This window comes from Actinomadura kijaniata (assembly GCF_014138665.1).
Lineage (GTDB): Bacteria > Actinomycetota > Actinomycetes > Streptosporangiales > Streptosporangiaceae > Spirillospora > Spirillospora kijaniata.
The window spans coordinates 452,753-567,472 of the sequence record NZ_JACJIA010000004.1; the positions used below are offsets into that span (position 1 = coordinate 452,753).

Annotated in this window: 94 protein-coding genes and 1 pseudogene (2 of these 95 only partly in view); 38 read left to right on the plus strand and 57 right to left on the minus strand. The window is 73.6% G+C overall.

Going from position 1 to position 114,720, the window contains the following annotated elements; translation table 11 throughout:
- On the plus strand, positions 1-481 hold the 3' end of the coding sequence (gene xylA / locus HNR61_RS18155) for a xylose isomerase (protein ID WP_182844319.1). Its footprint begins 683 nt before the window's first position; only the last 481 of its 1,164 coding nucleotides appear in the window; the start codon falls outside the window, past its left edge; it ends in the stop codon at positions 479-481.
- A 59-nt stretch (positions 482-540) separates the two neighbouring features.
- Here xylA and HNR61_RS49230 read toward each other — a convergent pair whose 3' ends face one another.
- Entirely contained in the window at positions 541-675 is a 135-nt protein-coding gene (locus HNR61_RS49230; protein WP_281400486.1) for a hypothetical protein, read from the minus strand.
- A gap of 62 nt (positions 676-737) precedes the next feature.
- On the opposite strand from HNR61_RS49230, the gene HNR61_RS18160 reads away from it, so the two are divergent.
- The 11 genes from HNR61_RS18160 (at position 738) to HNR61_RS18210 (ending at position 18,438) form a co-directional block, all read left to right on the plus strand.
- A complete protein-coding gene (locus tag HNR61_RS18160) occupies positions 738-2,072 on the plus strand; it encodes a protein kinase domain-containing protein (RefSeq protein ID WP_182844320.1) in 1,335 nt (444 codons plus the stop codon).
- A gap of 190 nt (positions 2,073-2,262) precedes the next feature.
- Positions 2,263-3,546, plus strand: coding sequence for an ABC transporter substrate-binding protein (locus HNR61_RS18165; RefSeq protein ID WP_182844321.1), 1,284 nt, complete (start codon positions 2,263-2,265; stop codon positions 3,544-3,546).
- Positions 3,543-4,463, plus strand: coding sequence for a carbohydrate ABC transporter permease (locus HNR61_RS18170; RefSeq protein WP_312897953.1), 921 nt, complete (start codon positions 3,543-3,545; stop codon positions 4,461-4,463). The genes HNR61_RS18165 and HNR61_RS18170 overlap by 4 nt, the downstream gene beginning before the upstream one ends.
- Positions 4,460-5,359: a carbohydrate ABC transporter permease gene (locus HNR61_RS18175; RefSeq protein WP_312897954.1), complete on the plus strand. Its 900-nt coding sequence runs from the start codon at positions 4,460-4,462 to the stop codon at positions 5,357-5,359. Before HNR61_RS18170 ends, HNR61_RS18175 begins: the two co-directional genes overlap by 4 nt.
- Positions 5,359-7,617 (plus strand): alpha-xylosidase, encoded by a 2,259-nt coding sequence (gene yicI / locus HNR61_RS18180; protein ID WP_182844322.1) that lies wholly within the window; start codon positions 5,359-5,361, stop codon positions 7,615-7,617. The genes HNR61_RS18175 and yicI overlap by 1 nt, the downstream gene beginning before the upstream one ends.
- Positions 7,614-8,996, plus strand: a complete 1,383-nt coding sequence (locus HNR61_RS18185; RefSeq protein WP_182844323.1) for a GH1 family beta-glucosidase — start codon at positions 7,614-7,616, stop codon at positions 8,994-8,996. Before yicI ends, HNR61_RS18185 begins: the two co-directional genes overlap by 4 nt.
- Positions 8,993-10,213, plus strand: a complete 1,221-nt coding sequence (locus HNR61_RS18190) for an MFS transporter (protein WP_182844324.1) — start codon at positions 8,993-8,995, stop codon at positions 10,211-10,213. The genes HNR61_RS18185 and HNR61_RS18190 overlap by 4 nt, the downstream gene beginning before the upstream one ends.
- On the plus strand, positions 10,197-11,207 hold the full coding sequence (locus tag HNR61_RS18195; RefSeq protein ID WP_182844325.1) for a LacI family DNA-binding transcriptional regulator: 1,011 nt from the start codon (positions 10,197-10,199) through the stop codon (positions 11,205-11,207). Before HNR61_RS18190 ends, HNR61_RS18195 begins: the two co-directional genes overlap by 17 nt.
- 176 nt (positions 11,208-11,383) lie before the next feature.
- The gene (locus HNR61_RS18200) at positions 11,384-14,356 is read left to right on the plus strand and encodes a glycoside hydrolase family 3 C-terminal domain-containing protein (RefSeq protein ID WP_312897955.1); all 2,973 of its coding nucleotides are present in this window, start codon (positions 11,384-11,386) and stop codon (positions 14,354-14,356) included.
- Between the two features lie 95 nt (positions 14,357-14,451).
- A complete protein-coding gene (locus HNR61_RS18205) occupies positions 14,452-17,292 on the plus strand; it encodes a beta-galactosidase (RefSeq protein WP_182844326.1) in 2,841 nt (946 codons plus the stop codon).
- A gap of 129 nt (positions 17,293-17,421) precedes the next feature.
- Complete coding sequence (locus HNR61_RS18210; protein WP_246442997.1) at positions 17,422-18,438, plus strand: zinc-binding dehydrogenase; 1,017 nt, start codon at positions 17,422-17,424, stop codon at positions 18,436-18,438.
- A gap of 157 nt (positions 18,439-18,595) precedes the next feature.
- Here HNR61_RS18210 and HNR61_RS18215 read toward each other — a convergent pair whose 3' ends face one another.
- Together HNR61_RS18215 and HNR61_RS18220 are read right to left on the minus strand one after the other, a co-directional pair.
- Positions 18,596-20,308: a glycoside hydrolase family 6 protein gene (locus HNR61_RS18215; protein ID WP_182844327.1), complete on the minus strand. Its 1,713-nt coding sequence runs from the start codon at positions 20,306-20,308 to the stop codon at positions 18,596-18,598.
- 15 nt (positions 20,309-20,323) lie between these two features.
- The gene (locus tag HNR61_RS18220; protein WP_182844328.1) at positions 20,324-21,829 is read right to left on the minus strand and encodes a cellulase family glycosylhydrolase; all 1,506 of its coding nucleotides are present in this window, start codon (positions 21,827-21,829) and stop codon (positions 20,324-20,326) included.
- Between the two features lie 262 nt (positions 21,830-22,091).
- Between HNR61_RS18220 and HNR61_RS18225 the strand changes: the two genes are divergently transcribed.
- Positions 22,092-23,147 (plus strand): LacI family DNA-binding transcriptional regulator, encoded by a 1,056-nt coding sequence (locus HNR61_RS18225; protein ID WP_182844329.1) that lies wholly within the window; start codon positions 22,092-22,094, stop codon positions 23,145-23,147.
- Between the two features lie 55 nt (positions 23,148-23,202).
- Here HNR61_RS18225 and HNR61_RS18230 read toward each other — a convergent pair whose 3' ends face one another.
- The 4 genes from HNR61_RS18230 to pdhA all read right to left on the minus strand — a co-directional run bounded on the left by HNR61_RS18230 (position 23,203) and on the right by pdhA (position 29,578).
- The gene (locus HNR61_RS18230; protein WP_182844330.1) at positions 23,203-25,857 is read right to left on the minus strand and encodes a cellulose binding domain-containing protein; all 2,655 of its coding nucleotides are present in this window, start codon (positions 25,855-25,857) and stop codon (positions 23,203-23,205) included.
- 204 nt (positions 25,858-26,061) lie between these two features.
- The gene (locus tag HNR61_RS18235) at positions 26,062-27,399 is read right to left on the minus strand and encodes a dihydrolipoamide acetyltransferase family protein (protein ID WP_182844331.1); all 1,338 of its coding nucleotides are present in this window, start codon (positions 27,397-27,399) and stop codon (positions 26,062-26,064) included.
- Complete coding sequence (locus HNR61_RS18240) at positions 27,396-28,412, minus strand: alpha-ketoacid dehydrogenase subunit beta (RefSeq protein WP_182844332.1); 1,017 nt, start codon at positions 28,410-28,412, stop codon at positions 27,396-27,398. Before HNR61_RS18240 ends, HNR61_RS18235 begins: the two co-directional genes overlap by 4 nt.
- 11 nt (positions 28,413-28,423) lie before the next feature.
- A complete protein-coding gene (gene pdhA / locus HNR61_RS18245; RefSeq protein ID WP_182844333.1) occupies positions 28,424-29,578 on the minus strand; it encodes a pyruvate dehydrogenase (acetyl-transferring) E1 component subunit alpha in 1,155 nt (384 codons plus the stop codon).
- 140 nt (positions 29,579-29,718) lie between these two features.
- Between pdhA and HNR61_RS18250 the strand changes: the two genes are divergently transcribed.
- The gene (locus tag HNR61_RS18250) at positions 29,719-30,438 is read left to right on the plus strand and encodes a GntR family transcriptional regulator (protein WP_312897957.1); all 720 of its coding nucleotides are present in this window, start codon (positions 29,719-29,721) and stop codon (positions 30,436-30,438) included.
- On the opposite strand, the gene HNR61_RS18255 is transcribed toward HNR61_RS18250, so the two are convergent.
- Positions 30,410-30,826, minus strand: coding sequence for a pyridoxamine 5'-phosphate oxidase family protein (locus tag HNR61_RS18255; protein ID WP_182844335.1), 417 nt, complete (start codon positions 30,824-30,826; stop codon positions 30,410-30,412). The two genes, HNR61_RS18250 and HNR61_RS18255, sit on opposite strands and share 29 nt — an antisense overlap.
- A gap of 81 nt (positions 30,827-30,907) precedes the next feature.
- A complete protein-coding gene (locus HNR61_RS18260) occupies positions 30,908-31,603 on the minus strand; it encodes a GntR family transcriptional regulator (protein ID WP_182844336.1) in 696 nt (231 codons plus the stop codon).
- A 131-nt stretch (positions 31,604-31,734) separates the two neighbouring features.
- Between HNR61_RS18260 and HNR61_RS18265 the strand changes: the two genes are divergently transcribed.
- From HNR61_RS18265 to HNR61_RS18275, 4 genes and pseudogenes are all read left to right on the plus strand, one after another.
- Positions 31,735-32,964 carry an NRAMP family divalent metal transporter gene (locus HNR61_RS18265; RefSeq protein WP_182844337.1) on the plus strand — a complete coding sequence of 410 codons (1,230 nt, stop codon included), beginning with the start codon at positions 31,735-31,737 and terminating at the stop codon, positions 32,962-32,964.
- A 13-nt stretch (positions 32,965-32,977) separates the two neighbouring features.
- Positions 32,978-33,535: pseudogene (locus HNR61_RS47850) on the plus strand (5-oxoprolinase subunit B family protein); the annotation flags it as partial.
- Between the two features lie 210 nt (positions 33,536-33,745).
- Complete coding sequence (locus tag HNR61_RS18270) at positions 33,746-34,666, plus strand: 5-oxoprolinase subunit C family protein (RefSeq protein ID WP_312897987.1); 921 nt, start codon at positions 33,746-33,748, stop codon at positions 34,664-34,666.
- Positions 34,666-35,457, plus strand: a complete 792-nt coding sequence (locus tag HNR61_RS18275) for a putative hydro-lyase (RefSeq protein ID WP_182844339.1) — start codon at positions 34,666-34,668, stop codon at positions 35,455-35,457. The genes HNR61_RS18270 and HNR61_RS18275 overlap by 1 nt, the downstream gene beginning before the upstream one ends.
- On the opposite strand, the gene HNR61_RS18280 is transcribed toward HNR61_RS18275, so the two are convergent.
- From HNR61_RS18280 to HNR61_RS18345, 14 genes are all read right to left on the minus strand, one after another.
- Entirely contained in the window at positions 35,447-38,506 is a 3,060-nt protein-coding gene (locus HNR61_RS18280) for an alpha-L-rhamnosidase (RefSeq protein WP_220509465.1), read from the minus strand. The genes HNR61_RS18275 and HNR61_RS18280 overlap by 11 nt on opposite strands.
- 58 nt (positions 38,507-38,564) lie before the next feature.
- Positions 38,565-39,068: a nucleoside deaminase gene (locus HNR61_RS18285; RefSeq protein ID WP_182844340.1), complete on the minus strand. Its 504-nt coding sequence runs from the start codon at positions 39,066-39,068 to the stop codon at positions 38,565-38,567.
- 45 nt (positions 39,069-39,113) lie between these two features.
- On the minus strand, positions 39,114-39,842 hold the full coding sequence (locus HNR61_RS18290; RefSeq protein WP_220509466.1) for a class I SAM-dependent methyltransferase: 729 nt from the start codon (positions 39,840-39,842) through the stop codon (positions 39,114-39,116).
- Positions 39,843-39,977: 135 nt separating this feature from the next.
- Complete coding sequence (locus tag HNR61_RS18295) at positions 39,978-41,009, minus strand: S1 family peptidase (protein ID WP_182844342.1); 1,032 nt, start codon at positions 41,007-41,009, stop codon at positions 39,978-39,980.
- Between the two features lie 209 nt (positions 41,010-41,218).
- Positions 41,219-42,223, minus strand: coding sequence for a LacI family DNA-binding transcriptional regulator (locus HNR61_RS18300; protein ID WP_182844343.1), 1,005 nt, complete (start codon positions 42,221-42,223; stop codon positions 41,219-41,221).
- Positions 42,224-42,245: 22 nt separating this feature from the next.
- A complete protein-coding gene (locus HNR61_RS18305; protein WP_182844344.1) occupies positions 42,246-43,646 on the minus strand; it encodes a GH1 family beta-glucosidase in 1,401 nt (466 codons plus the stop codon).
- 97 nt (positions 43,647-43,743) lie between these two features.
- The gene (locus HNR61_RS18310; RefSeq protein ID WP_067818359.1) at positions 43,744-44,622 is read right to left on the minus strand and encodes a carbohydrate ABC transporter permease; all 879 of its coding nucleotides are present in this window, start codon (positions 44,620-44,622) and stop codon (positions 43,744-43,746) included.
- Positions 44,619-45,599, minus strand: coding sequence for a carbohydrate ABC transporter permease (locus HNR61_RS18315; protein WP_182844345.1), 981 nt, complete (start codon positions 45,597-45,599; stop codon positions 44,619-44,621). The genes HNR61_RS18310 and HNR61_RS18315 overlap by 4 nt, the downstream gene beginning before the upstream one ends.
- Before the next feature lie 99 nt (positions 45,600-45,698).
- On the minus strand, positions 45,699-47,081 hold the full coding sequence (locus HNR61_RS18320) for an ABC transporter substrate-binding protein (protein ID WP_182844346.1): 1,383 nt from the start codon (positions 47,079-47,081) through the stop codon (positions 45,699-45,701).
- A gap of 148 nt (positions 47,082-47,229) precedes the next feature.
- Positions 47,230-48,273, minus strand: a complete 1,044-nt coding sequence (locus HNR61_RS18325) for a LacI family DNA-binding transcriptional regulator (protein ID WP_182844347.1) — start codon at positions 48,271-48,273, stop codon at positions 47,230-47,232.
- A gap of 5 nt (positions 48,274-48,278) precedes the next feature.
- A complete protein-coding gene (locus HNR61_RS18330; protein WP_182844348.1) occupies positions 48,279-49,895 on the minus strand; it encodes a glycoside hydrolase family 13 protein in 1,617 nt (538 codons plus the stop codon).
- Between the two features lie 37 nt (positions 49,896-49,932).
- Entirely contained in the window at positions 49,933-50,784 is an 852-nt protein-coding gene (locus HNR61_RS18335; protein ID WP_182844349.1) for a sugar ABC transporter permease, read from the minus strand.
- Complete coding sequence (locus HNR61_RS18340; protein WP_182844350.1) at positions 50,784-51,779, minus strand: carbohydrate ABC transporter permease; 996 nt, start codon at positions 51,777-51,779, stop codon at positions 50,784-50,786. The genes HNR61_RS18335 and HNR61_RS18340 overlap by 1 nt, the downstream gene beginning before the upstream one ends.
- Positions 51,779-53,059: an extracellular solute-binding protein gene (locus tag HNR61_RS18345; RefSeq protein WP_182844351.1), complete on the minus strand. Its 1,281-nt coding sequence runs from the start codon at positions 53,057-53,059 to the stop codon at positions 51,779-51,781. The genes HNR61_RS18340 and HNR61_RS18345 overlap by 1 nt, the downstream gene beginning before the upstream one ends.
- Positions 53,060-53,265: 206 nt before the next feature.
- Here HNR61_RS18345 and HNR61_RS18350 point away from each other — a divergent pair, with 206 nt between their 5' ends.
- From HNR61_RS18350 to HNR61_RS18360, 3 genes are read left to right on the plus strand one after another with little or no spacing between them, the layout of a single operon-like run.
- Positions 53,266-53,952 (plus strand): nucleotidyltransferase domain-containing protein, encoded by a 687-nt coding sequence (locus HNR61_RS18350; RefSeq protein WP_182844352.1) that lies wholly within the window; start codon positions 53,266-53,268, stop codon positions 53,950-53,952.
- Complete coding sequence (locus tag HNR61_RS18355; RefSeq protein WP_182844353.1) at positions 53,949-54,707, plus strand: nucleotidyltransferase domain-containing protein; 759 nt, start codon at positions 53,949-53,951, stop codon at positions 54,705-54,707. Before HNR61_RS18350 ends, HNR61_RS18355 begins: the two co-directional genes overlap by 4 nt.
- On the plus strand, positions 54,704-55,294 hold the full coding sequence (locus HNR61_RS18360; protein ID WP_182844354.1) for a DUF1349 domain-containing protein: 591 nt from the start codon (positions 54,704-54,706) through the stop codon (positions 55,292-55,294). Before HNR61_RS18355 ends, HNR61_RS18360 begins: the two co-directional genes overlap by 4 nt.
- Positions 55,295-55,297: 3 nt before the next feature.
- On the opposite strand, the gene HNR61_RS18365 is transcribed toward HNR61_RS18360, so the two are convergent.
- The 3 genes from HNR61_RS18365 to HNR61_RS18375 form a co-directional block, all read right to left on the minus strand.
- Positions 55,298-56,122: an SDR family oxidoreductase gene (locus HNR61_RS18365; RefSeq protein WP_182844355.1), complete on the minus strand. Its 825-nt coding sequence runs from the start codon at positions 56,120-56,122 to the stop codon at positions 55,298-55,300.
- Between the two features lie 68 nt (positions 56,123-56,190).
- Positions 56,191-56,991 carry a phosphatase PAP2 family protein gene (locus tag HNR61_RS18370; RefSeq protein WP_182844356.1) on the minus strand — a complete coding sequence of 267 codons (801 nt, stop codon included), beginning with the start codon at positions 56,989-56,991 and terminating at the stop codon, positions 56,191-56,193.
- A gap of 692 nt (positions 56,992-57,683) precedes the next feature.
- A complete protein-coding gene (locus tag HNR61_RS18375; RefSeq protein ID WP_312897958.1) occupies positions 57,684-58,778 on the minus strand; it encodes an ROK family transcriptional regulator in 1,095 nt (364 codons plus the stop codon).
- Positions 58,779-58,969: 191 nt separating this feature from the next.
- Here HNR61_RS18375 and edd point away from each other — a divergent pair, with 191 nt between their 5' ends.
- The 4 genes from edd to HNR61_RS18395 are packed head-to-tail and all read left to right on the plus strand — an operon-like array spanning position 58,970 to position 62,762.
- The gene (gene edd, locus HNR61_RS18380; protein WP_182844358.1) at positions 58,970-60,790 is read left to right on the plus strand and encodes a phosphogluconate dehydratase; all 1,821 of its coding nucleotides are present in this window, start codon (positions 58,970-58,972) and stop codon (positions 60,788-60,790) included.
- Positions 60,790-61,755, plus strand: coding sequence for a glucokinase (gene glk / locus HNR61_RS18385; protein WP_182844359.1), 966 nt, complete (start codon positions 60,790-60,792; stop codon positions 61,753-61,755). The genes edd and glk overlap by 1 nt, the downstream gene beginning before the upstream one ends.
- A complete protein-coding gene (gene eda / locus HNR61_RS18390; protein ID WP_182844360.1) occupies positions 61,752-62,390 on the plus strand; it encodes a bifunctional 4-hydroxy-2-oxoglutarate aldolase/2-dehydro-3-deoxy-phosphogluconate aldolase in 639 nt (212 codons plus the stop codon). Before glk ends, eda begins: the two co-directional genes overlap by 4 nt.
- A gap of 21 nt (positions 62,391-62,411) precedes the next feature.
- Positions 62,412-62,762 (plus strand): (2Fe-2S) ferredoxin domain-containing protein, encoded by a 351-nt coding sequence (locus HNR61_RS18395; RefSeq protein WP_182844361.1) that lies wholly within the window; start codon positions 62,412-62,414, stop codon positions 62,760-62,762.
- A gap of 13 nt (positions 62,763-62,775) precedes the next feature.
- Here the strand turns inward: HNR61_RS18395 and HNR61_RS18400 are convergent, their stop codons facing one another.
- Together HNR61_RS18400 and HNR61_RS18405 are read right to left on the minus strand one after the other, a co-directional pair.
- Positions 62,776-63,306 carry a hypothetical protein gene (locus HNR61_RS18400; protein WP_182844362.1) on the minus strand — a complete coding sequence of 177 codons (531 nt, stop codon included), beginning with the start codon at positions 63,304-63,306 and terminating at the stop codon, positions 62,776-62,778.
- A gap of 136 nt (positions 63,307-63,442) precedes the next feature.
- Positions 63,443-64,345 (minus strand): M48 family metallopeptidase, encoded by a 903-nt coding sequence (locus HNR61_RS18405; RefSeq protein WP_182844363.1) that lies wholly within the window; start codon positions 64,343-64,345, stop codon positions 63,443-63,445.
- Between the two features lie 132 nt (positions 64,346-64,477).
- Between HNR61_RS18405 and HNR61_RS18410 the strand changes: the two genes are divergently transcribed.
- On the plus strand, positions 64,478-64,918 hold the full coding sequence (locus HNR61_RS18410; RefSeq protein ID WP_182844364.1) for a hypothetical protein: 441 nt from the start codon (positions 64,478-64,480) through the stop codon (positions 64,916-64,918).
- Positions 64,919-65,169: 251 nt separating this feature from the next.
- On the opposite strand, the gene HNR61_RS18415 is transcribed toward HNR61_RS18410, so the two are convergent.
- The 3 genes from HNR61_RS18415 to HNR61_RS18425 are packed head-to-tail and all read right to left on the minus strand — an operon-like array spanning position 65,170 to position 67,382.
- Positions 65,170-66,201, minus strand: coding sequence for a peptidase M28 (locus HNR61_RS18415; RefSeq protein WP_182844365.1), 1,032 nt, complete (start codon positions 66,199-66,201; stop codon positions 65,170-65,172).
- 60 nt (positions 66,202-66,261) lie between these two features.
- Positions 66,262-66,702 carry a DUF1707 SHOCT-like domain-containing protein gene (locus HNR61_RS18420; RefSeq protein ID WP_182844366.1) on the minus strand — a complete coding sequence of 147 codons (441 nt, stop codon included), beginning with the start codon at positions 66,700-66,702 and terminating at the stop codon, positions 66,262-66,264.
- Positions 66,703-66,704: 2 nt separating this feature from the next.
- On the minus strand, positions 66,705-67,382 hold the full coding sequence (locus HNR61_RS18425) for a PadR family transcriptional regulator (RefSeq protein WP_182844367.1): 678 nt from the start codon (positions 67,380-67,382) through the stop codon (positions 66,705-66,707).
- A gap of 176 nt (positions 67,383-67,558) precedes the next feature.
- Between HNR61_RS18425 and HNR61_RS18430 the strand changes: the two genes are divergently transcribed.
- Both HNR61_RS18430 and acnA read left to right on the plus strand, forming a co-directional pair.
- Entirely contained in the window at positions 67,559-69,004 is a 1,446-nt protein-coding gene (locus tag HNR61_RS18430; protein ID WP_182844368.1) for a hypothetical protein, read from the plus strand.
- A 242-nt stretch (positions 69,005-69,246) separates the two neighbouring features.
- Positions 69,247-72,057 carry an aconitate hydratase AcnA gene (acnA, locus tag HNR61_RS18435; RefSeq protein ID WP_182844369.1) on the plus strand — a complete coding sequence of 937 codons (2,811 nt, stop codon included), beginning with the start codon at positions 69,247-69,249 and terminating at the stop codon, positions 72,055-72,057.
- A gap of 90 nt (positions 72,058-72,147) precedes the next feature.
- Here the strand turns inward: acnA and HNR61_RS18440 are convergent, their stop codons facing one another.
- The 7 genes from HNR61_RS18440 to HNR61_RS18470 form a co-directional block, all read right to left on the minus strand.
- A complete protein-coding gene (locus tag HNR61_RS18440; RefSeq protein ID WP_182844370.1) occupies positions 72,148-72,435 on the minus strand; it encodes a hypothetical protein in 288 nt (95 codons plus the stop codon).
- A gap of 94 nt (positions 72,436-72,529) precedes the next feature.
- The gene (locus HNR61_RS18445) at positions 72,530-73,144 is read right to left on the minus strand and encodes a hypothetical protein (RefSeq protein ID WP_182844371.1); all 615 of its coding nucleotides are present in this window, start codon (positions 73,142-73,144) and stop codon (positions 72,530-72,532) included.
- A gap of 129 nt (positions 73,145-73,273) precedes the next feature.
- Positions 73,274-74,368, minus strand: a complete 1,095-nt coding sequence (locus HNR61_RS18450) for a terpene synthase family protein (RefSeq protein ID WP_220509467.1) — start codon at positions 74,366-74,368, stop codon at positions 73,274-73,276.
- Between the two features lie 101 nt (positions 74,369-74,469).
- Positions 74,470-74,640: a hypothetical protein gene (locus tag HNR61_RS18455; RefSeq protein WP_157420627.1), complete on the minus strand. Its 171-nt coding sequence runs from the start codon at positions 74,638-74,640 to the stop codon at positions 74,470-74,472.
- 77 nt (positions 74,641-74,717) lie between these two features.
- Entirely contained in the window at positions 74,718-75,761 is a 1,044-nt protein-coding gene (locus tag HNR61_RS18460; protein ID WP_182844372.1) for a polyprenyl synthetase family protein, read from the minus strand.
- Between the two features lie 461 nt (positions 75,762-76,222).
- Positions 76,223-78,895: an MMPL family transporter gene (locus HNR61_RS49235; RefSeq protein ID WP_182844373.1), complete on the minus strand. Its 2,673-nt coding sequence runs from the start codon at positions 78,893-78,895 to the stop codon at positions 76,223-76,225.
- Between the two features lie 239 nt (positions 78,896-79,134).
- The gene (locus HNR61_RS18470) at positions 79,135-79,758 is read right to left on the minus strand and encodes a LysE family translocator (RefSeq protein ID WP_182844374.1); all 624 of its coding nucleotides are present in this window, start codon (positions 79,756-79,758) and stop codon (positions 79,135-79,137) included.
- Positions 79,759-80,052: 294 nt separating this feature from the next.
- Between HNR61_RS18470 and HNR61_RS18475 the strand changes: the two genes are divergently transcribed.
- Entirely contained in the window at positions 80,053-80,772 is a 720-nt protein-coding gene (locus HNR61_RS18475; RefSeq protein WP_182844375.1) for a sulfite exporter TauE/SafE family protein, read from the plus strand.
- A complete protein-coding gene (gene mug, locus HNR61_RS18480) occupies positions 80,772-81,320 on the plus strand; it encodes a G/U mismatch-specific DNA glycosylase (RefSeq protein ID WP_182844376.1) in 549 nt (182 codons plus the stop codon). The genes HNR61_RS18475 and mug overlap by 1 nt, the downstream gene beginning before the upstream one ends.
- Positions 81,321-81,475: 155 nt before the next feature.
- Here the strand turns inward: mug and HNR61_RS18485 are convergent, their stop codons facing one another.
- From HNR61_RS18485 to idi, 7 genes are all read right to left on the minus strand, one after another.
- Positions 81,476-81,937, minus strand: coding sequence for an ASCH domain-containing protein (locus HNR61_RS18485; RefSeq protein WP_220509468.1), 462 nt, complete (start codon positions 81,935-81,937; stop codon positions 81,476-81,478).
- Positions 81,938-82,040: 103 nt separating this feature from the next.
- On the minus strand, positions 82,041-82,652 hold the full coding sequence (locus tag HNR61_RS18490; protein WP_182844377.1) for a class F sortase: 612 nt from the start codon (positions 82,650-82,652) through the stop codon (positions 82,041-82,043).
- Positions 82,652-83,566, minus strand: a complete 915-nt coding sequence (locus HNR61_RS18495) for a hypothetical protein (RefSeq protein ID WP_182844378.1) — start codon at positions 83,564-83,566, stop codon at positions 82,652-82,654. Before HNR61_RS18495 ends, HNR61_RS18490 begins: the two co-directional genes overlap by 1 nt.
- 224 nt (positions 83,567-83,790) lie before the next feature.
- Entirely contained in the window at positions 83,791-84,618 is an 828-nt protein-coding gene (locus tag HNR61_RS18500; RefSeq protein WP_312897960.1) for a carbohydrate ABC transporter permease, read from the minus strand.
- Between the two features lie 144 nt (positions 84,619-84,762).
- Positions 84,763-85,686, minus strand: a complete 924-nt coding sequence (locus tag HNR61_RS18505) for a carbohydrate ABC transporter permease (protein WP_182844380.1) — start codon at positions 85,684-85,686, stop codon at positions 84,763-84,765.
- The gene (locus HNR61_RS18510) at positions 85,686-87,002 is read right to left on the minus strand and encodes an ABC transporter substrate-binding protein (RefSeq protein WP_182844381.1); all 1,317 of its coding nucleotides are present in this window, start codon (positions 87,000-87,002) and stop codon (positions 85,686-85,688) included. The genes HNR61_RS18505 and HNR61_RS18510 overlap by 1 nt, the downstream gene beginning before the upstream one ends.
- Before the next feature lie 152 nt (positions 87,003-87,154).
- Positions 87,155-87,730 carry an isopentenyl-diphosphate Delta-isomerase gene (gene idi / locus HNR61_RS18515; RefSeq protein WP_182844382.1) on the minus strand — a complete coding sequence of 192 codons (576 nt, stop codon included), beginning with the start codon at positions 87,728-87,730 and terminating at the stop codon, positions 87,155-87,157.
- A 171-nt stretch (positions 87,731-87,901) separates the two neighbouring features.
- On the opposite strand from idi, the gene dxs reads away from it, so the two are divergent.
- The gene (gene dxs / locus HNR61_RS18520) at positions 87,902-89,815 is read left to right on the plus strand and encodes a 1-deoxy-D-xylulose-5-phosphate synthase (protein ID WP_182844383.1); all 1,914 of its coding nucleotides are present in this window, start codon (positions 87,902-87,904) and stop codon (positions 89,813-89,815) included.
- 36 nt (positions 89,816-89,851) lie between these two features.
- On the opposite strand, the gene HNR61_RS18525 is transcribed toward dxs, so the two are convergent.
- The 5 genes from HNR61_RS18525 to HNR61_RS18545 form a co-directional block, all read right to left on the minus strand.
- Positions 89,852-90,217 (minus strand): hypothetical protein, encoded by a 366-nt coding sequence (locus tag HNR61_RS18525; RefSeq protein ID WP_182844384.1) that lies wholly within the window; start codon positions 90,215-90,217, stop codon positions 89,852-89,854.
- A gap of 175 nt (positions 90,218-90,392) precedes the next feature.
- Positions 90,393-91,742 (minus strand): FAD-dependent oxidoreductase, encoded by a 1,350-nt coding sequence (locus tag HNR61_RS18530; RefSeq protein ID WP_182844385.1) that lies wholly within the window; start codon positions 91,740-91,742, stop codon positions 90,393-90,395.
- A gap of 87 nt (positions 91,743-91,829) precedes the next feature.
- A complete protein-coding gene (locus tag HNR61_RS18535) occupies positions 91,830-93,326 on the minus strand; it encodes an amino acid permease (RefSeq protein ID WP_182844386.1) in 1,497 nt (498 codons plus the stop codon).
- Positions 93,327-93,600: 274 nt separating this feature from the next.
- Positions 93,601-95,691: a 3-hydroxyacyl-CoA dehydrogenase NAD-binding domain-containing protein gene (locus HNR61_RS18540; RefSeq protein WP_182844387.1), complete on the minus strand. Its 2,091-nt coding sequence runs from the start codon at positions 95,689-95,691 to the stop codon at positions 93,601-93,603.
- Positions 95,688-96,890, minus strand: coding sequence for a thiolase family protein (locus HNR61_RS18545; RefSeq protein WP_182844388.1), 1,203 nt, complete (start codon positions 96,888-96,890; stop codon positions 95,688-95,690). The genes HNR61_RS18540 and HNR61_RS18545 overlap by 4 nt, the downstream gene beginning before the upstream one ends.
- 224 nt (positions 96,891-97,114) lie before the next feature.
- Here HNR61_RS18545 and HNR61_RS18550 point away from each other — a divergent pair, with 224 nt between their 5' ends.
- The gene (locus HNR61_RS18550; protein WP_182844389.1) at positions 97,115-98,761 is read left to right on the plus strand and encodes an AMP-binding protein; all 1,647 of its coding nucleotides are present in this window, start codon (positions 97,115-97,117) and stop codon (positions 98,759-98,761) included.
- On the opposite strand, the gene HNR61_RS18555 is transcribed toward HNR61_RS18550, so the two are convergent.
- The 4 genes from HNR61_RS18555 to HNR61_RS18570 form a co-directional block, all read right to left on the minus strand.
- Complete coding sequence (locus HNR61_RS18555; RefSeq protein WP_312897961.1) at positions 98,736-99,896, minus strand: sensor histidine kinase; 1,161 nt, start codon at positions 99,894-99,896, stop codon at positions 98,736-98,738. The two genes, HNR61_RS18550 and HNR61_RS18555, sit on opposite strands and share 26 nt — an antisense overlap.
- Positions 99,893-100,546 (minus strand): response regulator transcription factor, encoded by a 654-nt coding sequence (locus HNR61_RS18560; protein WP_182844637.1) that lies wholly within the window; start codon positions 100,544-100,546, stop codon positions 99,893-99,895. The genes HNR61_RS18555 and HNR61_RS18560 overlap by 4 nt, the downstream gene beginning before the upstream one ends.
- Positions 100,547-100,676: 130 nt before the next feature.
- Positions 100,677-101,624, minus strand: a complete 948-nt coding sequence (locus tag HNR61_RS18565; RefSeq protein WP_182844390.1) for an RNA polymerase sigma factor — start codon at positions 101,622-101,624, stop codon at positions 100,677-100,679.
- 108 nt (positions 101,625-101,732) lie between these two features.
- Positions 101,733-102,635 carry a CE1 family esterase gene (locus tag HNR61_RS18570; protein ID WP_182844391.1) on the minus strand — a complete coding sequence of 301 codons (903 nt, stop codon included), beginning with the start codon at positions 102,633-102,635 and terminating at the stop codon, positions 101,733-101,735.
- 238 nt (positions 102,636-102,873) lie between these two features.
- Here HNR61_RS18570 and HNR61_RS18575 point away from each other — a divergent pair, with 238 nt between their 5' ends.
- The 6 genes from HNR61_RS18575 (at position 102,874) to HNR61_RS18600 (ending at position 108,698) form a co-directional block, all read left to right on the plus strand.
- Positions 102,874-103,599 (plus strand): PCRF domain-containing protein, encoded by a 726-nt coding sequence (locus HNR61_RS18575; RefSeq protein WP_220509546.1) that lies wholly within the window; start codon positions 102,874-102,876, stop codon positions 103,597-103,599.
- A 10-nt stretch (positions 103,600-103,609) separates the two neighbouring features.
- Positions 103,610-103,999, plus strand: a complete 390-nt coding sequence (locus tag HNR61_RS18580; RefSeq protein WP_182844393.1) for a hypothetical protein — start codon at positions 103,610-103,612, stop codon at positions 103,997-103,999.
- A gap of 82 nt (positions 104,000-104,081) precedes the next feature.
- Positions 104,082-104,684, plus strand: coding sequence for a TetR/AcrR family transcriptional regulator (locus tag HNR61_RS18585; RefSeq protein ID WP_182844394.1), 603 nt, complete (start codon positions 104,082-104,084; stop codon positions 104,682-104,684).
- Positions 104,681-106,039 (plus strand): MFS transporter, encoded by a 1,359-nt coding sequence (locus tag HNR61_RS18590; RefSeq protein ID WP_182844395.1) that lies wholly within the window; start codon positions 104,681-104,683, stop codon positions 106,037-106,039. Before HNR61_RS18585 ends, HNR61_RS18590 begins: the two co-directional genes overlap by 4 nt.
- The gene (locus HNR61_RS18595) at positions 106,029-107,477 is read left to right on the plus strand and encodes a pyridoxal phosphate-dependent decarboxylase family protein (RefSeq protein ID WP_182844396.1); all 1,449 of its coding nucleotides are present in this window, start codon (positions 106,029-106,031) and stop codon (positions 107,475-107,477) included. The genes HNR61_RS18590 and HNR61_RS18595 overlap by 11 nt, the downstream gene beginning before the upstream one ends.
- A gap of 147 nt (positions 107,478-107,624) precedes the next feature.
- Positions 107,625-108,698: a glycerophosphodiester phosphodiesterase family protein gene (locus tag HNR61_RS18600; protein ID WP_182844397.1), complete on the plus strand. Its 1,074-nt coding sequence runs from the start codon at positions 107,625-107,627 to the stop codon at positions 108,696-108,698.
- 115 nt (positions 108,699-108,813) lie between these two features.
- Here HNR61_RS18600 and HNR61_RS18605 read toward each other — a convergent pair whose 3' ends face one another.
- The 3 genes in view from HNR61_RS18605 to HNR61_RS18615 are tightly spaced (at most 35 nt apart) and all read right to left on the minus strand, a layout consistent with a single transcriptional unit that may run on beyond the window.
- Positions 108,814-111,372, minus strand: a complete 2,559-nt coding sequence (locus HNR61_RS18605; RefSeq protein WP_182844398.1) for a glycosyl hydrolase family 18 protein — start codon at positions 111,370-111,372, stop codon at positions 108,814-108,816.
- A 35-nt stretch (positions 111,373-111,407) separates the two neighbouring features.
- Positions 111,408-113,168 carry a chitinase gene (locus tag HNR61_RS18610; RefSeq protein WP_182844399.1) on the minus strand — a complete coding sequence of 587 codons (1,761 nt, stop codon included), beginning with the start codon at positions 113,166-113,168 and terminating at the stop codon, positions 111,408-111,410.
- 11 nt (positions 113,169-113,179) lie between these two features.
- Positions 113,180-114,720 carry the 3' portion of a chitinase gene (locus HNR61_RS18615; protein ID WP_220509470.1) on the minus strand. It continues 16 nt past the right edge of the window, so 1,541 of the gene's 1,557 nt are visible here — the last part of the coding sequence; its start codon lies off the right edge, out of view — the gene reads right to left on this strand; its stop codon occupies positions 113,180-113,182.

Genomic DNA, 114,720 nt, shown 5'->3' on the forward strand with positions numbered 1-114,720 from the left:
GCTCAACTACGCGCACGGCCTCGCCCAGGCGCTGTGGCACGGCAAGCTGTACCACATCGACCTCAACGGCCAGCACGGTCCCCGCTACGACCAGGACCTGCGGTTCGGCGCGGGCAACGCGCGCGGCGCGTTCTGGGTCGTGGACCTGGTCGACGGCAGCGACTACGACGGCCCGATCCACTTCGACTACAAGCCGCCGCGGACCGAGGACGACGCCGGCGTCTGGGAGTCGGCGCGGGCCTGCATGCGCAACTGGCTGATCCTGCGGGAGAAGGTCCGCGCCTTCCGCGCCGACCCCGAGGTCCAGGAGGCGCTGCGGGCCGCCCGCGTGGACGAGCTGGCGCAGTCCACCCTCGCCGAGGGCGAGAGCTGGCGCGACGTGCGGGACTTCACCCCCGACATCGACGCGCTGGCGGCGCGCGGGGCGGCGTTCGAACGCCTGGACCAGCTCGCCCTGGAGCACCTCTACGGCGTCCGCTGAGGGGGACGGCACCGCCGCCGGGGCTCCCATGCTTTCTCCGGCGGCGGTGACGACCCGGTCTACCGGTAGGCGACGCCGGAGGCGCCGAGGACCACGTTCCTCAGCACCGCGCCGTCGGCCGGCTCGAAGACCGGCTTCCGCCCCTCGAAGAACCGGTGGAACTCGGCGTGCGACGCCTCGTCCTCAGGGCTCACCGGCCACGCTCCCCTTCCCCGCGGCCGCACCGGAGCGGCGGCGGGTCTGCCACACTGCCCGCATGAGCGCTCCTCCCGAGCCGGAGCCGGGGACCGTGCTCGACGGGCGTTACCGGCTGGACGAGATCCTGGACAACGGCGGCATGGCCACCGTGTGGCGCGCCGCCGACCTGGTGCTGGAGCGCGCCGTCGCGGTCAAGGTCCCGCGCGGCTCCACCGGCGGGCTGCGGCGGGAGGCCAAGGCCGCCGCCGCGCTCACCCACCCGCACATCACCGCCGTGTACGACTACGGCGAGGCCGTCGTCGCGGACGTGGGACGCGTGCCCTACGTCGTCATGGAACTGCTGCGCGGCGAGACCCTGGCCGCCCGGCTCGCCCGGGGCCCGCTGCCGTGGAGGGAGGCGGCGGCGGTCGGCGCGCGGCTCGCCGACGCGCTGGCGGCGGCGCACGCGGCCGGGGTGGTGCACCGCGACGTCAAACCCGCCAACGTGTTCCTCACCCCCGGCGGCGTCAAGGTCCTGGACTTCGGCATCGCCTTCACCCGGCGCGGCCCCGAGAGCGGACCGGTGTGGGGGACCCCCGCCTACGTCGCGCCCGAGGCGGTGGAGGGGGCCGAGCCCGCGCCGTCGGCCGACGTGTACTCGCTCGGCGTGGTGCTGCGGGAGGCCCTGACCGACCCGGACGCGCCCGGGGAGCTCCTCGCGCTGTGCGACCGCTGCACCGACCGGCGGCCCGCGACCCGCCCCGACGCGGTCCGGGTCGCGGAGGCGCTGGGGCGCGCGGCGGGCGTTCCGGTCGGCGTCGCGGCCGTCCACCAGCCGTCCGCGCCCGGCCCGGGAGGGGCGGCCCCGCCCCGGAACCTGACCCGGATCCTGCTGGAGGACCCCGCCCGCGAGTCCGGCCGCCGCCGCGCGTGGCTGGTCGCCGGGGCCTTCGTCGCCGGGGCCGCGCTGCTGGCCGCGTTGCTGCTGTGGCGGGCCGCCGACCCGCCCCGACGTCCGGCCGCCGCGCCCACCGCGCCCACCGCGCCCACCGCGCCCACCGCGTCCGCCACGTCCACCGCCCCGTCCCCTCCGCCGGGGGAGTGCCTGGTCGAGTACCGCGTCACCAACCGGTGGCCGGACGGCTTCCAGGCCGAGGTCGCCGTCGTCAACCTCGGCGACGCGCCGGTCGACGGCTGGCGGCTGTCGTGGGAGTTCGGCCGGGGCGAGCAGATCACCCAGTTGTGGGAGGGCGCCCACCGGCAGCGGGGGCGGGCGGTGACGGTGGACGCGCCCGGGTACGACCCGCGCATCCCGCCCGGCGACGCGGCGCGGTTCGGGTTCCTCGGCCGGGGCGAGGCCGCCGACCGGCCGGAGGCGTTCACGCTCAACGGGAGCGGCTGCCGCGCCGGGTGATCGGGCCGATCGCCGGGCCCACCAGGCCCTTGATCATGCGGGATCGCTCCCACCGTTTTTCGGTCGCCCTATTGTGTCGCCCGTCACGCAGCATTAACATCCCGGTCAATCGAAGCGCTTCGACACGGCGCCTCGACAGGTCCGACCGGCCGAGATGTCAGGCGGGTCCGGTACCCACCCCGGAGGAAAAATGATCAGAGCACGGAGGGGCGCGGCACTGCTGGCCGCCCTCGCCACGGCGTCGCTGACCCTGTCCGCCTGCGGCGGCGACGACGGCGGGGCCGCCGGCAGGGAACTGCGGCTGTGGCACTACGAGGCCCCCGACAGCGCCATGGGCGTGGCGTGGAACCAGGCGATCGAGGAGTTCAAGTCGACCCACCCGGGCGTGAAGGTCACGTTCGAGGAGAAGGGCTTCGAGCAGATCCAGAAGACCGCCCAGATGGTGCTCAACTCCAAGGACGCCCCCGACGTCATGGAGTACAACAAGGGCAACGCCACCACCGGCCTGCTGTCCAGGCAGGGGCTGCTGGAGGACCTCACCCCCGAGGTCACCAAGCGCGGCTGGGACAAGATGATCGCGCCGGGCGTGCAGGTCACCGCCAAGTACGACGCCAAGGGCACGATGGGCGGCGACAAGTGGTTCGGCGTCCCCAACTACGCCGAGTACCTGCAGGTCTACTACAACAAGGACCTGTTCGAGAAGCACGGGGTGAAGGTCCCGACGACCTACGACGAGCTGGTCTCGGCGATGGACGCGTTCGTCGGCAAGGGCGTCACGCCGTTCACCAACGCGGGCTCCGAGTACATGGCGCACCAGTTCGTCTACCAGCTCGCCCTGGACAAGGCCGACCGCCCCTGGGTGGACGCCTACCAGCGCTACACCACCAAGGCCAATCTCACCGACCAGGCGTGGACGGCGGGCGCCACGACGTTCGCCGACTGGGTGCGGAAGGGCTACGTCGCCAAGAACTCGGTCGGGCTGAAGGCCGAGGACGCGGGCGTGGCGTTCATCAGCGGCAAGTTCCCGATGATGTTCTCCGGTAGCTGGTGGTTCGGGCGCGTGGCCAAGAACGCCAAGTTCCAGTGGGAGACCGCGCCGTGGCCGGGCGCCAAGCTCACCCTCGGCTCCGGCGGCAACCACTGGGTCGTGCCCAAGGGCTCCAAGAACAAGCAGCTCGCCTACGACTTCATCGACATCACGATGAAGAAGAAGGCCCAGAACGCCCTGGGCAACGGGGGCGGCGTCCCCGTCGCCGCCGACGCCTCGGCCGTCACCGACGCCAAGGCCAAGAAGCTCATCTCCGACTTCGACGCCCTCGCCAAGAGCGACGGGCTGGCCTACTACCCCGACTGGCCGGTGCCGGGCCTCTACGACAAGTGGGTGGCCGCCGGACAGAAGCTGATGAACGGCACCGCCCCCGCCGAGGTCCTCGGCGGCCTCCAGAAGGACTACGACGGCGGCGCGCCCAAGTGAGCACGGACGACCTCCGCAGGACGGCGGCCCGGGACCGGCTGGGCTACCTGCCCTACCTGGTCCCGGGGCTGCTGCTGTTCACCGGCGTGATCGGCGTGCCGTTCCTGATGAACGTCGGCACCAGCCTCACCCGCTGGTCCGGGGTCGGCACGCCGGAGTGGATCGGCCTCGGCAACTACCGGAAGCTGGCCGGGGACGGCGAGTTCTGGGCGTCCTTCGGGCACAACGCGCTGGTCATCGTGGGCATGGCGCTCGTGCCGACCGCGATCGGGCTGGTGCTGGCCGCCCTGCTCACCGACCTGATCGACCGGCACTTCGGCCCGCGCGTCGCCAGCGTGCTGCGCGCCTGCCTGTACCTGCCGCAGGTGCTGCCGATCGTGATCGCGGGCGTGGTGTGGAGCTGGCTGCTGGCCCCCGAGAACGGCGCGGTCAACGAGCTGCTGACGGCCGTCGGCCTGGACTCGCTGGCCCACGACTGGCTGGGCGACCCCGCGACCGCGCTGTGGAGCGTGCTGGCGGTCATGGTCTGGATCCAGATCGGCTTCCCGCTGGTGGTGTTCATGTCCGGCCTCCAGCGCGTGGAGCCCTCGCTGTACGAGGCCGCCGAGATCGACGGGGCGTCGTGGTTCCGCCGGTTCTGGCACGTGACCATCCCGCAGATCCGCCCGGAGATCTTCGTGGTGCTGCTGTGGACGACGATCGCGGCGCTGAAGGCGTTCGCCCCGATCTACGTGCTCACCAAGGGCGGCCCCGGAGGCGCGACCAACGTGCCGTCCTACTACTCGTACCAGAACTTCTTCGACAAGACCGAGGTCGGCTACGGCTCGGCGGTCGCGACCGTGCTCACCCTGATCATCATCGCGCTGACGATCGTCTTCCTCCGCGTGCAGGCCCGTGACCAGGGGGAGGAGCGGTGACCGTGACACTGACCGACAAGCAGGCCAAGAGCCCGGCCCGGCGTACCGCGCGCACCCGCGACCGCCGTCGCCGCCGCCGCGGCCCGGCCGCCTACGCCGTGCTGCTCGCGCTGGCCGCGCTGGCCGGGATCGTGCTGATCCCGTTCGTCGTGGTCGTCCTCAACGCGCTCAAGACGCCCGCCGAGTACTCCGAGAAGGGCCCGCTGGCGATCCCCGACAGCCCCAGCTTCGAGGCGCTCGGCCAGTTCTGGGACCGCGTCGGCTTCGGCGGCGTCCTGGTCAACAGCTTCCTGATCAGCGGCTCGGTCGCGGTCCTCGCGGTCCTGCTGTCGGTGCTGAACGCCTACGCCCTCGGCATCGGCCGCATCCGGGGCCGCACCTCGATCCTGGTCCTGCTGCTGATGGCCAACACGCTGCCGCAGGAGGCCCTGGTCTACCCGCTGTACTACCTGGCCAAGCAGGTCGGGCTGTACGACACCCGGCTCGCGGTCGTCATCGTGTTCACCGTCATCCAGAGCGCGTTCGGCACCTACCTGCTGTCGTCGGTGCTGAGCACCTTCCCCCGCCCGCTGCTGGAGGCCGCCCGCATCGACGGCGCGTCCCGCTGGCAGATCCTGTGGCGGGTCGTCTTCCCGATGCTGCGGCCGACGATGTCGGTGCTGATGGTGTTCTTCTTCATCTGGACCTGGAACGAGTTCCTGATCCCGCTCGTGTTCCTGGTCTCCAACGACAACCAGACGGTCTCGGTCGCGCTCGGCGTGCTCCAGGGCCAGCGCCTCATGGACGCCACCATGTCCAGCGCCGCCGCGCTGCTCGGCCTGATCCCGACCGTCCTGTTCTTCCTGATCTTCCAGCGCACCCTGTCGCGCGGATTGACTGCGGGGGCAATCAAATAATGAAGTTCACCGACGGCTACTGGCTGATGCGCGAGGGGGTGCACGCCCAGTATCCCGTGCACGTCCTGGACGTCGCCGAGGACGGGCCCGGCACGCTCACCGTGCAGGCGCCCGTGCAGCGCGTCCGCCACCGGGGCGATCTGCTCAAGGGCCCGGTCGTCACCGTCCGGCTCAGCTCGCCCATGCCCGGCGTCATCGGGGTGTCGATCACGCATTTCGCGGGGGAGGAGCCGCGGCGGCCCGAGTTCCGGCTGTGCCACGACGCCGCCGACGTGGCGGTCGAGGTCACCGACGAGGCCGCGACGCTCACCTCCGGGACGCTCACCGCGCGGATCACCCGTGACCCGTGGGCGCTGGAGTTCCTCGCCGACGGGCGGCGGCTGACCGGCAGCGGCGCCAAGGCGATGGCGATCGTCGACACCGGCGACGGGCGTCACTACGTCCGCGAGCAGCTCGACCTCGGCGTGGACCACCACGTCTACGGGCTGGGCGAGCGGTTCGGGCCGCTGGTGAAGAACGGCCAGTCGGTGGACATCTGGAACGCCGACGGCGGTACCGCCAGCGAGCAGGCCTACAAGAACGTCCCGTTCTACCTGACGGACGCGGGCTACGGCGTGTTCGTCAACCACCCCGGGCGCGTCTCGTTCGAGGTCGGCTCCGAGGCGGTGGCGCGCACGCAGTTCAGCGTCGAGGGCCAGTCGATGGAGTACTTCGTCGTCCACGGCCCGACGCCCAAGGAGATCCTGCGCCGCTACACCGCGCTGACCGGCCGTCCGGCGCGGCTGCCGGACTGGTCCTACGGGCTGTGGCTGTCGACGTCGTTCACCACCGACTACGACGAGGCGACCGTCACCTCGTTCATCGACGGGATGGCCGAGCGCGACCTGCCGCTCAGCGTGTTCCACTTCGACTGCTTCTGGATGCGCGAGTTCCAGTGGTGCGACTTCGAGTGGGATCCGCGCGTGTTCCCCGACCCGGAGGGGATGCTGCGCCGCCTCAAGGAGCGCGGGCTGCGGATCTGCGTGTGGATCAACCCCTACATCGGGCAGCGGTCCCCGCTGTTCGAGGAGGGCAGGGCCAGGGGGTACCTGCTGCGGCGTCCCGACGGCGACGTGTGGCAGTGGGACCTGTGGCAGCCCGGCTGCGCGGTGGTCGACTTCACCAACCCCGAGGCCCGCGAGTGGTACGCCGCCAAGCTGGAGGCGCTGCTCGACATGGGCGTGGACTGCTTCAAGACCGACTTCGGCGAGCGCATCCCCACCGACGTCGTCTACCACGACGGCTCCGACCCCGAGCGCGCCCACAACTACTACACCCAGATCTACAACCAGACCGTCTTCGAGCTGCTGCGCAAGAAGCGCGGTGAGGGCGAGGCGGTGGTGTTCGCGCGGTCGGCCACGGCGGGCGGCCAGCAGTACCCGGTCCACTGGGGCGGCGACTGCGAGTCCACGTTCGAGGCGATGGGGGAGAGCCTGCGCGGCGGCCTGTCGCTCGGGATGTCGGGGTTCGGGTACTGGAGCCACGACATCGGCGGCTTCGAGGGCACCCCGGACGCGGGCCTGTTCAAGCGGTGGATCGCGTTCGGGCTGCTGTCGTCGCACAGCCGCCTGCACGGCAGCCACTCCTACCGGGTGCCGTGGGCGTTCGACGAGGAGTCGGTGGAGGTCCTGCGGCGCTTCACCAGGCTGAAGATGCGGCTGATGCCGTACCTGGCCGGGGCCGCGCGGCAGGCGTACGACGGCGGCGTGCCGATGATGCGGGCGATGGTCGTGGAGTTCCCCGGCGATCCGGCCTGCACGCACCTGGAACGCCAGTACATGCTGGGCGACGACCTGCTGGTGGCGCCGGTGTTCTCCGCCGACGGCGAGGTGTCCTACTACGTGCCCGAGGGCGTGTGGACGCACTACCTGACCGGCGAGCGGGTGACCGGCGGCCGCTGGGTCCGCGAACGCCACGGCTACGGCAGCGTCCCCCTGCTGGTGCGGCCCGGCGCGGTGATCCCCGAGGGCGCGGTGGAGGACCGGCCCGACTACGACCACGCCGACGGCGTCACCCTGCGCCTGTACGAGATCCCCGACGGCGCGCACGTCGTGACCGAGATCCCCGGCACCGGGGCCTCGTTCACCACGACCCGCGAGGGCGCGACGGTCCGCGTCACCGCCGCCCACGACGGGACCTGGAGCGCGGCGCTGCCGGGCCGCGACCCGGTCCGCGCCACCGGCCGCGAGGTCGTCCTGACCCTGGAGGAGGAACGGTGAACGGCTTCCCTGACGACTTCCTGTGGGGCGCGGCCACGGCCGCGTACCAGATCGAGGGCGCGGCGGGCGAGGACGGCCGCGCGCCCTCGATCTGGGACACCTTCAGCCGCACCCCCGGCCGCGTCCGCGACGGCGACACCGGCGACGTCGCCTGCGACCACTACCACCGGTGGCGGGAGGACGTGGCGCACCTGGCGGAGCTGGGCGTGAACGCCTACCGCTTCTCGGTCTCCTGGCCGAGGGTGTTCCCCGGCGGCGTCCTCAACCGCGAGGGCGTGGACTTCTACTCCCGCCTGGTGGACGCGCTGCTGGAGCGGGGCATCGCGCCGGTCGCGACCCTCTACCACTGGGACCTGCCCCAGGACGTGGAGGACGCCGGGGGCTGGCCCGCCCGCGACACCGCCTTCCGCTTCGCCGAGTACGCCGAGGCGATCGGCGAGGAACTGGGCGACCGGATCCACACCTGGACCACGCTGAACGAGCCGTGGTGCTCGGCGTTCCTCGGCTACGCCTCCGGCGTCCACGCGCCCGGCCGTTCCGACCCGGCCGCCGCGCTCGCCGCCGCCCACCACCTCAACCTCGCGCACGGCCTGGCCAACGGCGCGCTGCGCGCCGTGGTCGCGCCCACCGCGCGGCACTCGGTCACCCTCAACCTGCACCACCTGCGCGGCGACCCCGAGGCGGTGCGCCGGGTCGACGCGGTCTCCAACCGGGTCTTCCTCGACCCGATGCTCGGCCGCGGCTACCCCGCCGACCTGCTGGCCGACACCGCCGCGATCACCGACTGGGGGTTCGTCCGCGACGGCGACCAGACCGTGATCGCCGCGCCGCTGGACGCGCTCGGCGTCAACTACTACAACCCCACCCTCGCCCGGGACGGGGACGGCTCGCCCGCGCCCGACTCCGACCACGGCCACGCCGACGGCGCGGCGACGCCGTTCGTGGGCTGCGACGACGTGGCGTTCCCCCGGCAGCCCGGCCCGTACACGGAGATGGGCTGGCCGGTCGACGCCACCGGGCTGACCGAGCTGCTGCTGCGGCTGCGCCGCGAGTACCCGGACACGCCCCTGCTGATCACCGAGAACGGGGCGGCGTTCGACGACCGGGTGACCGCCGACGCCTCCGGCGGGCGCCGCGTCCACGACGACCGCCGCGTCGCCTACCTGCGCGACCACATCGAGGCGGTGCGGCTGGCCCGCGAGGCCGGGGCGGACGTGCGCGGCTACTTCGCCTGGTCGCTGCTCGACAACTTCGAATGGTCGCACGGCTATTCCAAGCGCTTCGGCCTGCTGCACGTCGACTACGCCACCGGCGCCCGCACCTGGAAGGACAGCGCCCACTGGTACCGCGCCCACCTGGCGGAGGTGGCGCGACGATGAACCGCGCCACGGCGGCCGTCGGCGCGCTGGCCCTGGCGGCGTTCTGCTTCGGCACCGCCGAGAGCCTGCCGATCGGGCTGCTCGGCCTGATCGCCGAGGGCCTGGACACCGACCCGACGCGCGTCGGGCTGCTGGTGACCGGGTACGGGCTGACGGTCGCCGTGGTGTCGGTCCCGCTGGTGAGGCTGGCCGGGCGGATGCCGCGCCGCACCCTGCTGGTCGGTGTGCTGGCGGCGTTCGCGCTGGCCACCGTCTGGTCGGCGGTCGCCACCGGCTACTGGACGCTGCTGGGCGCGCGGCTGCTGACCGCACTTGCGCACGCGGTGTTCTGGCCGGTGGCGGTGGTGGCCGCCGCCGGGCTGGTCGCGCCCGGACGGCGCGGCCGGGCCGCCGCGTTCGTGTTCGGCGGCGGGTCGCTGGCCGTGGTGCTGGGCGTCCCGGCGGGCACCTGGCTCGGGCAGCAGGCGGGCTGGCGCGCGGCGTTCGCGGTGCTGAGCGTGCTCGGCGCGGTGGCGCTGGCGGCGGTGGTGGCGCTGCTGCGGCCCGGCGCCACCGGGCCCGGGGACGTCGCCTGCGGCACCGAGCCCAGCCGCCGCGGCTACCTGCTGCTGGTGACGGTCACCGCGCTCGGCGTCGGCGGGGTGTTCAGCCTGTTCACCTACGTCACCGACCTGCTGACCCGCGACAGCGGCTACCCCGACGCCGCGCTCGGGCCGCTGCTGGCGCTCAACGGCGCCGCCGACATCGCCGGGCTGGTCTTCGCCGGCGCGGTGGTGGACCGGGGGCCGCGCGCCCTGCTGGGCGGCTCGCTGGCGCTGCTGTCGGCGGCGCTGCTGGGCATGGCGGCGTTCGGGACGGACCCGGTCGCGGCGGCCGTGCTGCTGGCGCTGCTGGGGTTCGGGCTGCCCGGCCTGGCCACCGCCATGCAGGCGCGGGCCATGCAGACCGCGCCCGGCGACACCGCGGTCGCCTCGGCGGGCGCCTCGGCGGCGTTCAACGTCGGCATCGGCGGCGGCGCGCTGGTCGGCGGGCTGGTGCTGCCGGTCGCCGGGGCGCGCGGAGCGGCACTGGCCGGAGGGTTGCTCGCGGTCGCGGCTTCGGCCATGGTGGTCGGCGAGCAGGCGCTCGGGAGACGCGGCGTCGCGGCGCGGCGGGCCGCCGTAGGATCAGGTATCGAATCGGTTCGACAGGGGACGGTCCGTGGTCAAGATCAGTGACGTGGCGCGGCACGCGGGGGTGTCGCCGAGCACGGTCTCCTACGTGCTGAGCGGCAAACGCTCGATCTCGGCGGAGACCCGCGAGCGGGTGCTGGCCAGCATCCGCCAGCTCGGCTACCGGCCGCACGCCGGGGCCCGCGCCCTGGCCAGCAGCCGGTCCAACGTGCTGGCGCTGATGCTGCCGCTGCGCACCGGCATCCACGTCCCGGTGGTGATGCGGTTCGCGACCGCGGTGGTCACCACGGCCCGGTCGTTCGACCACGACGTGCTGCTGCTCACCCAGGAGGAGGGCGAGGAGGGGCTGCGCCGGGTCGCCGACAGCGCCCTGGTGGACGCGCTCATCGTGATGGACGTGCAGCTGGACGACCCCCGGCTGCCGCTGCTGCGGTCGCTGGGCCGTCCCTCGGTGCTGATCGGGTTCCCCGCCGACGCGACCGACCTGACCTGCATCGACCTGGACTTCCGCGCCGCCGCCGAGGCGTGCCTGACGCACCTGGCCGAGCTGGGGCACCGCGACGTCGCGCTGGTCGGCTCGCCCCCGGAGGTCTACGCCCGCCGCACCGGCTTCGCCGAGCGCGTCGCCGAGGGCTTCACCGCGACCGCCGAGCGGCTCGGGCTGGACGCCGGGTTCTACCCGTGCGAGGCCACCGTCGAGGAGGCCCGCGGGCTGGTCGCCCGGCTGCTGGCCGAGCGGCCCGGCCTCACCGGCGTCGTCGTCCACAACGAGCCGATCGCCGAGCCGCTGGTGCGGGCGTTCCAGTCCGCGGGGCGGCGCGTCCCCGGCGACCTGTCGGTGGTCGCGATCTGCCCGGACGAGGTCGCCGAGCAGGCCGAGCCGCCGCTGACGTCGGTGGCGATCCCCGCCGAGGAGGTGGGCCGCCGCGCCGTGGAGCTGCTGATGGGCAAGCTCGACGGCGAGTCCGTGCCCGCCGCCACCCTGCTGCCGCCCGCCCTGACCGCGCGCGCCAGCAGCGCCGCCCCGGCGGCCGACTGAGAGGAGTCCACCGTTCCGGGCCCGCGCGGCCCATCGTCGAAGCGCTTCGACAGGCGGGGCGCTCGACGGCACGAGTTCTCGGGGGAGCAGTTTCCGGCACATTCGAATCGCTTCGACCAAAAGGAGAGTCGGTGCGCACCACCCTTCGAAGGGCCCGCCCGCCTAGGAGCAGAGCGGTGAGGACCAGGACGACGGCCCTGCTGCTGGCCCCGGCCCTGGCGGTGACCGCCCTCGCGGCCGTTCCGGCGCAGGCGCGGCAGTCCTACCCGTTCCAGAACCCCCGGCTGTCGGTGGACGCCCGGGTGAACGACCTGGCCGGCCGCCTCACCCTCGACGAGAAGATCTCCCTGCTGCACCAGTACCAGCCCGCGATCCCGCGGCTCGGGATCAAGCGCTTCAAGACCGGCACCGAGGCGCTGCACGGCCTGGCCTGGTCCACCGACGTCAACGCGGGCGGCGCCGTCCGCACCGCGAGCGCCACCGTCTTCCCGCAGTCGGTCGGCCTCGGCGCGACCTGGAACCCCGACCTGCTCAAGAAGGTCGGCTCGGCGGTCGGCGACGAGGCGCGCGGCTACAACAAGGAGAACTCCGACGTCTGGGGCCTCCAGTTGTGGGCCCCGGTCGTCAACCTGCTGCGCGACCCGCGCTGGGGCCGCAACGAGGAGGGCTACTCCGAGGACCCGCTGCTGTCGGGGCTGCTCGGCACCGCCTACGGCAAGGGCATGCAGGGCGACCACCCCAAGTACCTCAAGGCGGCCCCGGTGGTGAAGCACTACCTGGCCAACAACAACGAGGTCCGCCGCGACACCACCTCCTCCAGCCTGCGCCCGCGGGTGAAGAAGGAGTACGACGAGGTCCCGTTCAAGCTGCCGCTGTCGGCCGACGCCGCCACCGGCGTCATGACGGCCTACAACCTCATCAACGGCCGTCCCGCCACCGCCCACGCCGACGCCAACGACCTGGTGCGCGCCTGGGCGTCCAAGACGCTGTTCAACGTCACCGACGCGGGCGGCCCCAACAACCTGGTCAACTCGCAGAAGTACTACGGCAGCCTCGCCGAGGCCGACGCGGCCACGATCAAGGCGGGCGTGGACAGCTTCACCACCGACGACACCAACTCCGCCAAGACCATCGCCGCCGTCAAGGAGGCGCTGGACAAGAAGTACCTGGCCGAGCGCGACGTCGACACCGCCGTGCGGCACATCCTCAGCATCCGGGTGCGCCTCGGCGAGTTCGACCCCGACGGCGGCCCCTACGCCAAGATCACCAAGAGCGTGGTCAACAGCCCGGCGCACCAGCGCCTGGCCCGGCAGGCCGCCACCGAGCAGACCGTCCTGCTGAAGAACCAGAACGGGGCGCTGCCGCTGGACGCGGCCAAGAACAGGAAGGTCGCGGTCGTCGGCCCGCTCGCCGACACCCTCTACACCGACTGGTACTCCGGCGCGCTGCCCTACAAGGTCACCCCGCTCGCCGGGATCCGCGACCGGCTCGGCTCCGCCGGGACCGTCACCGGCAGCGAGGGCGCGGACCGCATCGCCCTCAAGGACGCCGGCAGCGGGAGGTACGTCACCGCCGGGACCGGCGCGGCGGGCGCGCCGCTGAAGCTGTCCGCCGAGAAGCCGGGCGCGGCCGAGCAGTTCGACGTGTTCGACTGGGGCCAGGGCGTGGTCACCCTGCGCAGCGTCGCCAACGGCAAGACCGTCGGCCGCTTCAACTGGGGCGACACGATGGTCAACGACCAGGACCAGCCCAACGGCTGGTTCGTCCAGCAGATGTTCAAGCTGGAGCGCGACGGCGACGGCGTCCTGCTGCGCTACGCCGGGTACGAGAAGGCCTACGACTGGGCCGAGCCCGCCAAGACCTACCTGAAGGCGGGCGACGACGGCACCCTCGTCCTCGCGCCCAAGGGCGATGCCACCCGCTTCACCCGCGAGGTCGTGCGCGACGGCGTGGACGAGGCGGTCAAGGTCGCGACCGGCGCCGACACCGCCGTCGTCGTGGTCGGCTCGATGCCGTTCATCAACGGCCGCGAGGACCACGACCGCACCACCATGGCGCTGGCCGAACGCCAGTCCGAGCTGATCAAGGCGGTGCGCAAGGCCAACCCCAACACCGTCGTCATCGTGGAGAACAGCTACCCGACCACCCTCACCTGGGAGCAGGACAACGTCCCGGCGCTGCTGTGGACCAGCCACGCCGGAGCCGAGACCGGCAACGCGCTGGCGAGCGTCCTGTTCGGCGACGCCAGCCCGTCGGGCCGCCTGCCGCAGACCTGGTACCGCTCCGAGAACGACCTGCCCGACATCCTCGAATACGACATCATCAAGACCGACCGCACCTACCTGTACTTCAAGGGCAAGCCGCTGTACCCGTTCGGGCACGGGCTGTCCTACGGCTCGTTCCGGTACGGCAAGCCGCGCCTGAGCAGCCGTTCCACCGCGGCCAACGGCACCGTCACCGTCCAGGTGCCGGTCACCAACACCTCCCGGACCGCCGCCGACGAGGTCGTGCAGCTCTACACCCACCAGCGGACCTCGCGGGTGAAGCAGCCGGTCAAGCAGCTGCGCGCGTTCCAGAAGGTCCACCTGAAGGCCGGGCAGACCCGCGCCGTCACGCTGAAGCTGCGGGCCGCCGACCTGGCCCACTGGGACGTCACCCGCAACCGCTGGACCGTGGAGAAGTCCACCCACGACCTCCTGATCGGCTCCTCCTCCGCCGACATCCGCCAGCGCGCCACGCTGGCGGTGCGCGGCGAGAGGATCCCCGCCCGCGACCTGACGAAGCCGACCCGCGCCGCCGACTTCGACGACCAGCAGAACGCCCTGCTGGTCGACGAGTCCAAGGTCCGCGGCGACGCGGTGGGCGCGGACTCCGGCGGATGGATCAAGTTCGCCGGCGCCGACCTCGGCAGGGGCGTCACCGGGATCAAGGCCAGGGCGGCGCGCGAGGCCGAGGGCGGCACGACCGTCCAGGTCCGCCTGGACCGCCCCGACGGCCCGCTCGCCGGAACGCTGACGATCCCCTCCACCGGGGACCGCTACGCCTACCGGGAGGCCACGGCCGCGCTGACCGGCGCGACCGGACGCCGCGACGTCTACCTGGTGTTCGGCGGCGACGCGCGGCTGAGCTCCTTCGCCCTGACCCGCTGATCCCGACCCGCTGATTCCGCATTCCGGACCGGCGTCCCGCCCGCGCTCCACACACCCCCGCGCGGGCGGGACGTCTCCCGAAAGGAACACCAGCCATGCGCCGAACAGCAGCCCTCCTGTCCGCGCTCCTCGTCTCCCTCTCCCTGCTGGCCGCCCCCGCCACCGCCCAGCCCCCCGCCCAGCCCCCCGCCCAGGCCTCCGCCCAGACCTCCGCTCCCTCCCCCCGCGTGACCTACGACCGCCACTCGGTGTCGGTCGACGGCCGCCGCGTCCTGCTGTGGGCGGGCGAGTTCCACTACTTCCGCCTGCCGAGCCCCGAGCTGTGGCGCGACGTGCTGGAGAAGATCAAGGCCGCCGGGTTCAACGGCGTCTCCCTCTACTTCCACTGGGGCTACCACTCGCCCGCCCCCGGCCGGTACGACTTCACCGGCGTCCGCGACGTGGACCGGCTGCTGCGCCTGACCAAGGAGCTCGGCCTGCACGTGGTGGCGCGCCCCGGCCCCTACATCAACGCCGAGACCACCGGCGGCGGCCTGCCCGCCTGGCTGAAGAACGTCCCCGGCCGGGCCCGCTCCAGCGACCCCGGCTACACCCGCGCCTACCGCGAGTGGCTGGACCGCATCAACCCGGTCATCGCCCGGCACCAGCACACCCGGGGCGGCTCGGTGATCCTCTACAACGCCGAGAACGAGTACGCCGCCAACACCGACCCCGCCTACATGGAGGACATCAAGAAACGGGCCCGCGCCGCCGGGATCGACGTCCCCATCACCCACAACCAGTGCTGCGACGCGTCCTGGACGCCCAAGTGGGCCGAGGGCGAGGGCGCGGTGGACATCCCCGGCGTCGACGACTACCCGCAGGGCTTCAACTGCCGCGAGACCGACGTGTGGGGCGTGTGGGGACCCGGCCTCACCGAACGCCTCAGCGAGAAGGCCCCCGCCTACGCCGCCGAGTACCAGGCGGGCGCGATCGACCAGCAGAACGCGGGCTACGACAAGTGCCGCGAGCTGACCGGCCCGGCGTTCATGAAGGTCTACTACAAGTCGAACCTGGTCGCCTCCGGCGCGACGATGTTCGGCTACTACATGGCGTTCGGCGGCACCAACTGGGGGCGCCTCGCCCAGCCCAACGACGTCTACACCTCCTACGACTACGGCGCGCCCATCACCGAGAACCGGCAGCTCACCGCCAAGTACGACGAGTTCAGGCGGCAGGGGTACCTGGCGACCACCGTCGCGCCGCTGACCCGCACCGACCCGGCCACCGCGCCCGCCTCCGACGACGCGGCCGTGCACACCGAGTCCCGCGCCAACCCCGACGACGGCACGCGGATCACGCTGGTGCGCCACCCCGACCGCACCACGAACGCCGACGCGTCGGCGAACGTCACCTGGAAGACCGCCACCGGCACCCACACGCTGCCGGTCCGGCTCAAGGGCCGCGACGCCAAGCTGCTGCTGTCCGACTACGCCATGGGCGGCCAGCGCCTGGCCGTCTCGACCTCCGAGCTGCTCACCCACACCCGGCCCGGCGGCCGGGACGTCGCCGTCCTGTACGGCACCGAGGGGGTCCCCGGAACGACGATCCTGCGCTACGCCTCCGCGCCCACCGTCAAGGTGCTGGAGGGCGAGGCCCGCGCCTCCTACGCGGGCGGCGACCTGCGGCTGGACTACACCCACCGCGGACTGACCCGCGTCCGGATCACCGGCGGCGGGCGGCCCCCGCTGCTGCTGATGCTCGGCACCGAGGCGGAGGCGGCGAGGTTCTGGCGGGTGGACGGCACGCTGGTGCGAGGCACGGACCTGGTGCGGTCGGCCCGCACCGCCGGGACCACGGCCGACCTGCGCGCCGACACGGCCAAGGCCGGTCCGGTCGAGGTGTTCGCCCCGGTCCGCCGCCTGCGGCTGAACGGCCGGACGCTGCCCGCCCGCGCCACCCCCAGCGGCTCGCTGCTGGCGACGGCGCCGGGCCCGCGCCCGGTGCGCCTGCCCGGCCTGAAGGGCTGGCGGATGGCCGCGGGCGCCCCCGAGGCGGACCCGGCGTTCGACGACTCCGGCTGGACCGTCGCCGACCGGACCACCACCGTCAGCCCGCACAAGCCGAAGACCCTGCCGGTGCTGTACGCCGACGACTACGGCTACCACCACGGCCACGTCTGGTACCGGGGCCGCTTCACCGCCACCGGCGACGAGACGACGGTGAAGCTCAACGCGATCACCGGCCGGGGCGGTGTCTACCAGGTGTGGCTGAACGGCCGCCCGCTCGGCTCGGCGGCGGGCGGCGAGCAGAAGGACGCCGACGCCCCGGTCAACCCCGACCCCGGGCCGGGGACCTTCACGATCCCGTCCGGCCTGCTGGAGAAGGGGAAGGAGGCCGTCCTGTCGGTGCTGGTGGAGAACATGGGCCACAACGACGACTGGACCGCCGACGACCTGCGGCACAAGCAGCCGCGCGGCCTGGTCGCCGCCGCCCTGCCCGGCTCGGCCGCCGCGCTCACCTGGAGGATCCAGGGCGCGCGCGGCGACGACCGGGCGCGCGGCCCCCTCAACACCGGCGGCCTGCACGGCGAACGCGCCGGATGGCACCTGCCGGGCCACGCCGACCGCTCCTGGGGGCGGGCGTCGTGGCGGGTGGAGCCGGGCGTCACCTGGTACCGCACGACCGCCGGCCTGAACCTGCCGAAGGACCATGACGTCCCCGTGGTCCTGCGCGTCAGGGGAGGCACCGGCAAGTACCGGGCGCTGCTGTTCGTCAACGGCTGGAACATGGGCGAGTACGTCGCCGGGGGAGTGCAGCGCGACTTCACCCTCCCGGCGGGCGTGCTGCGGGAGCGGGGCCGCAACACCCTCGCCCTCGCGGTCGTCGCCCAGGAGCCCGCGACGGTCGGCTCGCTGAGCCTGGAACCCGTCGCGGTCCACCGCGCCGCCCGCTGAGGGAGGCACCGGCCGAACGAGGCCCGGACCTCGCGCCGCCGCCCGCCGTCTCCGGCCCGGAGACGGCGGGACGGAACACGGCGGGGTCCGGGCCTCGCCGCCGTGCGCGCGCCCGCATGATGGGCATCCATGATCGACGAGGAGGCGACGATGTCCGACGTGATGCGGGCCGTGGTGCTGAGCGGCCCCGGGCCCGTGGAGAACCTGCGGCTGGCCGAGCTGCCGCTGCCCGAGCCGGGGCCGGGCTGGGTCCGGATCCGCGTGGAGGCGTTCGGGATCAACCGCTCGGAGCTGCACACCCGGCTCGGGCTGGCCCAGGGGGTGACGTTCCCGCGCGTGCCCGGCATCGAGGCCGCCGGGGTCGTGGACGCGGCGCCGCCCGGCAGCGCCCTGGAGCCCGGCCGGCAGGTGGTGGCCATGATGGGCGGGATGGGGCGGACCTTCGACGGCGGCTACGCCGAGTACACCTGCGTGCCCGAGCGGCAGGTCATCCCCATCGCCACCGACCTGCCGTGGGAGGTGGTCGGCGCGCTGCCGGAGATGCTCCAGACCGCCAACGGCTCGCTCACCACCGGACTGGACCTGCGGCCCGGCCAGACCCTGCTGGTCCGGGGCGGCACCTCGTCGGTCGGGACGGCCGCCGCGGCGCTGGCCCGGGACATGGGCGCCACCGTCCTCGCCACCACCCGGCGGCCGGAGCGGTTCGAGGCGCTGCGCGCCGCCGGCGTGGACCACCCGATCGAGGACACCGGGCGGATCGCCGAGGCGGTGCGCGCGATCGTCCCCGGCGGGGTGGACGCCGCCCTGGAGCTGGTGGGCACCCCGACCCTGCGCGACACCCTGGCCGCCACCGCCGTGCACGGCACCGTCTGCTTCACCGGGATGCTGTCCAACGAGTGGACCGTCGAGGACTTCTACCCGATCGAGTACATCCCCACGGGCGTGCGGCTGACCGCCTACGGCGGCGACGCCTCCGACCTGCCGCCGCAGGTGTTGCGGCGGACGCTGGACGCCGTCGCCGCGGGCCGCCTCTCGTTCCCCGTCCACCGGGTCTACGACGGGCTGGAGGAGGTCCGCCGGGCCCACGCCGACATGGAGGCCGACGCCGCCGTCGGCAAGCTCGTCGTCCGCGTCCGCCACCGCTGAACGCGTCCTGACAAAAACGCGGCGGGAAAATAGCGGCACATTCCCCGGAACGCGGAATCGTGGCGTGCCGTGCGGCACGCCACGATTCACGGGGATTCGACGATCATTCGACAGCGGACCGTCGGTGATTCGACGGCGATTCGACGGTGGGAACGGATCAGTCGAGCGCCGGGTAGGCGTTCTTCAGCAGTTCCTGGAACTGCTCGGAGGACCAGTGGCCCGACAGCGGCATGTTCGGCCGCGCGCCGGACATGTTGTGGTTGTTCCGCGGATTGCCCTCGTAGGTCGGGTCGCACATCCGGTCGAAGCCCTTGCCCTCGTTGTTGGGGATCTCGCGGCTGGCCCCGTCGGACTCGCCCGGGGGCTTCATCCACACGTAGGCGTCGATGCCGGGCTCCGGCGCGGCCTTGGGACGCTCGCCGAGCCCCGCCCCGGCCTGGTTGCACCAGTTGCCCAGGTGGATGCGGCGGTCGATGCGGCTGCCGTCGACGTAGGCGTCCACGCTGGTCTTCGGGCCGGGACCGGTGGGCCGGTCCGCGCCGCCCCAGCCGTTGCGGGAGGTGTCGATCAGCACGCCGACGCCGGGGTCGAAGCCCGCCTGGACCAGGCGCTGCCGCATGCCCTGCGCGTAGCCGGTCTCATCGACGTACCAGTTCCAGTCGACCCACTTGGACTGGCGCACCGAGGTGCCGTTGACGGAGTCGTTGATGCCGAAGTACGGCTCCTTGGTCGCGCCGTAGTTGGCGGTGTTGGTGATGAAGCCGTGGACGTTCTTGACCGACCCCGAGTCCTTGGCGACCTGGGCGAGCAGCTCGGCGGACGGGCCGAGGTTGGTGTCCCAGCCGAGCCAGCCGTGGTGGCCGATGTCCAGGTAGTTGTAGACGTTGGGGATCGCCCCGAACTGCTTCAGCGCGTAGGCGATGCCCGCCTGGTAGTTGCCGTTGGCCTTCATCGTCTCGCAGTTCTCGGTCCAGGTGGGCCGCGGCTTGACGTTGGTGACCAGGTTCGGCAGCGAGTCGATCTCCACGACGGTGACGATCCGCAGCCTGGCGTACCTGGCGTCCTTCAGGATGGCGGTGATCGGGTCGATGTACCGGGTCTTGTAGTCGTCGATCTGGTCGGCCTTGAGCTCGCCGTTGGAGGCCAGCGCCGAGCAGTCGCGGCCGGGCAGGTTGTAGACGACGAGCTGGACGACGCCCGCGCCCTGCTCCAGCGCCTTGTCCAGGTGGGCGCGCAGGCCCATCCCGCCGTTGACGCCCTGGATCGCCGCGGTGCGGTCCAGCCACACCCCGGTCGGCTGGTCGGCGATCCTGCTCCCGCCGGGCTCGGCGGCGGCCCTGGCCGACCACTCGGGGTTCACGTACGCCTTGGCCCCGGCGTACGGGTTGTCCACCCGTCCGCCGGGCGGGTCGGTCGGCGGATCGGTGGGCGGGTCGGTCGGGCCGGTCGAGCCGGTGCAGAGGACGCCGTTCAGCTTGAACGCGGCGGGCTTGTCGTTGGTCCCGCTGAACGTCGCCTGGAAGCCGGGCGTGACGGTGGCGCCCTTGCCCAGCGGCGCCGCCCAGGACGGGTTCTTGACCGTGACGCGCTTGCCGGCCTGGGTGAACTCGCCGTTCCAGCCCTGGGTGACCTTCTGGTCTCCGGCGAAGTCCCACTCCAGGGCCCAGCCGTTCAGCGCGTCGCCGAGGTTGGTGACGGTCACGCTGGCGGTGAAGCCGCCGGACCACTGGTTGACCGCGTAGTCGACCTTGCATCCCGCGGCGGCGCCGGCCGGGAGCTGGGCCAGCGCGACCGTCCCGGAGGCCAGCAGCAGCGCCGCCGCCCCGGCCGCCGCGCCGCGGCGGGGGAGTCGGATGGGGGGTGTTCTCATCTTCTCGGATCCTCCTCAGGATCGGGCCAGGGCGCGCAGATGGTCGCGGAGACCGGCGCCGTAGGGGGTGGGCGTGCCGTCGTAGGAGCTGATGAGGGCGGGGCCGCTGGAGCAGTTCCAGGTGTTCCAGGTCCAGCCGAGGTAGGAGGCGCCCGGCAGCCGGTCGAGCCAGGCCATCAGGGCGTCCACGTAGGAGTGGCCGCAGGTGTTCTCGCCGATCTCCCCGGCGACCAGCGGGACCCTCGCGGCGACCGGGGCCAGGGTGCGTTCCCAGCACTCGGCGTTGGAGCAGGTGTTGAAGTTGTAGGAGTGCCAGGCCGCCGCCAGGTTCCCGGTGGGGTCGTCCGGGCGGTGCTCCAGCCACCGGCCGAGGTCGTTGGAGTAGGCGATCCCGGCGGCCAGGACCACGTTGGCCGCCCCGGTGCCGCGCACGGCGTCCAGCAGGTCGCGCATCCCGGCCGCCCGGTAGGTGAGGCCGGTGCAGGCGTCGCCGCCGTCGCGCCAGCACTTCCAGGCCTGGTCGCGGTCCATGGTCTGGAGGAAGTCGGGGAACGGCTCGTTGAACAGGTCGAACACCACCTCGGTGCGGTCGCGGTAGGCGGTGGCGACCTGCTTCCAGAACTCGGGGGCGTACCGGGCGTCGGGCATCGGCTTCTGGCAGACGGCGTCGGCCGTGGAGCAGTGCGAGCCGTGCCCGGTGTACAGGCCGTTGCTCCAGTGCAGGTCGAGGATGGGGGTGAGGCCGTTGCGGAGCAGCAGGTCCACGTAGGCGCGGACCTGCTCCTGGTAGGCCGCGCCCCGGTAGGCGGCGGAGACGTTCGGCAGGCCGAGCCAGCAGTCGGCGTTGAGGGGGACGCGGACGGCGTTGACGTTCCAGCCCTTGATGGCGGCGACCGAGGCGGCGTCCATCGGGCCGTCCCAGAAACCCCAGCCCTGCACGCAGGCGAACTCGCCGCCGGACCGGTTCACCCCGCGCAGCCGGACGGTCCTGCCGTTCGCGTCGACCAGGGTGTTGCCCGAGACCTTCAGCTCGGGCGCGGCCGTGGCCGGGGGCGTGGTCGGGGGAGTGGTGGGCGGCGTGGTCGGGGCGCCGCCGCCGCAGGGGGCGCCGTTGACGCTGAACGCCGTGGGGGCGTCGTTGCGGCCGCTGTGGGAGAAGGTGGCCCCGGTGGTGACCTGCGCGCCGGTCGGCAGCGCGGCGTTCCAGCTCTCGGCGGTGACGGTGACGTCGCGACCCGACTGGCTCCAGCGGCCGTTCCAGCCCTGCTGGAGACGCTGGTCGCCGGTGTGGGAGAAGGTCAGCGTCCAAGTGGCGAGGGCGGGGCCGCGGTTGGTGACGGTGATCCGGGCCGTGAAGCCGGTGCCCCAGTCGTCGGTGGCGTAGCCGACCTCGCACCGGACGGCGTCGTCGGCGGCGGCGCGGAGGGCTCCGGCGCCGCCGGGGACGACGCCGAGCGCCAGCGCCACCAGACACAGCGCGCGGACCGCCGGGGCGAGGACCGCGGTGGCGGGCAGTCTCATGGGACCTCCGATCGGCGGGCGGGGGAACGCACTTTATGGGAGCGCTCCCACAACAAAGTCGTGGCGAACGTAAGCCGGTCCGCGCCCGGAAGGAAGTGCTTTTCACGCCTTTCACGGTCTTTCTCGGAAAGGAAAGGTCGGGTTGACGTAATTGGTGCGGTGGTCTTGACAGGATGTTCCTTTTCACCGATCTTGGGAGCGCTCCCATATTCCCCGCCCGGCCCGGTGGGGCCGGAACTCCACCCCAGAAGGGAGTGCCGTCATGGCGTACGCCGACTCCTGCACCGAATCTCCCGAGGCCGGCACCGGAACCGTCGACCGGGCCCCGACCCTGTCCCATGTCGCCGCGCTCGCCGGGGTGTCCCCGGCGACCGCCTCGCGGGTGCTCAGCGGCTCGGCCCGCGTCAGCCGCGCGGCCCGCGACCAGGTCGAGGCGGCGGTCCGCCAGCTCGGGTACGTCCCCCGCCGCTCCGCGCTGCGCGCCGCCCCGCCGGGAACGGCGGTCGCGGTGGTGCTGTGCGAGGACAGCGAGCGGGTCTTCGCCGACCCCTTCTTCGCCCGCCTGCTGCACGGCGTCGAACGGGAACTCGACGGCCGGGCCCCGCTGGCGGTCCTGATGGCGGGCCGGGACGCGCGGGCGCTCGGCGACGGGTGCGCCGCGCAGTACCTGCGCGGCGGCCACGCCGCCGGGGCGCTGGTGGTCGGGGCGCGCCGCGACCACCCCACCGTGCTGGCGCGGACCGGCCCGCCCGTGGTGCTGGCCGGACGGCCGCTGTGCGGGCCGCCGCTGCCGTTCGTGGACGCCGACAACCTCGGCGGCGCCCGCCTGGCGGTCCGCCACCTGCTGGCGTCCGGGCGCACCGCCGTCGCGACCATCGCCGGCCCCCCGGACATGAGCGCGGGCGCGGACCGGCTGGCGGGCTACCGGTCCGCCCTGGCGGAGGCCGGGCTGTCGGCCGACGGGCTGGTGGCGCGCGGCGACTTCGGGCGGCTGTCGGGCGAGCACGCGATGAACCGGCTGCTGGCGCGGCGGCCGGGGCTGGACGCGGTGCTGGCCGCCTCCGACGCGATGGCGGTCGGCGCGCTGGGCGCGCTGCGCCGCGCGGGCCGCCGGGTGCCCGACGACGTGGCGGTCGTCGGGTTCGACGACGGCCCGTTCGCGCAGCGGGCGGTGCCCCGGCTGACCACCGTGCGGCAGCCCGTGGAGGAGATGGGCGCGCGCCTGGTGCGCGAGCTGCTGGACCGGCTCGGCGGGCGCCGGGGCCGGGACCGGGGCGTGGTGCTGAGGACCCGCCTGGTCCGCCGCGACTCGGCCTGACGCGGGGGCCGGCGCGGGGGCCGGTCGGCCGGGGGACCGCCCGGCCCCCGCGCGGTCACCCGGCCGTGCAGGAGGGGGCGATCTCCGCCGGCGCGCCGGTGGCGGTGAACCCGAACGAGGTGGCGCCGCCCGCGGCCAGGGAGCCGTTCCAGGACTCGTGGACGGCGGTCACCGCCGTCCCCTGCTGGGCGACCCTGGCGTTCCAGGAGGCGGAGACGGTCCGTCCGGCGGCGAAGGTCCAGGTCACCTTCCAGCCCTTGACAGGGGAGGCGCCGGTGTTGGTGACGGTGACCTCGCCCTGGTGGCCGCCGGACCAGGAGCCGGTCTGCCGGTAGACGGCCTTGCAGCCGGTCTCCGGGGCGGGGCCGGGGGAGCCGCCGCCGAGGTCGCCGTAGACGATGCCCCGGCCGTTGGTGCCGAGGTAGACGCGGCCGTAGACGCGCGGGTCGCCGGTGAGGGCGTCGCCCATGTTGCCGTACCGGTGCCGGTCGTCGTTGACGCGGACCCAGGTGGCCCCGGTGTCGTCGGACCGGAACAGCCCGTCCTGGCCGTCGACGGTCGCGACCAGGTAGACGGCCGGGCGGGTGCGGCCGGGCGCGGCCTTGCCGAACCCGACGTTCACCGCGCCGGTCACGCCGGGGAGCCTGGCGAACGTGGCCCCCGCGTCGGTCGAGCGGTACAGGCCGGTGTCGCCCGCCACCCAGATCTCGCCCTCCGCGCCCGGCACGGCCTTGAACCGGACCCGCCCGGTCGGCAGCCCGGTCGCGGCGGCGGTGAACGACCGGCCGCCGTCGGCGCTGACGTGGAGCCCGCCCCCGGCGAGCGCGTAGAACCTGCGCGGGTTCACCCGGTCGGACTCGACGACGGCGTTGGCGGGCACGCCGGTCGCGCGGGTCCACCCGGAGTCCGGGCCGGTGGCGTGCACGACGGGCTGACCGGCGTCGCCGGGCGCCCAGACGAAGTTCGCGCCGTCGGCCCCGGCCGCGACGGTGCCGCCCCGGTTCACGCCGGACGGCTCGGGCCCCTGCGTCCAGGTCGCGCCGCCGTCGGTGGAGAACGCCACATGGCTGTCGGCCGGGCGGTCGGCGTCGGTGAAGTCGCCCGCCCGCACCATGACCCCGGGCCTCGCCTCGGCGTAGTCCAGGCTCGTGCCGCTGGTGAAGTTCGGCCGGGTGAACATCATCTCCGGCACCCGGTCCAGGGTCGCGTGCCGGAACCCGCCCAGGTCGAGCAGGGCGCTGACCAGCGGCGCGCCGCTCGGCGGGCTGACCAGGTCCTGGACGGCCGTCTCCTCCAGCCCCTTCACCATCGGCCGGACGGTGAACCGCCCGCCCCGGTCCCAGGCGGTGAGGTCCTCGGTGCCGTACAGGGTCGCGCCGGTCCCGTACATCAGCCGGTCGGAGTCGAACGGGTCGATCTCCACCGACTCGGTCATCCAGCCGAGCTTCGGCGCGGTCTCCGGCGGGGCCGGGGTGGCGCCGAACGTGAGCCACGGCGTCGCGGTGACGTCCATCCGGTAGCGGAGGGAGCGGTCGGGGTAGCCGGAGTAGTCCCAGGCGCGCGTCCACGTCCTTCCCGCGTCGGTGCTGCGGAAGAACACCACGTCGGGCCACCACGACATCTGGGTGGCGACCATCAGCGTGCCCGGCCGGTTGCGGTCCACGGTCAGCCCGCTGTAGCCGAAGTGGGCGTCGGCGCTGTCGGACGGCACCGGGCTGATCCGGGTCCACGCGCCGGAACGGGTGTCGAGCTTCCACACGTCGCCCTTGGACCCGTCGTAGGGGCCCGCCGTGTCGCTGGTGGCGATGTAGAGCGTGCGCGAGGCGGCGTCCAGCACGCCCTTGTGCGCGATGTATCCGGTGGGCGCGCCCGGCACCGGTTCCCAGGTCGTCCCGGCGTCGGTGCTGCGGTACACCGTGTTCCTCTTGTCGGCGACGCCGACGTAGATCGTGCGGGTGGGCGACCCGGCCGTCCCGGTGCCCTCGTCGAACGTCACCCACACCACGCCCGGCCGGTGGCTGCCGTAGCCGCTGGGGTCGGACGGGTCGTCGGCGTGGTCGCCGACGGCGGTGAGGCCGGTGACCCTCGACCACGTCGCGCCCCGGTCGGCGCTGCGCCACAGGCCGTTGCCCTCCGGCGCGCCGAGGTACAGGACGCGGTTGTCGTGGGGGTCGACGGCGAGCCGCTCGCCCATGCCGCGTCCGGGCATGTTGCCGCCGAGCTTGAACGGCAGCGCGGCGGTCTGCCAGGTCCGGCCCCGGTCGGCCGAGCGCAGGACCGCGCCCCGGCCGGGGTCCCAGTCGTTGGTGTACATGCCGACGGCCGCGTACACCCGGTCGGCGTCCACCGGGTCGGCGGCCATGCTGATCACGCCGTTGTGGCCCCACCGGTCCCGGCCGACCCAGTCCAGCAGCGGCGTCCAGGACCGCGTGGCCTGGTCCCAGCGGTAGGCGCCGCCGATGTCGGTCCGCGCGTAGACGAGGTTCCGCTCCTTGCGGCTGAACACGATCCCTGGGACGAATCCGCCGCCGCCGATCTGCACGTTCTTCCAGGTGTAGCCCTCGGCGGCCACGGCGGGGGAGACGGCCGGCGGGACGGCGGCCAAGGCGGTCAGGGCGGTGGCGGCGAGGGTCAGCGCGGCCAGGGCGGCGGGCGGGGCGGGGGTTCGACGCACGGCGTCCTCCTCGGGTGGGGCTGCCAGGAGGATCATCGAACCGCTTCGACGAGGCAATGCCTGGCCGCCCGCGCGCCGATCTTTCATGGCCGGTTCCGTCCGGCGCCGCGTCCACCTGCGGGAACGCGAACGGTGCCGGGAAAGGAAGCGGACACGCGAAGGCCCCGCCGTGTGGGGCGGCGGGACCTTCGGGTCTCGTGCGCGCGGGTCCCGCGCGCGCCGGGCGGCGGTGCCGGCGCGTCAGGCGACGATGCGCAGCGGGTTCTCCAGCAGCTCGGCCAGGGTGGCGAGGAACCGGGCGCCGGTCGCGCCGTCGGCGGCGCGGTGGTCCACCGACAGGGTGATCGCCATGCGCTTGCCCGGAACGATCTGGCCGTCCTTCACGACCGGTTCGTCGCGGACGGCGCCGACGGCCAGGATCGCGGCCTCCGGCGGGTTGATGATCGCCGAGAACTCCTTGATCCCGAACATGCCGAGGTTCGACACCGAGAACGTGCCGCCCGACATGTCCTGCGGGGCCAGCTTGCCGTCGCGGGCCCGCCCGGCCAGCTCGCGGGTCTCGGCGCCGATCTGCGACACGGTCTTGCGGTCCGCGTCCTTGATCACCGGGACGAGCAGGCCGTCCTCGACCGCCACCGCGATGCCCACGTGCACCCGCCGGTGGTGGACCAGGGCCTCCTCGGTGAAGGAGACGTTCATCTCCGGGTGCTCGCGCAGCGCGGTCGCCACGGCCTTGACGACCAGGTCGTTGACGCTGACCTTGGCCGGGTCCAGGGCCTGGTTCAGGGTGACCCGGAAGTTCAGCAGCGCCTCGGCGTCCACCTCGCGGGTGAGGTAGAAGTGCGGGACGTTCTGCTTGCTCTCGGTCAGGCGGCGCGCGGCGACCTTGCGGAAGCGGTTCAGCGGGACGCGCTCGACGTCCTCGTCCGCGGCGGCCACGGCCGGGGCGGCGGGCCGGGGGGCCTGCGCGGCCGGGGCCGGGGCCGGGGCCGGAGCCGGGGCCGGGGCCGGAGCCGGGGCGGCGGCGCCGCCGTTGCGGATGGCGGCCTCGATGTCGGCGCGGATGATCCGCCCGCCGGGGCCGGTGCCGGTGATGGCGTTCAGGTCCAGGCCGTGGTCGCGGGCCAGGCGGCGGGCCAGCGGCGAGGACGGCGGGCGCGAGCCGGCGACGCCGTTGGACGCCGGGCGCTCCTCGGCGGCCGGGCCGTTCGCGGCGACGGCGGCGGGCTCGGGCTCCTTCTCCTCGGCGGCGGGCGCGGCGGGCGCGGCGGCGGGCGCGGCCTCGGCCTTGTCCTCGGCCTTGTCCTCGGTCTTCGGCTCGGCCTTGGGGGCCGGAGCGTCGCCCGCGCCGCCGACGACGGCGATCGGCTGGCCGATCCGCGCGGTCTCGCCCTCGGCGACCAGGACCTCGGTCAGCGTTCCGGCCTCGTACGCCTCGTACTCCATGACGGCCTTGTCGGTCTCGATGTCGCACAGGACATCGCCGACGGCCACCTCGTCGCCCGGCTTCTTGTGCCAGGCGGCGATGACGCCCTCCTCCATAGTGTCGGAGAGGCGGGGCATGAGGATCTCGGTCATCGGGCGGTCTCCACGGTGGAACGGCCGGTCGCGCGGAGGGTCTCGCGACAGACGGTGAGCAGGTCGTCGCCGGACGGCAGCGCGGCCATCTCCAGCGACTTGGCGTAGGGCAGCGGCACCTCGGCCATCGCCACGCGGCGGACGGGGGCGTCGAGCCAGTCGAAGGCGCCCTCCTGGATCGTCGCGGCGATCTCGGCGCCGATGCCGTAGGTGAGCCAGTCGTCCTCGGCGACGACCGCGCACCCGGTCTTGCGGACCGACTCCACGATCGTCTCGCGGTCCAGCGGGCGCAGGCTGCGCAGGTCCACGACCTCCGCCGAGAAGCCCTCGGCGGCCAGCTTCTCGGCGACGTCGCGGGCGACGTGCGCCATCCGCGAGTAGCCGATGATCGTGATGTCGGTGCCCTCGCGGGTCACGGCGGCCCGGCCGATCTCGGCGGGCTGGACCGTGGACAGGTCCTCGGGGACCTCGCCCTTGGTGTTGTAGAGGGCGAGGTTCTCCAGGAACAGCACCGGGTCGTCGTCGCGGATCGACGCCTTCATCAGCGCGACCGCGTCCAGCGGGTTGCTGGGCGCGACGACCTTCAGGCCGGGGACGAACGCGTAGTACAGCTCGACGTTCTGCGAGTGGGTCGCGCCGAGCTGCTGGCCGCCGCCGCCGGGCGTGCGGATGACCATCGGCACGCTCTTCTGGCCGCCGAACATGCCGTAGATCTTGGCGGCGTGGTTGACGATCTGGTCCAGCGCCAGCAGCGAGAAGTTGATCGTCATCAGCTCCACGACCGGGCGCAGGCCGAGCATCGCCGCGCCGATGGCGGCGCCGACGAAGCCCTCCTCGGCGATCGGGGTGTCCTTGACCCGGCGCGGGCCGAACTCCTTGAGCAGCCCCTCGGTGATCTTGTAGGAGCCCTCGAAGACTCCGATCTCCTCGCCCATGAGCAGGACGTTCTCGTCGCGGAGCATCTCGGCCCGCAGCGTGTCGCGCAGGGCCTGGCGGTAGGTGGTGATTGCCATCGTGCGGCCTCTCAGACGCGGAACAGCGGGTCGGCGGGAAGGCGCGGGACGTCGTTCGGCACCGGGGTGGCGTAGGTGTAGTCGAACAGCGTCGACACGTCCGGGTGCGGGCTGTCGTCGGCGAACGCGGCGGCCTCGGCGACGATCTCGGCGACCTCGGCCTCCAGGCGCTCGACGTCCTCGGCGGTCAGCAGCCCGGCGTCCTGGAGCTCCAGCTGCGCCTTGGCCAGGGGGTCGGCGGCCTTGAGGGCCTCCTTCTCCTCCTTGGTGCGGTACTTGGCCGGGTCGACGACCGAGTGGCCGCGCAGGCGCGGGCTGGTGGCCTCCAGCAGGAACGGCCGGCTGTTCTCGCGCGCGTACTCCACGGCCTCCCTGGCCGCCTTGTGCACGGCGAGGACGTCGGTGCCGTCCACGCGGGCGCTCTCCATGCGGTAGGCCGCGCCGCGCTTGTACAGCTCGGGCTCGGCGGCGGAGTTCTCCACCGTGGTGCCCATGCCCAGCCCGTTGTTGATGATCACGAAGACGACCGGCAGGTCCCACAGCGCGGCGATGTTCAGCGACTCGTGGAACGCGCCGATCGCGGCGGTGCCCTCGCCCATCTGGACCATCACGACGTCGTCGGAGCCGGTGTAGGTCACCGCCAGCGCCGCGCCGGTGGCCAGCGGGAGCTGACCGCCGACGATGCCGTAGCCGCCGAGCAGCCGGGCCTCGGTGTCGAACATGTGCATCGACCCGCCCCAGCCCTTGGACACGCCGGTGGAGCGCCCGTACAGCTCGGCCATCACGCGCCGCGGCTCGATGCCCTTGGCGATCGCGTACCCGTGCTCGCGGTAGTTGGTGAACAGGTAGTCGGTGGGGCGCAGCGCCGACATCAGGCCGACGACCGTGGCCTCCTCGCCGAGGTTCAGGTGGCAGTAACCGCCGATCTTCGCCTCGGTGTAGGCGCGCGCGGTCCGCTCCTCGAACCGGCGGATCAGCAGCATCTGCCGGTAGAACTCCACGCGCGCCTCGTTGTCGGCCGCCTGCCGGGCGACCGCGCTGGCCCGCTGGTCGGCGGGCTTGGCGGAGCCCTTGCGGGCACCCTTGCTGGAGCCCTGGCCCAGGGCGTTCGCGGCGCGGGTCGTCCTGCGGCTGCGGGCCGGGGCGGCCTTTGTGGTCTCAGGCATCGGCTTCTTCCTCCGTCGGGGGATGTGCCACGGGATCACCGCGCCACTCACCGATCATCATTGATCAATGATCGATCATATGACCTCCGTCAAGGGGTCCGCACCAGGCGCGCGGAAGGGCGCCCCCTACCATGGGGTGCGTGAACGCCCCGTCCGCCTCCGCCCAGCCCGCCCCCGGCGACGATTCCCCCGCCCCGATCCAGCGCACCGGACTGGTCGACCAGATCCGCGAGTTCATCGTGGACGGCATCAGCACCGGCCGCTGGCAGCCGGGCGACCGCATCGTGGAGCGCCGCGTCGCCGCCGAGCTGGGTGTGAGCCAGGGGCCGGTACGCGAGGCGTTGCGCCTGCTGGAGACGTTGCGGCTGATCGAGACGCTGCCCAACCGGGGCGCCCGGGTGCGTCCGTTCACCGAGCGCGAACTCGGGGAGATCTTTCCGGTGCGGGCCGGTCTGGAGCGCACCGCCGCCGAGCTGGCGCTGCCCCGGATCAAGGCCCGCCTCGACGAGCTGGAGGCCCAGAACGCCCGCCTGGCCGAGGCCGCCCGCGCGGGCGACCTGGACCGGCAGATCCGGTTGAGCATCGATTTCCACCGTGTCGTCGTCGAGTGTTCGGGTAACCGGTTGCTTGCGTCGGTGTGGGAGGGACTGGGCATCGAGCTGTGGACGACCCTGTCCCTGCGCCTGCACAAGACGGAGATCTACTCCAAGTCCGCCGAGCACGCCCGGCTGATCGAGGCGTTCCGCGCCCAGGACCCGGCCGCGCCGCAGATGCTGCACGACCACGTGATGAACTACGCGCCGCTCGGCTGCCTGCCGGGCGACGGCGGGGTCAGGGGGAGCGCAGCCGCCGACCGGTGACCTCGGTCGGGGTGAGCCGGATGTGGGCCTCGCGGTCCCCGTCCGGCCACGGCTCGACGGGGGCGCGTTCCCCCTCGGGCATCCGCCGCGCGCCGCCGCGCAGCAGCACGCTCCAGCCGGTGTGGGTCTCCTCGTCGATCCGGTCGACCTCGAAGGCGATCCGGACGTCGGCGTCGGTGAACAGGGTGTCCAGGGACCGGTTGAGCCGCCCCGACAGCGTGGTGCTGAACACGACGGTCTCCCCGTCCAGGGCGAAGTTGACCGGGGTCACCGCCGGTCCCTGGCCGTCGTCGAACCCGACCCGGCCGACCGAGACGCCGGCGATCAGGCGCAGGCATTCGGCGCGGTCGAGTTCCTCCAGCACGGAATGGTCGGTCGGCTGACGCATCTTGTCCCCCCGAAACGAGCGTCGTTCACGTCCCGTTCCATCCCTTACCGGGTTCGGCGGGGTTAACCCTCGCCGGGCGGGTCAGGTGAGGGCCCGGTAGGCGGCGGTGAGCTGGGCCTCGGCGTCGTCGAGGTAGGAGCGCAGCTCGCGTTCGGCGGCCTCCCGGTCGCCGCGCCACAGCAGGTCCGCGATCATCCGGTTGCGGTGCAGGTAGGGCTTGTGGAACTCCCGGGGCGAGCCCATCACGTGGAACACCAGGCGCAGTTCGGCCAGGATCCGCCGCATGGTGTCGTCCACGCGCGGGCTGCGGCACAGCGCCCCGAGCGCGCCGTGGAAGGCGATGTCGGCGGTCCCCACCGAGGCCCAGTCCCCGGTGGCGGCGGCGCGTTCGCCCTGCTCGACGGCCTCGACGACGCGCGCGACCGCCACCGGCCCGGCCGCGGCGGCGTTCTGGACGCCCGCGCACTCCAGGATGCGCCGCATCCGGTACACGTCCACGAGGTCCTCGACCGTCAGCCGCCGCACGAACACGCCCCTGTTGAACTCGTGCACGACCAGGCCCTCCATGGCCAGCAGCCGGAACGCCTCGCGCATCGTGTTGCGCGACACCCGCGCCGCCGCGCACAGCTTGTCCTCCGGCAGCCGGTCGCCGGGCTCGAGCCGCCCCGAGGCGATCTCCCCGCGCAGCAGGTCGGCGACGCGGATGGCGGTGCTGGACCGGCCGAGGTCGTGGCTGGCCGCCTCGATCCGGGAGATCCACTCCTGCTGCGCCGTCATCGGCCCCCCCGCTGGTCCCGGTCCGGTGGACCCGCCCAGCGTAACGCCGAGAACTGTTCAACAGAAACCTTGCGGGGATTGTTCAACAATCTTACGATGCGGAAAAGTTCCCTGAGCTCCGAGGGGCCGCCATGACGGACCGCAGCCTGCAGGACCACGCCGAGACCACCCCCGCCCGACCCGGACGCGCCGCCCTGGTCGGGGCCATGTTCCTGATGGCGACCAGTGCGATCGGCCCCGGCTTCATCACCCAGACCACCGTGTTCACCGCCCGGCTGGGCGCGGCGCTGGCGTTCGCGATCCTGGTGTCGGTGCTGGTGGACATCGCCATCCAGATGAACGTGTGGCGCGTCGTCGGCGTCGCCGGCCGCCGCGCCCAGGACCTCGCCAACGGCGTGCTGCCCGGCTCCGGCTACGCGCTGGCCGGGCTGGACGTGTTCGGCGGGCTGGTGTTCAACATCGGCAACGTCGCCGGCTGCGCCCTCGGCCTGAACGCCCTGTTCGGCCTCGACTTCAAGATCGGCGGCGTGCTCTCGGCGCTGGTCGCGGTCGCGGTGTTCCTCAGCCGCCGCGCCGGGGTCGCGATGGACCGCATCGTGATCGTGCTCGGCTTCGTGATGATCGCGATGACGCTGTACGTGGCGGTCGTGTCCGGCCCGCCGGTCGGCGACGCGCTGCGCCAGACGGTCCTGCCCGAGCAGGTCGACTTCCTCGTCATCACCACGCTGATCGGCGGCACCGTGGGCGGCTACATCGTCTACGCCGGCGCGCACCGCATGATCGAGTCGGGGCTGACCGGGCCGGAGCACGTGCGCGGCATCACCCGCGCCTCGATCTCCGGCATCCTGATCACCGCGCTGATGCGGGTGCTGCTGTTCCTGGCGGTGCTCGGCGTGGTCGCCGGAGGCGTGAAGCTGGCCGCCGCCAACCCCGCGCCGTCGGCGTTCCAGCACGCCGCCGGGGAGGTCGGGCTGCGCGTCTTCGGCCTGATCATGTGGTCCGCCGCGATCACCTCGGTGATCGGCGCGTCGTACACCTCGGTGTCGTTCTGCGTGTCGTTCTCGCCGTGGATCCTGAAGTACCGCAACTACCTGGTCGTGGCGTTCATCGCGGTGTCCACCGTGCTGTTCCTGACGCTCGGCAAGGCCCCGGTGACCCTGCTGATCCTGGCGGGCGCGCTGAACGGCCTGATCCTGCCGTTCGGCCTGGGCCTGCTGCTGTGGGTGGCGGCCCGCCGCCGCGACCTGATGGGGAACTACCGGTACCCCGCCTGGCTGCTGGCGGTCGGCGCCGCGGCCTGGCTGCTGTCGATCTACCTCGGCTGGAACTCCCTGACCGCGATCGCCGAACTCTGGAACTGAGAGAGAACCCCGCGTGCGGATCCTGCCCAACGGCGACCTGTCCCTCCTGGTCGAGCTGCCCGACCTGGAGACGATGCTCGGCCTGCACTCCGTCCTGGCCGACGATCCGCCGCCCGGCGTCGTGGACGTGGTCCCGGCGGCCCGCACGCTGACGCTCCTGCTCGACCGCGCCGCCGACCCGGCCACGGTCGCCGCCGCCGTCCGCGGCGCGCGGCCCCGGCCCCCGGCGGCGCGGCCGGGCGACACCGTCGAGATCCCGGTGGTGTACGACGGCGAGGACCTGGCGGAGGTGGCCGACGCGACGGGGCTGACCCCCGCCGAGGTCGTCGCCGCGCACACCGGGACGCCGTGGCGGGTGGCGTTCACGGGCTTCGCCCCGGGCTTCGGCTACCTGGTGGGCGGCGACCCCCGCCTGAACGTCCCGCGCCGCTCGGTCCCCCGCGTCCGCGTCCCGGCGGGCGCGGTCGGCCTGGCGGGGGAGTTCAGCGGCATTTACCCGGTGGAGTCCCCGGGAGGCTGGCAGCTGATCGGCCGCACCGACGTACCGATGTGGGACCTGGACCGCGTCCCACCCGCCCTGCTACGCCCCGGCGTCGAAGTGCGCTTCGTAGCAAGCGACACCCCACCGGAAACCCCGCCCCTCCCCAGAACAACGAACCTCCCGACACTCTCCACCCCGGAGGCGTGCCACACCCGGGAGGCCAGGACAGGCCCGGGTGAGCCAGAGCCGAACGTGCCGACCGGCCCGGCCCCGGAGACGCGTGGTGGCACGCGGGACGAGGTGGGAGCGGAGGGAACGGGTGCGCGTGGGGCGTCCGTTCGGGCTCCGGTGGGGCGGGCGCTGGAGGTGGTCGCGGCGGGGCCGCTGGCCACCGTCCAGGATCTGGGACGTGCCGGGAACGCGGCGCTCGGGGTCGGTGCGGCGGGGGCCGCCGACCCCGAGGCACTGCGGCTGGCGAACCGCGCCGTCGGCAATCCCGAGGACGCCGCCGCGATCGAGGTCACGCTCGGGGGGTTCGCGGCGCGCTGCCACGGCGGGGCGTTCGCGGTCGTCACCGGCGCGCCCGCCCCGCTGACCGTGGACGGCCGGGCCGTGGCCCCGTACTCGGTGTTCCCCGTGCCCGACGGCGCGGAGGTCCGGATGGGCCCGCCGCCCTCGGGGCTGCGCAGCTACCTGGCCGTGCGCGGGGGCGTGGCGGTGCCGCCGGTGCTCGGGTCGCGCTCCACCGACACCCTCTCCGGGGTCGGGCCCGAGCCGGTGCGGCCCGGGACGCTGCTGCCGGTCGGGGAGCCGCCCGAGGCGGCGCCGTTCCTGGACGTGCTGCCCGTGGGGCGTCCCGCCGAGGACGAGATCACGCTGCGGGTGCGGCTCGGGCCCCGCGACGACTGGTTCACGGGCGACGCGGTGGCGGCGCTGCTGGCCGAGCCCTACACGGTGACCAGCGAGATCGACCGGGTGGGGATGCGGCTGGACGGGCCGCCGCTGGCCCGCGCCCGGTCCGGGGAGCTGCCCAGCGAGGGCATGGTCACCGGCGCCCTCCAGGTGCCGCCGTCCGGCCGCCCCGTGCTGTTCCTGGCCGACCACCCGCTGACCGGCGGCTACCCGGTGATCGCCGTGGTGGTCGCCGCCGACGTCCCGCGCGCCGCGCAGGCCCGGCCCGGGCAGCGGCTGCGGTTCCGACCCGACCGAAGGGGAACGTGATGAGCACTCCGCCCGACGCCGCGACACTCACACCCGACCGGGCCCGCGCGCTGTTCCGCGGGGGGCTGCGCGCCCCCACGGCGGGCTGGTGCGCGGGCTGGACCCAGGCGAACCTGATCGCGGTGCCCCGCGAGGACGCCTACGACGTGCTGCTGTTCGCCCAGCGCAACCCCAAGGCGTGCCCGGTGCTGGACGTGACCGAGCCGGGCGGGACCTCGGCGTCGCTGTTCCGCGGCGACCTGCGCACCGACCTGCCCGGCTACGTCGTCTACGAGGACGGCGTCCCGGTCGCCGAGGTGACGGACGCGACCGGGCACTGGCGCGACGACCTGGTGGCGTTCCTGATCGGGTGCAGCTTCACCTTCGAGAACGCCCTGGCGGAGGCGGGCGTCCCGGTCCGCCACATCGAGCAGGGCCGCAACGTCCCCATGTACCGCACCTCCCGGCCGTGCCGCGGCGCGGGCGCGCTGGGCGGCCGGCTGGTGGTGTCGATGCGCCCGGTCCCCGCCGGACGCGTCGCCGACGCCGTCCGCGTCACCGCCCGCTACCCCGCGGTCCACGGGGCGCCGGTCCACGTCGGCGACCCCGCCGCGCTCGGCATCGCGGACCTGGACGCGCCCGACTTCGGCGACGCGGTGGAGGTGCGCCCCGGCGAGGTCCCGGTGTTCTGGGCCTGCGGCGTGACCCCGCAGGCGGCGGTGATGGCCTCGCGCCCGAAGTTCGCCATCGGCCACGCCCCGGGCCACATGGCCATCACCGACGCCCGCGACGGCGACTACCTCATCCCCTGACCGGCGCCTCGACCCGGTGGCGGCCCGACCCCAGCTCGCGGCGGCCACCGGGCACGGCGACCTCGGCGACGGCGTTGACCGGCACGCGGACGTCGAGGACCAGCGTGCCGCCGCGCCGCCGCCAGGCCACCTCGATCCGCCCGCGCACGGTGTCCAGCGCGACCCGCGCCGACGCCAGCGGCCCGAACGCCCGGGGCGCGACCGCGAACCGCGCCCATCCCGGCCGCAGCATCTCGACGCCGACGACGCGCTCCACCAGCCAGGTCACCGGCGAGCTGAGGATCGGGTCGTTGCGGCCCCGCGCGGTGCTCTCCCAGCTCTCCCAGAACGTCGTCGCGCCGAGCCCTCGCAGGTACCCGTAGGAGGGGTAGGTCTCCTGCCCGAGGACGGCGTGGGCCAGGTCGGCGCGTCCGTGGTCGGACAGCGCGTAGGGGAGCGTCGCGGTGCCCGCGCACCCGGTGTTCAGATGCCGTCCCCTCGCCTCGACGTCGGCGGCCAGGCCCGCCGCGACCCTCCGCGCGTGCTCGGCCGGGACCAGCCCGAACGCCAGCGGCACGGCGTTGCTGGTCTGCCGGTAGCCGACCGCCCGTTCGGTGCGGTAGTGCCCGGCCGCGGTGTCGAGGAACGCCGCGTTGAACCGCCGGACCAGCTCCTCGGTCCGCGACCGCCAGCGCCGGGCGTGGTCGGCGCGGCCCAGCAGGTCGGCCAGCGCCGTGGCGTCCCGCAGGCTCTGGACGAGGTGGGCGGTGCCGACGAGCCGGCCGCCCTCGGGCGCCTGCGGGTTGCCGGTGCCGTGCGGCGGGTACCAGTCGCCGAACCGGTCGTCCACGAGCCCGTCGCCCGCCTGCGCCAGCAGCCATTCGGCGTAGCGGGCGACGGCGTCGAAGTGCCGTTCGGGAACGGTCGGGTCGCCGTAGGTCATCCAGTAGCGCCGCACCAGGTACGGGTACACGCCCGTCCAGGTCGGGGACGGCTCGCCCGCCAGGTCGTCGCCCAGCGGCGCGACGAGCGGCAGCCGCCCGTCCGGGGCCTGCCGCAGCCGCAGGTCCTCCAGCCACTTGGCGAACAGGCTCGCCGCGCCGAACCGGTACAGCATGGGCTGGGCGGCGAAGTGCGCGTTGCCGGTCCACCCGCTCTTGCCCCCGGCCGGGCCGATCGCCGGATGCCCGAACAGGACGCCGCGGGCGCTCCGCGCGAACGCCCCGACGATCCACTGCGTCACCGGGTGCCCGACGCGCAGGTCCATCGTGTCGGCCAGGTCGCCGTGCACGGGCACGGCCACCAGGTCCAGGTCCCGGTCGGTGCCGCTGACCTCGACGTACCGGAAGCCCTTGTAGGTGAACGACGGCTCCCACGTCTCCACGCCGCGCCCCGCCGCCGTGAACTCGTCCACCTGGTAGCGGCCCGTCACGGCGGGGTTGTGGTACCAGCCGGGCGCGCCGACGAAGACACGGCCGCGGTCGTCGAGCTTCTCCCCGTACTGCATCCGGACCGTCGTGCCCTCGGGGAGCCGGGCGCGCAGCCGCGCCCACCCGGCGAGGGTGAGCCCGAAGTCGTACACGCGGACGCCGTCGCGCCGGGTCACCGCCACCGGCCTGACCGCCCCGTGCGTGCGGACGGGTTCGGCCGCGTACGCCTCCACCCGCCCGGCGGGCCGCTCCACGACCGCGGCGGGACGCCACCCGGACGCGCGGAACCCGGGCTCGCTCCACCCTTCCAGCCGGGCCGCCCGCCGCGCGTCGTAGGACTCGCCGCCCATCGCGCCCTCGGCCGTGGTCGGGCCCTCGGTCACCCGCCAGTCCGGCCCGGTGCGCACGGTGACCGCGCGGCCGTCGGCCAGCGTCACCACCAGCTCCGCGCGGACCCGCGGCTCGGCCGTCCACGGCGCGAGATGGCTCCCGTCGGTCTCCGGCGCCCGGGTGGCGAAGAAACCCCGGCCGAGCGCGATCCCGACGGCGTTGCGGCCCCGCCGCACCAGCCCGGTGACGTCGTGGGAGGTGAACAGGACGCGGCGGTCGTAGTCGGTGACGACCGGCGACAGCACGGCGTCGCCGACGCGCCGCCCGTTGATCCTGCTCACCGCGTGCCCGAGCCCCGACACGTACAGCCGCGCCGCCGCGACCTCGCCCGGCACGTCGAACTCGGCGCGCACCAGCGGGGCGGCGGGCGGGTCCGGCGGGATCCCGAACAGCCAGCGGTCGTCGGCCTCCCGGACCCCGTCGCGGTAGGCGTCGCCGTGCGGGTAGGCGTCCTCGCCGGCCCCCATCCAGCTCAGCTCGCCCCGGACCCGCGACAGCTCCAGGTAGAAGGCGCCGCCCTCCACCGGGCGCGGCAGGTCGAGCCTGCCCTGCACCTGCCCGTCGAGCCCGGACAGCTCCCGCCGCCCGAGCACCGCCCCGCCGGGCCCGTCCCGGTGCAGCGTCATGACGCATCCGGCGCCGGTCCCGGCCGTCAGCAGCACCGCGACGGCCGTCAGCCGGCTTTCCGACCGGAACGTCTGCCCCAGCGTGCGACCGTCCTCCAGCCGCGCCGGGAACAGCCGGCGCGGCCCGAGGGTGTGCGGTGACGGCGGCAGCACGGCCCCGGTGCCGATCCACCGGGCGGTCCACTCCTCCTCGCGCGTCAGCGCGGTCTCGAACCACGACGCCGCGCTCCACGGCCCGGCCCGGCCGCCCTCGTCCCAGACGCGGACGCGCCAGTGGTACCGCGTCCGCGACCGCAGCGCCGGGCCGCCGTACACGCGCGCGGTCTGCTCCCCGGACGCCACGCGCCCCGAGTCCCACACGTCCGCCCGCCCGGCGGCCGATCCGACCGCGATCTGGTAGGCGCTCTGCGCGCGCCCGGTGCCCCCGGCCTCCAGCCGCCACCCGAACCGGGGCCGCGCGGCGTCGATCCCGAGCGGCGCGACCAGATGCTCGACGGTGAGGTGGACGGCCCGGACCGGACCGTCCCCCGGCCCGGCGGCCCGCGCGTCGCGGGCCGGGACCGCGCTCAGCGCGGCGGCCCCGGCCGTTCCTCCGATGAATCCCCTACGGCTCATGTCGCTCATCGCCCGATGCTCGGTGAGCGACACGGGTCCCGGCGTCCGCCGCCGGGAGGCTCCGCCCCTACTCCGCCGGGCGTACCGGGTCGGGCACCGTGCGCCGGTGCAGCTCGCGCATCGTCTCGGCCAGCGCGGGCACCGGCCCGTCCACGGAGACGCCGGGCGCGACCTCGTGGACCGGCAGCGCCCGCACCGGCGAGGGCCGCGCGCCCCATCCGGCCCGCCACTCGACGAGCTGCGCCGACGACACGGCGTAGACGATCCGCCCCAGCCCGACCCAGGCGTGCGCGGCCGAGCACATCGGGCAGTGCTCGCCGGAGGTGAACACGGTGGCGGCGGCGCGCTCCTCCGGCGTCATGTTCCCGGCGGCCCACCGCGCCAGCTCGAACTCCGGATGCCGGGTCTCGTCGCCGTCCTTGACGCGGTTGCGGTCCTCGCCGAGCACCCGGCCGTCCCCGCCGACCAGCACGGACCCGAACGGCTCGTCCCCGTCCTCCAGCGCCTCGGTGGCCAACTCCACGCACCGCCGGAGATGGGCCATCTCCTCGGTGGTCGGTTCGTATGTCATGCCCGGATCGTAGATCATCGGGCGGGGCGGGCGGGTTTCCGCCGGTTACCGGAGGGCGACCAGCACGGCGCTCGGCCCGTGCTGCCAGACCGGCCCGGCCTCGGCGAACCCGGCCCGGCGCAGCAGGGCGGCATGGCGTTCCAGGCTGAGGCCGTTGTCGCCGCCGGGTCCCAGGTCGCGGCGGTCCCGCTCGGCCAGCAGGCCGGCGAACGCGGGCTCGCCCCGCACGGCCCGCCACCACGCGGCCCAGTCCTCCCCGGCCGGGGACTCCCGGGGGCCCAGCGACGCGGCGAGCGCGGCCACGCCGGGCTGCTCGGCGACGAAGTGGTCGGCGTTGACGAGCAGGCCGCCCGGCCGCAGCAGCGACCGGACCTCCCGGTAGACCCGCAGCAGGTCGGGTTCGGGCAGGTAGTGCAGGGCGGTGCTGGAGACGGCGGCGTCCAGCGGCCGGTCCGCGCCCAGCGCCCCGGTCCAGCCGGGGGCGCCGATCACCGCGTCCGCGAACCGCACCGCCGCGCCGTGCCGGCGGCGGCCGAGCTCCAGCAGGAACGGGTCGGCGTCCACGGCGACGACCTCCAGGCCGGGCGTCCGGGCGGCCAGCCGCGCGGCCAGCGAGCCCGGCCCGCAGCCCAGGTCGGCGGCGAGCGGACGGTCCCGGCCCGCGACGGCGCGGGCCACCAGGTCGGCGACCACGGTGAGGCGCTCCTCGCGGTCGAGGGCGTAGTGCCGCTGCTGGAGCTCCCAGCGCTCGACCCAGTGGGTGGCGGGATCCATGCCGACGATCATAGGGAACGATAACCGTTTCCAAAAGGGGGCGGGCAGGCCCGGGGAACGGGCCTGCCCGAGGCTTCTCCGGCGGGGCGGGGAGGGAGAGGGAAGGCCCCGCCGGAGACCGTCGATCCGGAGGGATCAGTACACGCTCACGCCGTAGACGTTCAGGGCCTCGACGACGGGCTGGAAGAACGTCGTGCCGCCGGTGGAGCAGTTGCCGCTGCCGCCGGAGGTCAGGCCGAGGGCGGCGGTGCCCGCGAACAGCGAGCCGCCGCTGTCGCCGGGCTGGGCGCACACGGTGGTGCGGATCAGGCCCGACACCGTGCCCTGCGGGTAGTTCACGGTCTGGTTGAGGGCGGTCACCTGGCCGCTGCGCACCTGGGTGGTGCTGCCGCTGCGGCGGACGCTCTCGCCGACCACCGCGTTGCGGGCGCTGGCGATGTCCTGGGAGCCGGGGTAGAGGTAGACGCTGCCGGGCTTGGCGACGCTGGTGTTGGTGTAGCGGACGATGCCGTAGTCGTTGCCCGGGAAGCTGCTGCCGGACCGGGTGCCGAGCGTCTGGCTGCCGTCGGTCCAGGTGGACCCGGCGTTGGTGCAGTGCCCGGCGGTCAGGAAGTACTGCGTGCCGGCGCTGTTGCGGACGTTGAAGCCGAGCGAGCAGCGGGAGCCGCCGGTGTAGATGGCCTGCCCGCCCGCGATGAACGTCGTGAACTTCCCGGCCACGTGCTCCAGCCGCACGGCCGGGCCGTGCTTGGCGGCGGCCTTGCGGACCTTCGCCAGCTTCGCGCCGGTCACCGAGTCGTCGTAGGAGACCACGACCTGGTTGGAGACGGGGTCGGTGCCCCACGCGGTGCCGGGGATGCGGGCTTCGCGGTCGAGTGCGCCGGTGACCTTCGCGAGCGCGGCGGCGCTGTGCGCGACCGTGCGGGGCACGGCGCCCGCCGCGCGGACCGTGGAGGCCGCGCCGGCGTCGGTGACGTTGACGACGAGTCTGCCGTTGTCGACGTAGGAACCCGAGCTGCGGGAGCCGAGGGTGTCGGCGAGGGTCTGCGCGACCTTGCCGGGGTCGGGCGCGGGCGCGGGAGCGGCCGTCGCGTGGGCGGGGGCGGTGGCCAGGCCGGCGGCCAGGGCGGCCGTCGCGAGAACGGGGACGGAACGGGTGAGGCGCATCCTCACTGCCTCCTTTGGCGGGATCGCGGCGCGTCCCGATGACGCGTCACGATTCACGTGAAGAGTGAAGAAGTCTCATATGGCATGACAATTGGGGGAACTTGCCTAATCGTCCGACTGGATATGGCGAGCCTGTGAAGACCCCCTGTCAGGGTGATCCGACGCCGCCCCGGCGTTGGCCGGATCCGGCCACCGAAATCGGGAACCGGTCAGCCGGACGCCCGGACCACCAGGCGTGGTTTGAGGATCACCACCGGCTCCGGCAGCGGATCGCCGTTGATCCGCGCCATCAGCAGCCGGGCCATCTCCCGTCCCATCTCCTCGGCCGACTGGTGCACGGTCGTCAGCGGCGGATCCGCCAGCGGCGCGGCCGCCGAGTCGTCGAACCCCACCACCGCCACGTCCTCGGGAACGCGGCGGCCGCGCCGCCGCAGCGCCCGCAGCGCGCCCAGCGCCATCGGGTCGTCGGCCGCGAACACCGCGTCCAGCCCCGGATCGCGCTCCAGCAGCTCCTCCACGGCGGTGATGCCGCTGGCCTCCCCGAAGTCGCCGTAGGCGACCAGCTCGGGCAGCCCCGCCTCGGCCAGGGCCACTCGGTAGCCGGTCAGCCGGTCGATGCCCACGCCCATGTCCTGCGGGCCGGCGATCGTGGCGATCCGGCGGCGGCCCCGCGCCACCAGGTGCTCCACGGCCTGCCGCGCGCCCTCGCGGTTGTCCACGTCGACGTAGCTGAACGGGGCCAGGCCCGGCGGGCAGCCGCCGAGCACCGTCGGCACGCCGCCCGCCTCCAGCCGCGCCGGCAGCGGGTCCTCGGCGTGCAGCGAGGTCAGCAGGACCCCGTCCACGTGCTGCGGCGTCAGGTAGTGCTCCAGCCGCGCGTACTCCTCCGGCGACCGCGCCAGCGCCAGCAGCAGTTGCAGGCCGGTGTCGCCGAGCGTCGCGCTGATCCCCCGGATGATCCCGGCGAAGTACGGCTCCCCGAACAGTCGCTGCTCGGACTCGGCGACCACCAGCGCCACGGTGTCGGTGCGGTTGGTGACCAGCGTCCGGGCCGCCCGGTTGGGCACGTACCCCAGCTCGTCGATCGCCTTGCGCACCGCCTCGCGCGCCTGCGCGCTGACCTTGGGGGAGCCGTTGATGACGCGCGACACCGTCCCGCGGCCCACCCCGGCGCGGGCCGCGACCTCCTCCAGGGTGGGCCGTCTGCCCGTCATCGCTCCCCCTCGCCAGGGGCGGTCAGAGACCGCCCCGCCCGATCACGCCGGCGTACCAGCGCGCGCTGTCCTTGGGCGTGCGGCGCTGCGTGGCGTAGTCCACGTGGACCAGCCCGAAGCGCTTGGAATACCCCCACGCCCACTCGAAATTATCCAGCAGCGACCACACGAAGTAGCCCCGCAGCGGAACGCCCCGCCCGACCGCCTCCCGGCAGGCCCGCAGATGCTGCTCCAGATAGGACACGCGCCCGGCGTCGTGGACCGTTCCGCCGCCGTCGGGGGCCTCGTCGTAGCCCGCGCCGTTCTCGGTGACGTACAGCGGGACGGCCGGGTACTCCCGGTGGACCCGCGTCAGCACCTCCACCAGCCCGTCGGCGTCGATCTCCCAGCCCATGCCGGTGACCGCCCGCCCGCCCGACACGAACCGCACGTGCTCGCTGCCCACCCAAGGGGAGTGCGCCGAGAACGGCGACGACACCGCCTGCGTCGCCTCGCCCGGACGGCCCGACACGGTGTGCCGCGTGTAGTAGTTGATCCCGAGCTGGTCCAGCGGCTGCGCGAGCGTCGCCAGGTCCGCGTCCGGCGGCGCGAACGCGTACGGCTCCAGGTCCGCCAGCACGTCCTCGGGGTAGCGGCCCAGCAGCAGCGGGTCCAGGAAGAACCGGTTCTGCATCCCGTCGATCCGGCGCGCGGCGTCCACGTCGGCCGGGTCGTCGCCGGCCGGGGAGACGGCGTACAGGTTCACGGCCGCGCCGAACCGGTTGCCCGGCCGCTGCGCCCGCATCGCCTCCACCGCCAGCCCGTGCCCCAGCATCAGGTGGTGCGCCGCGTGCAGCGACGCGCCCGCCTCCCGCCGTCCCGGCGCGTGCTCGCCGGAGGCGTAGCCGAGGAACGCCGCGCACCACGGCTCGTTGACGGTCGTCCAGTGCCGCACCCGGTCGCCGAGCGCCCCGTGCACGGCGGCGGCGTAGTCGGCGAACCGGTACGCGGTGTCGCGCTCGGGCCAGCCGCCCCCCTTCTCCAGCGTCGAGGGCAGGTCCCAGTGGTACAGCGTCGGCCACGGCTCGATGCCCGCCTCCAGCAGCGCGTCCACCAGCCGCCGGTAGAAGTCCAGGCCGCGTTCGTTGACCGCGCCCGCGCCCTCGGGCAGCACCCGAGGCCACGACACCGAGAACCGGTACGCCTTCAGCCCCAGCCCGGCCATCAACGCCACGTCGTCGCGGAACCGGTGGTAGTGGTCCACCGCCACGTCGCCGGTGTCGCCGCCCAGGACGTTGCCGGGGGCGCGGCAGAAGTCGTCCCACACCGAGGAGCCGCGCCCGTCCTCGGCCGCCGCGCCCTCGACCTGGTAGGCGGCGGTCGCCGCGCCCCACGCGAAGTCGTCGGGGAATCCCGTGTCGCCGGAGAACCCGCCCGCGCTCATGCCGCGTCCCCCGCTCGCTTCCAGGGCGCCACGAAGGCGCCGTCTTCCCTCGTCGCAGGCTCCTCAGTCCAGACGGCGCCGCGCCCTTGCAGCTCGCTCATGCCTTCACGGCCCCTTCCATGATTCCGCCGATGATCTGGCGGCCGAACACGACGAACACCGCCAGCAGCGGCAGGATCGCCACCGTGGTCCCGGCGAACATCAGCGTGTAGTCCTTGAAATAGGCGTTGGCCAGGTTGTTGATGGAAAGCTGCACGGTCGGGTTGTCGGGGCTCAGCACCGCCAGCGGCCACATGAACTCGTTCCAGGTCTGCATGAACGTCAGCAGCCCCAGCACGCCCGCCGCCGGGCGCAGCGCCGGCAGCACGACCCGCCAGTAGACGCCGAACGTCGAGCAGCCGTCCACGCGCGCCGCCTCGATCAGCTCGTCCGGCACCGCCTGGTCGGCGTACTGCCGCATCATGAACACCCCGAACCCGGTGACCAGGAACGGCACGATCACCGCCTGGAGCCGGTTCTGCCAGCCCAGCTCCACCATGATCATGTAGAGCGGGATGATGCCCATCTGGACCGGCACCATCATCGTCGCCACCACCGTCAGCAGCAGCGCGTTGCGGCCCCGGAACCGCAGCTTGGCGAACGCGAACCCGGCCAGCGAGGCGAAGAACACCGTCGAGACCGTCACGCAGGTCGCCACGATCGCCGAGTTCAGCAGGCCCTTGGCGAAGTAGGCGTCGGGGTTGTCGAACAGCCGCCCCACGTTGTCGCCGAACGAGCCGCCCGGCAGCACCGGCGGCGGCATGTCGGAGACCACGTCGTTGGTGCGGGTCGCCACCACGATCATCCAGTAGATCGGGAAGATCGACAGGACCAGCCCGGCGACCAGCGCCAGGTAGGTCAGCGGGCTGGCCTCCCAGAGCCCGCGCAGCCGGCCCGTTCCGCGCCGGGGCCCGCGCCGGGTGAGGGGGAACGTCATCGCGCGCCTCCGGTGCGTCGGACGAACAGGAAGTTGAGCAGCGAGAACGCGATGATCATCACGAACAGCGCCCAGGACACCGTGGCGGCGTAGCCGTACCGGTCCTCACCGAAGGCGTTGTCGAACATGTACATCGTGATCGTCTGGAACTGGTGCAGCGAGCCGCCGTCCATCCGGTTGGCGCTGCCGACGCCGAACAGCGCGGGCTCGGTGAACAGCTGGAGCCCGCCGATCGTGGACACGATGACGGCGAACAGGATCGTCGGCCGCAGCATCGGCACGGTGATCTGCCAGAACTGGCGCAGCCGGGACGCGCCGTCGATCGCGGCGGCCTCGTACAGGTCGCGCGGGATCGCCTGCATCGCCGCCAGGAAGATGAGCGCGTTGTAGCCGGTCCACCGCCAGTTCACCATCGTCGCGACCGCCACCCACGACCAGCCCCGGCTGGCCTGCCAGTCGATCGGGTCGGCCCCGACCAGGCCGATCAGCCAGTTGGTCAGGCCGTAGTCGCGGTCGAACAGCTGGGTGAACACGATCGCCACGGCCGCGGTGGAGGTGACCATCGGGGCCACCATCCCGATCCGGAAGAACGTGGAGGCCCGCATCTTGCGGTCCAGCGCCGCCGCCAGCGCCAGCGCCAGCAGCAGCTGCGGCACCGTCGACAGCACGAAGATCCCGACGGTGTTGACGGTGGCGTGCCAGAAGTCGGCGTCGCCGAGCAGGTAGCTGAAGTTGTCCAGCCCCACCCACTTGCGGGTGCCGGACGCCAGCCCCCACTCGTGCAGCGACACCCACAGCGTGAAGCCCAGCGGGAACACGCCGAAGGCCAGGAAGACCAGGAAGAACGGGGAGACGAACAGGTACGGGGAGGCCCGCAGGTCCAGCCGGGCCAACCGGGACCGCCAGCCGCCGCGGGGCGGCGGCACGTCGGCGGCTGGCGGATTCCCGGAGCGGGCGGGGCGCAGATCGATGGTCACGCGCCCTCCTTTCACGAGCGGTCGGCACGGCGGCGGGGCCGGGGGAGGGAGGAGGTCAGCGGTCACCCGCCCCGGCCCCGCCGCCCGTTCCGGACGGGGTCAGCGGGCGGTCTTCTTCACTTCCTCGACCGCCTTGGCCCACGCCTCCTCGGGCTTGACCTTGCCCTGGCCGACCGCGATCAGGACGTTCTCCACGACCTGGCGCACGTCCTCGTTCTTGGGACCGAGGTGGACCGGCTTCACCTGCGCGGCCATCTGGCTGAAGATCTTGCCGGTGGGCGCGTCGCCGAAGTAGGGGTCGGTGCTGCCGGACACGGCCGCGTCCTGCTGGGCCTGCGGCGAGGACGGGAAGGTGTTCTTGGACTTGAACGCCGCGACCTGCCCCTGCGCGTTGGTCAGGAACTTCGCCAGCTCGGCGGCCTCCTTGGGGTGCTTGCTCTGCTTGGGCACCGCCAGCCAGGAGCCGCCCCAGTAGCCGGCGCCGCCGGGGATCGGGGCCACGTCCCACTTGCCCTTGCCGGAGTCGCCGGCGAACTCCTTGATGCCCCCGAGCATCCAGGACGGGCACGGCAGGGTGGCGAAGGTGTCGCGCTTGAGCGCGGTCTGCCACGGCGGCGTGAAGATCTGCATCCCGGAGGTCAGCTTGTTCTGCTCGAACTTCAGCACCGTGTCGAAGGCGCTCCTCACGGCCGGGTTGGACTCGAACACCAGGTTGTTGCTCTTGTCGAAGTAGCTGTAGCCGGGGCCGGACCCGGCGTTCTGGAGCACGGTGGTGCGCAGCAGCGCCGCCGGGCCGTCCAGCCACTTGGTGTCGGGCACCTTGTCCCGGAACTTCAGCCCGGTGTCCAGGAACGCGTCCCAGGTCGGCCACAGCTTGCCGACCTCGTCCCGCTTGGAGGGCAGTCCCGCCTTCTCGAACAGGTCCTTGCGGTAGCACATGGCGAGCGGGCCGATGTCGGTGCCGAGCCCGACCAGCTGCTTGCCGTCGGGGGTGACGCCCATCTGCCACTTCCACGGCAGGTAGCCGTTCTGCAGCTCCCGGCCGCCGTGGTCGTAGAGGTTCACGAACTTGCCGGGCTGCTGCATGTACAGGGGCAGGATGCCCTCCTCCAAGGCCACGACGTCACCCGCCCCGCTGTTGGTGGCGATCCACTGCTGGAGGCGCGGCTTGTAGTCGTCGAGCGTGGAGACCTTGCGCTGCTTGATCTTGACGTTGGGGTGCGACGCCTCGAACTGCTTGTACAGCTCGTCGTAGCCGAACTCGCCGAAGATGTCGACGGTCAGCTCGACCGGGCCGCCGCCGCCGGCGTCGCCGCCCTTGTCGTCGCCCCCGCCGCAGGCCGTCAGCGCGCCGCCGGTCAGCAGACCGGCGAGCACGACGGCGACGGCACGGCGCGTCCCCCTCGCGGGCCCGAACGCGAGGGACCGGGACGGCGCGGACGGGGTTGCCGGACTGGTGCTCTTCCTCCGGAAGGTCCTCATGCGGACCCACCTTTCTCAGGTCGTGTGCGGATCGTGGGAGCGCTCCCACGAAGAAAAGACCGTGGGACACGTCACTGTCAATCCCTCGAAACACGACCGTTACCGGCCGCTTCCCGGCGGACGGGAGGCGGCCGGTCGAAACGGCAGGTCAGCGCTTGGCGGACGCGGCCTGTGCCGGAACGGTCACCGGAGCGGGGGCGGTGGAGTCGCGCACCACCAGCTCCGGCCGGTACAGCAGCTCGGTCCGGTGGGCGCGGGTGCCGCCGATCTCCTGGAGCAGCATGTCCACCGCCGCCAGCGACATCTCCCGCACCGACTGCCGGATCGTCGTCAGCGGCGGGTCCAGGTACGCCGTCAGCGGCGAGTCGTCGAAGCCCACCACCGACACGTCCTGCGGGACGCGCAGTCCCCGCGCGCGGGCGGCCCGGATCGCGCCGAGCGCCATGACGTCGTTGCCGCAGCAGATCGCCGTGCAGCCCTGGTCGAGCAGGCGCTGCGCGGCGGCCTGCCCGCCCTCGACCGTGTAGAGCGTGTTGACGACCAGGTCGTCGACGTCGGCGAGGCCGGTGTGCGCCGCCATCCCGCGCCGGAACCCCTCGGTCTTGCGCCGGGTCGGCACGTACTGCTCCTGCCCGATCGCCAGGCCGATCCGGCGGTGGCCCATCGCGGCCAGGTGCCCGACGGCGGCCTCCAGCGAGGCGGCGTCGTCGTTGGACACGAACGGCGCGTCGATGTCGTCGCGGTACCCGTTGACCAGCACGATCGGCAGCGCCTGCTCCAGCAGCCGCACGTAGCGGGCACGGTCGGAGTGGACGTTGGCGTGCAGGCCGTTGACGAAGATGATCCCGGCGACGCCGCGCTCCAGCAGCATCTCGATGTAGTCGTCCTCGGCGACCCCGCCGGGGGCCTGCGAGCACAGCACCGACATGTAGCCGTGGCGGGCCAGCGCGCTCTCGATCGACTCGGCGAACGCCGGGAAGATCGGATTGCTCAGCTCGGGGATGATCAGGCCGATCAGTCCGGCGCGCTGCTGGCGCAGCCGGGCCGGGCGCTCGTAGCCGAGCACGTCGAGCGCGGTCAGCACGGCCTGGCGGGTCGCGGCGGACACGCCCTGCTTGCCGTTGAGCACCCGGCTCACGGTCGCCTCGCTGACTCCGGCGTGGGCGGCGATGTCAGCGAGGCGCGTTGTCATGGCCATTAACTTAGCTCCCACCACACGGCGGTGTCAGAGGGCAGCTCGACGGTGTCGCCGTCGCGGTAGACCGTTCCACTGGAGTGCAGGACGGGGCCGCCGACGGTGAGGCGGACCGGCCGGTCGCCCATGTTGACGGCGCAGCCGACGGCGCGGCCGTCGCGCTCGCGGGCGAACGCCAGCGTGCCGGACGGGCCGTCCAGCCAGCGCAGCTCCCCGTCGCCGAGCGCGGGGTGCTCGCGGCGGATCCGCAGCGCCTCCCGGTAGAGGTTGAGGGTGGAGCCGGGGTCGGCGTCCTGGGCCTCGACGGTCAGGCCGCGCCAGTCCGCCGACTGCGGCAGCCAGCTCCCGCCGTCGCCGAACCCGAACGGCGGCGCCTCGCCCGACCACGGCAGCGGGACGCGGCACCCGTCGCGGCCCGCGTCCTCCCCGCGTCCGCGCTGGGGGTCCCGCAGGAACTCCTCGGGCAGGTCCAGCACCTCGGGAAGGCCCAGCTCCTCGCCCTGGTACACGTAGGCCGAGCCGGGCAGCGCCAGCATGACCAGCGCGGCGGCGCGGGCGCGGCGCAGCCCGGTCTCGCCGCCGCCGTAGCGGGTGACGTGCCGCTTGACGTCGTGGTTGGACAGCACCCAGGTGGAGGGCGCGCCGACGAGCCCGGCGGTCCGCAGCGACTCCTCGATGATCTGGCGCAGCCGCGCGGGCTCCCAGGGGGCGCCCAGGTAGTGGAAGTTGAACGCCTGGTGCAGCTCGTCGGGGCGGGTGTAGCGGGCGAGCCGCTCGGGGGAGGGGGCCCACGCCTCGGCGACGCCGATGCGCTCGCCGGGGTAGGAGTCCAGCAGCTCGCGCCACGTCCGGTGGATCTCGTGCACGCCGTCCTGGTCGAAGTAGGGCAGCACGGCGGTGCCGAGCATCTCGATCTGGTCGGCGTGCCCGACGTCGGGCAGCCCCGGCGCCTTGACCATGCCGTGCGCGACGTCGATGCGGAACCCGTCGACGCCGAGGTCCAGCCAGAACCGCAGGATGTCGGCGAACTCGGTGTGGACCTCGGGGTTCTCCCAGTTCAGGTCGGGCTGCTCGGGCGCGAACAGGTGCAGGTACCACTGCCCGTCGGCGGCGCGGGTCCAGGCGGGGCCGCCGAAGACCGACTCCCAGTCGTTGGGCGGCAGCGCGCCGTCCGCGCCGCGCCCGTCGCGGAAGACGTAGCGGGCGCGTTCGGGGGAGCCGGGGGCGGCCGCCAGCGCCGCCCGGAACCACGGGTGCCGGTCGGAGGTGTGGTTCGGCACCACGTCCACGATGACGCGCAGCCCGTGCAGGTGCGCGTCGTCGATGAGGGCGCGGGCGTCGTCCAGGGTGCCGAACAGCGGGTCCACGTCGCGGTAGTCGGCCACGTCGTAGCCGAAGTCGGCCATCGGCGACACATAGAACGGGGTGATCCACAACGCGTCCACGCCGAGTTCGGCCAGGTAGGGCAGGCGGGATCGGATGCCGGGCAGGTCGCCCACCCCGTCGCCGTCGGCGTCGGCGAAGCTGCGCACGTACACCTGGTAGATCACCGCTTCCCGCCACCAGCGGGTGGCGGCCCCGGCGGTGGCGGGGCGCGTCGCGACGATGTTCTGCGTCATGGATGTCCTTCGCACGTGAAAGGGGACGGTGTCGGGGTCAGGACTTGGTGGCGCCGGCGGTCAGACCGCTCACCAGGTGGCGCTGCACCGCCAGGAAGACCGCCCCGGCGGGAATCGTGATCATTACTGCGGCGGCGGTGAGCCAACCCCACTCGGCGCGGCTCTGGCTGACGAACTGCTGGAGCCCCGGGGCCAGCGTGTAGTGCTCGTCGCCGGTCATGAACGCGGTCGCGTAGGCGACCTCGCCCCACGCGGTGACGAAGCTGTAGAACGCCGCCACGGCCAGGCCGGGCTTGGCGAGCGGCAGGACCAGCCGCCAGAACGCGCCGAACGGCGTCAGCCCGTCGATCTGGCCCGCCTGGTCGATCTCGGTGGGGATGGTGTCGAAGTACCCCTTGAGCAGCCAGGCGCAGAACGGCACCGCGACGGTCAGGTAGGCGAGGACCAGCCCGGGGTACTGGTTGAGCAGCCCCATCCGGCCCAGCAGGTTGTACAGCGGGACGATCAGCACCGCGACGGGGAACATCTGGGTGACCAGCAGCAGCCACAGGATGGAGCGCAGCCCGGTGAACCGGAACCGGCTGATCGCGTACCCGGTGGACGCGGCGATCAGCACGCCGATCACCGTGGTGAGGCCGGCCACCAGCACCGAGTTGAGCAGCCAGCGCGGGAAGGACGTCTCGGTCAGCACGTACTCGTAGTTCGCCAGCGTGGGGTCGTCGAAGAACCGCACGTCGCTGGAGATCCAGGCGTCCTTGGGCTTGAGCGAGGTCAGCACCAGCCACAGCAGCGGGATCAGCGCGAACGCGCTGGCGGCGGCCAGCGTGCCGTGCAGGGCGATCGAGGCCCCTAGGCCGCGCCTGGCCTCCCCGGTGTGCGAGCGCGCCATCACCAGACCTCCCCTTGCTTGCGCAGTGACCGCAGGTACAGGCTGGCCATCACGACCAGCAGGACGAGGATGACCATGCCGTTGGCGGCCGAGCCGCTGTAGTCGCGCAGCCCCATGAACGCGTCCCGGTAGGCGGCCGTCACCAGGATCTCGGTCGCGCCGTTGGGGCCGCCCCGGGTCAGCAGGAAGATGACCGGGAACTGGTTGAACGACCAGATGGTGCCGAGCAGGATCACCGTCCGGCTGACCGGCCGCAGCATCGGCAGCGTGATGTTGCGGAACTGCTGCCAGGCGGAGGCGCCGTCGACCCGGGCCGCCTCGTACAGCTCGCGGGGCACGGACTGGAGGCCGCCCAGCAGCGCGACCATGTTGAAGGCGATGCCCAGCCAGACGTTGACGAGGATCACCGACACCTTGGCCATCGTCGGGTCGTCCAGCCACTCCACCGTGGGCAGCCCGGCGGCGCGCAGCATGCCGTTGGCCAGGCCGAAGTCGTTGTTGAGCACGTAGCGCCAGATGAAGGTGGACACGAACGCCGGGGCGGCCCAGGGCAGGATGAGGACCACCCGGTACAGGCCGCGGAACCGCAGCCGCCGGTTGAGCAGCATCGCCAGCCCGAGGCCGAGGCCCACGGTGAGCGTGACGGAGGCGACCGTCCACAGGAAGGTCCAGCCCAGCCGCAGCCAGAACCCGGAGTCGGAGAAGATCTGGACGTAGTTGTCCAGGCCGACGAACCGGTAGGTGGCCGGGATCGTGTTCATGCCGATCGTGCGGCCGACGTTGGCCTCGGTGGCGTCGGTGAGGGACAGGTAGACGCCGCGCAGCAGCGGGTAGCCGATCAGGACCCCCATCACCAGGAGGACCGGGGCCACCATCGCCCACGCGTACCAGTGCGCCGACCAGCGTCCGGCGAACGGGCCGGCGGCCCGGCGCCGGCCGCGGACCGTGCGGTCCGCGGCCAGGCCGGGCGCGTCGCGGCGGGTGCCGGTCGTCATCAGTTCCAGCCCTTGAGGATCTCGCGGTACTTGCCGTCGACGGTCCGGCCGACCCCGGCGGCGTCGAGCTTGCCGGTGGCCATGCCCTGGTAGGCCTGCACGAGCGGCTCGAACAGCTGGCCGCCCTCGGGGATCCAGGCGCGCGGCGCGGCGGTGTCGACGATCGGCTTCCAGGTCTTCACCAGCTCGTTGCCCTGCACCTCGGGGCGGGAGTAGGCGGAGGTGCGGGTCGGCAGCAGGCCGAGCTCGGCCGCGACCTTGGACTGGCTCTCGGTGGAGGACATGAAGCGGACGAACGCGTAGGAGGCGGCGAGGTTCTTGGAGCCGGCGTAGACGGTGTAGTCGTGGCCGCCGGTGGGGGAGGCGGCCTTGACCGACCCGGCCGGGACGGGGGCGACGCCCAGGTTCTCCCTGTTCTTGAACGCCGAGCCCTTCAGCGCGTCGGCCGTCGACCACGGGCCGTTGTAGATCATCGCGGTGCGGCCCTCCTTGAAGGCCGTCATCGCCGCCAGGTAGCTGTCGGCGATGGCGGGCTTGGCGGCGGCCCCGGAGGAGATCAGGTCGGAGATGGCCTTCAGCCCGGCCACGCTCTGCGGCGAGTTGACGGTGATCTTCTTGTTGGCGGCGTCGACCAGGTCGCCGCCCTCGCCGTACAGGAACGGCAGCACGAAGAACCCGTCCACGTTCAGGGTCAGCCCGGTCTTGCCGGTCTTGTCCTTGACGTCCAGCGCGAACTGCTTCAGCTCGGTGAGGTTCCTGGGCGGCGCGTCGTGACCGGCCTTCTTCAGCAGCTCCTTGTTGTAGAGCAGCCCGAGCGAGTCGGTGGTCTGCGGCACCCCGAAGGTCTTTCCGTTGAACTTCGTGCTGCCGGCCGGGTTGGGCAGGAGGTCCTCGGGCTTGTCCACGGCGTAGGTGCCGTCCAGCGGGGCGAGGTACCCCAGGGACGCGAACTCGGTGACCCAGCCGACGTCGGCGCGCAGCACGTCGGGGGTGCCCGACCCGCCCTGGGCGGCGGTCTTGAACTTGTTCTGCGCCTCGCCGAACGGGACGTTGACGTAGTTGACCTTGACCTTGGGGTGCTTGCTCTCGAAGTCCTTGATGAGCTCCTTGAACACCGGGCCCTCGACCGCGGCGTCCGAGGTGTCCCAGTAGGTGACCGTGCCGCTGACCGTCGCCGGGTCCACGGACGTGACGGGCTTGTCGGCGGAGCCGCCTCCGCCGCAGGCGGCGAGCGCGAGCGCGAGGCCGGTGACGAGACCGACCAGGGGGGTACGCCGCATCGTTCCTCCTTGACGGAACGGGCCGGGGGAGCCGTTCCGCATGTCCGGGTTTGGGGTGGTTGGGGCGTGACGTTAGCAACGTGTTGCAGGGTGGTAAACAGCTTGCAGAAAGTTTCAGCAAGTTCGTGTCCTGTTCGTAACCGGTTGCCGATGCGCCCGGGTTAACCGGTTGGCCCGGCCTGGGGCGATCCGCCACCCTGAGAGCCATGCAGAACGCCCACGCGCTGGTCCGCGACCACACGGTGCTGTCGGTCGTGGTCGGCTCGCGCGCCTACGGCCTGGACACCGCCGGCAGCGACGTGGACCGCCGCGGCGTCTTCGTCGCGCCCGCCCCGCTGTACTGGCGCTTCGACAAACCCCCGACGCACGTCGACGGCCCCGCCGACGAGCAGTTCTCCTGGGAGCTGGAGCGCTTCTGCGAGCTGGCGCTCGGCTCGAACCCGACGGTCCTGGAATGCCTGTGGTCCCCGCTGGTGGAGACGCGGACGCCGATCGGCGAGGAGCTGCTCGCGCTGCGCGCCGCGTTCCCGTCCCGGCACGCGCACCGCACGTTCCTGCGCTACGCCGAGAGCCAGTTCCGCAAGCTGGAGGGCGACCTGCGCAACCAGGGCGAGCCGCGCTGGAAGCACGTCATGCACATGCTCCGCCTGCTGATCAGCGGCCGCCATCTGATGGAGCGCGGCGAGCCCCTCGTCCACGTCGGCGACCTGCGCGGACGCCTGCTGGCGGTCCGGCGCGGCGAGGTGCCGTGGCCGGAGATCGAGGCCTGGCGCGCGGCGCTGACCGACGACATGGACGCGGCCCTGGCCCGCAGCCCGCTCCCGCCCGAGCCCGACCGGGCCCGCGTCGAGGACTTCCTCCACTCCGTTCGCCGAAGGAGCGTGGACTGGTGAACCTCCCCGAGGACCTGCTCGCCGAGGTGCGCGACTGGCACCCCCACCCGCGCGCGTTCGTCACCGTCAGCGGCGCGCACCTGTACGGCTTCCCCTCCCGCGACTCCGACATCGACCTGCGCGGCCTGCACCTGCTGCCGCTGGAACGGGTCGTCGGCCTGGAGGGAGGCGGCGAGACGGTCTCGCGCATGTGGGACCACCGCGGCGTGGAGGCCGACGTGGTGACCCACGACCTGGCGAAGTTCTGCAACCTGCTGCTCAAGCGCAGCGGCGAGGTGCTGGAGCAGCTCGTCTCCCCGCTGGTGGTGGAGACCTCGCCGCTGCACGAGGAGCTGCTGTCGCACGTCCCGGCCCTGGTCTGCCGCCAGCACGCCCACCACTACCTCGGTTTCAGCCGGGGCCAGTGGCGGCAGTACGAGAAGGACGGCCGGCTCAAGCCGCTCCTGTACACGTTCCGCACCCTCCTGACGGGCATCCACCTGATGCGCTCGGGCGGGGTGGAGACGGACCTGCCGCGCCTGGCGGCCGAGTACGGCCCCGACTACCTGCCCGACCTGATCGAGGCGAAGATCCACGCCGAGCACGGCGAGCCCCCGGCGACCCTGGACCGCGCCCGCGCCGAACGCGACTACACGACGCTGACCACCCGCCTGGAGGAGGAACGCGACCGCTCCCGCCTCCCCGACCGCACCACGGCCCACCCGGCCCTGAACGCCCTGGTCATCCGCACCCGCCTGGCAGGATCGCCCGCATGAGACACCTTCCCTGGGACGCCGGGACCTGGCTCAACCCGCCGCCCGCCGCCGTCCGCGAGGGCGACGATCTGCTGGTGACCGCCGCGCGCGGCAGCGACTTCTGGCGCACGACCTCCTACGGCTTCGTCCACGACTCGGGTCACGCCCTGCTGGCGGACCTGCCCGCCGAGGCGGCCGTGGAGGTGTCCTTCGTGGCGGCGTTCACCGACCAGTTCGACCAGGCGGGCGTCCTGCTGCGGACCGACGAGCGCACCTGGACCAAGGCGGGCGTGGAGTTCGCCGACGGGAGCCCGCAGGCCGGGGCGGTGGTGACGCGCGACCGTTCGGACTGGTCGGTGGCCCCCGTCCCGGACTGGGCGGGCCGCACGATCACGGTCCGCGCCAGCCGCTCGGGGGACGCGGTGACGATCCGCGCCCGCGCCGACGGCGGACCGTGGAGGCTGCTGCGCGTGGCGCCGTTCCCCGCGAACGTCCCGGCCCAGGCGGGCCCCTACTGCTGCGCCCCCGAACGCGCGGGCCTGACCGTGCGGTTCACGTCCTTCGCGATGGGGGCCCCGGACACCTCACTGCACGGTCAACACCCGTGACCGTCAGCCCTGGCGCCAGTCGGGGGAGTCCAGGAGCGGGGCCGCCTGCGGGCCCATCTGGGTCAGGCCGCCGTCCACGAACAGGGACGCCCCGGTGATGTAGGACGCCGACGGGTCGGCCAGGAACGCCACCGCCGCCGCGACCTCCCGCGCGTCGCCGGGACGGTCGATCGGGTAGCCGGGGCGGCTGCCCGGACGCGGCGGCTCGTCGTCCTGGCCGGTCATCGGGGTGGCGATCTCGCCGGGCGCGATCGTGTTGACCGTGATGCCGTACCGCGACAGCTCCAGCGCCAGGGTGCGGGCCAGCATCTTCAGCCCGCCCTTGGCGGCGCAGTACGGCCCCGACCCCACGCGCGGGAACTCCTCGTGCACGCTGGTGATGTTGATGATCCGGCCGCCCGCGCCCCGGTCGCGCATCCGCCGCGCGGCCCGCTGGGCGCACAGGAACGCGCCGTCCAGGTCGACCGACAGCACCGAGCGCCACTCGTCGAAGTCCATGTCCAGCAGGTGGGTGGCGCTGCCGGTCCCGGCGTTGTTGACGAGGACGCCGACCCCGCCGAGCTCGTCGGCCAGCTCGTCCACCACCGCCGACGCGGCGACCGGGTCGGTGAGGTCGTGCTGCCGCACGGCGGCCCGGCGGCCGTGCGCGGCGACCTCCTCGGCGGTCTCCCGCGCGCCCTTCTCGTCGCCGCGGTAGGTCAGGCCGATGTCGAACCCGCGCGCCGCCAGCGCCGCCGCCGAGGCGCGGCCGATCCCGGAGTCGGCCCCGGTGATGATCGCGACGCGGTCGTAGTCGTTTCCGGAGATGGGTGCCTGTACCTCAGCCATACGGCCGTCCCTGCCCGAGACGCGTGCGGTCATGTCGGCGCGCGAGGAAAAAGCAGGCCAAGCGGCCGTCAGGCCGCCGAGGGGACGCCGCCGTCCCGGGCGGGACGAGCGATCCTCGCCGGAGTCGCGGCCGGACGGGCGGGCGCCCGCAGGCGGGCGAGGCCGTTCGTGGCCGCGATCGCGCCGAGCAGGAGCGCGGCCGCCACGAGGCCGTCCAGCCAGTAGTGGTTGGCGGTGACCACGACCACCAGGACGGTGACCGGCGCGTGCGCCGCGACGACCCACCGCCACCGGCCGCGCGCCGTCCGCACCACCGCCACCGCCACCAGCAGCGCCCACCCGACGTGCAGGGACGGCATGGCGGCGTACTGGTTGGCGATCCCGTCGGCGGCGGCCGGATAGGCCGACGGCCCGACCGCCAGCATCGTGTCGACCGTCCCGAACCCCGCCAGCCGGGGCGGGGCCAGCGGGAACGCCATGTGCACGACCATCCCGGCGGCGGTCAGCAGCACCAGTTCGGTCCGCACCCGCCGGTAGGCGTCCCGGTGCCGCACGAACAGCCACACCAGCAGCAGCGCGGTTCCGGGGAAATGGACGCCCACGTAATACAGGTTCGCCAGGAACGCCGCCGGTTCCCACTCCAGGACCCACCGTTGCAGAGCGCTTTCGTCGGGCAGGAAAAGCGCGCGTTCCAGATCCCAGATGTGCAGCGCGTTCGCCATGGCCGCACCGACGTTCTGGTCGATCAGAACGCGCCCGGCCTTGTAGACGGCGAACAGCGTCAGCATCAACGCGAGTTCGGTGACGAACGACCGTGCCTTCGCGGGAAAAACCCGCCCCCGCCCCATCCGTACGACATCGCCCGTCATGCACCCTCCCTGGCCACTGCTTGCTCGCAAAGCGCCGTTAAAAACCACCTTGATCGCAAAAGGCCCTCTGGTCAGGGAGGTTGCGTTGCCCTTCCGGGACGGCACAGCTCCACCGGAGGGGGTAGGGGAAACCCCACCCCGGCCATCGGCCGACTTTCCGGGAGGCGCGGGCGAAGGGTCCGCGATGGGGCGGCAAAGCGATCCCCAACAACGCGCGACGGACCGAAGCGGAGTCGAGCGTCATACGTTGCGACGGGGCACGCAAAGGAGTCGCCAAAAGCGCCGTCCGTCGGCGAACGCACGCCGACATAACGGATATCCCGTGATCTGGCGGTTCTCGTGAACGTGACCGAAAGGGAGATTCGAGATACGCGCCCGTGCGTTCACCAAGACGGCGGTCCCGGCGGGGCTCGACATGGCGGCGGAACCGCCGCCGACGACACCGCGCCGCTGCCGCAGGGCGGCGGGGCCCCTGGCCGTCCTGGGCGCGGGCGATGCGCGGGGTTGGCCGGGCGGACGCGCTGCGGACGGCCGCGCTCGGCGCCGAACCGGCTCCGCCAGGGGCCCGGCCGTCTTCTCCCGGCTTCGGGGACTGCGCCGGGGAGCGCGGGTGGAGATGGTGCGCGCCGCCACACCGACAGCGTCGTCCACGTCCACCTGGCGCGCTGAACGAGTGCCGGGCGGGCCTTCCCTCAGGTCGGGGACGTCAGGGAGGCGTCGATCGCCTCGGGGGAGAGGATGTGGTCCAGGACCATCGCGGCGCAGCCGATCAGGCCCGCCTCGTCGCCGAGGCGGCTGGGTTCGATGCGCAGGCTGCTGGAGGCGCGTGCCGTGGCGCGCTGGTAGACCACCTCGCGGACGCCCGCGATCAGCGGGTCGTAGGCGCCGGTCAGGTCGCCGCCCAGGACCACCACGGCGGGGTTGAGGAGGTTGACCGCCGTGGCGATGACCTCGCCGATCTGGCGGCCCGCCGTGCGGACCAGCGCCACCGTCGCCGCGTCGCCCTCGTGGGCCAGCGCCGCCAGGCCCGCCAGGTCACCGGCGGGGGAGCGGGCCAGCAGCGCCGCGCCGCCGGCGACCGCCTCCACGCAGTCGAGGTTCCCGCACCGGCACGGGACGCCGCCGCCGTCGCGGACCGGGATGTGCCCGATCTCGCCGGCCGCGCCCAGGGCGCCGCGCTGGATCCGGCCGCCGGAGATGATGCCCGCGCCGATGCCCGTGGAGACCTTGATGAACAGCAGGTCGTCCACGTCGGGCAGCCGGTGGTGCTCGCCGAGGGCGGCGGCGTTGACCTCGTTGTCCAGGTAGGTGGGGGCGGCGAAGCGGTCGGCGATCACCGGGCGGATCGGGGTCTCGTTCCAGGTCGCCGTGGTGTGGTCGATCGGGTCGGGGACGCCGAGGCCCACGCCGCGCACCGAGGAGGCGGGCTTCTCCAGCTTGCCCAGCAGGTCGTCCCACTGGTTCAGCAGCCGGGGCAGGACCCGCGCCGGGTCGGTGGAGGGCAGGTCGGCGTCGGTCTGGGCGAGGATCGAGCCGGACAGGTTGCAGACCGCCAGCTGGCCCCGGGACTGGCCGAGGTTGGCGACCAGGACGGTGCCCCCGGCGGCGTTGAACTCCAGGCGCGCGGGCGGGCGTCCGCCGGTGGAGGGGCCGTCGGCGCGCTCCACCAGCAGCCCGTGGTCGATCAGCCCGGTGACGCGGCTCGCGACGGCCGGCCGGGACAGTCCGGTGAGGCGGCCCAGCTCGGCGCGGGTGGCGACGCCCTCCTCCCGGACGAGACGCAGCACGTCTCCGCTGGTGGAGGGACGACGGCTGGGCGGGCGGGGCATCCGGCCAGTCAATCATGGGAGGTTTGGGTATGTCTATTTGGCCTAAGCGAAGGACTTTTGTCATGTGAAGTTCATAAGTAGGCTTGTCGGTATTGCCGATGTGAGGGTAGTTTGCCGCTCTGTCGTCGTCCCCTGCTCTGGAGCGTCTGATGGCCCACGCCCCGCATCCCGTCCTGGTCCAGGTGACCGAGCGCATCGCCGCGCGCAGCGCGGACCGCCGCGCCGCCTATCTGCGGCGGATCCGGGAGGCGCGGGCGGCCGGACCCGCCCGCGGCGCGCTCGGCTGCGCCAACCTGGCGCACGGATTCGCGGCCTGCGGGCCGCTGGAGAAGCTGCGGCTGCGCGGCGACGTCACGCCGAACGTCGCCATCGTGTCGTCCTACAACGACATGCTCTCGGCCCACCAGCCGCTGAAGGACTACCCCGACCGGCTCAAGGCCGCCATCGCCGAGGCGGGCGGCACCGCGCAGTTCGCCGGGGGCGTGCCCGCCATGTGCGACGGCATCACCCAGGGCCGCGCGGGCATGGAGCTGTCGCTGTTCAGCCGGGACGTGGTGGCCATGGCGACGGCCGTGGCGCTGTCGCACGACATGTTCGACGGCGCGCTGCTGCTGGGCGTCTGCGACAAGATCGTTCCGGGGCTGGTGATCGGCGCGCTGTCGTTCGGGCACCTGCCGACGATCCTGGTCCCGGCCGGGCCGATGGCCTCCGGGCTGCCCAACGCCGAGAAGGCGAAGGTCCGCAAGCGGTTCGCCGCCGGGGAGATCGGCCGCGACGAGCTGCTGGAGGCCGAGGCCGCCTCCTACCACTCGCCGGGCACCTGCACCTTCTACGGCACCGCCAACTCCAACCAGATGCTCATGGAGGTCATGGGCCTGCACCTGCCCGGCGCGAGCTTCGTCCCGCCCGGCACCGGGCTGCGCGACGCCCTCACCGACGCCGCCGGACGCCGGGTGCTGGAGCTGACCGCCCTCGGTGACCACTACACGCCGATCGGCGAGATGCTGGACGAGCGCGCGTTCGTCAACGGCGTCGTCGCCCTGCTGGCCACTGGCGGATCCACCAACCACACCCTGCACCTGCCCGCCATGGCGAGCGCCGCGGGCATCGAGCTGACCTGGGACGACTTCGACGAGCTGTCGAAGGTCACGCCCACGCTGACGCGGCTGTACCCCAACGGCACCGCCGACGTGAACCACTTCCACGCCGCCGGGGGCACCGCGTTCCTCATCGGGGAGCTGCTGGACGCGGGCCTGCTGCACGCCGACGCCCGCACCGTCGGCGGCGCGTCGCTGGCGGAGTACCGCAACACCCCCGCGCTGGAGGACGGCGCGCTCGCGTGGCGTCCCGCCCCGCGGGAGTCGGGCGACCCCGGCGTCCTGCGCCCGGTCGCCGAGCCGTTCGACGAGCACGGCGGCCTGCACACCGTCGCCGGGAACCTCGGCCGCGCCGTCGTCAAGGTGTCGGCCGTCCGGCCCGAGGACCGGGTGGTCGAGGCCCCGGCCCGGGTGTTCGAGTCGCAGGAGCAGCTCCAGGAGGCGTTCCGGGCCGGTGAGCTGGACCGCGACGTCGTCGCCGTCGTCCGCTACCAGGGTCCGCGCGCCAACGGCATGCCCGAGCTGCACCGCCTGACCCCGCCCCTGTCGGTCCTGCAGGACCGCGGCCACAAGGTCGCGCTGGTCACCGACGGCCGCATGTCGGGCGCGTCGGGCGCGGTGCCCGCCGCCATCCACGTGTCGCCGGAGGCCGCCGCGGGCGGCCCCCTCGCCCGCGTGCGCGACGGCGACGTGGTCCGCCTCGACGCCGATAAGGGGCTGCTGGAGGTGCTGGTGCCCGACGACGCGTTCGCCGCGCGGGAGCCCGCCGGGGGCGCGCCCGACGGCGAGGCGTGGTCGGGCACCGGCCGCGAGCTGTTCTCCGCCTTCCGCCAGGCCGTCGGCCCGGCCGAGCGCGGCGCGGGGGTGTTCTGATGGCCTGGCTGGTCGCCGACATCGGCGGCACCAACGCCCGGTTCGCGCTGGTCGACGGGCCGGGCGGGGCGCCGCGCCACCGGGCGTCGCTGCCCACCCGCGGCTACCCCGACCTCGCCGCCGCGGTGGCCGCCTACCTGGCCGGGCACGCCCCGGCCGAGCACGTCGAGGCCGCCTGCCTGGCCGTCGCCGGGCCGGTCGGCGGCGGCGGCTTCCGCCTCACCAACGCGGGCTGGCCCGCCGACACCGCCGAACGCGTCCGCGCCCGCCTCGGCCTGCCCCACCTGGAGGTCGTCAACGACTTCGAGGCCCTCGCCCGCGCGCTGCCCTCCCTCGGCCCGGACGACCTGATCCCGGTCGGGGGACCGCCGCCCACCGGCGCCGGAACGCTCGCCGTCCTCGGCCCCGGCACCGGCCTCGGCACGGCGGGCCTGGTCCCGACCCCGGCCGGGCCGGTGCCGCTGCCCGGCGAGGGCGGCCACGTCGACATCCCCGCCGTGACCGAACGCGAGGTCGAGGTCATGCGGCTGCTGCGCGCCGAACGCGGCACCGCCTCCGCCGAGTACCTGCTGTCGGGCGACGGCCTGGTCCGGCTGCACCGCTTCCTGTCGATGATCCACGGCGTGCGGACGGCCCCGCCGACCGCCGCCGAGATCGTCGAGCGCCGCGACGACCCGGTGTGCGCCGAGACGCTGGAGACGTTCTGCGCGCTGCTCGGCTCCTACGCCGGGAACGTCGCCCTCACCTTCGGCGCGCGCGGCGGCGTCTACCTGGGCGGCGGTATCCTGCCGCGCGTCGTGGACGTGCTGCGGGGCAGCGCGTTCCGGGCGCGGTTCGAGGACAAGCCGCCCGTCGTCGACTACCTGCGGGCGATCCCCACCGCTCTGATCGTCCACCCGTGCCCGGCGTTCGCCGGCGCCGCCGCCCGGCTCGAACAGAGCCTGACCGCCCTGGAGGCCGCATGACCGCCGACCTGACCGCCGACGCGCTGCTGGACCTGGCGCCCGTCGTCCCCGTCGTGGTGATCGACGACGCCGAAGCCGCCGTTCCGCTGGCCGCCGCCCTGGTCGCGGGCGGCCTGCCGGTCATCGAGGTCACCCTGCGCACCCCGGCCGCCCTGGCGGCGATCGAGCGGATCGCCGCGCAGGTCCCGGACGCGGTCGTCGGCGCGGGCACGATCGTGCGGCCGCAGGACGCCGCCGACGCGGCCGCCGCGGGCTCGCGGTTCCTGGTCAGCCCCGGCTGCACCCCGGCGCTGCGCGAGGCGATGACCGCGACCGGGCTGCCGTTCCTGCCGGGCGTCTCCTCGGCGTCGGAGGCGATGGCGCTGCTGGAGCACGGGATCACGGCGCTGAAGTTCTTCCCGGCCGAGGCCGCGGGCGGCACCGCCTACCTGAAGTCGCTCGGCGGGCCGCTGCCGGGGGTCCGGTTCTGCCCGACCGGCGGGATCACCCCGGCCAGCGCGCCGGACTACCTGGCGCTGCCGAACGTCGGCTGCGTCGGCGGCTCCTGGCTCACCCCCGCCGACGCGGTCAAGGACGGCGACTGGGACCGGATCCGGGCGCTCGCGGCGGAGGCGGCGGCGCTGCGCACCCGGTGATGTGTCACCCTTTGCGGTGAAATGATCAAATCATCGGGAACACCGTGCCGCGTCACGGTCTGCCGCGACTGCTGCTGCGGCGGCCGCAAGATCAGGACCGTCGACCACGAGGAGCAGCTCGCCGTGCTCCGGCGGGCCGCGCCCGTCCGGGTGGCGGACTGCCTGGACGTGTGCGAGCGCGCCAACGTCATCGTCGTCCACCCGTCCTCGGCGGCCCGCGCCGCCGGGGCCAGGCCGGTCTGGCTCGGCCTGGTCAACGACGACGGGGCGGCCCACGACATCGCCGAGTGGGTGCGCGCGGGCGGCCCCGGCGTCGCCGAGCCGCCCGCGATCCTGGACCTGTACGAGTTCACGCCCCCGGGCCGTTCCTGAGGAGAGCGGTGATTCACGGTGACGCGGTCACGGAGGCCGGTGGGCGGCGCCTGACGAGGAGGAACGCCAGCATGCTGACGGCGAGGACGAGGAGGGCCATCAGCAGGAAGAAACCGGTCACCACGTAGCGCAGACCGGCCGCGTCGAAGTCGGTGGTGACGTTGCCCGCCGCGAACCGCGTTCCGGGCGGTCCCTGGCAACGGACGGTGACGCTGCCGAACATCGACGTTCCGACGTGTTCCCAGCCCTCGCTCGTGCGGTAAGGCCGTCCCTCGGGGCTTTCCAGGTCCTGGCAGCCGCCGGTGGCCGGCCTGCCCGGCGGGCTGTGGCGGTAGACCGCGCGTCGGGGAGCGAAACGATCGTCGTCCCGGACCAGGGTGATGGGCTCTCCGGGACCGACCGGGGTGCCGATCCCGGCCGCCCGTTCCCGCGCCCACTCCCCGGCGGGCGGGCCCAGGACGAACCCGAGCAGGGCGAGGAGTGCGCCGGCGAGCAGCGGCAGGCCGAGCAGGAAACGCCTCCGGTGGCGGTGCGCACTGGTCATGGCGGCTCCCCGGTAGAGGGCGTACCTGAGTGGACGTTCCGGGAGCGTGCGAGGTTCGGAAGGATGAGGTGGCCTCACCCGGCACGCGGCGGCCCATGGCCGGGTGGGGGTCCGGTGCTCCGTGACCGAACGGGTCTCATGGAAACCGTCGCCGAGGGGGCGCGGTGCGGGGGCGGAAGAGCAGGCGGCCGGGCCGGTCGCGGTCCCGCAGCGCCGCCGAACGCCAGGTGAGCGGCGGCCGGCGGGACCGGAGGTTGACCAGCCAGGGGAACAGGCCCCGCTCGGTGGAGGCCCGTTCGCACAGGGCGTCGAAGTCGACCTTGCCGAGCAGCAGCTGACCGGCCCCGAGCAGCCGCATCGCCGCCGGGCCGCCCTCCGGGCACAGCGCGTGGCCGTGGTTGTCGGCGGTGTACTCCTCGGCCCGCGACCAGGCCGGGCCGAGCACCGGGACGTGGGAGACCGCCATGCCGGCGACCGCGCGCCAGTAGGAGGTGTGGCGGGAGGCCAGGCGGCCGACCTCGCGGCCGATCACGAACCGCAGCGCCTCGGGGTTGCGGGTCCGGCCGCCGGCCTCGAACAGGCCGCTGGTGATGACGATGTAGTGGCGGCCCTGGTGGTGTCCGGCGGACGAGGAGAGCCTCCCCTCGCCGAGCATCACGTAGGCGTCGGGCACCCGCCGGAGGCCGAAGCGGCGGGCGGCCTCCACGACGACCGCGTGGGCCTCGGGGAACTGCGTGGCGGTGATCTGCACCGACTGCAGCCTTTGCCGGGCGTGCGCCATGCCGCCCCTGACGAACACCAGCAGCGGGATCGGCGCGAACAGCAACGCCACATCGAGGAAGAGGGACTCCTCGTCGTCGAACGCGTACCCGACCACGGCGAGGGCGGTCGCCAGCAGCCCGACCGTGACCAGCGAGGCGAGGCAGAACAGCGGCGTCTCGCGGGGGTGCCGCAGCGGCCCCTCCCCGGTCTCCCGGTGTTCGTGGTCCCCGCCGTGCGGCTCCGCGCGCCGCCCGCCGCGGGTCGTCGTCCCCGCCATGTCTTCCTCCGCTCGGCAGCCCTGGTAACCAGACTGTGACGGGCGCCACCGGGCGCGTGTTCGAGGCGGAGCGGATGATTTACCTGGTTCGCCGTGGCCGGGCGCCGCGGGGGAGGCCGTAGTCTGCGACGCATGTTCGACGAGAAGACGCAGGAGACGTTGCGGCGCCTGCTGGACCTGGCGGAGCATCCCAACACCTCCGCGTCCGAGCGGAGCCTGGCCTTCGCGAAGATCCGCGCGGTGGTCGGGTCGCCCGACACCACCCGCCGGGCGTCGGTGAACGCGGCCCGCGACGCCGCCCTGCTGGCCCGGCTGCGCCCCCTGACCGCGCGCGTCGACGACGAACTGGTCGAGGAGGTCCACGGCGACCTGTACGCGTTCGGCAGCCGCCACCGCGTGATGGGCGAGGTCGCCGAGGAGCTCGCCGAGATCCTCCAGCAGCGCGCCGCCGCGCCCAGGAACCGCCGGGCCCGCTACGACGAACTGGTGCGTTCGGCGGCGTGGCGGCTGACGTACCTGCTGGAACGAGGCGACTCCGCCCGCCGCCCCGCCTGGCGACGCACCGCCCGTTAGGTGGTGCATCCAAGCCCTGGCCCTCGGCGCTCGCCCTGGCCTGCGGCGCTCGTTTTGGCTCGTGGCGCTCGCCTTGACCTGCGGCGCTCGCTCTGGCCTGCGGTGCTCGCTCTGGGGGGCTCGCGCCTCACCGGGTCTCGGCGGGCGCGGTATCGCTGCGCGGTCTGACCCGCGTCCCCTCGTCTCCGGCTTCGGGTCCGCAGGTCAGGTGACGCGCTCGCCGCGGGGCCGGGTCCGCTGCGAAGCAGGTGCTAGATGCCGCGGCAGGCCGCCAGGGCGCGGGCGACGGCTTCGGTGAGTCGCGCGGCGTCGGCCACGCACCCGTAGTCCACGCGCCCGGCCCGGCGGCGTGGCACGCGTTCGCCCTCGTCCGCCGACACCAGACACACCGTCCGGTACCCGTGCCGCAGCGGCACCGCCCCGCCGGTCCCGGCCCGCGCCCGCCGCCCGCGCTCCACCGCGATGCCCTGCTCCAGGGCGCACCGCGCGACCAGGTCACCGAAGTCGGGGTCGTAGCGCTCCCGCCGGAACGCGCCGTCGGCGTCCAGCAGCGCCAGGCCGCCCTCGCCCACGGCGCCGAGGGCGAGGAACCAGGTGGAGTCGCGCGCCAGGTTCGGAAAGTGCCTGCGCGCGAAGCCGCGCGCCCCCTCCGATCCGGCCGAGAACAGGATCACCCGCAGGCCCGCCGGGGGCCGCCGCGCCAGCGACGCCGCCAGCGCGGTGAGCGCCACGACGCCGCCGAGGCCGTCACCCGCGCCGTCACCCGCATCGGGGCCCGCCGGACGCGTCCGGGCCCTCGCGGCGCCGAGCGCCGCCCCCGCCCGCCGCGCGAACGGCAGCCGTGCCACCGCCCCGGCCACCAGCAGCGCCGGGCCCGCGACGACCGGCCACCACGGCGGCCGCGCCACCGGTCCCGGAGCGGCGTCGTGCCGGGCCATCACCACCAGCGTGCGGCGGGCCGTGCCGTCGCCGACGCCCGCGACGACGTTGCTGATCGTGCGGGGGGCCGGCGCGGCGCCGGGCAGACCCGCGCGCCGTCCGGCCGCGCCCGCCAGCGCGGCGACCGCGGCGGGCCAGGAGGCCGGCCGCGCCAGGGGGACGCGGACGGGCTCCTCCTCGACGCGGGCGGCGACGCCGAGCTCGCGCAGCCGGTCGGCGACCAGCTCGGCGGCCCGGGGCCCGCCCGGCGGGCGGGCGGCGAGCCGTTCGACCGTGGCGCGCAGGTCGCCCTCCGGCGGCCGGGGCACGGGCGTGACCGGGTGCAGGAACCGTTCGGGCGACATGATGAGACGTTTTCACGATCCCCGGGCCCGGTCCACGCCCGCCGGGTGGCCGCCTCCGGCTCAGCGGCCCCGGTGCCCGGCGGCCAGGTGGAACACCGCCCGCAGGACCAGCGCCAGCAGCGCCAGCTGGACCACGGCGAAGACCGCCGTCCCCGCCCCGGCCGTGAAAGTCACCACCAGGAACACCGCCATCAGCAGCGGGAACGCCGGAACCGGCCCCCGGCGCGCCGGATACCGGTGGTGCCCCGGGTGCCGGTGGTACGCCGGATGGCCGTGACCGGCCCGCGCGACGGGCCACCGCTCGGCCGGCAGCCCGTGCGGTTCGGGCAGGTCGCGGACGACGCCGCGCAGGTCGCCCCGCGTCCGCGCGGCCAGCGCGACGTCGAGCCGCTCGTCCAGCTCCTCGCGCGTCAGCCGCCCGGCCGCGAAGTGGTCGTGCAGCGCCACCGCCACGGCGTCGCGTTCGGCGTCGCCGACGCGCAGCTCGTCGGAGCGGGCCACCGTCACTCCTCGTCGGCCGTCGGGACGTCGTCGGCCAGCAGCCGGTACAGGCTCCGGCGCGCCTCGGCCAGGATCCGCTCGGCCCGCGCGACCTGCTCGGGCGACCCGGAGTGGACGATCTGCATGACCGCCGCCCCGGTCTGCGCGGCCTCCCGGAACAGGTCCGGCACGCCCTCCCCGAAGCTCGGGGCCATCTGCGCCCAGGGCTCGCGCACCTCCTCCTCGTGGGACTCCACGTAGGCGCGGCCCTCGTCGGTGAGGTGGAACGTGCGCCGCCCGTCGCCCTCCTCGCCCCGGATCAGGCCCTCGTCGGCGAGCTGCTGCAACGCCGGGTAGACCGCGCCCGGGCTGGGCTTCCACGCGCCGCCGCTGCGTTCGGCGACCTCCTGGATGATCTGGTAGCCGTTGCGGGGGCCCTCGGCGAGCAGCGCCAGGATCGCGGCCCGCACGTTCCCCTTGGGGGCCTTGCCGCCGCGCCCCCAGCCGCCGCGCCGCCCGCGCGCCCACGGCGGACCCCAGGGACCGGGCGGCGGCGGACCCCACGGTCCGGGCCCGCCGAACGGCCATCCCGGCATGCCCTCGGCCCGGGACCCGCACTCGTGCCGGTGCCGGGCCGCCTTCGCCCCGAGCGCCGCCGCCGCGAACGCCCACCGGGGATCGAACCCCCGTCCTCCGTGCATCTCCTCCACCGCCTTTCGAGATCGTTCTCTGATCTCTCGCGATACGACAACGATATATCGAAGACGTATGATCGGGCGAGAGGGTTCCCGGGCGGCCGGGGGCTCCGGCCGACGCCCTTGATCGTCTAATCTGTGTCCCCGCGCGGTGAGCCGCGTTCCCCCTGGGCAGGAGCCTGATGAGCGAGCAGTTCGACCATCTTCCGCCGCGCTGGCTGATCCGGTACGTGATCACCGATATCGGTGACCTCAACGGCTGGTTCACGGCCCTGCCGCTCGCGGTCGCCGCCGTGCTCCCGGTCCTTCCGGGCGTGCCCTGGCCGACGGCGCTCCTGCCGTTGGCGTGCGGGCTGGCCCTGGCGGGAGCGAAGATCTACGCGAGGCTGGACAGCCACCGGAGCTCGCGGGACCTCGCCGTCTGGGGAGCCGAGAGGGTCCTGCGGCTGATCGACGAAAGCGACTTCGCGCCCGCCTCCCACATCACCCCCGGCACGCTCGCGCTCCGCGACGGCCTGCTGCGCGGCGCCGCCGAACTCCGCCGGGCGCTGGCCGAACGGGACGCCGCCCGCTGCAAGTCGCTGAAGAGCCGCTGCGAGCGCGACCTGGCGCTGCTGGAACTGCGCTGGCACGGCAGGATCGTGACGGGGGCCGGGCGGTCCGGAGCCTCGTCCCGGGACGCGGAGCAGACGCCCGCCTGGGAGCGGACCGCGCCGACGCCGTTGCGTTCCTTCGAGGGCAGGGGGGACGCCACGGTGCCGGTGCGCCTCGGGCTTCCCGGCGAGATGCTGCTGGAGTTCGCGCCGGAGCCCGGCGTCAAGGGACGGGTGAACGTCCAGGACGAACGCCGGAAGAAGGACCCCTACGGCATGAGGGCGTTCGCGCCGGGCGTGCCGGTCCGCAGGCTCTACCAGCCGCCGTCCGTCTACCGCAGGTTCGGCGGGGTCAAGTCGCACGGCTACCTGAGGGTGACCTGCGAGGGGTCGTGGGCCCTGCGGCTCCTGGAGCCCGGCGCGATGCTCCGCTTCACCGTCCTGGCCGAGGGGCACGGCGACGAGGTCCTGCTCTACACCGGCCCGCCCGCGACGCTGACGGTGGAGGCGACGGGATCGGTGACCCTGACCAGCCTGGACGGCGACCTGCGTCCGGACGGCCGGATCGCCCTGGAGGCGCCGGGGAGCACGCCCGTCAGCGGCCCGGCCCCGCTCGTCGTCCGCTGCGAGTCGTCCTGGCGTCTCACGGCCGAGCCCATCGACGTGGAGATCGCGCCCCCGCGCGACTTCGACGAGTCGGTCACCGGCGTCGGTGACGAGATCGTCCGCTACACCGGTCCCACCCGGCTGCTGACCGTCCGCCCCCCGGACGGCGTCGACGACTTCCGCCTGGAACTGCTCACCCAGACCCTGACCCCCGACGCCCTGATCTTCCGCCGCGACCACTGGAACCGTCACGAGAAGGAGGCCACGTTCCTGGCCCACACGGGCTCGCTCTTCCGGATCGGCGGCACCGGCGAGGGATGGACCCTGGCCCCGGCCCCGCCGGACCCGCTCCCGGTCGACCCGGACCCGCTCCCGGTCGACCCGCTCGCGCCCGGCGCCCCCGGCGGCTCGCGCACCCGGGTGGTCTAGCGCCGCCGTGGCCACCGACACACCTCGGGCTACCCGAAGGTAACTTGATATCGAGATAAAATCAGAGGTAGCTTGACGTCAAGAGAAAAGCTGCGGAAGTTAGGCGAACCTGAGTCCCAAGCAGACTTTCGGCTAGGGCAGGATTCAGGGGGAATGGAAACCCGTTGCCCCGGCCCGCGTGGGTGACCCGCGCGCCGGTCGGATGGGCCCATATCGATAGTCAGTGCAGACGCCGCGCCGCCATGTCTCGGACCGGGCGCGCGGTGGTGACGGAGGAGGAGTCCGTGTCCACGAACAGCTTCGACAGCCGCAGCGAGCTGCGGGTCGGCGAGAAGAGCTACGAGATCTACCGGCTGGACGCGGTGGAGGGCTCGGCCCGGCTCCCGTACAGCCTGAAGGTGCTGCTGGAGAACCTGCTGCGCACCGAGGACGGCGCCAACGTCACCGCCGACCACGTCCGCGCCCTGGCGAGCTGGGACCCGAGCGCCCAGCCGAGCCAGGAGATCCAGTTCACCCCGGCCCGTGTGATCATGCAGGACTTCACCGGCGTGCCGTGCGTGGTGGACCTGGCGACCATGCGGGAGGCCGTGCGCGACCTGGGCGGCGACCCCACCCGGATCAACCCGTTGGCGCCGGCCGAGATGGTCATCGACCACTCCGTCATCGTCGACTACTTCGGCACCCCCGAGGCGTTCGAGCGCAACGTGCAGGTCGAGTACGAGCGCAACCGGGAGCGCTACCAGTTCCTGCGCTGGGGCCAGACCGCGTTCGACGAGTTCAAGGTCGTCCCGCCCGGCACCGGGATCGTCCACCAGGTGAACATCGAGCACCTGGCCCGCGTGGTGTTCGACCGGGACGGCGTCGCCTACCCCGACACCTGTGTCGGCACCGACTCCCACACCACCATGGAGAACGGCATCGGCGTCCTCGGCTGGGGCGTCGGCGGCATCGAGGCGGAGGCCGCGATGCTCGGCCAGCCGATCTCCATGCTGATCCCGCGCGTGGTCGGCTTCAAGCTGACCGGCGAGCTCCACCCCGGCACCACCGCCACCGACCTGGTGCTGACCATCACCGAGATGCTGCGCCAGCACGGCGTGGTCGGCAAGTTCGTCGAGTTCTACGGCGAGGGCGTCGCGGCGCTGCCGCTGGCCAACCGCGCCACCATCGGCAACATGAGCCCCGAGTTCGGCTCCACCTGCGCGATCTTCCCGATCGACCAGGAGACCCTGGACTACCTGCGCCTGACCGGCCGTGACGAGGAGCAGATCGCGCTCGTCGAGGCGTACGCCAAGGAGCAGGGCATGTGGCTCGACCCGTCGGTCGAGCCGGAGTTCTCCGAGTACCTCGAACTGGACCTGGCCACCGTCGTCCCGTCGCTGGCCGGCCCCAAGCGCCCGCAGGACCGCATCGCGGTGTCGGAGGCCAAGCAGACCTGGCGGCGCGACGTGCGCAACTACGTCGCCAGCATCCAGGGCCCGGCCGACGAGGCGTCCGACGAGTCGTTCCCGGCCTCGGACTCCCCGGCCATCAGCCACAGCGGCAACGGCGACAAGCCGCGCGCGCACGGTGACGGCAGCGCCGACCGCCCGAACCGCCCGACCCCGGTGAAGATGGAGGACGGCACCGAGTTCACCATCGACCACGGCATCGTCGCGGTCGCGGCCATCACCTCCTGCACCAACACCTCCAACCCGTACGTCATGGTCGGCGCGGGCCTGCTGGCCAAGAAGGCGGTCGAGAAGGGCCTCACCCGCAAGCCGTGGGTGAAGACCTCCCTGGCCCCCGGCTCCCAGGCCGTCACCGACTACCTGGAGCGCGCGGGCCTCAGCCCGTACCTCGACAAGATCGGGTACAACCTGGTCGGCTACGGCTGCACCACCTGCATCGGCAACACCGGCCCGCTCCAGCCGGAGATCTCCAAGGCCATCAACGACAACGACCTGGCCGTCACCGCCGTCCTGTCGGGCAACCGGAACTTCGAGGGCCGCATCAGCCCCGACGTCAAGATGAACTACCTGGCGTCCCCGCCGCTGGTCATCGCCTACGCCCTGGCCGGCACCATGGACATCGACATCCTCAACGACCCGATCGCCGAGGGCGCCGACGGGCAGCCGGTGTACCTGAAGGACATCTGGCCGTCGCCGGAGGAGGTCGCCGAGATCGTCAACTCCTCCATCGGCCAGGAGATGTACGTCCGCAACTACGCCGACGTCTTCAAGGGCGACGAGCGCTGGCGCGGCCTGGACATCCCGACCGGCGGCACCTTCGAGTGGGACCCGGCCTCCACCTACGTGCGCAAGGCCCCCTACTTCGACGGCATGGAGACCGAGCCCGCCCCGGTCACCGACATCCACGGCGCCCGCGTGCTGGTCAAGCTGGGCGACTCGGTCACCACCGACCACATCTCCCCGGCCGGCTCCATCAAGGTCGGCACCCCGGCCGCGCAGTACCTCCAGGAGCACGGCGTCGCCGTCAAGGACTTCAACAGCTACGGCTCGCGCCGCGGCAACCACGAGGTCATGATCCGCGGCACGTTCGCCAACATCCGGCTGCGCAACCAGCTGCTGGACGGCGTCGAGGGCGGCTACACCCGCGACTTCACCCAGGCGGACGCGCCGCAGTCGTTCATCTACGACGCCGCGCAGAACTACGCCGCCCAGGGCACCCCGCTCGTGGTCATCGCGGGCAAGGAGTACGGCTCCGGCTCCTCCCGCGACTGGGCCGCCAAGGGCACCGCGCTGCTGGGCGTCCGCGCCGTCATCGCCGAGTCCTACGAGCGCATCCACCGCTCCAACCTGATCGGCATGGGCGTGCTGCCCCTGCAGTTCAAGGAGGGCGACTCCGCCGGGTCCCTCGGCCTGACCGGCACCGAGACCTTCGAGATCACCGGGATCGAGAGGCTCAACGAGGGCGAGACCCCGCGCGAGGTCACCGTCAAGGCCGACGGCCGGGAGTTCCAGGCCGTCGTCCGGATCGACACCCCCGGCGAGGCCGACTACTACCGCAACGGCGGCATCATGCAGTACGTCCTGCGCAACCTGCTGCGCAAGTAGGAGGTACCGCCGGCGAACGGGCCGCCACCCCGCGAGGGTGGCGGCCCTTCCGCGCTCAGGCGCGGGTGCGCGTGCCGGGTCGGGGGGCGGTCACCTGACGTACAGCTCGTGGGCTCCGCCGTCCGCCTCGCAGCGGTACTCCCGTGCGCCGCCGCTCAGCAGCAGCGCCACTCCCTGGCCGTTGCACAGGAAGGTGCTGGGGTAGTACGCGATGAAGCGCCACGAGCGCCAGGGGCCGTCGTACCCGTCGTCGTAGATGTGGATGTCGGACGGCCGCGCGCCGGTGGCCTGGGCCGCCGGGACGGCGGCCACCGATCCGGCGCCGCAGGCGAGGACGAGGGCCGCGGCCGCGAGAAGGCGTTTGCCGAGGGGGGACATGGGGCTCCTTCGCACAGAGGGGACGGGATCGGCCGATGGGGAGAGGCCGACGCTCCTAGAGGTTCCCCTCTCGACACTGTATGTAAAATAACGATTACATAGAGTCACTGATCCGGGGGCGGCCCAGGCGGCGCAGCATCCCCACCAGCGACGCCCCGCCGGACGGCCGCGCGGGCCGCCGCGGGGCCGGCGCGTCGACCCCCATCAGCTCGCGCAGGTTCTCGCTGAACTCCTGGTAGATCCACTGCGGGCTCACCAGCTCGGGGGAGGGCAGCCGGTCGTGCAGGGCGAAGCGGCGGGCCGCCTCCCGCTCCGACTCGCTGCTCTGGCCGATGTCGAACCGCAGCTTCAGCAGCGAGCAGTACCGTCCGGGGACGACGGGCAGGTGGACCTGGAGCCGGTGCAGGGCCAGCGCCTGCCGGCCCGCCGCCAGGGACTCCTCGGCCGCCAGGTACTCGGCGTACAGGTCGCCGACCCGCCGGAGGTGGTCGACCAGCAGGTCCCGGCCGTGCCGGTCGCGCGACCGCGCGTCCTGCTCCCGCAGCCGCCGCTCGGCCTCCTCCCGCTCGCCGCGCAGCCGGACCCCGGCGTGGCGGACGTCGCGGGTGAGCACGCGCAGCGCCACCAGGAACCCGCAGGCCGTGACGATCGTGGCGCAGGCGGGGACCACGTCCGCCACCGCGGAGGCGGCGTCCACCGGCACCAGCATGATCGTCCTATCCGTTCCGCGTCGGCAGTGCTCGGGCTGTCGCGAAGCGAGAATGCCGATCTCGGGCCGGGGCGGCCGATCGTTTTACCGGAAGTTGGCGGCCCCCTGCGGACCGGAGACGCGGGCCGGTCAGAGCAGGCGGTCCCACCACCAGGCGACGGCCGGGATCGGCAGCGGCCGCGTGCCGGCGTCGGAGGGCCGGTCGGCCCACTCGGGGGCGCCGAGCGGCAGGCTCGTGACGTCCCGGTGGTTGTAGCGGAGCGTCTCGAACGCCCAGTCGATGTTGCCGCGGATGGCGTGCCCCAGGCAGTCCAGGTACAGGCGCAGCTCCCGGCTCGCCCGAGGGCGGACCCGCTCCCGCAGCTCCAGGAAGCGGCTCATCACGCGGTCCCGCATCCCGACCGCCCGCTCCAGCGCCTCGTGCGGCGCGTAGCCCTCGTGGTGGACCAGCACGTTGATGATGTTCTGGTCGGTGTGCCGCTGCCCGCACTCCTTGTTGTAGGAGTGCAGGTCGTTGTCCCAGGAGGCGACGGTGACGGCCATCTCGGTCAGCGCGCGGACCGCCGGCGCGTCCATCTCGCGTCCCGGCACCTCGGCGCCGCAGGCGATCTCCAGCATCGCCAGCGTCGGCGCGCCGCCCGCGCTGTGCAGGCGCATGGTGGTGTAGTCCGCCAGGTCGGGCATGTGCCCGCGGGCCCGGTTGGAGATCTGCCAGGCCACGGCGAACAGCCAGGCGCGGTGCGCGTCGTGGAACCGCCGCACCTGGACGGGGGTGGCGCACTCCTGGAACGAGCGCCCGATGTCCTGCAACGCGGTGACCAGCGGGTCGTCGCCGAACGCGCCGTGCGGGACCTCCAGCGCCCGCTGGAGGGGACCGGTCATCGCCAGGAAGCGGTCCGGCCGCGCGCTGAACGGCCCGGCGTCGCAGCGCGCGTCGTCGAAGGCGAAGCCCCAGTACACCCAGTGGGCGGCCATCTGCACGTTGTGCTCGACGCCCTGGGGCGCGAAGCGCGCGTAGAACTCGGCGCTGTTGGTGCCCAGCAGCCGCGCGCGGTCGGTGTCGTCCCGGTGGAAGGCGACCCGGTCGATCCACTCGATCGCGCGCCTTTCGATCTCGTCCGCCCGCGGGTGGATCGCCGGCTCCACCGGGCAGTAGAACGGCGGCGGCCGCAGGGGAGCGGCCGGTGAGGTGTCGGTGGTGTCCGGTTGCGCTGCTGTGCTCAATGCCGGTCCTGTGCTCTGGCCCACCTGGGCGGGGCGTCGTCTGGGACGGGGCGGGTGGGCGGCGTGCCGGGAACGGTCGCCCGGCACGCCGCCCGGCGCGCCTAGAAGAACCAGAAACCGCCGTGGGGGCGGCCGGGTCCGTTGAGGAACGTGTCCACGATGCTGCTGAGGCCCTCGCCGTCGGCCGGGGCGGCGCTCGCCACGCCCGCGCCGAGGCACAGGACGCCGACGGTGAGGAGGACGATGGTGAGGGGGCGACGGATGCGATCCATGGGGGGCCTTTCCGTGAGGTGGTGATTGCACACAGTAGTCTTTCATGACTCTGAGTAGCCAAACGGCGACGGTCCCCTCACTGCCGCCGGTCCGCCAGCGAGCGCGCCACGGCGATCAGCTCCGCCGCCGCGGGTTCGGCCAGCCCCAGGCCGCGCAGGCCGCCGACCGCGGCGTCCAGGTGGTGCCGCGCCATCCGTTCGGCGGCCGCCCGGCCGCCCGCCTCCGCCACGAGCGCGGCGGCCTGCCGCACCTCCGGCCCGGTGCGCTCGCCCGACAGCAGCTCCGCCAGCCGGTCGCCTCCCCGGGGGTCGGCCAGCGCCGTCAGCACCGGGACGGTCTTCTTGCCGCGCCGGAGGTCGCCGAAGGCGGGCTTGCCGGTGACCGAGGGGTCGCCCCAGATCCCCAGCACGTCGTCGACCGCCTGGAAGGCCAGCCCGAGGTGGCGCCCCGCCTCCTCCAGCCCCGCCACCACGCCGGCCGGCGCGCCCGCCAGCGCGGCCCCGATCGCGGCGGAGCAGCCCAGCAGCGCGCCGGTCTTGCGGACGGCCATGTGGCGGTACTCCGCCAGGGTGACCGCCCGCGGCCCGGTCCAGGGCCGGTCCTCGAACGCCACGTCCGCCGCCTGCCCGCCGACCAGGTCCAGCAGCATGCGGGCCAGCAGGCGGGCGGCCTCGCCGTGCCGTTCGCCCGGGGCCTCCGCCAGGGCGCCCAGGGCGAGGGCGAGCAGCGCGTCGCCGGTCAGCACGGCCGTGCCCACCCCGTAGGCCTTCCACAGCGACGGACGGTGCCGCCGCCGCTCGTCGCCGTCCATGATGTCGTCGTGCGCGAGCGAGAAGACGTGCACCAGCTCGACGGCGACGGCGCCCGCCACCACGGTGTCGGGCGGGGCGCCGACGGCCTGCGCGCCCAGCAGCGCCAGCGCCGGACGCAGCCCCTTGCCCGTGCCGTGCCCGTCGGCCCGCCCGTCGCTGTCCCACCAGCCCAGCGCGAAGCCGCACCTCATCTCCAGGTCGCGGTCCAGCGCGCCGACCGTCGCGCGCAGCGCCGGCTGCACCAGGTCCCGGCAGCGGGCCAGGGACTCGGCGGCCTCGAACGTCGCTGTCTGTGTGCTCGTCGTCATGTCCGCTCCGGATCGTGGTGGAAGGGGGACGGCCCGGCGTCCGCGCGCTCGGGCCGAACGAACTGCGAATTTCCGGACGGCCGCTCTCCCAAACGCTTTCCGCCCGCTGATGATCCGTAGTTTGCCAGACCGTGGATTGGCTCCCTCATATGGCGACATGGCAATACAAAAACGGGAAGGCGCCTCGGCGGCGAAAGGGCTCCGGCGCGGCACTGGAAGAGCCCGAATCTCTCTGACGTGCGAAGATGTGCAGCCTTCCCCGCGACGAGAGGATCGAGGGGAAAGGACTATTCCTTTCAAGTGGGCATATTCGCCGGTTCGGGCTCGTCCTTGGGCCAGTGGGCGATTCCGTGGCCGCCACACTGGGCGCGCCCTCCGGTGAGGGATTGCGGAAGGAAGAAAACGCCGTCATTTCCGCCCCGTTTCGGATGAGGAACGCCCGGTCGGCGCGCGTTCCGCGGTCACCTGGCCCGGACGCCGGACAGGGCGCGCAGCGTCCGCCGGACGCGTCCGGCGGGCGGCGCCCCGTCCCCGCCCTCCTCCAGGCCCAGCCTCCGGTGCAGCCGCGCCAGCGGCGCCGGCGCCCACCAGTTGGCCGGGCCGGTCAGGCGCATGAAGGCCGGGACCAGCACGCCGCGCACCAGGGTCGCGTCGACCAGCACGGCCAGCGCCAGCCCCAGGCCGTTCATCTTCAGCACGGTGTTGCTGGACAGGACGAGGGAGCCGGTGGTCAGGGCGATCACGCAGGCGGCGGCGGTGACGAGGCGGCCGGTGGTCGCGATGCCGGTGACGACCGCGCCGTCGTGGTCGCCGGTGGCGCGGTGGTGCTCGCGGATCCGCGACAGCAGGAAGACCTCGTAGTCCATGGACAGCCCGAACGCCACCGTGAGCGTGAGCACCAGGGTGATGGCCTCCAGATGGCCGGTCAGGGCGAAGTCGCCCACCAGGCCGCGCAGGCGGCCGTCCTGGAAGATCGCGACGATGGCGCCGCAGCTTGCGGTGAGGCTGAGCGCGCCCAGCAGCAGGGCCTTCACCGACACCAGGATGCCGCCGGTGAACAGGAACAGCAGGACCACGGTGCTGACGGCGATCACGGCGACGGCGGCCGGGAGCGCCCGTCCCATCGCCGTCAGCGTGTCGTTCACCTGCGCCGTCCGGCCGCTCACCAGGCGGCGGCCGGGGGCGGGCTCGGCGCGGACGCGTTCCAGCAGCCGCCCGGCGGCCCGGGACTGCGGGTCGGGACGGCCGCTCACGACCACGAGCGTGGCCCCCCGTGAGGCGAACGACCGCGCCCGCTCCTTGCGGGCACGCGCCCCGGCGTCACCGCGGGACTTGGCGTGGCGGGGCTTGCCGCGGGACTTGGCACTGCGGGACTTGGCGCTACGGGACTCACTGCGGGGTTCGGCTTCGGACCCGGCGCGGCCCGGGTGGACGCCGGTCGCGGTCTGCACCGCGACGACCTGGGGCAGCGCCGCCAGCCGCCGCGCGTAGTCGGCGAGGTCGCGGCGGTCGCCCGGCCGGGCGGCGTCGAGACCCGGCAGGACGACGTGCAGGTCGCGGTCCACCTGCCGGGTGAAGTCGCGCCTGATCTGCCGGGCGGTGGCGTGCGCCTCCGCGCCGACCGGCAGGATCCGCTCGTCGGCGATGCCGAACCGGACGTGCAGGAACGGCAGCGTCAGCATCAGCAGCAGGACCGCGCACCCCCCGCCGAGGGCCACCGGCCGGCGGACGGCGGCCAGCGCGACGCGCCGCCACAGCAGGCTCTCCTGCTCGGCCACGCGGCGACCGAAACCGCAGATCCTGGCGATCGCCCATCCGGGGCCGCCCAGCAGCACGGCGGCGGCGCCCCCGGCCGTCAGCGGCCGACGGGCCAGCGCGCGCACCAGGGCCTGCGCCAGGGCCGCCCGGGCGGGCCCGCCCGCCCCCACCGCCGGACGGCGCCGGCCGGCGGGCAGCAGGTCCAGGGCGACCGCGGTCGCCCCACCGGCCAGCACGAGGCGGCGCGCGGCCCGCACCGCCCGGCGGCGGCCCGCCCCGGCGGCCCGGCGGCGCAGCCGGGCGAAGGGGTCCAGGTCGTTGACGCGGGTGCCCAGCGCGGCCAGCAGGGCGGGCAGCACCAGGATCGTGGCGGCCGCGGCCAGCGCCACCACCGTGATCACCGCCCAGGCCAGCGAGCGCAGCAGCGCGACGGGGAAGACGAACAGCCCGCTGACGGCCAGGCCCACGGTGCAGGCCGAGAAGACGACGGTGCGCCCGGCGGTGGCCATGCTGCGCACCACGGCCTCGCCGACCGGCAGCCCGCGGGCCAGTTCCTCGCGGAAGCGGGTCACGATGAACAGGCTGTAGTCGATGGCGAGCCCGAACCCCAGCGCGGTCGCCAGGTTGGGCGCGAACACCGAGATCTCGATCGCGTGCGTCAGCAGCCGCAGCGCGGCCAGCGTGCCGACCACGGCCAGGGCGCCCACCACGACCGGGAGCAGCGAGGCGAGGACCGACCCGAAGGCGATCACCAGGATCAGCACCGCCAGCGGCGCGACGACGACCTCGGCCTTGCGCGCGTCGTCCTGCCCCTGCCGGATGAACTGCACGTTCGTCCAGGCCGGTCCGGTGGCGGTCACGCGCAGCGGGGCGAACCGGCGGGCGAGGTCCGGGACCAGCCGCTCGGCGGTGCGGGTCGCGTCCGCCTCGGTCCCGGCCAGGTCCACCACCAGCAGGGCCGAACGGCCGTCGGTGGCGCGCAGCGCGGCCGGCCGCCCGTCCCAGTACGACCGCACGCGGGCCACCCCGGACCGTCCGCGCAGGTGGCGGGTCAGCCGGGCGCCCGCCTCCGCGACCGGGCCGGAGTCGACCGGCCGGTCCGCCGCGGCCCGCAGCACGAGGTCGGGGGTCGTGGCGTCGAACCCGCGCGTCAGCAGGGCGTCGGCGCGGGCCGACTCGGTGCCGGTGGCCAGGAACCCGCCGTTGGACAGCCGGTCGGCCAGTCCCGCCGCCAGGAGCCCCAGCATGAGGGCCGTGACCGCGGAGGCCGCCAGCACGGCGGTCCGGTTGCGCACCGACCAGCGCGCGAAGGCCGCCAGCGCGCCCTCCCGCCGTGCGGGACGGCGCGGCCGGGCGAGCGGTCCGCGCGCCCTCACCCGTCGTGCGCCCAGCGCTCACCGTTTCCGCGCCACGGGCGCGCCGACCGGCGTTCCTCGTTTCCGGGTGACATGGGGGTTCCTCACCACGCGATCCGACGGGCGCGTCATGGCCGGGCGTCCGAACACCCGGTGTGATGATCGCCCGGTACACCCCCATCCTTCCCGTTACTCAGAGCATCCAATCTGATTACTCAAAGTAGTTTCCCTTGGTCGGGGCCTAGATCGTCGCTGCCCCGTCAGTGATCGGCGGCCAGTTTCAGGCCGAAGCCGATGAACGCCACGCCCATCACCTGCTGGAGGCGGCGCCGGACGGCCGGGCGGCCCAGCACCCGGCGGGCCGCCCCCGCCACCGCCGCCAGCAGGCCGAACCACAGCAGGCCCTGGACGGCGTGGATCGCCGCGAACAGCATGCTCGTCCAGAACATCGACGCCCCCTGCGGCACGAACTGCGGCAGCAGGCTCATGTAGAACACACCGATCTTGGGGTTGAGCAGGTTCGTCGTGAACCCGGTGCGCAGCGCCTCCCGCCACGACATCGGCGCGTCCGCGGTCCCGGCCTCCCCGGCCGCCCGTCCCCGCCGCGCCGTCCACAGCGCCCGGCCGCCCAGCCACAGCAGGTAGGCCGCGCCCGCGACGCGCAGCACGTCGAACGCCAGCCGCGACGCCGCCAGCAGCGCCGTCAGCCCCACCGCGCTCGCCAGCGCCCACGTCAGGCAGCCCAGTGCTACGCCCAGCCCGGCGAGCAGGCCCGTCCGCCGTCCGCCCGTGACGGTCGCCCGCAGCACCAGCATGGTGTCGAGGCCCGGAGTGACGGTCACCAGCGCGGCCACGGCCGCGAACGCGAGACAGGCGGTCAACATGGGCACATGCTGTCATAGGCGGACGTATGTGCCTGGCCGGAATACCGGTCCGCATCCCCGCCTTGCCCGTGAACGACGACGTGACCAGGAAGATCGATGAGCTGAGGGCTGCGCCCGCGCCGGAGGCGCCGCCCGGCACCTGGAGACCGAACGCGGCCGCCACGTCCGCGCCGCGCTCGACGAGACCGCCGAGGCGCGCGCCGCCGCCGCCGTCGCCTGGCCTGGCTGGCCGCGCTCATCGACGCATCCGCCTGAACCGATCGGAAGAGTGGGGGTGTAGCGTTCCGCGGCGTTATGCCCCACCTCGACTTCCTGGTCGTCGGCGGCCTGGCCGTGCTGCTCGGCGCGATCGTGCAGAGCAGCGTCGGCCTGGGCGTCGGCCTGGTCGCCACGCCCGTGGTGACGCTGCTGTTCCCCACCCTGATGCCCGGCGCGATCCTGGTCGCCGCGACCGTCCTGCCGCTGGCGACCCTCGCCCGGGAGATCCGCCACGCCGACCTGCGGGGGCTCGGCTGGGCGTTCGCCGGGCGCGTCGCCGGGACGCCGCTGGGCGTCTGGGTGGTGGCGTCGGTCCCGCCGGGGCCGCTCGGCGCGGTCATCGGCCTCGTCGTGCTCGCCGCGCTGGCCGCGTCCCTGTGGTCGGGCGACGTCCCCCGCAACCGCGCCACCCTGGCCGCCGCCGGGCTGGTCTCCGGCGCCACCGGAACGGCGTCCTCCATCGGCGGCCCGCCCATCGCCCTGCTCTACCAGCGCGAGAGCGGGCCCCGCGTCCGCGCCACCCTGGCGGTGTTCTTCACGGTCGGGGCCCTGCTGTCGCTGCTCACCCTCGCCGCGACGGGCCAGCTGCCGTACCGGCAGGTCACGGCGGGGCTGGCGCTGACGCCGTTCGTGCTGGCGGGCTTCGCCGTCGCGGGCCCGCTGCGCCGCCACCTGGACGCGGGCCGCATGCGCACCGGAATCCTCGTGGTCGTGGGCGCATCAGCCGTCACACTCGTGGTACGTAGCCTGATGTGATGCGTCCGACCAAGGCCGACCTCGAAGCCGCCCGCGACAAGCTGATCCCCGACATCCTGCCGCCGGAGGGGTCGACGCTGCGGGTGCTGTTCTGCGGAATCAACCCCGGGCTGTACTCGGGGGCCACCGGGCACCACTTCGCCCGTCCGGGCAACCGGTTCTGGCCCGCCCTGCACCGCTCGGGCTTCACCGAACGCCAGCTGCGCCCCGCCGAACAGCACCTGCTGCCCTCCTACGGCCTCGGGATCACCAACCTGGCGCCCCGCACCACCGCCCGCGCCGACGAACTCACCGAGACCGAACTCCGCGAGGGCGGCGAACGCCTGGTGGCGCTCGTCGAGCGCTACCGCCCCGCCTACCTGGGCGTCGCCGGGGTCACGGCCTACCGCACCGCGTTCGGCGACAGGAAGGCGCAGATCGGTCCGCAGGACGACCGCATCGGCCCCGCCCGGGTATGGGTGCTGCCCAACCCGAGCGGCCTCAACGCCTCCTGGCCGCTTGAGCGGATCGCTGAGGAGTTCGCCCGCCTGCGGGTTGCCGCTGGCTGAGGTGTGGGTGCTGCACCCGGCTCGCTCAGCGGCCTGAACGCGAGCCGGCCCCTGGACCGGATGGCCGCGGAGTTCGCCCGCCTCCGCGAAGCGGCCGAGGCCGCCGGAGACGAGAGCGCGTAGGGCCGAAGCCCGCGAGAGACCCCGAACGCGTCCTAAGAGCGGTGCAGGGCCGCGGTGGCGGCCAGCATCGTGCGGACTTCGGTGACCAGGGTCGGCTGGGGCTCCCACAACCCCGGCCGCCCCAGCGCCACCACCGGGCGCGGCAACGGCAGGACCTCCGCCAGCCTCCAGTGGTGGGCCCCGGGCTCGGCCCACGGGCCGCAGTCGCAGGAGCCGTTCGTCGCCGTGGCGGAGCACACGTCCACGACCTCCGCCACGGCGATCACCGCGCCGAGCGTGGCCAGGGGGTCGCGCGGGTTCCAGCCCGCCCGCTGCACCAGGGGCGAGTCGCACGCCTTGAGGTCGACCCGCATCGAGGCGTGGATGAGGACCGGGCCGCGGTAGGCGGTGGGCAGGGGCTGGTTGCAGACGCTCTTGCCGCCCCTGGCGATCGCGAAGGCCCAGGGCTGCTGAACACTGATCGCCTGCACGCCGTCACCTCCCGTGCTCGCCATGGTCTCCCTCGTGACCGCAACGCGCGAGCGGCGGCGCCCGGTTCCCGGCGCCGGCCCCACCCGCGCGTCAGTCGGCCGCGCCGGAACGTCCGGTGCGGCACGGTCAGTTGGCCACCATACGGGAATAGACGATGACATTGTCGCGATAGTGGCCCGTACCCGCGTCGAACGACCCGCCGCACGTCACCAGACGCAGCGCCGCGTAGTCGATGTCCTCGGCATACACCTTCTCGCCGGGGAACGACGATTTCGCCACCTGCTCGACGCGTTCGACCGCGAACGTCGCCGTCGTGCGGTCCCGGCGCGTCACCTTCACGCGGTCGCCCCGCTTCAGCTCCTTGAGCCGGTGGAAGACGGCGGGCTTCCGCATCGCGTCGACATGCCCGAGGATCACCGACGGGCCGCCCTCGCCGGGCGTGGGTCCCTTCTTCCACCAGCCGGTCAGGTTCGGCCGGCTGAGCGGCGGCTCCTCGATCCGGCCGTCGGGTTTCAGGCCGAGTTCGCTGACGGGCGCGGAGACGCCGAGCCGGGGGATCTCGATGCGCTCGGGCAGCGACCGGGCGAGCGGCCGGACGGCGGCGGGCGCGGCGGCGGCCGATCCGCCCGGGTCGATCGGGCCGCCGTCGTAGTCCTCCTCGCCGCACGCGGCGGTCGCTCCGGCGAGCAGGGCCAGCAGCAGACCGCAGGCCGCCGCGCGACGGCCCGCGGCCACCATCAGCCGTCCTCCCGGGCGGTGCGGCGGCGCAGCGCCAGGCCCGCGCCGGCCAGCGCGACCAGCGAGGCCGCCAGCGGCCCGGCGGCGTCGGCGGACCCGCCGCCGGAACGGGACAGGGCGCTGCCGTCGCCGGTGTCGGGCGCGCCGCGCGGGATGGTGGGCCCGCCGTCGTCCACCTCGGGGCGGCCCGGCTCGGTGCTGAACGACACCTTGCCGTACCCGACGCACTCCACCGTCAGCCGCACGATCGACGGCAGGTGCGTCCGGTACCGGCCGACGCCCTCCCACCTGTTCTTCTGGACCCACTCCATGCGCGGCTGGCTGCTGAACGACGCCGAGTACGCCCGCACGCTGCTCGGGCAGGTCACCCGGATCCCGACGGTCCGGCCGGGCTCGGCGCGGCGGGTCGTCAGCCGCACGTCGCCGTGGTCGAAGCGGAAGCGGGGGTCGGCGGGCGGCCGGCCGGGGCCGGGGTCGTCGCCGGGCGGATCGTCGTCCGGCGGCTTGGGCTTGCCGGCGACGGTGGCGCGCAGCGTGAAGCCCGCCGGCCCCTTGGGGGTCACGCAGAAGAACTCGGTGACGTAGGTGCGGCCCGGCTTCAGGTCGGTGCGGGTGGAGGCGATGGCGGTCCACACGCCGCCGCCCTCGTCGTCGAACGAGGTCGGCTCGCCCTTGAAGAAGATCTCGTTGCGGGGGCCGTTGGCCTTCGGCTCCTCCTCGCAGCCGGTGACCTGGAGGTTGAGGTTGTCGCCGGGCCGGAACGGGTTCGGCTGCGCCTTGATGCGCGGCGGGCCGACCGGCTGGTCGCCCGGGTCGTTCCGCGGGGGATGGGGAGCCGCCGTGGCCGGGGCGGCGGCCCCGAGCAGCGTGGCGCCGGAGACGGCGCCGAGGGCGGCGAGTCGTCTGATGCCCATGTGGCTCCTTGCCGGGGGGTGGCGCGGATACCTCGGTCACCGGTGTGACGTCCGAGGCGGCACCGGGGTTGACGTCCGGCGCCGGAATGGTCGGGACAACGGGGCCGCCGTGACGGGCGGGGGCGGCGGGGAACGTGGTGCTCCCATCGCGCAGTGTAGTGATCACGCATCCGGCGGTGAAGGGGGTCGGCCGAAAAAGTCAGCGCCCGCTTATCCGGGGCCGGTCACCCCTTGAGCGCCCCGGCCATCAGCCCCCGCATGAAGAACCGGCCCAGCAGCAGGTACACCACCAGCGTGGGCAGCGACGCCAGCAGCGCCGCCGCCATCTGCTGGTTGTACTGCACCGCGACCGCGCCCGACCCGGCGGTGTTGTTCAGCATGACCGTGACCGGCCAGGAGTCGGGCGCGCCGAGGAACACCGCGAACAGGAAGTCGTTCCACAGCGAGGTGAACTGCCAGATCAGCGTGACCGCGAACGCCGGGCCCGACACCGGCAGCACGATCGAGGAGTAGGTGCGCAGCAGGCCCGCGCCGTCCACCCGCGCCGCCTCGATCAGCTCGTTCGGGATGGTCACGTAGTAGTTCCGGAAGATCAGCGTGCAGATCGGGATGCCGTACACCACGTGCGCCAGCACGAGCCCCCGGATGGTCCCGGCCAGCTCCATCCGCGTCAGCAGCCCGGCCAGCGGGATCATGACGGCCTGGTAGGGGATGAACATCCCGAACAGGAACAGCGTGAACACCGCGTCCGAGCCGGGGAAGCGCCACTTGGACAGCACGTAGCCGTTCAGCGACCCCAGCGCCGCCGCGATCAGCGACCCCGTCACCGCGATCTTGAAGCTGTTGGCCAGTCCCGGCCGCAACGTCTCCCACGCGCCGCTCCAGCCGTCCAGGCTCCAGCTCGACGGCAGCTCCCACGCCGCGGCCGGGTCGGCCTCGTCCAGCGGCTTGAAGCTGGTCACCACCAGCACGTACACCGGGATCAGGAACACGACCAGGAACGCCAGCAGCACCGTGAGGCGGACCGTCCGCCCCACCGGGGAGGCCCTCACCGGACTCGCTCCGCCCGTACCGACCACAGGAGGGCAGGGCGGGGATCACCAGCCATGTCGTCGAGGTTCGTCATCGGACTCGCTCCGTCCGTATCGACCACAGGAGGGCAGGGCGGGGATCACCAGCCATGTCGTCGAGGTTCATCATCGGACTCGCTCCGCCCGTACCGACCAGACGAGGTAGGGGATCACCAGCAACGCCACCGCCAGCAGCAGGTAGGTGGCGATGGTGGCGCCGTTGGCCGGGTCATGCCGGTCGAACACCTCCACGTAGGTCGCGATCGCCGGGACATAGGTGATGATCTGCTTGCCCGCGATCGCCATGATCAGGTCGAACACCTTCAGCGAGATGTGCCCGAGGATGATCAGCGCCGACAGCGTCACCGGCCGGAGCTGCGGGAACACCACGTACCGGTAGACCTGCCACTCCGAGGCCCCGTCCACCCGGGCCGCCTCCCGCAGCTCGTCCGGGACGCCCCGGAACCCGGCCAGGTACAGCGCCATCACGTACCCCGACATCTGCCAGATCGCCGGGATCGCCATCGCGGCCATGCCCCAGGTGGGGTTCTGCCACCAGTCGTTGGCCAGGGCGTCCAGGCCGAGGTCGCCGAACAGCTGGTTGAGGCCGACGGCGCGTTCGGGCGGCGCGGGGTTCATCAGCCACCGCCACACCACCCCGGCGGCGATGAACGAGATCGCCATCGGGAACAGGTACACCGCCCGGAACCCGGCCTCGGCGGCGATGCCCTTCTCCATCAGGAACGCCAGCAGCGCCCCCAGCAGCAGCGCCCCGCCCACGAACACCACCGTGAACAGCAGGGCGTGCCGCACGGCGGGCGGCCAGCTCGGGTCGTCCCACAGGTCGACGAAGTTGCGCCCCTTGTCGAACCCGTACGGGGTCACCTCGTCGTGCCTGCCGCTGACCGCCACCCGCAGGTTCCAGAAGATCAGCCCGTACACGAACAGGCCGATCGCCAGGATCGAGGGCGCGACCAGCAGCAGCCCGGGCAGCCACCGCGGCGCCCGCCCGCCCGGAAGGCGCCGCGCCCCCGCGTTCCCGCGCGGCATTACTGGGCGTTGTTCTTCGCCGCGTTCACCAGGGCGGACTGGAGTTTGCCGACGTCCTTGCCCTGGAGGAACAGGCCCACCGCGGTGTCGATGTCGGTGTGCCACCTCTTGCTGGCGTACACGCCGTGCCAGAACGATCCGGCCAGCTTGACGCCGGGCTTGTTCCACTCGTTGAACGCGTACTCCAGGTACCCCTTGTAGAGGGACCTGTCGGCGTCCTTGCGCGCCGGGATCGAGCCCTTCTTGGGGTTGAACAGGTCCTGGCCCTCCTTGCTGGCGGCGACCTTCAGCCAGGCCAGCGCCCCGCCGCGGTGCGGCGCGCCCTTGGGGAGGGTGAAGCTGTCCGACAGCCACATGTAGGTGCCGCCGGTGCCGGGCGCGGGCGCGTACCCGAAGTCGGCGTCGACCTTCTTGCCGAGCCCGTTCGGGGCGGGGTTGACGTAGTAGCCGTAGGCCCAGTCGCCCATGATGTTGAACGCGGCCTTGCCGTCCACCACGGCCTTGGAGGCGCCCTGCCAGTCGGTGGAGGCGGCCTCGGCGGTGGTGTACTTCATGATCTCGGCGAAGTCGTTGAGGGCGGCGGTGACCGCGGGGCTGGACCAGTCCGCGCCGGGCTTCCACAGCGCGTTGTAGGCGTCCGCGCCGAGGACGCCGAGCAGCACGTTCTCCAGCAGGTGGTCGGCGGTCCACTGCGCGCCCAGCGACAGCGGCACCTTGCCGGTCCTGTCCTTGACCGTCTTCAGCGCGGTCTTGAACTCGGCGATCGTCTTCGGCGGCCCGGACAGCCCCGCGTCCTTCAGGATCCTCGGGTTGTACCAGAGGATGTTGGAGCGGTGGATGTTCACCGGCACCGAGTAGATCCTGCCCTGGTAGGTGATCTGCTGGAGGAGCTGCTGCGGGTAGCTCGACCGCAGGTTGTTCTCGTCGTAGAAGGAGTCCAGCGGCTCGATCTGCCCGGCCTTGATGTAGTCGAGCAGCTCGGCGCCCGCGTGGCCCTGGAACGAGTCCGGCGGCTTGCGGTTCTGCAGGCGGCTGGCCAGCACCGCCTGCGCCTGGGTCCCCGAGCCGCCCGCGATGGCGGCGTTGACGACCTGGGTGCCGGGGTTCCTGCGCTTGAACTCCTCGATCATGGCGGCGAGCCCGTCGGCCTCACCGGGACCGGTCCACCAGGAGAACACCTCGACCCTGGAGGCGTCGCCGCCGCCCTTGCCGCCGCCGTCGTCGCCTCCGCCGCAGGCCGTCAGGCCCAGCGTCCCGCCAAGGAGCACGGCGGCGACGGCCGCGACCGCCCGCCGTCCGGTTGCACGTCCAAGCATCGCTCGTCCCTTCGGTGCCCGTGAGAAACAAGCGTCCGTTCATCCGTTGCGGCGGTCAACAGGCCATAAGGAACCGAGATCTGGAGGTTACGAAGGTCCGCGGGGCGCCGGGCCGCGGCGGGGGAGCGCGCCCCGCCGCGGCCCGGCCGCGTTCACCAGGTGAGCGCCGGGGGCAGGTCCGCCACGCCCGCGTCGGGCCACTCCAGCGGCGGTCCCAGCGGGACCAGCTCGGCCATCTGGAGGCGGTACCAGGGGGAGGCGTCGGGGTGGTCCACCAGCGCCACGCACTCCTCCCACGTCCACCACCGCGCCTCCTCGACCTCGTCGGGGTCGAGGGCCAGGGAGGTCTGGGAGGTCGTGGCGCGGACCACGGGGCAGCGTTCGTGCTCCACCGTCCCGTCGGCGGCCGTGGCGCGGTACCGGAACCCGGGCAGGACGGGGGTGACCGTGTCCACCATCACACCCAGTTCGTCGCGCAGCCGCCGCGCCACCGCGTCGCGCAGCCCCTCGCCGGGGCCGGGATGGCCGCAGCAGCTCCCCGTCCACACGCCGGGGAACGTCCGCTTGCTCAGTGCCCTGCGGGTGATGAGCACCTTGCCTTCCGGATTGACCACGTAGGAGGAAAAGGCCAAGTGGTAGGGGGTGCGGGCATGATGGCTGGAGAGTTTGGGAGCGGTGCCGATCGCCTCATCGGCCTCGTTGAGCAGCACGATCTCCTCGACGCTCATGCGCCTCCTGTCTGTCGAACACGGTGTGCGGACGGTGTGGGGACGGTACGGGAATGTCGTGCGGGTCGGCGGAGGCCCGCGAGCCCCGGCGCGGCGCGGGCAAACCGGGACTAAACTCGGAGCGGTCCGACGAGCGGGGGTACCGGGCCCCCGATGGAGGAGTTGAAACGCGTGAGCCTGCTGAAGTCGCTCAAGGGGCCGGAGGACCTCAAACGACTGGACGCCGCGCAACTGCCGCAGCTCGCGGACGAGATCAGGGACTTCCTGGTGGACGCGGTCGCCAAGACCGGTGGGCACCTCGGCCCCAACCTCGGCGTGGTCGAGCTGACCATCGCGCTGCACCGGGTCTTCGACTCGCCGCGCGACAAGATCCTCTTCGACACGGGGCACCAGGCCTACGTGCACAAGCTGCTGACGGGGCGGCAGGACTTCGGCCTGCTCAAGCAGCGCGGCGGCATCTCCGGCTACCCCAGCCGGGCCGAGTCCGAGCACGACGTCATCGAGAACTCGCACGCCTCCACGGCCCTGTCCTACGCCGACGGGCTGGCCAAGGCGTTCGAGCTGAACGGCGAGGGCGACCGGGTGGTCGTCCCGGTGGTCGGTGACGGCGCGCTGACCGGCGGCATGTGCTGGGAGGCCCTCAACAACATCGCCGACGGCAAGGACCGCCGCGTCATCATCGTCGTCAACGACAACGGCCGCTCCTACTCGCCGACCATCGGCGGCCTGGCCAGCCACCTGGCCGGCCTGCGGGTGACCCCGACCTACGAGCACGCCCTCGAACTGGTCAAGCGGAACCTGCCGAGGACCCCGGTCGTCGGCAACGTCGCCTACGAGGCGCTGCACGGCATCAAGAAGGGCCTGAAGGACATCCTCCAGCCCCAGGCGATGTTCGAGGACCTCGGCCTGAAGTACGTCGGCCCGATCGACGGCCACGACGAGCAGGCGGTCGAGCACGCGCTGCGCAGGGCCCACGACTTCGGCGGCCCGGTGATCGTGCACTGCATCACCCGCAAGGGCTGCGGCTACACCCCGGCCGAGCAGGACGACGAGGAGCAGTTCCACTCGCCCGGCCCCTACGACCGCGCGACCGGCGTGCAGAAGCCCAAGGGCCGCATCTGGACCAACGTGTTCTCCGAGGAGATGGTCCGGATCGGCGCCGAGCGCCCCGACGTGGTCGGCATCACCGCCGCCATGCTGCACCCGGTGGGCCTGGCCGAGTTCGCCGCGGCCCACCCCGACCGGATCTACGACGTCGGCATCGCCGAGCAGCACGCCGTCACCTCCGCCGCCGGGCTGGCGATGGGCGGCCTGCACCCGGTCGTGGCGATCTACGCCACGTTCCTGAACCGGGCGTTCGACCAGGTCCTGATGGACGTGGCGCTGCACGGCCAGGCGGTGACGTTCGTGCTGGACCGCGCCGGGGTCACCGGCGACGACGGCGCCAGCCACAACGGCATGTGGGACCTGTCGATCCTGTCGCTGGTGCCGGGCATGCGCGTCGCCGTCCCGCGCGACGGCGCCCGCGTCGCCGAGCTGCTGCGCGAGTGCTTGTCGATCAAGGACGGGCCGACCGCGCTGCGCTTCCCCAAGGGCCCGGTGGCCGAGGACATCGAGGCGATCGACAAGGTCGGCGCGATGGACGTGCTGGCCCGCCACGACGGCTCCAACGGCACCCGCGTGCTGCTGGTGGCCGCCGGCGCGATGGCGACCCCGGCGGTCGCCGCGGCCGAGCTGATCGCCGCGCAGGGCATCGGCGTCACCGTCGTGGACCCGCGCTTCGTCAAGCCGCTGGACCCGGCGCTGGTGGACCTGGCCGCCCAGCACTCGCTGGTCGCGGTCGTGGAGGACAACGGCCGCGTCGGCGCGGTCGGCGACGCGGTCGCGCGCCTGCTGCGCGACGGCGAGACCGACGTCCCGGTCCGCACCTACGGCATCCCGCAGGAGTTCCTGGACCACGCCAAGCGCGCGATGATCCTGGAGGACCTGGGCCTGACGCCGCAGGGCCTGGCCCGCGACATCACCGCCGCCGTGCTGAAGGTCGCCCCGCACGCCGCGCCCAGGACCCCCGCGCCCACCGAGTAGCGAGCCGCCGGGTGCCCGCGCGTCCCGCGCGGGCACTCACACTCCCTCGGCGGACAGCAGGTGCCAGAAGTGGGTGATGGACGCCGCGGGGGTGCCCAGGTCGCGGCCCGAGTAGGTCCAGCGTCCGCGTAGCCGCCAGGGTCGCCCGACGCCGTCCTGGACGAACAGCTGGAGCGGGAAGGTCGCGTCGTGGGCGCGGATCACCCCGGCCGGGTCGACCGTCGCCCGCATCTCCGGCTCGCCTTCGCACCGCACGCCCATCACGTGCGTGCCGGGGTCCTGGCGCAGCAAGCCCTGCGTCAGGTCGTAGACGAGTACGGAGACGTAGTCCGGGCCGAGCCACCTGAGATCGGGCAGCAAGCCGGGCGGGGGGAATCCGTACAGCTCTGGACCGCCGGTCACACGCGCACCGTAGCGCTCCGGTCACCGTCGCGTCATGGTTTCCCGGCGGCTGGTCCCGGTCGGCCCGGCCGTTTGCCGGATACGGCCTGGAAGGTCACGCCGATTCGGAGGGAAGCGCCGGGCCACGCCGTCTCTTCGGTGGTTTCGTACGGCCTGTCGCGGCGGGCGGGCGCGGTCACGAAGGGTGGCAGGCGCGGCGCATGGCCTCCCAGCGGGCGAGCTTGACGCGTTCGCCGCGGTCCAGGGAGCGGGCCAGGGCGATCTCGGCGGCGTCCAGGTTGAGCCAGTCGGCGTAGGTCACCACGGGCAGGCAGCGCGCCTCGAACAGCTCCTCGATCTTGCGGTCGGGTTCGGGCCAGGTCCCGGCGGCGTGGTCCTCCAGCAGGTGGCGGACGGTCTCGGCGGCGTCGGACTTGTTGGTGCCGACGACCCCGGTCGGGCCCCGCTTGATCCATCCGGCGACGTACTCGCGGGGGACCGGCGCGCCGTCGGGGCCGAGGACGCGGCCGCCGGCGTTGGGCACGACGTGGGCGCGCTCGTCGAACGGCACCCCCGCCAGCGGCACGCTCTGGTAGCCGACCGACCGCAGCACCAGCCCGACGGGCAGGGTCTCGGACTCCCCGGTCCGGACGAGCCGCCCGTCCTCGCCGAGCCGGGTGACCTCCAGCCGCAGGCCCTCGACGCGGGTGGAGCCGAGGATCTCGGCGGGGGCCCGCCAGAACCGCACGTCGATGCGGCGGGGCCGGTCCCCGGCGGGCGGGCCGGTCCACTCGCGCAGCACCTTGATGTTGCCGCGCACGTGCCGGTCGCTCTCGGCGAGCGCCGCGCTGGCCGGGTCCAGCTCCATGTCCCCGGGGAGCACATGGATCTCGGAGCCGGGCAGGGCGCCGAGCTCCCGCAGCTCCTTGGTGGTGAACTTGGCCTGCGCGGGGCCCCGCCGCCCGATCATGTGGACGCGCCGGACCCGGCTGCGTCCCAGCGCCTCCAGCACGTGCTCGGGGACGTCGGTGTGCCGCAGCTCCTCGGGCGTGCGGGCGAGGATCCGCGCGACGTCGACGGCGACGTTCCCCACGCCGATGACCGCGACCTCCTCGGCCGACAGGTCGAAGACGTGGTCGGCGGCGTCGGGGTGGCCGCAGTACCAGTTGACGAAGTCGGTCGCGGCGATGCTGCCCGGCAGGTCCTCGCCGGGGATCCCCATCCGCCGGTCCACCATCGCGCCGGTCGCGTAGACCACCGCGTCGTAGCAGTCGAGCAGCTCCTCGCGGGTGACGTCCCGCCCGAGCTCCACGCCCCCGAAGAACCGGACGGCCGGATGCTCCAGCACCTTCTGCAGGTAGCGGGCGATGGACTTGATCGAGGGGTGGTCGGGCGCGACCCCGTAGCGGACCAGCCCGTAGGGCGTCGGCAGCCGGTCGAGCACGTCGACGCGGACGTTCCCGTCGGCCTGTTTGACGAGGGCCTCGGCGGCGTACAGCCCCGCCGGACCCGAGCCGATCACCGCGACGCGCACAGGGGCTGTCATGCGCGCCATTGTGCCCACGTCATGACGGAAAGGGCACTGTGAGCGAGGTCACAGTGCCCTTTCACCGGTGTGCCGTCCCGGTGGCCGTCAGCCCTTGGTGAAGGGGACGTGCCCGGTGCGCCGGCCGCGGAGGCGGCTGTTGCGGGCGCCGTAGGCGAAGTACAGGACCGCGCCCAGGGCCATCCAGGCCAGGAACCGCAGCCAGGTCTCGACCGGCAGGTTCAGCATGACGAACAGGCAGGCCAGCACCGACAGGATCGGCACCAGCGGGACCAGCGGGGTGCGGAACGCGCGGGGCAGGTCGGGCCGGGTGCGGCGCAGGACGACCACGCCGACCGACACGACCAGGAACGCGAACAGCGTGCCGATGTTGACCAGCTCGGCGAGCTTGGCCAGCGGGATGAACCCGGCGAGCACCGCCACGATCGTGCCCATGATCAGGGTCGAGCGGTACGGCGTCCCGTACCTGGGGTGCACGGCGGCCAGCCAGGACGGCAGCAGCCCGTCGCGGCTCATCGCGAAGAACACCCGGCTCTGGCCCAGCAGCAGGATCAGCACGACGGTGGTGAGACCGGCGACGGCGCCCACGCTGATGATCGTGGCGAACACCGGCTGCCCGACCGCCTTGAACGCGTCGGCCAGCGGCGCGGCGCTGCTGAGCTGGGTGTAGTGCTGCATGCCGACCACGACCAGGGACACCGCCGCGTACAGGACCGCGGTGATGACCAGCGAGCCGATCAGGCCGATGGGCAGGTCGCGCTGCGGGCGGCGGGCCTCCTCGGCGGCCGTGGCGACGATGTCGAAGCCGATGTAGGCGAAGAAGACGATCGCGACGGCGGCGAAGACGCCGAGCCAGCCGTAGCTGACCGGGGTGATGCCGAACAGCTCCTGCATCAGCGGCGCGGCGGCGCCCTGCACCGACGGGCTGGGCTTCGCCTCGGGGATGAACGGCGTGTAGTTGGCGCCCTTGACGAAGAACAGGCCCGCGACGATGACCAGCAGGACGACCGCGAGCTTGACGGTGACGATGACGGCGTTGAACCGCGAGGAGACCTTCACGCCGAGGATCAGCAGGCCGGTGACCAGCAGCACCAGCACGATCGCGGGGATGTTGACGATCCCGTTCTCGACGCCCGGTGGATTGGCCAGCGCCGACGGTACCGTGATCCCCACGTTGTCGAGCATGGAGACGAAGTAGCCCGACCAGCCGACCGACACCACCGCCGCGCCGAGCGCCAGTTCCAGGATGAGGTCCCAGCCGATGATCCAGGCGGGGAACTCGCCGAGCGTGGCGTAGGAGAAGGTGTAGGCCGAGCCCGCGACCGGGACGGTCGAGGAGAACTCGGCGTAGCACAGGGCCGCCAGGCCGCAGACGACCGCGGCGAGGATGAACGACAGGGCCACGGCGGGCCCGGCCTTGTCCCTGGCGACCTGCCCGGTGAGCACGAAGATGCCGGTGCCGATGATGACGCCGACGCCGAAGACGGTCAGGTCGAGGGCCGAGAGGTCCCGGCGCAGTCGGTGCTCCGGTTCCTCCGTGTCTTGGATCGACTGCTCGACCGATTTGGTCCGGAACAGGTTCACCTCTGGCTCCTCGGGGGTGGCGGGTTGACTGCGGAACGTGGTCACTTCCGGGAACGACGACGACGGATGAATGATCACCCTCGGTGGAGCAGCCGAAACCCGGCCGTGACCAAAAACAGACCCTAAGGCCGAAAGGGGGCGCCCCGGAAATCCGGGATGCCCCCTTCCCCTCACCACCCCGCATGACCGGGGGAGTTGGTGCCGCGCGGGCCAGAACGAGCGATCGGGTCCCCGCGCGGACGACTGGTGCCGCGTTATCTCACAGCGCGGCGCGTCACCTCGCCAGGGACGCGACGCCGGGCTCCAGGAAGCGGGAGCCGTTGACCCGCTCGCTGACGCCCGCGCGGTCCAGGTACGGGGTGATGCCGCCCAGGTGGAACGGCCAGCCCGCGCCCAGGATCATGCACAGGTCGATGTCCTGCGGAGCCGACACCACGCCCTCGTCGAGCATGAGCCCGATCTCCTGGGCGAGCGCGTTCAGCGCCCGCTCCAGGACCTGCTCCTCGGTGGAGGGCTGGTCGCCGCCGCCGAACAGCTCCACGGCCTCGGGGTCGAGGGTGAAGTCGGGCAGGTAGACGCCCCGCTTGCCGGCCGCGACGAACTTGGCGAACTTCTCCGACAGCGGGAAGCGGTCGGGGAACGCGCCGTGCAGCGTCTCGTTGACGTGCAGCGCGATCGCCGGGCCGACCAGGCCCATCAGCACGAACGGCGGCATCGGCAGGCCCAGCGGCGCGGCGGCGCGCTCGGCCACCTCGATCGGGGTGCCCTCGTCCACCGTCTGGATGATCTCGGCCATCAGGCGCAGCAGGATGCGGTTGACCACGAACGCCGGGGCGTCCTTGACCAGCACGCAGGACTTCTTCAGCTGCTTGCCGACCGCGAACGCGGTGGCCAGCGCCGCGTCGTCGGTCCGCTCGCCGCGGACGATCTCCAGCAGCGGCAGCACCGCGACCGGGTTGAAGAAGTGGAAGCCCACGACCCGCTCGGGGTGCCTGAGCCCGGACGCCATCTCGCTGACCGACAGCGAGGAGGTGTTGGTCGCCAGGACGCACTCGGGGGAGACGTGCTCCTCCAGCTCGGCGAACACCTTCTGCTTGACGCTCATCTCCTCGAAGACGGCCTCGATGACGAAGTCGGCGTCGGCGAACGCGTCCTTGGTCAGCGAGCCGGAGATGAGGGCCTTGAGGCGGTTGGCCTTGTCGGGGGAGACCCGGCCCTTGGACAGCAGCTTGTCGATCTCGCCGTGCGCGTAGCCGACGCCCTTGTCCAGGCGCTCCTGGTCCAGGTCGGTCAGCACGACCGGGACCTCCAGGCGGCGGGCGAACAGCAGCGCCAGCTGCGAGGCCATCAGGCCCGCGCCGACGACGCCGACCTTGGTGACCTTGCGGGCCAGGGCCTTGTCCGGCGCGCCGGCGGGGCGCTTGGCGCGCTTCTGGGTGAGGTCGAACGCGTACAGCCCGGCGCGCAGCTCGTCGCCCATGATGAGGTCGGCCAGCGCCTCGTCCTCGGCGGCGAAGCCCTCGTCGCGCGAGCGGTCCTTGGCGGCGGCGACCAGCTCGATGGCGCGCACGTAGGACGGGGCGGCGCCGTGCAGCTTGCCGTCCACCGTCCAGCGGGCCATGTTGACGGCGTTGTCCCACGCCTCGCCCTTGTCGACCTCGGGCCGCACGACCTCGATCTCGCCCTTGAGGACGCGGGCGGTCCAGGCCAGGGACTCCTCCAGGAAGTCGGCCGAGTCGAAGATCGCGTCGGCGATGCCCAGCTCGAACGCCTGCCTGCCCTTGAGCTGCCGGTTCTGGGCGAGCGGGTTCTCGATGATGACCTTGAGGGCCTTCTCGGCGCCGATCAGGTTCGGCAGCAGGTAGGTGCCGCCCCAGCCGGGGACCAGGCCGAGGAACGCCTCCGGCAGCGACAGCGCCGGGACGCCGGCGGAGATGGTGCGGTAGGTGCAGTGGAGGGCGATCTCCACGCCGCCGCCCATGGCCGCGCCGTTGACGTAGGCGAAGGAGGGGACCTTCAGCTCGCCCAGGCGGCGGAACACGTCGTGGCCGAGCCTGCCGATCGCGAGGGCGTCCTCGCGCTTCCGGACGAGCGGGACGCCCTTGAGGTCCGCGCCGACCGCGAAGATGAACGGCTTGCCGGTGACGCCGACGGCCACGATGTCGTCGCGCCCGGCGATCGCGTCGATGGCCTCGTTCAGCTCGGTCAGGCCGCCCGGGCCGAAGGTGTTCGGCTTGGTGTGGTCGTGGCCGTTGTCGAGGGTGATCAGGGCCAGGGTGCCCGCGCCGTGGGGCAGTGCCACGTCGCGTACGCGGGCGTGGGTGGCCACCTCGTCGGCGAAGATGCTCTTGATGTCGGCGCTCACTTGGCACCCTCCCAGTTCACGTTCTCCCACAGCACGGTGCCGCCCATGCCCATGCCGACGCACATGGTGGTCAGGCCGTAACGGACGTCGGTGCGCTCCTCGAACAGGCGCGCCAGCTGGTTCATCAGCCGGACGCCGGAGGAGGCCAGCGGGTGGCCGAGGGCGATGGCGCCGCCCCAGGGGTTCACGCGCGGGTCGTCGTCGGCGATCTTGAAGTGCTCCAGGAAGGCCAGCACCTGGACGGCGAACGCCTCGTTGATCTCGATGAGGCCGATGTCGTCCATGGTCAGCGAGTTGCGGGCCAGGAGCTTCTCGGTGGCCGGGACCGGGCCGACGCCCATGACCTCCGGCTCGACGCCGGCGAACGAGAAGTCCACCAGGCGCATCTTCGGGGTCAGGCCGAGCTCGGCGGCGACGTCCTCGGCGGCCAGCAGGCACGCGGTCGCGCCGTCGTTCAGGCCCGCGGCGTTGCCGGCGGTGACGTTGCCCGCCACGCGGAACGGGGTCTTCAGCTTGGCCAGGTCCTCCAGGGTGGTGCCCGGCCGCGGCGGCTCGTCCTCGGTGGCCAGGCCCCAGCCCTTCTCGGCGGACCGGATCGCGGTCGGCACCAGGTCCGGCTGGATCCTCCCGGCGGCGTAGGCGGCGGCGACCTTCTGCTGGCTGCGCACCGCGTAGGCGTCGGCGCGGTCCTTGGTGATCTGCGGGAACCGGTCGTGCAGGTTCTCGGCGGTCGAGCCCATCACCAGCGCGGTCGGGTCCACGAGCCGGTCGGCCAGGAAGCGCGGGTTGGGGTCGACACCCTCGCCCATCGGGTGGCGGCCCATGTGCTCGACGCCACCGGCGATCACCACGTCGTAGGAGCCGAACGAGATCCCGGCGGCGGTGGTGGTGACGGCGGTCATCGCGCCGGCGCACATGCGGTCGATGGCGTAGCCGGGGACGGACTTGGGCAGCCCGGCCAGCACGGCGGCGGAGCGGCCGATGGTCAGGCCCTGGTCGCCGGTCTGGGTGGTGGCGGCCACCGCGACCTCGTCCACCCGCTCCGGCGGGAGGGACGGGTTGCGGCGCATCAGCTCGCGGATGGCCCGCACGACCAGGTCATCGGCGCGGGTCTCGGCGTACAGGCCCTTGGGGCCCGCCTTGCCGAACGGCGTGCGGACGCCGTCGACGAACACGACGTCACGTGCGGTGCGAGGCACGGGTCGTCCTCCCTCTGGGGTGGTCGGTGGTGTTGAGCCCCGTGCCGCCCGAGCGGTGCGGACGGCACGAGTACCCACGAGCAGGATGCTACTCGCTGGTAACCGGAAATACTACTCGTCAGTAACCACTGACATCGGGCCGGGACGCGCCCCGCCCTTGTGAACCTACGGTCACGTAAGTACCGTGTGCGCAACGCTCCGGAGGAGTCTCCCCAGGAGGCAAGGTGGCGCACGCGCGACCCGTCTACCGCCCGGGACCCCGACGACGGGCCGGCCATGCCCGCGATCTGGCGTCGCTGCTGCTGCGCAGCGGCCTGGTGCTGGCGGGCCCGCCCCGGCGGATCCCCGCCCACCTGGGCGAACTGCGCCGCTGGGGGACCACCCTGGCCGGGACCGTCGCGGCGGCCGCCGCCCGCGACCCGGACCGGACCGCGCTCGTCGACGACGCGGGCGCGCTGACGTTCGCCGAACTCGACGACCGCGCCGCCCGGCTGGCCGCCGGGCTGCCGCTGACCGGCCCCCGGCCCCGCGTCGCCGTGCTGTGCCGCAACCACCGGGGCATGGCCGAGACGCTGGTGGCGTGCAGCAAGCGCGGCGTGGAGGTCGTGCTGCTCAACACCGGCTTCGGCGGGGAGCGCACCCGGGCGGTGCTCGGCGAGATGCGCCCGGGCCTGCTGGTCGCCGACGCCGAGTTCGCCCCGGTGCTGGCGGAGGTGCCGGTCGCGCTGCGGCGCGCGGTGGTGTGGGCCGACCGGCCGCCCGCCCCCGGCGCGCCGACCCTGGAGCAGATCGTGCGGGCCGTCCCGCGGGCGCGGCTCGACCCGCCGCCGGTGCTGTCGCGCACGGTGATGCTCAGCTCGGGCACGACCGGCCGCCCGAAGGGCGCGCGCCGCCCGGCCCGGCCCGGCATCCGCCCGCTGGCCTCGATGACCTCGCGGCTCCCGCTGCGCACCCGGCACACGGCGGTCATCGAGGCCCCGCTGTTCCACACCTGGGGCTACGCGGCGCTGCAGATGGCGTGGGCGCTGCGCTGCCCGGTGGTGCTGCACCGCCGCTTCGACCCCGAACGGACCCTGCGCGCCGTCGCCGCCGCCCGCGAGGCGGCCGTGTTCGCCGTCCCGGTGATGGCCCGGCGCCTGCTGGACCTGCCCGCCGAGGTCCGCGCCGCCCACGACGCCTCCGGACTGCGGATCATGGCGCTGAGCGGCGGTCCGCTGCCCGGCGACCTGGCCACGCGGTTCATGGACGCGTTCGGCGACGTCCTCTACAACGTCTACGGCTCCACCGAGGCGTCCTGGGTGTCGATCGCCACCCCGCGCGACCTGCGGCGGGACCCGCGCACGGCGGGCCGCCCGCCGCGCAACACCACCCTCGCGATCCTGGACGGGGCGGGCCGCCCGGTGGGGCGGTCCACCATCGGGCACATCCACGCCGCCAACGAAATGATCTTCGAGGGGTACACCGGCGGCGATCCGGTGGAGGTCCGCGACGGCCTGCTGGCGACCGGCGACCTCGGCCACGTCGACCACCGGGGCCTGCTGTTCGTGGACGGCCGCCGGGACGGGATGATCGTCTCGGGCGGGGAGAACGTCGTGCCCCGCGACGTGGAGGACGCCATCCTGCGGCTGCCCGGCGTGCACGAGGTCGCGGTGGTCGGCGTCCCCGACCCCGCGTGGGGGCAGCGCCCGGCGGCGTTCGTCGTGCCGCGCCCCGGCGCGGACCTGGACGCCGACACCGTCCGCGCCCACGTCCAGGCGGCCCTGGCCCGCCACGCGGTGCCCCGCGACGTCCACTTCCTGGCCGAGCTGCCGCGCAACGCCGTCGGCAAGGTCGTGCCCCGGCTGCTCACCGCGCGGGCAGACGGACGGTGACCTCCAGGCCGCCGCCGTCGCGCGGGACCGCCTCGACCGTCCCGCCGTGCGCGTGCGCGACCGCCCGCACGATCGACAGGCCCAGCCCCGCGCCCTCGGCGGACCGGACCCGGTCGCCGCGCAGCCGCCGGAACGGCTCGAAGATCGCCCCGATCTCGTAGGCGGGGACGGGCCGCCCGGTGTTGGCCACGCGCAGCACGGCCGCGCCGCTCTCCCGGCCGGTGGACAGCCAGACGCGCCCGTCCTCGGGCAGGTTGTACTTGAGGGCGTTCTCCAGCAGGTTGACGGCGCAGCGCTCCAGCAGCACCGGGTCGCCGAAGACGGTGGCCTCGCCCAGCCTCGTGCTCACCTCCACGCCGCCGGCCAGGTGCTCGACCTGGTCGAGGGCGCTGCGGGCGACGTCGGGCAGGGCGGTGTCGGTCACGTCCCGCGGCTCGCGCTCGGAGCGGGCGAGCAGCAGCAGGCCCTCGATGAGGCGCTCGTGGCGGGCGGTGTTGCCCAGCAGCACGTCCGCCAGGGCCTTGGTCTCGGGCGGGTTCCTGGAGCTGGCCAGCGCGACCTCCAGCACCGTCCGGTTGATCGTCAGGGGGGTGCGCAGCTCGTGCGAGGCGTTGGCGACGAACCGGCGCTGCGCGTCGAACGCCCGGTGCAGCCGGTCCAGCATCCGGTCGAACGTGTCGGCCAGGTCCTTGATCTCGTCCTGCGGGCCGTCCAGCGCGATCCGCTCGTGCAGGGTGCTCTCCGACAGCCGCCGCGCGGTGGCGGTCACGGTGTGCAGCGGCCGCAGCAGCCGCCCCGCGACGAGGTACCCGATCAGCAGGGCCGACAGGCAGAGCACCACCATCACCGCCAGCGAGCTGTGCAGGATCTGCTGGAGCGCCTGGGCCTTCTGCTCGGCGATCTGCTGCTCGGCCTGTTCCCGCAGGACCGCCAGCTGCTCGGGGGTCGGGGGCAGCGGCCCGATCTCCCGGGCGCTGATCCGGACCGCCTTCGGCGCGAAATGCCGGTCCAGCGTCCGCCTGGTCAGCAGGTACGTCACCCCGACGAGCACGCCGGCGGTGCCCAGGAACAGCGACCCGTAGACCAGGGTCAGCCGGGTCCGCACGCTCAGCCGGTTCACCGTCGGCCGCGTCACAGCCGGTACCCCGCCCCGGTGACGGTCTCGATCACCGGCGGCTCGCCGAGCTTGCGGCGCAGCGTCGCCATCGTCACCCGGACGATGTTGCTGAACGGGTCCAGATGCTCGTCCCAGGCGCGCTCCAGGAGGCGTTCGGCGCTGACGACCCCGCCCTCGGCGCGCAGCAGCTCCTCCAGCACCGCGAACTCCTTGCGGGTGAGCCGCACCTCGGCCCCGTCGCGCGTCACGGTCCGGCGGTGCGGGTCCAGGCGGACCCCGGAGCGCTCCAGCACCGGCGGCACCGGGGGCCGGGACCGCCGCCCGAGCGCCCGCACCCGCGCCACCAGCTCCCCGAACACGAACGGCTTGGGCAGGTAGTCGTCGGCGCCCAGCGCCAGCCCGTCCACCCGGTCGCTGACGTCCCCGGCGGCCGTCAGCATCAGGATCCGTCCGGGCTCGCCCCGGGCGGCCAGCTCCCGGCACACCTCGTCGCCGTGCACGACCGGCAGGTCCCGGTCCAGCACGATCACGTCGTAGCCGGTGTGGGAGGCCCGCTCCAGCGCCGCGTCCCCGTCGTAGGCGACGTCGACCGCCATCGCCTCCTCGCGCAGTCCCTCGGCGATGGCGTCGGCCAGCACCCGTTCATCCTCAACCACCAGCACCCGCATGGGCGTGAGCATGGCGGTGGGGACGTTAAAGGGAAGTAAGGAGGGACGTCAGCCGTCGAACCAGCGGACCCCGGTGCCGGCTCTCCCGCCACCGGTCACGCACACCCATGCGGGACGGGATGCCGGCGTGTCAGCGCCGCCGGCAGGTGTAGGAGATCCGGGCGGTCCCGCCGGGGGAGAACCGCACGGCGCCGGAGTCCCGGCCGGCGACGTAGCAGCGGACCGAGGGCCACACGGTGACGCGCACGGACGTGGAGTCGCCGCCGCCCAGCCGCCCGCCGCCGGAGGCGGAGACCCGCCCCGACACCGAGGAGACGGACCAGCGGACGGGCCCGCCGCGCGCGGTGAGCGTGATCCGGCAGGTGCGGGGCAGGCCCGCGACCCCGATCCCCCGGCACCCGGCGTCGCCGACCGCGAGCCGTCCGCGCGGGGCGCGGCGCCGCCCGTCGCGGGGCTCGCCCGGCCGCTTCGAGGGGGTGGCCGTGGGCCTGGGGGCCAGGGAGGCCGAGGGGGAGGCCGTCGCGGTGGGGGAGGGCGCGGGCGTGGTGACGACCGGCGCCGGCGCCGTCAGACCCTTGCTTCCGGCCGGTGGCCGCCGGGGCGCGGACGCGTCGGGAATCAGCAGGAACGCGGCGCACGCCACCAGCGCGGCGGCCGCGGCCGCGCCGGCCAGCCCCAGGCGCCGCCGTCTTCGCCGAGCGGGTCCGGGGTCCGGCGGCTCCGGGACGGGCCCGGCGAGGTCGGCCAGCGTGGGCGCGTCCACCGGCGCCACGGGCGGAGGCGGCGGGGGAGGGGAGGCGGCGCCGAGGACGCGTTCGAGCGACTCGCGCCGGACCAGGTCGTGCAGCCATTCGCGCAGCTCACCGGCTTCGGGAACGGCCCGCGGCGCGGCGCCGGCCCGCAGCAGCGCGGCCCGCACGGCCTCCACCGCCGCGTCCCGGTCGCCGAGCAGCGCGCCGGCGTAACCGATCAACGGCGGCCCGTGCACGTTGTAGACCTGTCCGACGGCCTCGGGCCGCCGCGCCCGCAACGCGTCGACGAGCCGGGCGTCCTCGGGGTGCGAAGGGGGATCGGGCACCGCACGAATTATCGTGACGCCCGCCCCGGCGGTCTGTGGGCGCGACGGCGAAACCGCCCGCCGGGTTTTGTCACCGGACTCCAGAGACTGCCGACGACCCCTCCACGGTCATGCGGGGCCGCCCGGCCGGGGATGGGCGCGGAAGAAGCGCCACAGGACGGCGCTGCCGTCGACGCCCGCCCGGCCGGTGGCCGTGGGCCACTCGTGGCCGCCGCCGTCCACGGTGCACAGCGCGACCTCGGTCCCGTCCGGGCCGCGGCCGGTGGTCCGGCAGCGGGTGTGCCCCCGGTCCAGGTAGGGGCGCGACAGCGCGGGCAGGCCGTTGAGCCGCCGCCAGATGTCCATGACCCACCGCACCGGCAGGAACGGGACCTTGACGTCGAAGTCGAGGTTGCCGCCGCCGTGGTAGGGGACCGAGAAGTCGGCGGTGCCGTGGAAGGCCAGCACCGACACCCGCTCACGCGGATGGCAGAGGCTGGCCAGCGACCCGGACACCACGCCGACGGCGGCGACGCGCCCGGGGCGCTCGCAGGCGTACCGGTAGGCCATGCCGCCGCCGTTGGAGAACCCGGCCAGGTACACCCGGCGCGGGTCGGCCAGCCCCTCCCGGACGAGCGTGTCGAGGAGCCGGTCGAGGTAGCCGACGTCGTCCACCCCGGCCACGCGCGCGACCGAGCAGCAGCCGCCCGCGTTCCAGGTGCCCAGCAGCCCGTTGGGATAGGCCACGGCGAATCCGTGCCTGTCGGCCTGGTCGTTCAGGCGGCTCTGCCGTGTCAGGTACGCGGCGTCGTTGAGCCCGCCGTGCAGCGCGACCACCAGCGGAAGCCGCCCCCGCGCCGGACGGCCCTCGGGGACGTGCAGCAGGTAGGGGCGTTGCCACCGCCCCATGGCGATGGTGCGGGTGTGGGTGCCGGGGGGCGGCGGCGCGTCCGCCCGGGCGGGCAGGGGAGGGACGCCGGGCAGGGCGAGGAGCGGCAGGGCGGCCAGCGCGAGGCGGGGGAGGGTCTTCATGGGGAGGATCATGGGGCGCGCCCCGGCGCGCCGCCACGCATCCGGCCACCAATCCGGGCGGGCGATTGCTCCTCGGCTGCTAAGAGTTCCGTTTCCCGGCCCGTTCGCGCAGGTGGCGCGGGCGACCTTCTAGGGTGGGGGCATGGACGACGGACTTCTGCGCGCGGAGGCCGCCCGGCTGGCGGGACTGCTGTCCGACCCCGCGCATTGAAGCGCCGCCGAGATCGTCGCGTTCCGGCTGCGGCGCGTCCAGGCGCTCCTGGAGGAGTTCGACGGGCTGCGCGCGGAGAGGGCCGAGCTCACCGAGCTGCTGGGGCTGGCCGAGGGCGAGGCGCTGGCGGCCGAGTGCCGCGCGGCGCTGGCGGCGCTGGAGGAACGCCTCCGCGCCCTGCCCGGCGAGGCGCCCCGCGAGTACGCCGAACGTGAGGCGCTCGTGACCGTCACGGCGGACCCCGGCGAGAGCGAGCGCCGGGCGTACGAGCTCTGGCAGGACTACCTGGAACGCGCGAGACGGGCGGGGCGACCGGCGAGCACCTACGACCGGAGGATGGGGGAGTGGGACGTCCGCTCCGTGACGATGCGGATCGGCGGGCCCGGCGCGTTCGGGTGGCTGGCCGGCGAGGACGGCTCCCGCCCGTCCGGCCCGGGGGTGCGGGTGGAGGTGCTGCCGATGGCGCTGTCCTTCGATCCCGTCCGCGTCCCGGACGAGGACGTGCGGGTCGAGGAGTTCCCGCGGCTGCGCGGCTGCGGCGTGCCGGACCCCGGGGGGAACCGCGCCGTGCGGATCACCCACCTGCCCACGGGGACCGTCGTGGTCTGCGAGGACCAGGGAACGACCCACCGCAACCGCGTCGGCGCGATGGCCGTCCTGCGCACGCGCCTGCTCCACGCGCGCACGCGCCGCGACGCGCCGGCCCCCTCCCGCCCGGAAAACGCGTCGCGCCCGGATTCCGGCACGCCCTAACCTGTCCGGCATGTCGTTCGACCTGGCCGTTTACGGCACTCCCAGCGGCCCCGGCCAACAGGAGACAGAGCTTTACGAGCATCCGCTGGGAGCCCACGGCACGGTGATGCGCCACTGGGTGGAGCCCGCCGGACGCCTCGGCCTGCCCCTCCTCGCGCGCCTGGCCGACGGGGAGCTGACGGTGGGGCACCACGAGCTGGCGGCGTTCGCCGAGGAGCTGAGCGCCCTGGCCCGCGACTGGCAGACCTCGGTCCCCGACGACGGGACGATCCCGGTCATCGCCGGGCGGCGCCACTACGAGACCCCTCTGCTGGACCACCTGCTGACCCGGATGAACATCCTGCGCGTGGCCCTGCGCATGGCCGAGGTGACCGACGGCCACCTGTACCTGAGCGGCTGACACCCGTTCCCCGCCGGAGGTGTTTTCGATCTTCTCCATCAAACGATTGACGGGTTGTCGAACGGCGTTCTAGCGTTCCTCCATGACCAGCGACTCCGGCCGCGAGCGCATCCTCGACGCGGCCACCCGGCTGTTCGCCGACCTGGGGTACGACGGGGCCTCCACCCGCCTGATCGCCGAGGCCGCCGGGCTCAACATCGCCACCGTCGCCTACCACGTGGGCGGCAAGCGCGACCTGTACCTGGCCGTCATGGAGCGCGCCCACCAGCGGGAGCGCTCCGCGCTGGAGGCGGCCGTCGCCGAGCTGACCCCCGACGCCGACGGCGTGCTGCGGCTGCTGGACCGCTACGTCGACTTCTGCGTCGCCCACCCCGAGATCCCCGCGCTGTGGATGCGCCGCTGGCTGTCGGACGCCGCCGACATCGCCGACCTGGAGGGCCGCTACGTGCGGTCCCTGATGGACCTGGTCACCGGGGCGGTCGGCGGGGTGGTCGGCGGCGAGGTGGACGTGGAGTACGTCGTGTGGAGCGTCGTCTGGTGCACCCACGGCTTCTGCCGCGGCGGCGTCCTGGACTCGGCGGGGCGGCGGCGCCGGATCGACGACCCCGCCGCGCTGATCCGGTTCCGTTCCCACCTGCGCCGCATGGTCGCCGCCGCGCTGCGGCTGGACGGGGCGGTGGAGTGACGGCGGGCGGGGCGACGGCGGCCCTGCCGCGCCGCCGGCTGCTGGGGTACGGCGTCGGCTCGGTCGGCACCGGCGTGTTCTCGACCGTCCCCGGCCTGCTGCTCCTCTACTACCTCACCGACGTCATGGGGGTCTCCGCCGCCGTCGCGGGCGCCGTGCTCGTCGCGCCCAAGGCGTGGGACGTGCTGCTGAACCCGCTGGTCGGCGCGGCCAGCGACCGGGAGGCGGTGCGGACCGGGCGGCGCACCCGGCTGCTGCTGGCCGGGGCCGTGGCGCTGCCGGTGCCGTTCGCCGCCATGTTCGCCGTCCCGGTCGGCGCGCCGGGGTTCGCGGCGGGCTGGGCGGGGGTGGCGTTCCTGCTGGCGGCGACCGCGTTCGCGTGCTTCCAGGTGCCGTACGTGGCGCTGCCCGCCGAGATCTCCGGCGAGCCGGGCGAGCGCGGCCGCGCGATGGCGTGGCGCGTCGTCTGCCTGACCGCCGGCATCCTGCTGGCGGGCGGCCTGGCGCCCGCCCTGGCGGCCGCCGCCGGGGGAGGACGCGCCGGATACGCGCTGATGGGCGTGGTCGTCGGCCTCGTCATGGGCGCGGCGATGGCGGCCGCCGCGCTGGCCACCCGCTGGATCCCGTCGCGGCAGGGGCCGCGGCCGCTCGGCCCGGCCGCCGCGTGGCGCACCGCCCGCGGCAACCGCCCGTTCTTCGCGCTGCTCGGCGCGTTCACCGCGCAGTCGCTGGCCGTGGCGGTCATGCTGGCCGGCGCGCCCTACGCGGCGGCCTACCGGCTGGACGACCCCGGCCTGACCTCGGTGATGTTCGTGTGCCTGGTCGGGCCGAGCGCGGTCGCCGTCCCGCTGTGGCGGATGCTGGCGCGCCGCCACGGCCAGGTCCGCTGCTACCTGGCGGCGGTGGCGGCGTTCGCCGCGGCGGACGCCGCGCTGTGGCCCGCCGTCACCGCCGGGGCCGTCGTCCCGGTGCTGGCGCTGACCGCGCTGGTCGGCGTCTGCTACGCGGCGGTCCAGCTGCTGCCGCTGTCGCTGCTGCCCGAGACCGTGCGCGCCGACGCCGCCCGCACCGGGCACGCGCAGTCCGGCGCGTTCACCGGGCTGTGGACGGCCGCCGAGACCGGCGCGATGGCCCTCGGGCCCGGCGTGTTCGCGCTGGTCCTGGCGGTGACGTCGTTCCGCTCCCCCGACCTGGACACCCCCGTGCGGCAGCCGGACACGGCCCTGGTCGGCCTCACCGCCGGATTCACCCTCGTGCCCGCCGCGCTCCTGCTGCTGAGCGTTTTCCCGCTGCTGGCCTACCGCCGCCTCGCCGCCCACCGACCTCCGGGAGAGCACCGCCGCCATGACGCCTGAACACGCGCTGCCCGAACACGGGCGCCCCGCCGCGGACGTCCTCGCCGACCTGGCCCGCCTGCGCGAGGCGGACCTGCCCGTGCGCGGCGGCCGGGTCACCGCCTACGTCTACGACACCGGGCGGGCCGCCGTGCACGACCTGGCCGCCGCCGCCCAGCTGGAGATGCTGGAGGTCAACTGCCTGGATCCCACGGCCTTCCCCAGCATCGTCGCGCTGGAGCGGCGGGTCGTCGCCGCCGTCGCCGGACGCCTGGGCGGCGGACCGGCCACCCCCGGCATCTTCACCAGCGGCGGCACCGAATCGATCATGCTGGCGGTCAAGTCCGCCCGCGACGCCCGCCCGGTGGACGGCAGGCCCCAGCTCGTCCTGCCGGTGACGGCGCACCCGGCGTTCCACAAGGCCGCGCACTACCTGGGCCTGGAGACCGTGCCCGTCCCGGTCGACCCGGTGACGTTCCGGGCCGGCCCCGAGGCGGTGCGCGCCGCCCTGACGCCCCGGACCGCGCTGGTCGTCGCCTCGGCCCCGTCCTACCCCCAGGGCGTCGTCGACCCGGTCCCGGAGATCGCCGCCGTCGCCGCCGAGGCCGGCGTCCCGTGCCATGTGGACGCCTGCGTCGGCGGCTGGGTCCTGCCGTGGCTGCGCGAGACCGGACGCGCGGTGCCGCCGTTCGACCTGTCGGTGCCCGGCGTCACCTCGATCTCCTGCGACCTGCACAAGTACGGCTACGCCCCCAAGGGCGCCTCGGTCGTCCTCTACGCCGACGAGGCGCTGCGGCGGCACGCCTACTTCGCCTCGGCGGAGTGGCCCGGCTACCCCGTCATCAACGCGACCGTCCAGAGCAGCCGCAGCGCGGGCCCGCTGGCCGCGGCCTGGGCGACCCTCAACGCGGTCGGCGCGCGGGGGTACCGGGACCTGGCCGCGACCGCGATGCGCTGCGCCGACGCGCTGGTCGCGGGGGTGGCGGGCATCCCCGGGCTGCGCGTGCTGGGCGAGCCCGCGGTGCCGCTGGTCGCCGTCGCCTCCGACGACCCCGCGCTGGACGTGTTCGTGCTGGCCGACCGGGCGCGCGCCCGGGGCTGGTTCTTCCAGGCGCAGCCGAGCCACCGGGGCGTCCCCGCCAGCCTGCACTTCACCCTCACCGGCGTCACCGACATCGACGCGCTGCTGGAGGCCCTGGCCGGCGCCGCCGCGGACGCCCGCGCCGCCGGGCCGCCCGACGTCCCGGCCGACCTGGTCGACGCGCTGGCCACCATGGACCTGGACGCCGTGGGCGACGCCGACTTCGCCGCGCTGCTCGCCGGTGTCGGCGTGGACCCGGCGGGCGGCGGCGACCCGGAGATGGCCGTCGTCAACGCGATCCTGGACGCCCTGCCCCCCGAGACCCGCGAGGCGCTGCTGGTCCGCTTCCTGGCGGCCCTGTACTCCGGCGCGGCCTGACGCCCCGGCGGCCGGAAGCGGCCGAAAGCCGGTCCGCCCTCGGCGTCCGGCGGCCGTTCCGGGGACGATCACGTGAGGTTCGCCCGCGGCTCACCTTCCGCCGGGATCGTGGCCCGGGCAACGATCACGGAAGGGCGGGTACCCCTCATGAGCGGATGGCGTCAGGCCGTCGCCGCGGCGCTCGCGGGAACGGCCGTCATGGCGGCGGTCCCGGCGCACGCGGCGGACGGGGAGCACGGGGAGCACGGGGCGCACCGGCGTTCCTTCGATCTCCAGGCGCACCGGGGCGGGCTCGGGCTGGTGGTGGAGAGCACCCTGCCCGCGTTCGCCAACGCGCTGGAGCTCGGCGTCAGCACGCTGGAGCTCGACGTGCAGATCACCGAGGACCGGCAGGCCGTGGTCACCCACGACCGCCGGATCAACCCGCGCAAGTGCCGGGACACCGCCCCGGCCACGCCGGGCGACCCCGAGTTCCCCTATGTCGGCAAGTACATCAACACGCTGACGCTGGCGCAGGTGCGCACCATGGACTGCGGCTCGCAGACGCTGGCCGAGTACCCCGGGCAGAGGGCGGCGCCGGGCGCGCGGATGCCGCTGCTGCGCGAGGTGTTCGGGCTGGTCCACCGGTACCGGGCCCACGGGGTGAAGCTCAACGTCGAGACCAAGGTCGAGGCCGGGGCGCCGCACGAGACCGCGCCGCGCGAGCAGTTCGTCCGCGTCACGGCCGGGGAGGTCCGCCGCGCCCGGCTGCTGCGCCAGGTGACGATCCAGAGCTTCGACTGGGGCGCGCTCATGCTGATGCGCCGGGTGGAGCCGCGCCTGCCCCTGGTCGCCCTCACCAACTACGACTTCCTGCAGACCGGCCAGCCGGGCGCGTCGCCCTGGCTCGGCGGCCTGGACATCGACGACTTCGGCGGCGACCCGCTGAAGGCGGTCCGTGGCTTCGGGGCCGACGCGTTCTCGCCCGTCCACGGCTTCCCGCAGAACGGCAAGGTCACCGACCCCGGCTACCGCCCCTACGTGACGAGGAAGATGGTCGCCGACGCCCACCGCCTGGGGCTGAAGGTCATCCCCTGGACCGTGAACGACGAGCCCACCATGCAGAAGCTCATCGACGACGGCGTGGACGGCCTCATCACCGACCACCCCGACCGCCTGCGCCGGGTCATGGCCGCCAACCACCTGAGGCTGCCCCGCGCCTACAGGCCGCGCCGGGGATAGGACCCGGCGACCTCCGCCCACTCCCCGGCACCGGCGCCGCGCCCGGCCATGGCCGAGGGGGACGGGGCCGGTGCCGGGGAGTGGGCGGGTTGGCACCGGCCCCGCGCGGGGAGGGCTACCGCAGCCCGTCGTCCAGGGCCCTGGTGAGGACTCCGGGGTCGCCCGACATCTCCCAGATCATGGCGCCGAGCAGGCCCTTGCTCCGCAGCCAGGCGGTCTTCTTCCCGATCGACCAGGGATCGTCGAAGCTCCACCACTGGCCGTTGTCGCCGGTGAAGCAGAAGGTGGCGACGGCCTGCTCGTCGTGCGCCACCGTGCAGCCGGGCACGCCGGACAGCAGGTTGGCGTAGCCGCGCGTTCCGGCCTCCTCGGCGAACTGGCCGGGGGCCGCGCCGCGCGCGCTCTGCCATTCGCCGCGCCTGCCGCCGTCGGCCACGTTCTGCCAGCCGCGCCCGTAGTAGGCCAGCCCGATGGTGATCTTGCGGGGGTGGACGCCGGCGTCCAGGTAGGTCTGCACGGCGCTCTCGACGCTGAAGTGGAACGGGTAGGGGTCGTCGGCGTCGGCGTGCAGGTTGCCCTGGTGGCCGGTGCGGTTCGGCTCCCAGGAGTTGTCGCTGCCCGCGCCGTGGAAGTCGTAGCCCTGGACGTTGAAGATGTCCAGGTGCTCGGCGACCCGGGGCAGGTCCCAGCCGGCGGCGATCTTCGCCGGGTCGGCGGGGGTGAACGCGGTGAGCTGGTAGCGCTTGCCGGTCTCCCTGGTCAGCGCGTCGAGCTGGCGGCGGAACTCGGCGATCAGCAGGGTGTTGTTGGCCTTGTCGTTCGGGCCGACGTGGTTGCCCGGGTGGCCCTCGGCGCCGGGCCACTCCCAGTCGAGGTCGATGCCGTCGAAGACCCCGGCGGCCGCGCCCGGCCCGCCCGCGCCGTTGTAGAGCGGCAGGTTGCCCTTGATGTAGACGTCGATGCAGGAGCTGACGAACTTCTTGCGGGCGGCGTCGGTGGCGGCCACGTCGGAGAAGTACTTGGAGTAGGTCCAGCCGCCCAGGGAGATCAGCACCTTCAGGTGGGGGTGCTTGGCCTTGAGCTTCCTGAGCTGGTTGAAGTTGCCGCGCAGCTTCTCCCAGCCGGTGTCGGCCTGCCCGTCCACCGACTGGGCGGCGCTGAACGGCCGCCCGTAGTCGGCCTCGGCGTCCCCGGCCCCGTCGCCCTGGTTCGGGTCCTGCGGGTCGGAGGTCGTTCCCTTGGTGACGCCCTGGAGGCAGGTCAGCTCGGTCGGGTGGATGTTGCCGAACGCGTAGTTGATGTGGGTCAGCCGGGCGGCGTTCCCGGTGGTGTCGAGGTTGCGGACGAAGTACTGGCGGCCGTAGACGCCCCACTGGACGAAGTAGCCGACGCGGGCGTGGCCGGTGACGATGTCGTCGGTGGTCACCCTGACCGCCGGGGAGGCGGCCGAGAGGTTGTCGTACAGGTCGCGGGCCCGGACGGCGAACGAGTAGGCGGTGGAGGGCGACAGCCCCGCGACCGTCGCGGTGGTGCCGGTGACGGTAGCGGCGACCTTGCCGTCCAGCAGGACGTCGTAGTTGGCCACGCCGGTGTTGTCGGTGGAGGCGTTCCAGGCGAGCTTGACGCTGGAGGCGTCCTTGCCGGTGGCGCGCAGGCCGCCGGGGACCGAGGGCGCCTGGGCGTCGTCGGCCGGGTCGTTGGTCCTGACCCTGAGGGGTTCGCTGGCGGGGGAGAGGGTGCCCTTGCGGTCGCGGGCCTTCACCGTGAACGTGTACTCGGTGTTCGGGGACAGGCCGGTGACGGTGGCGCCGGTCTCGGGCACGGTGGTGGCCAGGGTGGAGCCGTTGTAGACCTCGTAGGCGGCGACGGGGAGGCTGCCGGGGGTGGCCGCGGTCCAGGTCAGGGACACCGTTCTGGTCGTCTTCACGGGGGAGCGCAGGTCGGTGGGCGCGCCGGGGGCCCTGTCGGCGGAGCCGTCGCAGTTGGCGTCGTTGACGCGGCAGCTCGTGGGCTCGGCTCCGGAACGGCTGACGGTGAACGTCGGGCTGTAGGGCTCGGTGGTCCTTCCCGCGCCGACGGTGGTGTTGTAGTGGGCGGGCGTGAGGGTGACGGTGCGTCCGCTCTGGGTGAGGGAGCCGTGGTCGGCCTGGGAGGCGGTGACCCCGTCGGGCAGGTCGAACACGATCGACCAGCCGTTGAGCGCGGCGGTGGTCTTGTTGGAGACCACGAACCTGGCGCGTGTGCCGCTGACCGAGTAGGTGGCGGTGACCCCCGCCGAGGCGGGCGGCGGTTCGCCGGTGCCGTCGCAGTTGGCGCCGTTCAGCGTGCATTTAATGGGCTGCACGGCCGAGCTCAGCGAGAACGTCGGGCTGTAGGGCTCGGTGCTGCCGCCCGCGCGGACGGTGTCGATGTAGTGGGCCGGGGTGAGGGTGACCCGCGTCCCGTTCTGGGTGAGGGCGGCGTGCTGGGCGTTGCCCGCGGTCACCCCGGCGGGCAGCTCGAACACGAGCGTCCAGCCGCTGACGGCGGCGGTGCCGGGGTTGCTGACCACGTACTTGCCGGTGGTGCCGGACAGCGAGAACGCGGCGGTGAGCCGGTCGGCGGCCCGGGCGGGAGCGGTGGCGAGGGACGTGACGACGATGAGGCTGAGCAGGACTCCGATCAGTCGGCGCATGCCGAACACCTACTTCGGGGGAGCGAGGCGGAGGGTCAGGGGAGGGCGTTGAGGAACGGCTCGTGGCTGTTCATGAACTCCCAGCCGTAGTAGCGGTCCCAGTTGATGGACCAGGTCATCAGGCCGCGCAGCGCGGGGGAGGGGCCGCCGCGCAGCGTGTAGGAGCCGCACTGCTGGCCCTTGACCAGGCAGTTGAGGGCCTGGTGGACCTGGGCGGGCGGGGTGTGGCCGTTGCCCGCGCTGACGGCGGCGGGCAGGCCGAACGCGATCTGCTCGGGGCGCAGGCCGGGGAAGGTGTGCCCGGTGTTCGCCACCGGGAACCCGGCCTTCACCATGTCGGTCATCGCGATGTGGAAGTCCGCGCCGCCCATCTGGTGGTACTGGCCGTCCAGCCCCATCACCGGACCGGAGTTGTAGTCCTGGACGTGCAGCACCGTCAGGGCGTCGCGCATCGCGTGGATCACCGGCAGGTACGCGCCGGTGCGCGGGTCGCCGCCCCCGGAGCCGCCGTAGAACTGGTGCCCGACCTGGACGAAGAACGTCTCGGGCGCCATCGTCAGCACGAACCTCGCGCCGTATCTGGCCTTGAGCGTCTTCAACGCCGAGATCAGGTTGACGACGACGGGGGTGGTGGGGTTGCGGAAGTCGGTGTCGCCGGGGTCCAGCGACAGCGAGTGGCCCTCGAAGTCCACGTCCAGGCCGTCCAGCCCGTACCGGTCGATGATCGAGGAGACGGACCGGACGAACGCGTCGCGCGCGGCCGCGGTGGTGAGCCGCACCTGCCCGTTCTGGCCGCCGATCGAGATCAGGACCTTCTTGCCCTGGGCCTGCTTGGCGCGGATCGCGGCGGTGAGGTCGGCCTCGCTCTCCACGTTGGGGCACTCGCTCGCCGGGCACGGCGCGAAGCGGATGTCGCCGGAGGTCGGCGAGGTGGGTTCGCCGAACGCCAGGTTGATGATGTCCCAGGCCGGGGGGACGTCGGCCATCCGCACGTAGCCCGAGCCGTTGGCGAAGCTGGCGTGCAGGTAGCCGATGAGGGCGTGCTTGGGCAGGCCGCCGTCGGTGCAGCCGGTGGTGGTGACGGTGAGGGGTTCGGACCTGGGCGACTCGCCCGCGTCGTTGTAGGCGGCGACGGCGTAGGTGTGGGTGCTGCACGCCGCCAGGCCCGGCAACGTGGCGTTGGCGCCGGTGACCGTGGCCTTGACGCCGGAGCCCTCGTACACGCGGTAGCCGGTCACGGTCCCGGTCGCGGCCGTCCAGGTCAACGCGACCGAGTCGTCGGTGACGGTGGTGGCGCGGGGCGTGCCGGGCCTGCCGGGGACGCCCGGCTGGGGGTCGCCGCCGGGGCCGTCCAGCTCGACGTCGTCGGCGTGGTAGGCGCCCGCGCCGTACCAGCCGTGCAGGAACACCTGCGCGGAGGTCTGGTCGGCGGCGGTGGTGAAGGAGAGCGTGAGCTTGGTGTAGGAGGCGGCCGACGGCGTCCAGGTGGAGGAGCCGCCGGTCACGCCCAGGTAGACGTAGTTGCCGCGCACCCACGCCGACAGCGTGTAGGCGGTGCCGGGCTTGACGTTCACCGTCTGCGTGCACTTGGCGTTGTCGCCGGAGGTGACGCCTCCGGCGAGGGCGTGCGATCCGGTGCGCACCGGCGAGGACACCACCGACCCGCCCGAGCAGCTCCACCCGGACAGCGACCCGGTCTCGAACCCGCCGTTGGACAGCACGTTCTCCGCGTGCGCCGGGCCGGTCGCCACCAGCAGCCCGGCGACCAGGACCGCCAGGACCCAGATTCTGCGCATGACCGGCTCCTCTACGGCAGGGTGTCCAGGTGCGGGCGGACGGCGCGGGCGAACCCGCCGCCGTTGGTGACGTCCCAGTTGATGGACCACGTCATCGCCCCGCGGATGTCGGGATAGGTGCGCGCGGGCTTGAAGGAGCCGCACGAGGTGCCCCTGGCCAGGCAGTCCAGCGCGTTGTTGACCAGCGACGGCGCGACCACGCCGCCTCCGGCGGCCCCGGGCCCGGCGGGCAGCCCCAGCGCCACCTGGTCGGGGCGCAGGCCGTTCTCCAGCTGGACGCAGGCCAGCGCGGTCATGAAGTCGACGCCGCCCTGGGAGTACACCTTCTGGTCGCAGCCGAGCATCGCGCCGGAGTTGTAGTACTGCATGTGGACGACGGTGAGGATGTCCTTGATCTTCAGCGCGAGCTGGAAGTAGGACCCGCCGGTGGACTGCATGTCGATCGTCTGCGGCGCCATCGTGATGATGAGGCCGGTCCCGGTCCTGGCGTGGAGCTGGCGCAGGGCCTGTTCCATGTAGGTGGGGTTGAGGCCGTTCTCCAGGTCGATGTCGACGCCGTCGAAGCCGTACTCGTTCATCAGCGCGTGGACGCTGGTGGAGAACGCCGTCGCGGCGACGGCGTCGGCGACCCGGATGGCGCCCTTCTCCCCGCCGACCGACAGGATGACCTTCTTGCCCCTGGCCTTGAGCGCGGCCACGTCGGCCTTGAACTGGGCGTCGGTGTAGCCGCCGAGCGCGGTCGACAGGCCGGGGTCGACGCGGAAGGAGACCTCGCCCGCCCTGGCGGTGGCCTCGCCGAACGACACGGCGACCAGGTCGTACTCGTTCGGCACCTCCGACAACCGCAGCTCGCGGGCGGCGTTCTCGAAGTTGTGCCAGTAGCCGGTGAGGAAGTGCCTGGGCAGCGGCCCGGTCGCGCAGCCGGAGGTGGTGCCGGTGACGGCCGTGCTGGCGGGGGACTCGCCGTCGGCGTCGTAGGCCCGGACGGTGTAGGTGTGGGTCGAGCACTTCGCGAGCCCGGACAGGGTGGCGGTGGTGCCGCCGACGGTGGCCCGGACCGTGGAGCCCTCGTAGACGCGGTACCCGCTGGGGGAGCCGCTGCCCGCCGTCCACGACAGCGTCAGCGACGCGTCCGTCCGCGCGGTGACCGCAGGAGCGCCGGGCGCGCCGAGCCCTCCGGGCGCACCCGTGCAGGGGGCGCCGTTGAAGGTGCAGTCCTGCGGGCTGCCCGGCCCGTTCCCCAGGAACCCGAACGTGACCGAGCCGCCGGGCGGGATCGTGCCGTTGTAGCCCTGGTTGCGGAAGGTGTACCTGGGCGGGGCGGAGGTGAGCTGGGCGTCCCAGGAGGAGCCCAGGGTGGTCCCGGCCGGGAGGGTGAACTCGATCCGCCAGCCGTTGATCGCGGTGGCGGAGCCGTTGGTGAGGGTGAACCGGCCCTCCCAGCCCGAACCCCAGTCGGCGGGCTTGGTGAACGTCGCGGTCGGCGCGGCGTCGGCGCGGGCGCCGGCCGGTGCGAGGAGGGCGGACAGCAGGACGGCGAGAAGGGCGAGGG

What these genes read in the sequence shown, in the direction of transcription:
- HNR61_RS18470 (WP_182844374.1), bottom strand. Translation starts at nt 79,758, where the DNA reads ATGTTGACCGCCTGTCTCGCGTTCGCGGCCGTGGCCGCGCTGGTGACC.
- HNR61_RS18585 (WP_182844394.1), top strand. Translation starts at nt 104,082, where the DNA reads ATGACCAGCGACTCCGGCCGCGAGCGCATCCTCGACGCGGCCACCCGG.
- HNR61_RS18285 (WP_182844340.1), bottom strand. Translation starts at nt 39,068, where the DNA reads ATGACATACGAACCGACCACCGAGGAGATGGCCCATCTCCGGCGGTGC.
- HNR61_RS18350 (WP_182844352.1), top strand. Translation starts at nt 53,266, where the DNA reads ATGCAGAACGCCCACGCGCTGGTCCGCGACCACACGGTGCTGTCGGTC.
- HNR61_RS18320 (WP_182844346.1), bottom strand. Translation starts at nt 47,081, where the DNA reads ATGAGGACCTTCCGGAGGAAGAGCACCAGTCCGGCAACCCCGTCCGCG.
- HNR61_RS18425 (WP_182844367.1), bottom strand. Translation starts at nt 67,382, where the DNA reads ATGCACGGAGGACGGGGGTTCGATCCCCGGTGGGCGTTCGCGGCGGCG.
- eda (WP_182844360.1), top strand. Translation starts at nt 61,752, where the DNA reads ATGACCGCCGACCTGACCGCCGACGCGCTGCTGGACCTGGCGCCCGTC.
- HNR61_RS18395 (WP_182844361.1), top strand. Translation starts at nt 62,412, where the DNA reads ATGATCAAATCATCGGGAACACCGTGCCGCGTCACGGTCTGCCGCGAC.
- HNR61_RS18490 (WP_182844377.1), bottom strand. Translation starts at nt 82,652, where the DNA reads ATGGTGGCCGCGGGCCGTCGCGCGGCGGCCTGCGGTCTGCTGCTGGCC.
- HNR61_RS18335 (WP_182844349.1), bottom strand. Translation starts at nt 50,784, where the DNA reads ATGGCGCGCTCGCACACCGGGGAGGCCAGGCGCGGCCTAGGGGCCTCG.
- HNR61_RS18225 (WP_182844329.1), top strand. Translation starts at nt 22,092, where the DNA reads ATGGCGTACGCCGACTCCTGCACCGAATCTCCCGAGGCCGGCACCGGA.
- HNR61_RS18215 (WP_182844327.1), bottom strand. Translation starts at nt 20,308, where the DNA reads ATGAGAACACCCCCCATCCGACTCCCCCGCCGCGGCGCGGCGGCCGGG.
- HNR61_RS18595 (WP_182844396.1), top strand. Translation starts at nt 106,029, where the DNA reads ATGACGCCTGAACACGCGCTGCCCGAACACGGGCGCCCCGCCGCGGAC.
- HNR61_RS18365 (WP_182844355.1), bottom strand. Translation starts at nt 56,122, where the DNA reads ATGGCTGAGGTACAGGCACCCATCTCCGGAAACGACTACGACCGCGTC.
- HNR61_RS18290 (WP_220509466.1), bottom strand. Translation starts at nt 39,842, where the DNA reads ATGGATCCCGCCACCCACTGGGTCGAGCGCTGGGAGCTCCAGCAGCGG.
- HNR61_RS18530 (WP_182844385.1), bottom strand. Translation starts at nt 91,742, where the DNA reads ATGACAGCCCCTGTGCGCGTCGCGGTGATCGGCTCGGGTCCGGCGGGG.
- HNR61_RS18265 (WP_182844337.1), top strand. Translation starts at nt 31,735, where the DNA reads ATGACGGACCGCAGCCTGCAGGACCACGCCGAGACCACCCCCGCCCGA.
- HNR61_RS18445 (WP_182844371.1), bottom strand. Translation starts at nt 73,144, where the DNA reads ATGCTGGTGCCGGTGGACGCCGCCTCCGCGGTGGCGGACGTGGTCCCC.
- HNR61_RS18165 (WP_182844321.1), top strand. Translation starts at nt 2,263, where the DNA reads ATGATCAGAGCACGGAGGGGCGCGGCACTGCTGGCCGCCCTCGCCACG.
- yicI (WP_182844322.1), top strand. Translation starts at nt 5,359, where the DNA reads ATGAAGTTCACCGACGGCTACTGGCTGATGCGCGAGGGGGTGCACGCC.
- HNR61_RS18220 (WP_182844328.1), bottom strand. Translation starts at nt 21,829, where the DNA reads ATGAGACTGCCCGCCACCGCGGTCCTCGCCCCGGCGGTCCGCGCGCTG.
- HNR61_RS18260 (WP_182844336.1), bottom strand. Translation starts at nt 31,603, where the DNA reads ATGACGGCGCAGCAGGAGTGGATCTCCCGGATCGAGGCGGCCAGCCAC.
- HNR61_RS18325 (WP_182844347.1), bottom strand. Translation starts at nt 48,273, where the DNA reads ATGACAACGCGCCTCGCTGACATCGCCGCCCACGCCGGAGTCAGCGAG.
- HNR61_RS18460 (WP_182844372.1), bottom strand. Translation starts at nt 75,761, where the DNA reads ATGACGACGAGCACACAGACAGCGACGTTCGAGGCCGCCGAGTCCCTG.
- HNR61_RS18610 (WP_182844399.1), bottom strand. Translation starts at nt 113,168, where the DNA reads ATGCGCAGAATCTGGGTCCTGGCGGTCCTGGTCGCCGGGCTGCTGGTG.
- HNR61_RS18310 (WP_067818359.1), bottom strand. Translation starts at nt 44,622, where the DNA reads ATGACGTTCCCCCTCACCCGGCGCGGGCCCCGGCGCGGAACGGGCCGG.
- HNR61_RS18415 (WP_182844365.1), bottom strand. Translation starts at nt 66,201, where the DNA reads ATGTCGCCCGAACGGTTCCTGCACCCGGTCACGCCCGTGCCCCGGCCG.
- HNR61_RS18580 (WP_182844393.1), top strand. Translation starts at nt 103,610, where the DNA reads ATGTCGTTCGACCTGGCCGTTTACGGCACTCCCAGCGGCCCCGGCCAA.
- HNR61_RS18300 (WP_182844343.1), bottom strand. Translation starts at nt 42,223, where the DNA reads ATGACGGGCAGACGGCCCACCCTGGAGGAGGTCGCGGCCCGCGCCGGG.
- HNR61_RS18405 (WP_182844363.1), bottom strand. Translation starts at nt 64,345, where the DNA reads ATGGCGGGGACGACGACCCGCGGCGGGCGGCGCGCGGAGCCGCACGGC.
- HNR61_RS18510 (WP_182844381.1), bottom strand. Translation starts at nt 87,002, where the DNA reads ATGCTTGGACGTGCAACCGGACGGCGGGCGGTCGCGGCCGTCGCCGCC.
- glk (WP_182844359.1), top strand. Translation starts at nt 60,790, where the DNA reads ATGGCCTGGCTGGTCGCCGACATCGGCGGCACCAACGCCCGGTTCGCG.
- HNR61_RS18440 (WP_182844370.1), bottom strand. Translation starts at nt 72,435, where the DNA reads ATGTCCCCCCTCGGCAAACGCCTTCTCGCGGCCGCGGCCCTCGTCCTC.
- HNR61_RS18430 (WP_182844368.1), top strand. Translation starts at nt 67,559, where the DNA reads ATGAGCGAGCAGTTCGACCATCTTCCGCCGCGCTGGCTGATCCGGTAC.
- HNR61_RS18190 (WP_182844324.1), top strand. Translation starts at nt 8,993, where the DNA reads ATGAACCGCGCCACGGCGGCCGTCGGCGCGCTGGCCCTGGCGGCGTTC.
- HNR61_RS18370 (WP_182844356.1), bottom strand. Translation starts at nt 56,991, where the DNA reads ATGACGGGCGATGTCGTACGGATGGGGCGGGGGCGGGTTTTTCCCGCG.
- HNR61_RS18400 (WP_182844362.1), bottom strand. Translation starts at nt 63,306, where the DNA reads ATGACCAGTGCGCACCGCCACCGGAGGCGTTTCCTGCTCGGCCTGCCG.
- edd (WP_182844358.1), top strand. Translation starts at nt 58,970, where the DNA reads ATGGCCCACGCCCCGCATCCCGTCCTGGTCCAGGTGACCGAGCGCATC.
- HNR61_RS18560 (WP_182844637.1), bottom strand. Translation starts at nt 100,546, where the DNA reads ATGCGGGTGCTGGTGGTTGAGGATGAACGGGTGCTGGCCGACGCCATC.
- HNR61_RS18340 (WP_182844350.1), bottom strand. Translation starts at nt 51,779, where the DNA reads ATGACGACCGGCACCCGCCGCGACGCGCCCGGCCTGGCCGCGGACCGC.
- HNR61_RS18345 (WP_182844351.1), bottom strand. Translation starts at nt 53,059, where the DNA reads ATGCGGCGTACCCCCCTGGTCGGTCTCGTCACCGGCCTCGCGCTCGCG.
- HNR61_RS18485 (WP_220509468.1), bottom strand. Translation starts at nt 81,937, where the DNA reads ATGGCGAGCACGGGAGGTGACGGCGTGCAGGCGATCAGTGTTCAGCAG.
- HNR61_RS18305 (WP_182844344.1), bottom strand. Translation starts at nt 43,646, where the DNA reads ATGAGCGCGGGCGGGTTCTCCGGCGACACGGGATTCCCCGACGACTTC.
- HNR61_RS18410 (WP_182844364.1), top strand. Translation starts at nt 64,478, where the DNA reads ATGTTCGACGAGAAGACGCAGGAGACGTTGCGGCGCCTGCTGGACCTG.
- HNR61_RS18160 (WP_182844320.1), top strand. Translation starts at nt 738, where the DNA reads ATGAGCGCTCCTCCCGAGCCGGAGCCGGGGACCGTGCTCGACGGGCGT.
- HNR61_RS18275 (WP_182844339.1), top strand. Translation starts at nt 34,666, where the DNA reads ATGAGCACTCCGCCCGACGCCGCGACACTCACACCCGACCGGGCCCGC.
- HNR61_RS18360 (WP_182844354.1), top strand. Translation starts at nt 54,704, where the DNA reads ATGAGACACCTTCCCTGGGACGCCGGGACCTGGCTCAACCCGCCGCCC.
- HNR61_RS18455 (WP_157420627.1), bottom strand. Translation starts at nt 74,640, where the DNA reads ATGGATCGCATCCGTCGCCCCCTCACCATCGTCCTCCTCACCGTCGGC.
- HNR61_RS18205 (WP_182844326.1), top strand. Translation starts at nt 14,452, where the DNA reads ATGCGCCGAACAGCAGCCCTCCTGTCCGCGCTCCTCGTCTCCCTCTCC.
- HNR61_RS18295 (WP_182844342.1), bottom strand. Translation starts at nt 41,009, where the DNA reads ATGCGCCTCACCCGTTCCGTCCCCGTTCTCGCGACGGCCGCCCTGGCC.
- HNR61_RS18280 (WP_220509465.1), bottom strand. Translation starts at nt 38,506, where the DNA reads ATGAGCGACATGAGCCGTAGGGGATTCATCGGAGGAACGGCCGGGGCC.
- HNR61_RS18570 (WP_182844391.1), bottom strand. Translation starts at nt 102,635, where the DNA reads ATGAAGACCCTCCCCCGCCTCGCGCTGGCCGCCCTGCCGCTCCTCGCC.
- mug (WP_182844376.1), top strand. Translation starts at nt 80,772, where the DNA reads ATGCGTCCGACCAAGGCCGACCTCGAAGCCGCCCGCGACAAGCTGATC.
- HNR61_RS18330 (WP_182844348.1), bottom strand. Translation starts at nt 49,895, where the DNA reads ATGACGCAGAACATCGTCGCGACGCGCCCCGCCACCGCCGGGGCCGCC.
- idi (WP_182844382.1), bottom strand. Translation starts at nt 87,730, where the DNA reads ATGAGCGTCGAGGAGATCGTGCTGCTCAACGAGGCCGATGAGGCGATC.
- acnA (WP_182844369.1), top strand. Translation starts at nt 69,247, where the DNA reads ATGTCTCGGACCGGGCGCGCGGTGGTGACGGAGGAGGAGTCCGTGTCC.
- HNR61_RS18605 (WP_182844398.1), bottom strand. Translation starts at nt 111,372, where the DNA reads ATGCGCCGACTGATCGGAGTCCTGCTCAGCCTCATCGTCGTCACGTCC.
- HNR61_RS18475 (WP_182844375.1), top strand. Translation starts at nt 80,053, where the DNA reads ATGCCCCACCTCGACTTCCTGGTCGTCGGCGGCCTGGCCGTGCTGCTC.
- HNR61_RS18505 (WP_182844380.1), bottom strand. Translation starts at nt 85,686, where the DNA reads ATGCCGCGCGGGAACGCGGGGGCGCGGCGCCTTCCGGGCGGGCGGGCG.
- HNR61_RS18255 (WP_182844335.1), bottom strand. Translation starts at nt 30,826, where the DNA reads ATGCGTCAGCCGACCGACCATTCCGTGCTGGAGGAACTCGACCGCGCC.
- HNR61_RS18495 (WP_182844378.1), bottom strand. Translation starts at nt 83,566, where the DNA reads ATGGGCATCAGACGACTCGCCGCCCTCGGCGCCGTCTCCGGCGCCACG.
- HNR61_RS18240 (WP_182844332.1), bottom strand. Translation starts at nt 28,412, where the DNA reads ATGGCAATCACCACCTACCGCCAGGCCCTGCGCGACACGCTGCGGGCC.
- HNR61_RS18230 (WP_182844330.1), bottom strand. Translation starts at nt 25,857, where the DNA reads ATGATCCTCCTGGCAGCCCCACCCGAGGAGGACGCCGTGCGTCGAACC.
- HNR61_RS18235 (WP_182844331.1), bottom strand. Translation starts at nt 27,399, where the DNA reads ATGACCGAGATCCTCATGCCCCGCCTCTCCGACACTATGGAGGAGGGC.
- HNR61_RS18600 (WP_182844397.1), top strand. Translation starts at nt 107,625, where the DNA reads ATGAGCGGATGGCGTCAGGCCGTCGCCGCGGCGCTCGCGGGAACGGCC.
- HNR61_RS18210 (WP_246442997.1), top strand. Translation starts at nt 17,422, where the DNA reads ATGATCGACGAGGAGGCGACGATGTCCGACGTGATGCGGGCCGTGGTG.
- pdhA (WP_182844333.1), bottom strand. Translation starts at nt 29,578, where the DNA reads ATGCCTGAGACCACAAAGGCCGCCCCGGCCCGCAGCCGCAGGACGACC.